Source organism: Streptomyces yunnanensis (assembly GCF_029011865.1).
Classification (GTDB): Bacteria; Actinomycetota; Actinomycetes; order Streptomycetales; family Streptomycetaceae; genus Streptomyces; species Streptomyces yunnanensis.
In genome coordinates this window covers 2,445,452-2,559,392 of sequence record NZ_CP095749.1, presented here as the reverse complement: position 1 = coordinate 2,559,392, position 113,941 = coordinate 2,445,452, and the positions used below count along the sequence as shown (strand labels likewise).

Annotated in this window: 98 protein-coding genes and 2 pseudogenes (2 of these 100 cut by a window edge); 61 read left to right on the top strand and 39 right to left on the bottom strand. The window is 73.0% G+C overall.

The features are described from left to right. A protein-coding gene (locus MOV08_RS11215) for a SpoIIE family protein phosphatase (protein ID WP_275307324.1) crosses the window boundary here: on the bottom strand, positions 1-2,784 show its 5' portion. Its footprint begins 27 nt before the window's first position; 2,784 of the gene's 2,811 nt are visible here — the first part of the coding sequence; its start codon is at positions 2,782-2,784; the stop codon falls past the left edge of the window. Positions 2,785-3,225: 441 nt separating this feature from the next. Between MOV08_RS11215 and MOV08_RS11210 the strand changes: the two genes are divergently transcribed. The 3 genes from MOV08_RS11210 (at position 3,226) to MOV08_RS11200 (ending at position 7,351) form a co-directional block, all read left to right on the top strand. Further along, positions 3,226-4,608: a family 2B encapsulin nanocompartment shell protein gene (locus MOV08_RS11210; RefSeq protein ID WP_275307322.1), complete on the top strand. Its 1,383-nt coding sequence runs from the start codon at positions 3,226-3,228 to the stop codon at positions 4,606-4,608. Further along, a complete protein-coding gene (locus MOV08_RS11205; protein ID WP_275307321.1) occupies positions 4,595-6,016 on the top strand; it encodes a cysteine desulfurase in 1,422 nt (473 codons plus the stop codon). Before MOV08_RS11210 ends, MOV08_RS11205 begins: the two co-directional genes overlap by 14 nt. A 279-nt stretch (positions 6,017-6,295) precedes the next feature. Next, positions 6,296-7,351 carry a sodium:calcium antiporter gene (locus MOV08_RS11200; RefSeq protein WP_275307319.1) on the top strand — a complete coding sequence of 352 codons (1,056 nt, stop codon included), beginning with the start codon at positions 6,296-6,298 and terminating at the stop codon, positions 7,349-7,351. Here MOV08_RS11200 and MOV08_RS11195 read toward each other — a convergent pair. Continuing rightward, the gene (locus tag MOV08_RS11195) at positions 7,309-8,448 is read right to left on the bottom strand and encodes a cation diffusion facilitator family transporter (protein WP_420834289.1); all 1,140 of its coding nucleotides are present in this window, start codon (positions 8,446-8,448) and stop codon (positions 7,309-7,311) included. The two genes, MOV08_RS11200 and MOV08_RS11195, sit on opposite strands and share 43 nt — an antisense overlap. Positions 8,449-8,529: 81 nt before the next feature. On the opposite strand from MOV08_RS11195, the gene MOV08_RS11190 reads away from it, so the two are divergent. The 4 genes from MOV08_RS11190 (at position 8,530) to rsgA (ending at position 11,840) form a co-directional block, all read left to right on the top strand. After that, positions 8,530-8,886: an ArsR/SmtB family transcription factor gene (locus tag MOV08_RS11190; RefSeq protein WP_067346023.1), complete on the top strand. Its 357-nt coding sequence runs from the start codon at positions 8,530-8,532 to the stop codon at positions 8,884-8,886. Positions 8,887-8,992: 106 nt separating this feature from the next. Further along, complete coding sequence (locus MOV08_RS11185) at positions 8,993-9,682, top strand: response regulator transcription factor (protein ID WP_275307316.1); 690 nt, start codon at positions 8,993-8,995, stop codon at positions 9,680-9,682. 257 nt (positions 9,683-9,939) lie between these two features. Beyond that, positions 9,940-10,368: a hypothetical protein gene (locus MOV08_RS11180; protein ID WP_073449484.1), complete on the top strand. Its 429-nt coding sequence runs from the start codon at positions 9,940-9,942 to the stop codon at positions 10,366-10,368. Positions 10,369-10,691: 323 nt separating this feature from the next. Then, positions 10,692-11,840 (top strand): ribosome small subunit-dependent GTPase A, encoded by a 1,149-nt coding sequence (gene rsgA / locus MOV08_RS11175; RefSeq protein WP_039631705.1) that lies wholly within the window; start codon positions 10,692-10,694, stop codon positions 11,838-11,840. Positions 11,841-11,900: 60 nt separating this feature from the next. On the opposite strand, the gene MOV08_RS11170 is transcribed toward rsgA, so the two are convergent. Continuing rightward, a complete protein-coding gene (locus tag MOV08_RS11170; protein WP_039631703.1) occupies positions 11,901-12,383 on the bottom strand; it encodes a DUF456 domain-containing protein in 483 nt (160 codons plus the stop codon). A gap of 186 nt (positions 12,384-12,569) precedes the next feature. Here MOV08_RS11170 and MOV08_RS11165 point away from each other — a divergent pair, with 186 nt between their 5' ends. Both MOV08_RS11165 and MOV08_RS11160 read left to right on the top strand, forming a co-directional pair. Beyond that, positions 12,570-13,742: a protein phosphatase 2C domain-containing protein gene (locus MOV08_RS11165; protein WP_275307314.1), complete on the top strand. Its 1,173-nt coding sequence runs from the start codon at positions 12,570-12,572 to the stop codon at positions 13,740-13,742. 177 nt (positions 13,743-13,919) lie between these two features. After that, positions 13,920-15,662 (top strand): pyruvate dehydrogenase, encoded by a 1,743-nt coding sequence (locus tag MOV08_RS11160; protein WP_275307313.1) that lies wholly within the window; start codon positions 13,920-13,922, stop codon positions 15,660-15,662. Positions 15,663-15,696: 34 nt separating this feature from the next. Here MOV08_RS11160 and MOV08_RS11155 read toward each other — a convergent pair whose 3' ends face one another. Next, positions 15,697-18,966, bottom strand: coding sequence for an alpha-mannosidase (locus tag MOV08_RS11155; protein WP_275307312.1), 3,270 nt, complete (start codon positions 18,964-18,966; stop codon positions 15,697-15,699). Between the two features lie 358 nt (positions 18,967-19,324). Between MOV08_RS11155 and MOV08_RS11150 the strand changes: the two genes are divergently transcribed. Next, on the top strand, positions 19,325-19,708 hold the full coding sequence (locus tag MOV08_RS11150) for an ATP-binding protein (RefSeq protein WP_039640612.1): 384 nt from the start codon (positions 19,325-19,327) through the stop codon (positions 19,706-19,708). A 40-nt stretch (positions 19,709-19,748) separates the two neighbouring features. Here MOV08_RS11150 and MOV08_RS11145 read toward each other — a convergent pair whose 3' ends face one another. Both MOV08_RS11145 and MOV08_RS11140 read right to left on the bottom strand, forming a co-directional pair. Then, positions 19,749-20,831 (bottom strand): DUF2637 domain-containing protein, encoded by a 1,083-nt coding sequence (locus MOV08_RS11145; RefSeq protein ID WP_039631699.1) that lies wholly within the window; start codon positions 20,829-20,831, stop codon positions 19,749-19,751. 213 nt (positions 20,832-21,044) lie between these two features. Next, positions 21,045-21,893, bottom strand: coding sequence for a (2Fe-2S)-binding protein (locus MOV08_RS11140; RefSeq protein WP_275307310.1), 849 nt, complete (start codon positions 21,891-21,893; stop codon positions 21,045-21,047). A 233-nt stretch (positions 21,894-22,126) separates the two neighbouring features. Here MOV08_RS11140 and MOV08_RS11135 point away from each other — a divergent pair, with 233 nt between their 5' ends. Beyond that, complete coding sequence (locus MOV08_RS11135; RefSeq protein WP_275307309.1) at positions 22,127-22,828, top strand: GntR family transcriptional regulator; 702 nt, start codon at positions 22,127-22,129, stop codon at positions 22,826-22,828. A 22-nt stretch (positions 22,829-22,850) separates the two neighbouring features. Here the strand turns inward: MOV08_RS11135 and MOV08_RS11130 are convergent, their stop codons facing one another. From MOV08_RS11130 to MOV08_RS11120, 3 genes are all read right to left on the bottom strand, one after another. Continuing rightward, a complete protein-coding gene (locus MOV08_RS11130; protein WP_039631694.1) occupies positions 22,851-23,717 on the bottom strand; it encodes a hypothetical protein in 867 nt (288 codons plus the stop codon). A gap of 340 nt (positions 23,718-24,057) precedes the next feature. Then, a complete protein-coding gene (locus MOV08_RS11125) occupies positions 24,058-24,915 on the bottom strand; it encodes a hypothetical protein (protein ID WP_275307307.1) in 858 nt (285 codons plus the stop codon). A gap of 356 nt (positions 24,916-25,271) precedes the next feature. After that, entirely contained in the window at positions 25,272-26,939 is a 1,668-nt protein-coding gene (locus MOV08_RS11120) for a PucR family transcriptional regulator (RefSeq protein WP_039631692.1), read from the bottom strand. Between the two features lie 262 nt (positions 26,940-27,201). Between MOV08_RS11120 and MOV08_RS11115 the strand changes: the two genes are divergently transcribed. The 5 genes from MOV08_RS11115 (at position 27,202) to MOV08_RS11095 (ending at position 34,072) form a co-directional block, all read left to right on the top strand. Then, positions 27,202-28,095: an FAD binding domain-containing protein gene (locus tag MOV08_RS11115; RefSeq protein ID WP_039631690.1), complete on the top strand. Its 894-nt coding sequence runs from the start codon at positions 27,202-27,204 to the stop codon at positions 28,093-28,095. Then, entirely contained in the window at positions 28,095-28,682 is a 588-nt protein-coding gene (locus MOV08_RS11110; RefSeq protein WP_039631688.1) for a (2Fe-2S)-binding protein, read from the top strand. The genes MOV08_RS11115 and MOV08_RS11110 overlap by 1 nt, the downstream gene beginning before the upstream one ends. Positions 28,683-28,686: 4 nt before the next feature. After that, a complete protein-coding gene (locus tag MOV08_RS11105; RefSeq protein WP_039631686.1) occupies positions 28,687-31,077 on the top strand; it encodes a xanthine dehydrogenase family protein molybdopterin-binding subunit in 2,391 nt (796 codons plus the stop codon). 254 nt (positions 31,078-31,331) lie between these two features. Beyond that, positions 31,332-32,798: an NCS2 family permease gene (locus MOV08_RS11100; protein ID WP_275307306.1), complete on the top strand. Its 1,467-nt coding sequence runs from the start codon at positions 31,332-31,334 to the stop codon at positions 32,796-32,798. A 35-nt stretch (positions 32,799-32,833) separates the two neighbouring features. Next, positions 32,834-34,072, top strand: coding sequence for an XdhC family protein (locus MOV08_RS11095; protein ID WP_275307305.1), 1,239 nt, complete (start codon positions 32,834-32,836; stop codon positions 34,070-34,072). 173 nt (positions 34,073-34,245) lie between these two features. Here MOV08_RS11095 and MOV08_RS11090 read toward each other — a convergent pair whose 3' ends face one another. Beyond that, positions 34,246-35,709, bottom strand: a complete 1,464-nt coding sequence (locus MOV08_RS11090) for an MFS transporter (RefSeq protein WP_275307304.1) — start codon at positions 35,707-35,709, stop codon at positions 34,246-34,248. 72 nt (positions 35,710-35,781) lie between these two features. Here MOV08_RS11090 and MOV08_RS11085 point away from each other — a divergent pair, with 72 nt between their 5' ends. After that, the gene (locus tag MOV08_RS11085; protein WP_078875704.1) at positions 35,782-36,336 is read left to right on the top strand and encodes a winged helix-turn-helix transcriptional regulator; all 555 of its coding nucleotides are present in this window, start codon (positions 35,782-35,784) and stop codon (positions 36,334-36,336) included. Positions 36,337-37,064: 728 nt separating this feature from the next. Then, positions 37,065-39,848: a magnesium-translocating P-type ATPase gene (mgtA, locus tag MOV08_RS11080; protein ID WP_275307302.1), complete on the top strand. Its 2,784-nt coding sequence runs from the start codon at positions 37,065-37,067 to the stop codon at positions 39,846-39,848. Here the strand turns inward: mgtA and MOV08_RS11075 are convergent. After that, entirely contained in the window at positions 39,752-41,206 is a 1,455-nt protein-coding gene (locus tag MOV08_RS11075; RefSeq protein ID WP_275307300.1) for an MFS transporter, read from the bottom strand. The genes mgtA and MOV08_RS11075 overlap by 97 nt on opposite strands. A 134-nt stretch (positions 41,207-41,340) precedes the next feature. On the opposite strand from MOV08_RS11075, the gene MOV08_RS11070 reads away from it, so the two are divergent. Beyond that, positions 41,341-42,366: a helix-turn-helix domain-containing protein gene (locus MOV08_RS11070; protein ID WP_275307298.1), complete on the top strand. Its 1,026-nt coding sequence runs from the start codon at positions 41,341-41,343 to the stop codon at positions 42,364-42,366. A gap of 128 nt (positions 42,367-42,494) precedes the next feature. On the opposite strand, the gene MOV08_RS11065 is transcribed toward MOV08_RS11070, so the two are convergent. Together MOV08_RS11065 and MOV08_RS11060 are read right to left on the bottom strand one after the other, a co-directional pair. Further along, a complete protein-coding gene (locus tag MOV08_RS11065) occupies positions 42,495-42,704 on the bottom strand; it encodes a DUF397 domain-containing protein (RefSeq protein WP_039631676.1) in 210 nt (69 codons plus the stop codon). Further along, positions 42,701-43,534 (bottom strand): helix-turn-helix domain-containing protein, encoded by an 834-nt coding sequence (locus MOV08_RS11060; protein WP_275307296.1) that lies wholly within the window; start codon positions 43,532-43,534, stop codon positions 42,701-42,703. The genes MOV08_RS11065 and MOV08_RS11060 overlap by 4 nt, the downstream gene beginning before the upstream one ends. Before the next feature lie 106 nt (positions 43,535-43,640). On the opposite strand from MOV08_RS11060, the gene MOV08_RS11055 reads away from it, so the two are divergent. After that, positions 43,641-43,847 carry a hypothetical protein gene (locus MOV08_RS11055; RefSeq protein WP_275307294.1) on the top strand — a complete coding sequence of 69 codons (207 nt, stop codon included), beginning with the start codon at positions 43,641-43,643 and terminating at the stop codon, positions 43,845-43,847. A 35-nt stretch (positions 43,848-43,882) separates the two neighbouring features. Here the strand turns inward: MOV08_RS11055 and MOV08_RS11050 are convergent, their stop codons facing one another. After that, positions 43,883-44,434 (bottom strand): GNAT family N-acetyltransferase, encoded by a 552-nt coding sequence (locus MOV08_RS11050; RefSeq protein WP_275307293.1) that lies wholly within the window; start codon positions 44,432-44,434, stop codon positions 43,883-43,885. Between the two features lie 115 nt (positions 44,435-44,549). Here MOV08_RS11050 and MOV08_RS11045 point away from each other — a divergent pair, with 115 nt between their 5' ends. Together MOV08_RS11045 and MOV08_RS11040 are read left to right on the top strand one after the other, a co-directional pair. After that, the gene (locus MOV08_RS11045; RefSeq protein ID WP_275307292.1) at positions 44,550-45,563 is read left to right on the top strand and encodes a LysR family transcriptional regulator; all 1,014 of its coding nucleotides are present in this window, start codon (positions 44,550-44,552) and stop codon (positions 45,561-45,563) included. Between the two features lie 127 nt (positions 45,564-45,690). After that, on the top strand, positions 45,691-47,232 hold the full coding sequence (locus MOV08_RS11040; RefSeq protein ID WP_275307290.1) for an AMP-binding protein: 1,542 nt from the start codon (positions 45,691-45,693) through the stop codon (positions 47,230-47,232). A 93-nt stretch (positions 47,233-47,325) separates the two neighbouring features. Here MOV08_RS11040 and MOV08_RS11035 read toward each other — a convergent pair whose 3' ends face one another. Further along, positions 47,326-48,894, bottom strand: coding sequence for a sigma-70 family RNA polymerase sigma factor (locus MOV08_RS11035; RefSeq protein WP_275307288.1), 1,569 nt, complete (start codon positions 48,892-48,894; stop codon positions 47,326-47,328). A 334-nt stretch (positions 48,895-49,228) separates the two neighbouring features. Between MOV08_RS11035 and MOV08_RS11030 the strand changes: the two genes are divergently transcribed. Further along, positions 49,229-50,146, top strand: a complete 918-nt coding sequence (locus MOV08_RS11030; protein WP_275307287.1) for a CAP domain-containing protein — start codon at positions 49,229-49,231, stop codon at positions 50,144-50,146. A gap of 77 nt (positions 50,147-50,223) precedes the next feature. Here the strand turns inward: MOV08_RS11030 and MOV08_RS11025 are convergent. Continuing rightward, positions 50,224-50,883: pseudogene (locus tag MOV08_RS11025) on the bottom strand (DUF5701 family protein); the annotation flags it as partial. Positions 50,884-51,140: 257 nt separating this feature from the next. On the opposite strand from MOV08_RS11025, the gene MOV08_RS11020 reads away from it, so the two are divergent. Together MOV08_RS11020 and MOV08_RS11015 are read left to right on the top strand one after the other, a co-directional pair. Further along, complete coding sequence (locus MOV08_RS11020; RefSeq protein WP_275307286.1) at positions 51,141-52,886, top strand: AMP-binding protein; 1,746 nt, start codon at positions 51,141-51,143, stop codon at positions 52,884-52,886. 215 nt (positions 52,887-53,101) lie between these two features. Then, positions 53,102-53,779, top strand: coding sequence for a hypothetical protein (locus MOV08_RS11015; RefSeq protein WP_275307284.1), 678 nt, complete (start codon positions 53,102-53,104; stop codon positions 53,777-53,779). A 120-nt stretch (positions 53,780-53,899) separates the two neighbouring features. Here the strand turns inward: MOV08_RS11015 and MOV08_RS11010 are convergent, their stop codons facing one another. The 7 genes from MOV08_RS11010 to MOV08_RS10980 form a co-directional block, all read right to left on the bottom strand. Beyond that, positions 53,900-54,277: an MmcQ/YjbR family DNA-binding protein gene (locus MOV08_RS11010; RefSeq protein WP_039631658.1), complete on the bottom strand. Its 378-nt coding sequence runs from the start codon at positions 54,275-54,277 to the stop codon at positions 53,900-53,902. Positions 54,278-54,324: 47 nt separating this feature from the next. Then, entirely contained in the window at positions 54,325-54,846 is a 522-nt protein-coding gene (locus tag MOV08_RS11005) for a GNAT family N-acetyltransferase (RefSeq protein ID WP_039631657.1), read from the bottom strand. A 100-nt stretch (positions 54,847-54,946) separates the two neighbouring features. Further along, positions 54,947-55,708 carry a hypothetical protein gene (locus tag MOV08_RS11000; RefSeq protein ID WP_275311756.1) on the bottom strand — a complete coding sequence of 254 codons (762 nt, stop codon included), beginning with the start codon at positions 55,706-55,708 and terminating at the stop codon, positions 54,947-54,949. Positions 55,709-56,208: 500 nt separating this feature from the next. Next, positions 56,209-57,666 (bottom strand): catalase, encoded by a 1,458-nt coding sequence (locus tag MOV08_RS10995; protein WP_039631655.1) that lies wholly within the window; start codon positions 57,664-57,666, stop codon positions 56,209-56,211. A 218-nt stretch (positions 57,667-57,884) separates the two neighbouring features. Continuing rightward, positions 57,885-59,096, bottom strand: coding sequence for a thiamine pyrophosphate-binding protein (locus MOV08_RS10990; protein WP_275307283.1), 1,212 nt, complete (start codon positions 59,094-59,096; stop codon positions 57,885-57,887). 10 nt (positions 59,097-59,106) lie between these two features. After that, positions 59,107-60,003, bottom strand: coding sequence for a 2-hydroxy-3-oxopropionate reductase (locus MOV08_RS10985; protein ID WP_275306568.1), 897 nt, complete (start codon positions 60,001-60,003; stop codon positions 59,107-59,109). A 105-nt stretch (positions 60,004-60,108) separates the two neighbouring features. Then, positions 60,109-60,948, bottom strand: coding sequence for a TIM barrel protein (locus MOV08_RS10980; protein WP_275307281.1), 840 nt, complete (start codon positions 60,946-60,948; stop codon positions 60,109-60,111). Positions 60,949-61,084: 136 nt separating this feature from the next. Here MOV08_RS10980 and MOV08_RS10975 point away from each other — a divergent pair, with 136 nt between their 5' ends. The 8 genes from MOV08_RS10975 to MOV08_RS10940 all read left to right on the top strand — a co-directional run bounded on the left by MOV08_RS10975 (position 61,085) and on the right by MOV08_RS10940 (position 68,472). Then, the gene (locus tag MOV08_RS10975; protein WP_039631650.1) at positions 61,085-61,369 is read left to right on the top strand and encodes a thiamine-binding protein; all 285 of its coding nucleotides are present in this window, start codon (positions 61,085-61,087) and stop codon (positions 61,367-61,369) included. Beyond that, a complete protein-coding gene (locus tag MOV08_RS10970) occupies positions 61,366-61,746 on the top strand; it encodes a helix-turn-helix domain-containing protein (protein ID WP_189861759.1) in 381 nt (126 codons plus the stop codon). Before MOV08_RS10975 ends, MOV08_RS10970 begins: the two co-directional genes overlap by 4 nt. 171 nt (positions 61,747-61,917) lie before the next feature. Then, positions 61,918-62,430 (top strand): 2-oxo-4-hydroxy-4-carboxy-5-ureidoimidazoline decarboxylase, encoded by a 513-nt coding sequence (uraD, locus tag MOV08_RS10965; RefSeq protein WP_039631647.1) that lies wholly within the window; start codon positions 61,918-61,920, stop codon positions 62,428-62,430. Further along, the gene (gene uraH / locus MOV08_RS10960) at positions 62,427-62,840 is read left to right on the top strand and encodes a hydroxyisourate hydrolase (RefSeq protein WP_039631645.1); all 414 of its coding nucleotides are present in this window, start codon (positions 62,427-62,429) and stop codon (positions 62,838-62,840) included. Before uraD ends, uraH begins: the two co-directional genes overlap by 4 nt. Before the next feature lie 7 nt (positions 62,841-62,847). Then, positions 62,848-63,780: a factor-independent urate hydroxylase gene (pucL, locus tag MOV08_RS10955; RefSeq protein WP_039631643.1), complete on the top strand. Its 933-nt coding sequence runs from the start codon at positions 62,848-62,850 to the stop codon at positions 63,778-63,780. An 81-nt stretch (positions 63,781-63,861) separates the two neighbouring features. Then, positions 63,862-65,265 carry a nucleobase:cation symporter-2 family protein gene (locus tag MOV08_RS10950; protein WP_052286684.1) on the top strand — a complete coding sequence of 468 codons (1,404 nt, stop codon included), beginning with the start codon at positions 63,862-63,864 and terminating at the stop codon, positions 65,263-65,265. Positions 65,266-65,310: 45 nt separating this feature from the next. Further along, the gene (locus MOV08_RS10945) at positions 65,311-66,717 is read left to right on the top strand and encodes an 8-oxoguanine deaminase (protein ID WP_039631639.1); all 1,407 of its coding nucleotides are present in this window, start codon (positions 65,311-65,313) and stop codon (positions 66,715-66,717) included. A 276-nt stretch (positions 66,718-66,993) separates the two neighbouring features. Further along, positions 66,994-68,472 carry a nucleobase:cation symporter-2 family protein gene (locus tag MOV08_RS10940; protein WP_275307279.1) on the top strand — a complete coding sequence of 493 codons (1,479 nt, stop codon included), beginning with the start codon at positions 66,994-66,996 and terminating at the stop codon, positions 68,470-68,472. A 79-nt stretch (positions 68,473-68,551) separates the two neighbouring features. Here the strand turns inward: MOV08_RS10940 and MOV08_RS10935 are convergent, their stop codons facing one another. Both MOV08_RS10935 and MOV08_RS10930 read right to left on the bottom strand, forming a co-directional pair. Next, a complete protein-coding gene (locus tag MOV08_RS10935) occupies positions 68,552-69,418 on the bottom strand; it encodes a chitosanase (RefSeq protein ID WP_275307278.1) in 867 nt (288 codons plus the stop codon). Positions 69,419-69,605: 187 nt separating this feature from the next. Next, positions 69,606-70,244, bottom strand: coding sequence for a TetR/AcrR family transcriptional regulator (locus MOV08_RS10930; protein WP_275307276.1), 639 nt, complete (start codon positions 70,242-70,244; stop codon positions 69,606-69,608). Positions 70,245-70,492: 248 nt separating this feature from the next. On the opposite strand from MOV08_RS10930, the gene MOV08_RS10925 reads away from it, so the two are divergent. The 3 genes from MOV08_RS10925 (at position 70,493) to MOV08_RS10915 (ending at position 75,526) form a co-directional block, all read left to right on the top strand. Beyond that, positions 70,493-71,815, top strand: coding sequence for a M20/M25/M40 family metallo-hydrolase (locus MOV08_RS10925; RefSeq protein WP_275311755.1), 1,323 nt, complete (start codon positions 70,493-70,495; stop codon positions 71,813-71,815). Beyond that, a complete protein-coding gene (locus tag MOV08_RS10920) occupies positions 71,812-73,320 on the top strand; it encodes a YfcC family protein (RefSeq protein ID WP_039631629.1) in 1,509 nt (502 codons plus the stop codon). Before MOV08_RS10925 ends, MOV08_RS10920 begins: the two co-directional genes overlap by 4 nt. A 79-nt stretch (positions 73,321-73,399) precedes the next feature. Next, positions 73,400-75,526, top strand: coding sequence for an AAA family ATPase (locus MOV08_RS10915; protein ID WP_275307274.1), 2,127 nt, complete (start codon positions 73,400-73,402; stop codon positions 75,524-75,526). A gap of 36 nt (positions 75,527-75,562) precedes the next feature. Here the strand turns inward: MOV08_RS10915 and MOV08_RS10910 are convergent, their stop codons facing one another. Next, on the bottom strand, positions 75,563-77,218 hold the full coding sequence (locus MOV08_RS10910) for a translation initiation factor 2 (protein ID WP_275307272.1): 1,656 nt from the start codon (positions 77,216-77,218) through the stop codon (positions 75,563-75,565). Between the two features lie 263 nt (positions 77,219-77,481). Here MOV08_RS10910 and MOV08_RS10905 point away from each other — a divergent pair, with 263 nt between their 5' ends. Continuing rightward, positions 77,482-78,696 carry an IS30 family transposase gene (locus MOV08_RS10905; RefSeq protein WP_275307072.1) on the top strand — a complete coding sequence of 405 codons (1,215 nt, stop codon included), beginning with the start codon at positions 77,482-77,484 and terminating at the stop codon, positions 78,694-78,696. Positions 78,697-78,773: 77 nt separating this feature from the next. On the opposite strand, the gene aceB is transcribed toward MOV08_RS10905, so the two are convergent. From aceB to MOV08_RS10890, 3 genes are all read right to left on the bottom strand, one after another. Beyond that, on the bottom strand, positions 78,774-80,414 hold the full coding sequence (gene aceB / locus MOV08_RS10900; RefSeq protein WP_275307270.1) for a malate synthase A: 1,641 nt from the start codon (positions 80,412-80,414) through the stop codon (positions 78,774-78,776). Positions 80,415-80,791: 377 nt separating this feature from the next. Then, positions 80,792-81,370: a nucleotidyltransferase family protein gene (locus MOV08_RS10895; RefSeq protein WP_275311754.1), complete on the bottom strand. Its 579-nt coding sequence runs from the start codon at positions 81,368-81,370 to the stop codon at positions 80,792-80,794. Between the two features lie 135 nt (positions 81,371-81,505). Further along, positions 81,506-81,730 carry a hypothetical protein gene (locus MOV08_RS10890; protein ID WP_039640586.1) on the bottom strand — a complete coding sequence of 75 codons (225 nt, stop codon included), beginning with the start codon at positions 81,728-81,730 and terminating at the stop codon, positions 81,506-81,508. 582 nt (positions 81,731-82,312) lie between these two features. Here MOV08_RS10890 and MOV08_RS10885 point away from each other — a divergent pair. Next, positions 82,313-82,600 carry a DUF5955 family protein gene (locus MOV08_RS10885; protein ID WP_203232544.1) on the top strand — a complete coding sequence of 96 codons (288 nt, stop codon included), beginning with the start codon at positions 82,313-82,315 and terminating at the stop codon, positions 82,598-82,600. Positions 82,601-82,631: 31 nt separating this feature from the next. Here the strand turns inward: MOV08_RS10885 and MOV08_RS10880 are convergent, their stop codons facing one another. Then, positions 82,632-83,435: an IclR family transcriptional regulator gene (locus MOV08_RS10880; protein ID WP_039631619.1), complete on the bottom strand. Its 804-nt coding sequence runs from the start codon at positions 83,433-83,435 to the stop codon at positions 82,632-82,634. A 271-nt stretch (positions 83,436-83,706) separates the two neighbouring features. On the opposite strand from MOV08_RS10880, the gene MOV08_RS10875 reads away from it, so the two are divergent. The 4 genes from MOV08_RS10875 (at position 83,707) to alc (ending at position 88,756) form a co-directional block, all read left to right on the top strand. Then, positions 83,707-84,513 carry an aspartate/glutamate racemase family protein gene (locus MOV08_RS10875; protein WP_275307269.1) on the top strand — a complete coding sequence of 269 codons (807 nt, stop codon included), beginning with the start codon at positions 83,707-83,709 and terminating at the stop codon, positions 84,511-84,513. Between the two features lie 42 nt (positions 84,514-84,555). Then, entirely contained in the window at positions 84,556-86,109 is a 1,554-nt protein-coding gene (locus tag MOV08_RS10870) for an NCS1 family nucleobase:cation symporter-1 (RefSeq protein WP_275307268.1), read from the top strand. Positions 86,110-86,288: 179 nt separating this feature from the next. After that, a complete protein-coding gene (allB, locus tag MOV08_RS10865; RefSeq protein WP_275307266.1) occupies positions 86,289-87,629 on the top strand; it encodes an allantoinase AllB in 1,341 nt (446 codons plus the stop codon). Continuing rightward, a complete protein-coding gene (gene alc, locus MOV08_RS10860) occupies positions 87,626-88,756 on the top strand; it encodes an allantoicase (protein ID WP_275307265.1) in 1,131 nt (376 codons plus the stop codon). Before allB ends, alc begins: the two co-directional genes overlap by 4 nt. 104 nt (positions 88,757-88,860) lie before the next feature. Here alc and MOV08_RS10855 read toward each other — a convergent pair whose 3' ends face one another. From MOV08_RS10855 to MOV08_RS10840, 4 genes are all read right to left on the bottom strand, one after another. After that, on the bottom strand, positions 88,861-89,619 hold the full coding sequence (locus MOV08_RS10855) for a thiaminase II/PqqC family protein (RefSeq protein WP_107080303.1): 759 nt from the start codon (positions 89,617-89,619) through the stop codon (positions 88,861-88,863). Between the two features lie 105 nt (positions 89,620-89,724). Continuing rightward, on the bottom strand, positions 89,725-91,662 hold the full coding sequence (locus MOV08_RS10850; protein ID WP_275307264.1) for a glycoside hydrolase family 84 protein: 1,938 nt from the start codon (positions 91,660-91,662) through the stop codon (positions 89,725-89,727). A gap of 167 nt (positions 91,663-91,829) precedes the next feature. Continuing rightward, positions 91,830-92,024 carry a DUF6126 family protein gene (locus MOV08_RS10845; protein ID WP_039631606.1) on the bottom strand — a complete coding sequence of 65 codons (195 nt, stop codon included), beginning with the start codon at positions 92,022-92,024 and terminating at the stop codon, positions 91,830-91,832. Between the two features lie 83 nt (positions 92,025-92,107). Next, the gene (locus MOV08_RS10840) at positions 92,108-92,737 is read right to left on the bottom strand and encodes a helix-turn-helix domain-containing protein (protein WP_275307262.1); all 630 of its coding nucleotides are present in this window, start codon (positions 92,735-92,737) and stop codon (positions 92,108-92,110) included. A gap of 201 nt (positions 92,738-92,938) precedes the next feature. Between MOV08_RS10840 and MOV08_RS10835 the strand changes: the two genes are divergently transcribed. The 3 genes from MOV08_RS10835 to MOV08_RS10825 all read left to right on the top strand — a co-directional run bounded on the left by MOV08_RS10835 (position 92,939) and on the right by MOV08_RS10825 (position 95,338). Continuing rightward, the gene (locus tag MOV08_RS10835; protein ID WP_039640582.1) at positions 92,939-93,376 is read left to right on the top strand and encodes a guanyl-specific ribonuclease; all 438 of its coding nucleotides are present in this window, start codon (positions 92,939-92,941) and stop codon (positions 93,374-93,376) included. Positions 93,377-93,716: 340 nt separating this feature from the next. Then, on the top strand, positions 93,717-94,382 hold the full coding sequence (locus tag MOV08_RS10830) for a bifunctional 4-hydroxy-2-oxoglutarate aldolase/2-dehydro-3-deoxy-phosphogluconate aldolase (protein ID WP_039631602.1): 666 nt from the start codon (positions 93,717-93,719) through the stop codon (positions 94,380-94,382). 113 nt (positions 94,383-94,495) lie between these two features. Beyond that, positions 94,496-95,338: a transporter substrate-binding domain-containing protein gene (locus MOV08_RS10825; RefSeq protein ID WP_275307260.1), complete on the top strand. Its 843-nt coding sequence runs from the start codon at positions 94,496-94,498 to the stop codon at positions 95,336-95,338. Positions 95,339-95,380: 42 nt separating this feature from the next. Here MOV08_RS10825 and MOV08_RS10820 read toward each other — a convergent pair whose 3' ends face one another. Further along, on the bottom strand, positions 95,381-95,761 hold the full coding sequence (locus tag MOV08_RS10820; RefSeq protein WP_275307258.1) for a VOC family protein: 381 nt from the start codon (positions 95,759-95,761) through the stop codon (positions 95,381-95,383). A 248-nt stretch (positions 95,762-96,009) separates the two neighbouring features. On the opposite strand from MOV08_RS10820, the gene MOV08_RS10815 reads away from it, so the two are divergent. From MOV08_RS10815 to MOV08_RS10750, 14 genes and pseudogenes are all read left to right on the top strand, one after another. After that, positions 96,010-96,729 carry a GntR family transcriptional regulator gene (locus tag MOV08_RS10815; RefSeq protein ID WP_039631596.1) on the top strand — a complete coding sequence of 240 codons (720 nt, stop codon included), beginning with the start codon at positions 96,010-96,012 and terminating at the stop codon, positions 96,727-96,729. 395 nt (positions 96,730-97,124) lie between these two features. Then, entirely contained in the window at positions 97,125-98,108 is a 984-nt protein-coding gene (locus MOV08_RS10810) for a sugar ABC transporter substrate-binding protein (protein ID WP_420834147.1), read from the top strand. Next, the gene (locus MOV08_RS10805; protein ID WP_039631594.1) at positions 98,105-99,172 is read left to right on the top strand and encodes an ABC transporter permease; all 1,068 of its coding nucleotides are present in this window, start codon (positions 98,105-98,107) and stop codon (positions 99,170-99,172) included. The genes MOV08_RS10810 and MOV08_RS10805 overlap by 4 nt, the downstream gene beginning before the upstream one ends. Beyond that, complete coding sequence (locus MOV08_RS10800) at positions 99,169-99,978, top strand: ATP-binding cassette domain-containing protein (RefSeq protein ID WP_275307257.1); 810 nt, start codon at positions 99,169-99,171, stop codon at positions 99,976-99,978. Before MOV08_RS10805 ends, MOV08_RS10800 begins: the two co-directional genes overlap by 4 nt. Before the next feature lie 284 nt (positions 99,979-100,262). Then, positions 100,263-101,384: an ROK family glucokinase gene (locus MOV08_RS10795; RefSeq protein WP_039631591.1), complete on the top strand. Its 1,122-nt coding sequence runs from the start codon at positions 100,263-100,265 to the stop codon at positions 101,382-101,384. Next, complete coding sequence (locus MOV08_RS10790; protein WP_039631588.1) at positions 101,381-101,947, top strand: hypothetical protein; 567 nt, start codon at positions 101,381-101,383, stop codon at positions 101,945-101,947. The genes MOV08_RS10795 and MOV08_RS10790 overlap by 4 nt, the downstream gene beginning before the upstream one ends. A gap of 64 nt (positions 101,948-102,011) precedes the next feature. Beyond that, the gene (pcaDC, locus tag MOV08_RS10785) at positions 102,012-103,283 is read left to right on the top strand and encodes a bifunctional 3-oxoadipate enol-lactonase/4-carboxymuconolactone decarboxylase PcaDC (RefSeq protein WP_275307256.1); all 1,272 of its coding nucleotides are present in this window, start codon (positions 102,012-102,014) and stop codon (positions 103,281-103,283) included. 22 nt (positions 103,284-103,305) lie between these two features. After that, the gene (locus MOV08_RS10780) at positions 103,306-103,944 is read left to right on the top strand and encodes an MBL fold metallo-hydrolase (protein WP_039631584.1); all 639 of its coding nucleotides are present in this window, start codon (positions 103,306-103,308) and stop codon (positions 103,942-103,944) included. 30 nt (positions 103,945-103,974) lie between these two features. Continuing rightward, positions 103,975-104,754 (top strand): exodeoxyribonuclease III, encoded by a 780-nt coding sequence (locus MOV08_RS10775; RefSeq protein ID WP_039631582.1) that lies wholly within the window; start codon positions 103,975-103,977, stop codon positions 104,752-104,754. 125 nt (positions 104,755-104,879) lie between these two features. Beyond that, complete coding sequence (locus MOV08_RS10770; RefSeq protein ID WP_039631580.1) at positions 104,880-105,320, top strand: DUF6278 family protein; 441 nt, start codon at positions 104,880-104,882, stop codon at positions 105,318-105,320. A gap of 110 nt (positions 105,321-105,430) precedes the next feature. Next, on the top strand, positions 105,431-105,556 hold the full coding sequence (locus tag MOV08_RS10765) for a hypothetical protein (RefSeq protein ID WP_275307255.1): 126 nt from the start codon (positions 105,431-105,433) through the stop codon (positions 105,554-105,556). A gap of 13 nt (positions 105,557-105,569) precedes the next feature. Further along, the gene (locus tag MOV08_RS10760; RefSeq protein ID WP_275307253.1) at positions 105,570-106,508 is read left to right on the top strand and encodes a glutamate ABC transporter substrate-binding protein; all 939 of its coding nucleotides are present in this window, start codon (positions 105,570-105,572) and stop codon (positions 106,506-106,508) included. Between the two features lie 19 nt (positions 106,509-106,527). Next, positions 106,528-107,172 carry an amino acid ABC transporter permease gene (locus tag MOV08_RS10755; protein WP_275307251.1) on the top strand — a complete coding sequence of 215 codons (645 nt, stop codon included), beginning with the start codon at positions 106,528-106,530 and terminating at the stop codon, positions 107,170-107,172. Beyond that, positions 107,169-107,942 (top strand): annotated as a pseudogene (locus tag MOV08_RS10750) (amino acid ABC transporter permease); the annotation flags it as partial. The gene MOV08_RS10755 and the pseudogene MOV08_RS10750, both read left to right, overlap by 4 nt. A gap of 162 nt (positions 107,943-108,104) precedes the next feature. On the opposite strand, the gene MOV08_RS10745 reads toward MOV08_RS10750, so the two are convergent. Next, the gene (locus tag MOV08_RS10745) at positions 108,105-108,560 is read right to left on the bottom strand and encodes a pyridoxamine 5'-phosphate oxidase family protein (RefSeq protein WP_275307247.1); all 456 of its coding nucleotides are present in this window, start codon (positions 108,558-108,560) and stop codon (positions 108,105-108,107) included. A 99-nt stretch (positions 108,561-108,659) separates the two neighbouring features. Beyond that, entirely contained in the window at positions 108,660-110,282 is a 1,623-nt protein-coding gene (locus MOV08_RS10740; protein WP_275307246.1) for an alpha/beta fold hydrolase, read from the bottom strand. Positions 110,283-110,510: 228 nt separating this feature from the next. Here MOV08_RS10740 and MOV08_RS10735 point away from each other — a divergent pair, with 228 nt between their 5' ends. Beyond that, a complete protein-coding gene (locus tag MOV08_RS10735; RefSeq protein ID WP_275307245.1) occupies positions 110,511-111,356 on the top strand; it encodes a class I SAM-dependent methyltransferase in 846 nt (281 codons plus the stop codon). A 97-nt stretch (positions 111,357-111,453) separates the two neighbouring features. On the opposite strand, the gene MOV08_RS10730 is transcribed toward MOV08_RS10735, so the two are convergent. Beyond that, a complete protein-coding gene (locus MOV08_RS10730) occupies positions 111,454-112,272 on the bottom strand; it encodes an alpha/beta fold hydrolase (RefSeq protein ID WP_275307244.1) in 819 nt (272 codons plus the stop codon). A 132-nt stretch (positions 112,273-112,404) separates the two neighbouring features. On the opposite strand from MOV08_RS10730, the gene MOV08_RS10725 reads away from it, so the two are divergent. Next, the gene (locus tag MOV08_RS10725; RefSeq protein WP_275307243.1) at positions 112,405-113,745 is read left to right on the top strand and encodes an aminotransferase-like domain-containing protein; all 1,341 of its coding nucleotides are present in this window, start codon (positions 112,405-112,407) and stop codon (positions 113,743-113,745) included. 60 nt (positions 113,746-113,805) lie between these two features. Here the strand turns inward: MOV08_RS10725 and MOV08_RS10720 are convergent, their stop codons facing one another. After that, positions 113,806-113,941 carry the 3' end of an AraC family transcriptional regulator gene (locus MOV08_RS10720; protein WP_039631565.1) on the bottom strand. Its footprint extends 731 nt past the window's final position, so only the last 136 of its 867 coding nucleotides appear in the window; the start codon falls outside the window, past its right edge — the gene reads right to left on this strand; the stop codon is at positions 113,806-113,808.

Here is a 113,941-nt window from a genome sequence, read left to right as displayed (position 1 = left end):
GAGGAGGCGGTCGACGCCGCCGTCCTCGGGGCCGCCCGGCGGCCGCATCCCGTCGAGGGTCTGCTCGGTCCAGATGACCTTGCCGCCGGGGGTGTAGCGGGTCCCCCAGCGCTGGGCGAACTGGGCGACGAGGAACAGCCCGCGCCCGCCCTCGTCGGTGGTGGTGGCCCGCCGCAGGTGGGGGGAGGCGCTGGTGCCGTCGGAGACCTCGCAGATCAGGGCGCGGTCGTGGAGGAGGCGGACGCGGATCGGCTGGGCGCCGTAGCGGATGGCGTTGGTGATCAGTTCGCTGAGGATCAGCTCGGTGGTGAAGCCGATGTCGGCCAGCCCCCAGGTCTCCAGGGTGCGCATGCAGGCGGAGCGGACGGGGCCGACGGCCGCCGGGTCCGAGGGGACCTCCCATTCGGCGATCCGGTCCCGGTCCAGCAGCTTGGTGCGGGCCACCAGCAGGGCGATGTCGTCGCCGGGGTGCTCGGGCAGCATGGCGGTCAGGACGGCGGTGCAGGTCTCCTCCGGCGAGCTGTCCGGCGCGCCGGCGAGGGTGCTGCGCAGCAGTTCCAGACCGGTGTCGATGTCGCGGTCGCGGCCCTCGATGAGCCCGTCGGTGTAGAGGGCCAGCCGCGAGCCCTCGGGCAGGGGCAGTTCGAGGGTCTCCACGGGCATGCCGCCGCCCAGGCCGAGCGGCGGGGAGACCGGCACCTCGGGGAAGGACACCGTCCCGTCGGGGAGGACCAGGGCCGGGCCCGGGTGGCCCGCCCGGGCCAGGGTGACGCGTCCGTCGGCCGGGTCGTAGATGACGTAGAGGCAGGTGGCGCCGGTGATGCCGGCGCCGCTGTTGCCCACCAGCGAGGCGTCGGTGGCCGGCGCGGCGCCGGGGGCCGTCTCCGACGCCGCGTCAGCCGTGGTCCCGACCGCGGGTCCGCCGCCGTCCTCGCCCGCCCCCGCCCCGCCGGTGCGGGCCTCGTCCGTGTCGATGTGGCTGACGAGTTCGTCCAGGTGCCCCAGGAGTTCGTCGGGCGGCAGGTCCAGGGTGGAGAAGTTGAGGACGGCGGTGCGCAGCCGGCCCATGGTGGCGGCGGCGTGCAGGCCGTGCCCGACGACGTCGCCGACGATCAGGGCGACCCGGGCGCCGGGCAGCGGGATGAGGTCGAACCAGTCGCCGCCGACGCCGGCCTGCGCGGGCCGGTAGCGGTGTGCCACCTCCAGCGCCGACTGCTCGGGCAGCGCCCGCGGCAGGAGGCTGCGCTGGAGGGTGATGGTGGTGGCGTGCTCGCGGGTGTAGCGGCGGGCGTTGTCGATGGAGACCGCGGCCCGCGCGGCCAGCTCCTCGGCGAAGGACAGGTCCTCCTCGCCGAACACCTCGGAGGTGGTGGCCCGCCAGAAGTTGGCCAGGCCCAGCACCACGCCGCGGGCCCGCAGCGGCACCGCGATCAGCGAGCGGATGCCGTTGTCCAGGATCCGCTGGGTGTCGACCGGGTCCTGGGCCCGCCACTCGTGTTCGGCGCGCAGGTCGGGGACGACGACCGGGCGGCCGTCGGCGATCCCCGCGGTGATCGGGCTGCCGGGCGCGAAGCGGATCCGCTCGCCGACGCGGTAGACCGCCGAGTCCTCCGGCACGCCGCGGACCGCCAGCCGTCGCATCGGGGCGTGCCCCCCGGTCGGCTCCTCGCCGCGCAGCACCGGCTCCAGCAGCTCGACGGAGACCACGTCGGCGAACCGGGGCACGGCGACCGCGGCCAGCTCCTCCGCGGTGCGGGACACGTCCAACGTGCTGCCGATCCGCATCCCCGCGTCGTAGAGCAGCTTCAGGCGCCGCTGGGCGACCTCGGCCTTGCCGGTCAGCGCCTGGAGTTCGGTGGTGTCCCGCAGGGTGACGGCGGTGCCCGGGAGGCCGCCGTAGGGGGCGGTGGGGCGGATGTTCACCGCGAGCAGCCGCTCGCCGGCGGGGTGCACCTCGTCGGTGGCCGCCCGGCCGGAGGCCAGCAGGGCGGCCATGCCCGGTTCCAGTCCCAGCTCGGTGACCCGGTGGTGCTCGGCGTCGTCGGGCAGGTCCAGCAGCCGGCGGGCCTCGTCGTTGGCGAGCACCAGCCGTCCGTCGCCGCCGACGATGAGCACGCCTTCGCGGACGGCGTGCAGGACGGCGTCGTGGTGGTCGTACATCCGAGCCATCTCGGCCGGGTCCAGGCCGTGCGTCTGGCGCCGCAGCCGGCGGCCCACCAGGGCCACCCCGCCGACCCCGACGACCAGGGCGCCGGCCGCGCTGCCGATCAGCAGCGGGAGCCGTTGCAGCGCCCACTCGTTGGTCCGCTGCACCTTGATGCCGGCCGCGACCAGGCCGACGAGCCGGCCGTCGGCGTTCTTGACGGGCACCGTGGTGTCCACGGCGCGCCCGAAGGCCGAGGTGGAGGTGGAGGTGACGGTGCGGCCGGCGAGCGCCGGGCCGTAGTCGTCGGGGACGTGTTTGCCGATCAGTTGCGGGTTGGGGTGGGTCCAGCGGACGCCGGACGGGCTGAACGCGACGAGGTAGTCGAGGCCGGCTTCCCTGCGGGCGTCCTCGGCCCGGGGCTGGAGCCGCGCGGTGGGGTCGGCGGACTGCATCGCGGCGGCGGTCCCCGGGGCGTGTGCGAAGGCCGCCGCGGCGACCGACGACCGCTGTTCGGCCTCCTGGAGGCTCGCCTGCTGGGCCTGGAGGGCGAGCGCCACTCCGGCTGCCACGACCAGCAGCACGACGAGGGCGAGCTGCAACGCGAGGACCTGGCCCGCGACGCTGTGCACGCTCAGCACCGAGCGAAGGCGGCGCCCGACATCACGCCTGGAATATTGCTTTCGCCCGAAATTTTCCATCACGAGCCATATTTAGCATTGTGCGCCCCTGTGTAGCGATCAGCTGAGCGGGGTCATAAGCGTTCCTTTTGGAATGACAAAGTGGCTTCATGAGGGCAAATTTGGTCGGTTGTCAGGAGAGGGTGGGCGCCGGCGTGGAGCGTTCGGGCCCCATGAGCCGCCTGCCCTAGGGGCGTTCCACGCGGCGTAGCGGCACTACGACGCAAGGTAGTCGCACGTATATCCGGAATTCCAGGTTTCGGGTAGCGAGCGTTTCCGGCCGGAGGGCCGCCAACGGGCCATTGCGGGCCGGATATTCCCGCCCCGACCATCCCGGTGTCCCGCATGTCACCGGCCGTGCGCCGGTCGGTCGGCATGCCTCGGTCCCGTAGGGAGGCCCCAGTGAACGACCGGATGACGCTCGCCCCGGATGCGGCACGGCAACTCGCGACCACGACCAAGACCACCCCCCAGATGCGCGGCATCACCCCGCGCTACCTGCTGCGCGCCCTGCCGTGGGTGGACGTCGAATCCGGCGTCTTCCGCGTCAACCGACGCCGCACCTATGTCCTCGGCGACGACCGCCTCAGCACCTACCAGGACGGCGACACCCACCGCGTCATCCCCGGCGACCTGCGTGAACTGCCGTACCTGCGCGAGGCGGACGACGCGCTGCTCACCGAACTCGCCGGCGCCTTCGCGCAGGTGACCTTCGACACCGGCCAAGTCCTCGCGGAAGACGGTGAGGTGACGGACCGTCTGCTCGTCATCGTGCAGGGTCGGGCCGAGAAGCGGGCGCGCGGCCGCTACGGCGAGGAAGCGCTCCTCGACGTGGTCGGCGACGGCCAGTTCTTCGACCTCGACACCTGGACCCGCTCCACCCCGACGCCGTACCGGGTCACCGCGCTCACCCCCGGCACCGCGCTCAGCCTCGACCGCGCCGCCCTGGCCCGGCTCGGCGACCGCGACCCGGCGCTGCGCGCCGCGATGGACGCCTACCTCGCGGTGGACGGGGTGCTGCCGGGCAGCGAGGTGCCGGTCGACCTCAGCTCCGGGCACGTCGGCGAGCCCGACCTGCCGGCGACCTTCGTCGACTACGAGGACGCGCCCCGCGAGTACCACATGAACCTCGCCCAGACCGTGCTGCGCGTCCACACCCGGGTCTCCGACCTCTACAGCGGCACCATGGACCAGGTCCGCACCCAGGCCAACCTCACCGCGCACGCGCTCCGCGAGCGGCAGGAGGACGTGCTCCTCAACCACCCCGAGCACGGCCTCTTCAGCAACATCGCCCCCGGCCAGCGCGTCCAGGCCCGCTATGGCGCCCCCACCCCCGACGACCTCGACGAACTGCTCACCCGGGTCTGGAAGCAGCCCGGCTACTTCCTCGCGCACCCGCGGGCCATCGCCGCGTTCGGCCGGGAATGTACCCGGCGGGGCGTGCCCCCGGTCATCGACACCAGCTTCGGCAGCCCGCTGCTGACCTGGCGCGGCGTCCCGCTGCTCCCCTCCGACAAGGTGCGCTTCTCCGGCGGGGCGGACACCGGCACCACCGAGATCCTGCTGATGCGGGTCGGCGAGGCCGAGCAGGGCGTGGTCGGCCTGCGCCCGGCGAAGGTGGCCGACGAGATCGAACCCGGGCTGGCCATGCGGAACATGGGCGTCGACAAGAAGGGCATCACCTCGTACCTGATGACCGCGTACTTCAACGCCGCGGTCCTCGTCGAGGACGCCCTCGCCGTCCTCCAGAACGTCGAGGTGTCCCGCTACCATGACTACGCCTGATCTCCTGGGGTTCCCGCTGACCGGGCCGGACGCGACGGGAGTCCCCACCGGCGCGGCGCCGGCCGCCGGCACCACCGCGCCCCCCACGACCGCCGCCGGCGCGACCACCGGCGCCCCGGCCCCCGCCCCCGAGTCCGCCGGCGCCACCTGGCCCGGCACCGCCCCGACGGACCGTCAGTTTTCCCAACAGCCCTCCTTCACGCCGGAGTTGGCGCGCCGCGACGTCCCGATCCTGCACCGGACCGTCAACGGCAAACCCCTGGTCTGGCTCGACAACGGCGCCACCACGCACAAGCCCCGCCAGGTCATCGAGGCGGTGTCCGGCTTCTACGGGGCGGGCAACTCCAACATCCACCGCGGTGCGCACACCATGGCCCGCGAGGCCACCGAGGCGTACGAGGCGGGCCGGGCCGCGGTCGCCCGGTTCCTGGGCGCGGGGTCCCCGGACGAGATCGTCTTCGCCCGCGGCACCACCGAGGCGATCAACCTCGTCGCCCAGAGCTGGGGGCGGGCCAACCTCGGCCCCGGTGACGACATCCTCGTGCCGGTGCTGGAGCACCACTCCAACATCGTCCCCTGGCAGCTGGTCGCCAAGGAGACCCGGGCCCGGGTGGTCCCCGTCCCGCTGCGGCCGGACGGCCAGATCGACCTCGACGCCTACGCCGACCGGCTCTCCATGCGGACCCGGCTGGTCGCCCTCAGCCAGGCGTCGAACGTCCTCGGCACCGTCCCGCCGGTCAAGGAGATGACCGCGCTGGCCCACCGCTACCGGGCCAAGGTCCTGGTGGACGGCGCCCAGGCGGTGGCCCACTTCCCGGTCGACGTGGCGGACCTCGACGCCGACTTCTACGTCTTCTCCGGCCACAAGCTGTTCGCCCCCACGGGCATCGGCGCCCTGTACGCCAAGCCGGAGATCCTGCAGACGATGGCGCCGTGGCAGGGCGGCGGCAACATGATCGAGTCCGTCTCCTTCGACCGCACCAGCTACGCGCCCGTCCCGCACCTCCTGGAGGCCGGCACCGGGCACATCGCCGGCGTCGTCGGACTGCTCGCCGCGATCAACTGGCTGACCGGCTTCGACCGGCCCGCCGTCGCGGCGTACGAGACCGAGCTGCTGGCCTACGCCCAGCAGGCCCTGGCCGCGGTCCCCGGGCTGGACCTGATCGGCTCCGCGGCCGACCGGATCGCGGTGCTGACCTTCACCATGGCGGGCCACGACCCCGGCCGGATCGCCGACTGGCTGGACCGCGACGGGATCGCCGTCCGGGCCGGCCACCACTGCGCCCAGCCGGCCCTGGCCCACTACGGCCTGGAGAGCGCCGCCCGTGCCTCGCTCGCCCTCTACAACACCCCCGAGGAGGTGGATCAGCTGGTCGCCTCGCTCCAGCGGCTCCAGCAGTCCGACTGAGACCGCCGACGACCCCGATGTCCCGCTGACGTCGCTCCGCGCCCGTGGTGTGTAGGGTGAGGGGCTGCGAAGGGGAGTAGCCCCGCGAACCGGTCATCGACACACTGGAGCCACAGTCGGCTCCCGGTGGCCGGGCCCACGCAGTCACTTGTGCGGGCGGGCGAGACCTTCGGCCCTTTGTCGACGAATCATTCACGCGTCGGCGGGGTCGAAGTCGTGCCGCCGCTCCCACGTCGGTCGCCCTCGAAGCCCGCCGGAGCGGAAAGGCTGACGATCAGCGTGTTGCATTTTGTCCTGCTCATCGCGTGTGCGGTGGCGATCTATCTCTCCTGCGAGTGGTTCGTCAACGCCGTGGAATGGCTGGGGGAGCGGCTCAACGTGGGCCGGATGGCGGTGGGCACCATCCTCGCCGCCTTCGGCACCGCCCTCCCGGAGTCCGTGGTGACCCTGGTCGCGGTGACCACCGGCGCCACCCCGGAGGCCAAGAACATCGGCGTCGGCGCCGCGATGGGCGGCCCGCTGGCCCTGGCCACCGTGGCGTACGGCGTGACCGGCGCGATGCTGCTGCTCCAGCGGCGCAAGCGGCGCGCCGCGGCCCCGGCCGGCGCGTCCGCCTCCGGGGCGGCGGCGGACGCGAACGGCGACGCGCCCCTCGGTACGGAGCGGGACATGCGGCGGCTGGCCAAGGACCAGACGTGGTTCCTGCCGGTCTTCGTCGTCAAGGTCGCGCTCGGCCTGGTCGCCTTCGCCTTCAAGCCGGTGCTCGGCCTGGCCTTCTTCGCGGTGTACGCGGTCTACTTCTGGCGCGAGATCCGCGGCGACCACGAGGAGGACGACGAGGGCGTCGAGTTGGAGCCGCTGAAGTTCCAGCCCAGGGCCGCGTCCCCGGCGACCTGGGCGGTCGTCGCCCAGACCCTGGTCACCCTGGTGGTGATCTTCTTCGCCTCGCAGCTCTTCGTGCACCAGCTGGACGCCATCGGCCCGATGCTCGGACTCTCCGCCTCGGTCACCGCGCTGCTGCTCTCCCCGATCGCCACCGAGCTGCCGGAGATCATGAACGCGGTGATCTGGGTGCGCCAGGGCAAGACCAAGCTGGCGCTGGCCAACATCTCCGGCGCCATGATGATCCAGGCCACCGTCCCCAGCGGCCTGGGCCTGCTCTTCACCAGCTGGCACTTCGACAGCGCCCTGCTGTGGTCCGGCGTGATCACCATGGCGGCGATCGGCTACCTCCTGCTGACCATGCGCGCGCACAAGCTGACCGCCGGCCGGCTGGCGGTGGCGGCCGGCTTCTACGTGGTCTTCGGGCTGGGGCTGATCCCGATCCTTGGGTGAGCCGGCCCGGGCGTCGGGCGACCGGGGGCGTGGTGGGCCAGGGCCGCGTGCGGGTCCGCCGCGCCGTCCTCCGGGGTGTGGTCGAGGTGGACGGTGGCCGCCGTCAGTCGCGGCACGCCGTGGATCAGCGCGTGCTCGGCGGCCACCGCGATCCGGTGGCCGTGGGCCACGGTCAGCCGCGGATCGAGGACGATGTCCGCCTCGGCGCGCAGGGTGTGGCCGATCCACCGCATCCGCAGCGCGCCCACCCCGCGGACGCCGGGCACCCCGCGCAGCGCCGCCTCGGCGGCCGCCACCAGGGCCGGGTCCACCGAGTCCATCAGCCGCCGGAACACCTCCCGGGCGGCGTCCTTGAGGACCAGCAGGATCGCGGCGGTGATCAGCAGACCGACGACCGGGTCGGCGGCGCGCCAGCCCAGCGCGGCGCCGCCCGCGCCCAGCAGCACGGCCAGCGACGTGAAGCCGTCGGTGCGGGCGTGCAGCCCGTCCGCCACCAGGGCGGCGGAGCCGATCCGGCGGCCGGTGCGGATGCGGTAGCGGGCCACCCACTCGTTGCCGAGGAAGCCGGCCAGCGCGGCGGCCGCGACCGCCCACAGGTGCGTCACGTCCCGCGGGTGCACCAGCCGGTCGACGGCCGCGTAGAGCGCGGGCACCGCGGACGCCGCGATGGTGAGCACGATGACCACGCCGGCCAGGTCCTCGGCCCGGCCGTAGCCGTAGGTGTAGCGGCGGTTGGCGGCCCGCCGGCCGAGGACGAAGGCGATGCCGAGCGGGACCGCGGTCAGCGCGTCGGCGGCGTTGTGCAGGGTGTCGCCGAGCAGCGCCACCGAGCCGGACAGCGCGAAGACGGCGGCCTGGACCACGGTGGTCAGGCCGAGGACCGCGAGCGAGAGCCAGAGCGTGCGCATGCCCTCGCGGGAGCTCTCCAGGGCGGGATCGACCTTGTCCCGGGCCTCGTGGCTGTGGGGGGTGAGGGCGTGCGCGAGCCGGTGCCGCAGTCGGGCCGCGCGGGAGCGGCCGGCCGGGGCGGGGCGGGTGTGGTGCTCGGGGCCGTGGTGGTGGGGGTGAGAGTGGGGGTGGGGGTCGGAGACCGACATGTGCGCGTCCACAGGTGTGCACCTTCCCGCGGTCCGGGGCGCGGCTTGTGCCGTACGCCCTCGTCACCTCATTATGTGCGTATGAGCGCACGCATGCACCTATCAGGTGCGCACGGTTCGCAGGAGCCGGACGACGGCGCCCGGCTCGCCGTCGCCGTGGAGATCCTGGGACTGCTCGCCGACCGCACCCGGCTGACCCTGCTGCGCCGCCTCGGCGCCGGCGAGGCCGACGTCACCACCCTGACCGCGGCCTGCGACGCCTCCCGGACGTCCGTCAGCCAGCACCTCGCCCGCCTCCGGCTGGCCGGCCTGGTCACCACCCGCAAGGACGGCCGGCGCGCCGTGTACGCCCTGCGGCACGGCCATCTGCGACGCCTGGTCGACGAGGCCCTCAACGCCGCCGACCACCAGGTCCGCCACCTGCCGCCGCACGACTGACGCGTCGGAGCGGACACAACGGGGCGGGAACGGCCGGGACTTCTACCACGTTCCGTCCCCCGGCGCACCATATGTCGTCCGTCCGTAGAACTTCTACCGTGGAGGGATGCGCGTCCTGGTGGTCGACGGCGAGCCCCGCACGGCGGCTCTGCTGCGCCGCGGCCTCGCCGAGGAGGGCTATGTCGTCGACCTGGCGATGACCGGCCCGGAAGCTGTCTGGCGGGCCCGCGAGATGGCGTACGACCTGATCGTCCTGGACATCCTGCTGAGGGGCTTCGACGGCTTCGAGGTGTGCCGCCGGCTGCGCGCCGCCGGCTGCTGGCCGCCGGTCCTGGTGTTGAGCGCCCGCAACGAGGTCTGCGACCGGGTCCGGGGCCTGGACGCGGGCGCCGACGACTACCTGGCCAAGCCCTTCAGCTTCGCGGAGTTGTACGCCCGGCTGCGGGCCCTGTCCCGCCGCGGGGCGCACGCCCGACCGCCCCAGATGGCGGTGGGCGACCTCCGGCTGGACCCGGCCACCCGCCGCGCCTGGCGCGCGGGGGCCGAACTCCGGCTGTCTCCCAAGGAGTTCGCCCTGCTGGAGCTGTTCCTGCGGCACCCCGGCGAGGTGCTGACCCGGACCCTGATCCTGGAGCACGTCTGGGACTTCCCCTGCGACGGGGTGTCCAACGTCGTCGACCAGTACGTGGCCTATCTGCGCCGCAAGATCGACCGGGCGGGCCAGGCGTCCCATCTGGAGACGGTCCGCGGCGCCGGCTACCGGCTGCTCACCCCGGCCTCCGTGACCAGTGGTTGAGCCGCCGCACGGCGACATGTGAGGACTCACATCCGCCGCACACGGTCACCTCATGGTCCGCTTCGCATACTGACGGGGAACACGCGGGCCGCCGGCGTACAGGACGCCGGAACACCGGCCTGCGGAACACGGGTGGGCCGGTGTGCCGCAGCACCGGTGACAGTAGACCCGGGGAACCGGAATCAGCTGAACCGGAGCCCGGGGAACCGGAATCCGGGCGCGCCGGCGGACCCGTGCACCCAGGTGAGGTGAATTCCATGGGGACCACCAAGAAGGCGTACCGCTGGCGTACCACCACCATCGGCCTCGCCTGCGCGGCGCTGCTGGCCGGCGGGGCGGGCACCGCGGTCGCCGCGCCGAGCGCGGTACCGGACTTGCACTCCCGCGCCGTTGCCGCGGCCGCCGCCACGTCGCACGAGAAGATCGACGTCAAGGCGAGCGCGAAGTCCGTCAAGGCCGGTGAGTCGGTCACCCTCAGCGGTCGGACCAAGGGCATACCGACGGGCAGCAAGCTCACCGTGCAGCACCTGAACAAGGGCAAGTGGACCACGCTGCACGCCAGTACCAAGACCAAGCACGGCGGCCACTACAGCGTCAAGGTCAAGCTCGGCAAGAAGGGCAAGGAGAAGCTCCGCGTGGCCCACGGCAAGACGCACTCCTCCACCGTCACCGTGACCGTGCACTGACGCCCCGTACGAAGGCCGACCCGGATGAAAACCGTTGGCGCGACGGGCTGCGGCTGTTCTACGGTCTGACCCGGCGTCGGCGCCATCGCCGCGCCGCCGATCGCATCGTGTCGAGGAACCGCACCGGACAGGGAGGTGGCAACTGATGACCGTCACTGCCACGGGCATGGCCCGCAACCAGCAGACCAGCATCGCATTCACCTCCGCGGTCCTCGGCTGACCCGACCTCTCTCGTTCTCCGCGCTCTTCCCGCGCGCCGGGCCCACCCGGCGCGTGCACCAGCGCGCACAGCCGGGACCGTGCCTTGTCGAAAGGCCATCCCGTTGTTCGCTCTTCCGCTCTCCGCCACACATCCGCTGACCGCCGACTACGGCTGGGACGACGGATTCGCGGAGCTCTTCACCCCCTTCGCCGGGCAGGGGTTCGTGCCCGGCCGCGTGGCCCGCGTCGACCGCGGCCGGGTGGACGCCGTGGTGCCGGACGGCGACGGTGTCCGCACCGTCCTGGCCGACACCGCACTGGTGGCCACCGGCGACCCGACGCGGGTGCCCTGCACCGGCGACTGGGCCGTGCTCGACCTGGAGAACGGCCGGGTCGGCGACCATCTCGACGGCGTGGTGCGGGCGTTGCTGCCGCGCCGCACGGCCGTGCTGCGATCTGCCTCGTCGAAGCGTTCCGAGGGGCAGGTCCTCGCGGCCAACGTCGAGTACGCGGTGGTCGCGGTGTCCCTGGCCGAGGCGCTGGACCTCGACCGCGTCGAGCGGTTCGTCTCCCTGGTGTGGGAGAGCGGGGCGCAGCCGCTGGTGCTCCTCACCAAGGCGGACCTGGTGACGGACCCGGCCACCCTGGGGCACCTCGTCGCGGACGCGCAGCTCGCCGCGCCGGGCGTGCAGGTGCGGGCGGTCAGCGCGGCCACCGGGGACGGCCTCGACGGGCTGTCCGCCCTGTTCGCCGGCACCACGTCCGTCCTCCTGGGGCGGTCCGGTGCCGGCAAGTCCACCCTGGCCAACGCGCTCTTCGGCACGGACGTGCAGGACGTGCGGGCGGTCCGCGACCAGGACGGCAAGGGGCGGCACACCACCACGACCCGCGATCTGCTGGTGCTGCCCGGGGGTGGCGTGCTGATCGACACCCCGGGGCTCCGCGGCGTCGGGATGTGGGACGCCGAGGCCGGACTGTCCCGGACGTTCTCGGACGTCGAGGAACTGGCCGAGCGGTGCCGGTTCCACGACTGCGCGCACGAGGTCGAACCCGGTTGCGCGGTCCGATCCGCCGTGGAATCGGGCGAGTTGGCGCCGCGTCGGCTGGAGAGCTACCGCAAGCTGCGGCGCGAGAACCGGCGCATCGTGGCCAAGACGGACGCCCGACTGCGCGCGGAGATCCGGCGCGACTGGAAGCAGAAGCAGGCCCTGGGCCGCCACATGACGGAACGGAAGCGGGGCCAGGGGGCCGGGTGGGGGACCGGCCGTTAGCCCCCCGCGAGGGGCGGTGGCGTCGGGCGGCGACCGGCGTTCCACCGCTCCTCGCCCCCTTCACCCGGCGAGGACGGCCCCCACCCAGGTGCCCACCACCAGCAGGCAGGCGAACAGTTCGACCAGGACGCTCAGGCCGACGGCGCGCAGCACCGTACGGGTGGAGGCCCAGGCGTCGCCGTGGCTGCCGAGCCGGACGCGTTCGAGGGCGTAGAGGCCGCCGAGCGCGCCCAGCGGGCAGCCGACGACGGGGACCACGAAGAACCCCGCGATACCGGCCACGCCGGCGAGCACCAGCGTGCGGTAGGGCGCGCCCGCCTCGCGCACGTTGCGGGCCGGGAGCAGCCACTTGAGCACCTGATTGACCAGCAGGACGGCGGTGCCGGCCATCAGCACCGACCACGCCAGGGCGGACCGCTCGGCCGTCGCCCACCACAGCAGCCCCGCCCAGACGACCAGCGGCCCGGGGATACCGGGGACCAGCACCCCGAAGACGCCGAACAGCAGGACCAGCCCGACGCCGATCAGCTGCCAGGCATTCACGCCGCGGTCCCGGCGGCGCCGGCGCGCGGGCGTGCCCCGAGCGGCGCACGCCCGGCGACGGCTCGAACGCTGCGCTCTGTTGCGGCCCGCATGGCCCAAGCCTGCCGGAAGGGGACCGGACGCGCTTCCTGGAGTGCCCTTTTCGCGCCCTGTCCCGGTGGGGTGCACGACGGGACAATGCGGCCCATGGAGCAGCAGGGGGCGGGCCGCGGCAGGGAGGACGACTGGTGGTGGCGGGAGCTGTACGGCGAGGGCTCCGGGGCGGGAGGTGAGGACGGCGGGGGCAGCGGCACGGGGCCGTCCGGCGGCGCCACCGGCGCACCCTCGCCCAGGACCGCCCGGGACCCGGTCGGCCGCTCCGCGCCCGAGCACCCCGCGCCCGGGGGATCCGGGCCCGCGGCGCCCGGGGAGCTGACCCTGCGGTCGTTCGAGCCGCGGCCGTGGGAGCCGAGTTCATGGGAGCCGCGCCCCTGGGAGCCGCCCCGCCGGTCGGCGCCGCGGGCCGCCGGGCCGCCCGACGGGGCCGCGGACCCCGCGCCCGTCGTCCGGGCGCCCGACACCCCCGCGTTCCCGGAGGCCGGGCCGGACGCCCCCGCCGATCCGGTGCCGGACACGGTCCTGGACGGCGCCCGGTTCGGGCCGCTCGCCGTCCGCGCCGTCTCACAGCGCGGCGCGGACGTCCACCGACGGGGCGACGTCCGCGGCGAGGCGTACCTCACCGCCCGGTTCGGGGCGGGCCGCAACGCGCTGTTCCTGGTTGCCGTCGCCACCGGGCTGTCCACCACCGGAGCGGTCGCGCACCGCGCGGCCCGCGCCGCCTGCGCCTGGGCCGGCGGCGCCGTCGACCGCAACGCCACCCGGTTGGCGCAGGACCTCCGCGCCGGCCGGCGCGACGCGCTCCGGGCGGGGTTGCAGCGCCTCACGGACCGCGGTTTCGGCGCGCTGCGCGGCCGGGCGGCGGAGCTCGGGATGCCGGCCGGCGCGCACCCGGCGGCGCTGCGCTGCCTGTTGCTGCCCGCCGACCCGCAGTGCCGTACCCGGGTGTTCTTCGGCGTCGGCGGGGGCGGGCTGTTCCGGCTCCGGCACGGCGGCTGGGAGGACCTGGAGCCGGCCGACGCCGGGCCCCCCACGGCGCCGTTCCGCTTCCGCGCCGTGCCGGGCCGGCCGGGGGACGTGCTGCTGCTGTGCGGCACCGGCCTGGCGGAACCGCTCGGCGCCGACCCGGACTTCGCCGCCCGGCTCGCCGCCGCGTGGTCCGCTCCCGCGCCGCCCGACCTGGCGGGGTTCCTGGCCGCCGTCCAGCCCCGGGGCGCGGGCGACGCCAAGGACCGCACGGCGGTGGGGGTCTGGGAGTCGTGACGGGACGTACCGCCCCCGCCCGCGTCGGCTCCCGGAGGCGGAGTGCTTCGCCCCGTGGGTTGATGGGAAGGAGCCGGCAGGCGGCCACGGTTCCCGCGGCCGTGTGCGCGGCGGTCCGCCGGCCCGTCGGCATGCATGTCCCTCGGCCCGTTCGTCGTGCGCAAGGAGGCTCTCCCGGTGGCCAAGCAGACCGTAGCCGAGCAGTTCATCGACATCCTGGTGCGGGCCGGTGTCCGGCGGCTCTACGGGGTCGTCGGGGACAGCCTGAACCCGGTGGTGGACGCCATCCGCCGCAATTCAGCGATCGACTGGATCCAGGTCCGGCACGAGGAGACCGCCGCCTTCGCCGCCGGCGCGGAGGCGCAGCTCACCGGGCGGCTGGCGGCCTGCGCGGGCTCCTGCGGGCCCGGCAATCTGCACCTGATCAACGGGCTGTACGACGCGCACCGGTCCATGGCCCCGGTCCTGGCGCTGGCCTCGCACATCCCCTCCAGCGAGATCGGTACCAGCTACTTCCAGGAGACGCATCCGGACCGGCTGTTCTCCGAGTGCAGCCACTACAGCGAGCTGATCTCCAGCACCAAGCAGATGCCGCGGGTGCTGCAGACCGCGATCCAGCACGCCGTGGGGCAGAGCGGCGTCGCGGTGGTCTCGCTGCCCGGTGACGTCGCCGCCGAACCGGCGCCCGAGCGCGCCTTCGAGCACGCCCTGGTCACCAGCCGGCCCTCGGTCCGCCCCGGGGACGAGGAGATCGACGCGCTGGCCCGGATGGTCGACGCGGCCGACAAGGTCACGCTGTTCTGCGGCAGCGGCACGGCGGGGGCGCACGCCGAGGTGATGGAGTTCGCGGAGCGGGTGAAGTCGCCGGTGGGCCACGCGCTGCGCGGCAAGGAGTGGATCCAGTACGACAACCCGTACGACGTCGGGATGAGCGGGCTGCTCGGGTACGGCGCGGCCTACGAGGCCACCCACGAGTGCGATCTGCTGATCCTGCTCGGCACGGACTTCCCGTACAGCGCCTTCCTGCCCGACGACGTCCGGATCGTCCAGGTGGACGTGCGGCCCGAGCACCTGGGGCGGCGCACCAAACTGGACCTCGCCGTATGGGGCGACGTCCGGGAGACGCTGCGGTGCCTCACCCCCAGGGTGCGCGAGAAGAGCAGCCGCAGGTTCCTGGACCGGATGCTGAAGAAGCACGCGGACGCGCTGGAGGGGGTGGTCAGGGCGTACACCCGCAAGGTGGAGAAGCACGTCCCGATCCACCCCGAGTACGTCGCCTCGGTGCTCGACGAGGAGGCCGCCGACGATGCGGTCTTCACCGTCGACACCGGCATGTGCAACGTCTGGGCGGCCCGCTACCTCACGCCCAACGGGCGCCGGCGGGTGATCGGTTCGTTCAGCCACGGCTCGATGGCCAACGCGCTGCCGCAGGCGATCGGCGCCCAGTTCATGGACCGCGGCCGGCAGATCGTCTCGATGTCGGGCGACGGCGGCTTCTCGATGCTGATGGGCGACTTCCTCACCCTGGTCCAGTACGACCTGCCGGTGAAGGTGGTGCTCTTCAACAACTCCTCGCTGGGGATGGTGGAGTTGGAGATGATGGTGTCGGGGCTGCCGGCGTACGGCACCACCAACCACAATCCCGACTTCTCCGCCATCGCCCGCGCGGCCGGCGCGTACGGCGTGCGGGTGGAGAAGCCCAAGCAGCTGCGCGGGGCGCTGCGCGACGCCTTCCGGCACAAGGGGCCGGCGCTGGTCGACGTCGTCACCGACCCCAACGCGCTGTCCATCCCGCCGAAGATCAGCGCGGAGATGGTCTCCGGCTTCGCGCTCTCCGCGGGGAAGATCGTGCTGGACGGCGGGGTCGGGCGGATGGTGCAGATGGCCCGCTCCAACCTGCGGAACATCCCGCGGGTGTGAGACCGGGGGCGCGGTGGGGGCGCGCCCGACGGGCTCAGGCCGGCGGTGCGGCGGCCGGGTACTGCGGCCGGAGCCGCAGGGTGCGGATCTCGAACGGGCGCAGGGTGAGCGTCAGCTCCGAGGTCGGGCCCTCCTCCTCGTCCCGCAGGGGGCGTTCCAGCAGGTCGGTGACGGTGGCGTGGGCGAGGGGGAAGCCGGGGGTGAGGGTCCCGGTGGCACGGCTGCCACGGGACTCGTAGAGCCGGACGACGACGTCGCCGCTGCGGTCGTCGGCGAGCTTGACCGACTCGATGGTCAGGGCCGGGTCGTCGACCCGGACCAGCGGGGCGCGGTGCCGGGGGGCGGGGGCCGGGGCGGTGCGCAGCGGGAGGTTGAGGGCCAGGCCGCCGGCGACGGCGTCACCGGTCCCGGCGCCGGGCAGCAGCGCGTAGCGGAAGCGGTGGCTGCCCTGGTCGGTCTCCGGGTCCGGGCTGTGCGGGGCGCGCAGCAGGGTGAGCCGGACGGTCGTGCCGAGGCCGTCCTCGTGGGGGGTGCGGGTGACGTCGTGGCCGTAGGTGGAGTCGTTGAGGAGGGCGACGCCGTAGCCGGGTTCGGCGACCCGGAGCCAGCGGTGGGCGCAGATCTCGAAACGGGCCGCGTCCCAGCTGGTGTTGGCGTGGGTGGGGCGGTGCACATGGCCGAACTGGATCTCGGCGGTGGACCGTTCGGCGTGCACGTCCAGCGGGAACGCCGCCTTGAGGACCTTCTCCGACTCGTGCCAGTCGATGTCGGTGGTGATGTCCAGGCGGTGCGAGCCGGCGTGCAGGGTCAGGTCCTGGGTGAGGTGGGAGTCGCCGAAGGTGCGGGTGACCCGCACGGTGGCGGAGAGCGGTCCGGCGGCGACGAGTTCGACGGCGTCGGCGGCGGTGAGGTCGGTGTGCCGGTTGCGGTAGTGCCGGTCGAGGTCCCAGGCGTCGTACTGGTTGGGGTGGTCGGGGTGCAGCTGGAGGAGGTTGCCGCGGGCGCCGGGCGCCAGCACCTCCCGGCCGGCGGTCAGATCGCGCACGGAGGCCAGCAGGCCGTCGGCGTCGATGCGGACCCGCAACCGCCCGTTGTCGAGGGTGAGGTGGTGGGCCTCGGCGGTGGCGCGCACCGGGACCGGTCCGGGCACGGGGGAGGCGTCGGGGGTTCGGGGAGCGGTGCCGGGCCGGGGGAGCGGGGCGCAGCCGAGGGCGGGGACGTGGACGGCGACCGCGGCCGGGCCGTCGTCGCCAGTGTGTTCCTCGCCGGCGGGCAGTGCCACGATCTCGTGGCGGTCGTAGGGCGAGGCGTTGAAGACCGCGAGGCCGGGCGCGGCCGTTCCCCGGGCCCCCGACTCCTCCCCCGAGTTCTCGTCTTCGTTCGAGCAGGGAGGATCCCCCTGCTCAGCGGCGGCCCCGGTCCCCGCCCCGGCCGCGAGGGCGGCGAGGGCCTCCTCGGCCAGTGCAGTCAGCTCGGCCGCCACCGCCGCGTAGGTGTCGCGGGCCTCGCGGTGGACCCAGGCGATCGACGAGCCGGGCAGGATGTCGTGGAACTGGTGCAGCAGCACGGTCTTCCAGAGCCGGTCCAGGGCCTCGTACGGATACCGGTACGCGGCGCCGTCGGCCGCACCGGCGGTGTGGACGGCCGCGGTCGCGGCCCACAACTCGGCCTCCCGCAACAGGTGTTCGCTGCGCCGGTTGCCCTGCTTGGTCTTGGCCTGCGAGGTGTAGGTTCCGCGGTGGAACTGGAGGTAGAGCTCACCGGACCACACCGGGGCCGCCGCCCCGTACTCCTCGTGCGCGGCCTCGAAGAAGCGGGCCGGCGGCTCGACCGTCACCCGCGGGGAACCCTCCAGGGAGCGCAGTCGGCGGGCCCGCTCCAGCATCTCCCGGGTCGGACCGCCGCCGCCGTCGCCCCAGCCGAACGGCACCAACGAGCGCGTGGCCCGGCCCTGCTCGGCGAAGTTCCGTTCGGCATGGGCGAGTTCGCCGCCGTGCAGCTGGGAGTTGTAGGTGTCGACGGGCGGGAAGTGGGTGAAGATCCGGGTCCCGTCGATGCCCTCCCACCAGAAGGTGTGGTGCGGCATCCGGTCGGTCTGGTTCCAGGACAGCTTCTGGGTGAGGAACCACTTCGCCCCGGCCAGCCGCGCCAGCTGCGGGAAGGCGCCGGTGTAGCCGAAGGAGTCGGGCAGCCAGATCTCCTCGGTCTCCACGCCCAGCTCGTCCAGGAAGAACCGCTTGCCGTGCACCAGCTGCCGGGCCAGGGCCTCGCCGCCGGGCATGTTGGCGTCGGACTCCACCCACATCGAGCCGACCGGGGCCCAGTTCCCCTTCCGCACCGCCTCCTTGATGCGGCTCCAGATGCGCGGCTGGTGATCCCGCACCCAGGCGTACTGCTGTGCCTGCGAGCAGGCGAACACCAACTCCGGGTATTCCGTGGCCAGTTGGGTGACGTTGGCGAAGGTGCGGGTGGCCTTGCGCACCGTCTCGCGCAGTGGCCACAGCCAGGCGGAGTCGATGTGGGCGTGTCCGGTGGCCGAGACGCGGTGTGCGCTGGCGGCGGCCGGGCGGTGCAGGACGTCCTCCAGCTCGGCCCGGGCCGCGGTCGCCGTGCCGCCGACGTCGTGCAGGTCGAGCGCGTCCAGCATGTTCTCCAGCGCCCGCAGGATGCCGTGCCGGCGCGGCCGGTCGACCGGCAGTTCGTGCATCAGCTCCGAGAGCACCTCGATGTCGAGGATCAGCTGCCAGACCGTCTCGTCGAGCACCGCGAGGTCGGCGGCGGCGAAGCGGTGGAGCGGCCGGCGCGGGGCGGTGCGGATGTCGCCGAGGTCGGTGGGGCGGAAGTCCCGCAGGACGGTGGGGTTGGCGGCGGCCTCCAGCAACAGCCGGACCTGCTCGCCGCCGCGTGCCGGGGCCGCGACGGGGACGTACCGGTTGCGCGGGTGGATGCCCTTGAGGGGCACGCCGGTCGCGTCGTGGACCAGGCCCTCCGCCTGGAAGCCCGGCCCGTCGTCGGTGAAGCCCGGGTCGAGGACGGCCTCCACCCGGCGCCCGGCCCACTCCGCGGGCACCTCGCCGGTCAGCCGGAACCAACTCGTCGACCACGGCGGCCCCCAGGCGTCGCCGACCGCGAACGGCTCGTAGTCGGCCGACAGCGCCTCCGCGGCCGGACGGGTTCCCTCCGCTCCGGGCACGTGCCACACCTCCAGCCGCAGCGGGGTCCGGGCCGGGTACTGCGCGGGCCGGATGTGCTGCCCGAGCGCCCGCGCGAGGCGCCCCTCCACCAGCAGTCGGTCGTCGTGCACAGCGGGCTCCTCACGCTCGTACGGCACGCGGGCCCGGCGCCGGCCCGCGGACCGGTTCGCTCCGGGCGGTCGCGGAACGTATACCCACCTCGGCCCGCCGGGGCCCGTGCCGGCGGGTCGCCGCTGACCGCCCGCCGGGCCGCCGCGTGGGGCGGACGTCCGCCGACGACAAGCGGAAGCATGGCGGCGGGCCCGGTGGGAATGCTGACCGTGAGGCTGTTCGAGGTAGAGCGCCGATGGTTCGTTGGGGGCGGGGGAGAGCATGCGTCAGCCTGTGCGGTGCGAGGAACGGAACAGACGACAGCGAGCGGACGGCGGGCACGGGGGCGGGCCGGTCGCGGTGCGGGCACCGGAGGTGCTGGAGCGCAAGGTGCGGCAGGCCGATCTGAAGGCGGTCGGCGAGGTGCGCCGGGAGTTGCGGGAGTTACTCGGCCGCTGGGCGCCGCCGGACGGCGGAGCACCGGCGGATCCGGAGCTGGCGGCGCTGCTGACCAGCGAGTTGGTGACCAATGCCCTGCTGCACACCGAGGGCGGGGCGGTGGTGACGGCGTGGGTCACCGACCGGCTGCGGGTCGAGGTGCGGGACTTCGCGGAGAGGTGTCCGGAGCCGCGTGCGCCGTCGGTCGACGGGACGTCGGGGCGGGGGCTGATGCTGGTGCGGGCCCTGGCCGACGCGTGGGGCATCCGGCCCGAGCGGATCGGCAAGTGCGTGTGGTTCGAACTGGGCGGCGGACCGGCCTGACGCGAAGCCTGGGGTGAGGGTCGGCGCGGTCCGCCACCGCTCAGCCGAATTGCCTTTCGATCTCGGCGAGTTTCTCCTCCAGGGAGTCCAGCCGGGGGATCGTCTGGGTGTCGTCCTCGGCGGTGAGGTCGACGGTGCCGCGCCGGCCGGGCGCGTCGGGCTCGGCGCCGGCCACGGCCTTCAGGGCCGGCCGGGGTCGCTTGGCCGGGTCGCCGTGGGGCAGCGGCGTCGGGTCGACCGGCCCTACGGTGTCCGGGCCGGCCGGCGGGGCGGCCTCCGCCGGGGGCAGGGGCGCGCTCACCGGGAGGGCGTGGCGTCCGCCGCCCCTGCCCCAGGAGCGGTGCTGCCGGTTGAGGGCCTTGATCCGGGCCCGGTCGAGCTTGCCCTGCTCGCGCCGGTGGAGCCGGTTCCGGACCTTCTCGCGCTTGTCGTCGCGGACCTCCTCGACCGCCTCGTCCAGCGTCCCCACGCCTTCCAGCAGCATCAGCGACCAGGCGGCGAAGGTCTCGCGGGGTGCCCGCAGCCAGCGCACGATGCGGATCTGCGGCAGCGGCCGGGGCACCAGGCCCTGTTCGCGCAGCGCCGCCCGGCGGGTCTGCTTGAGCGCCCGGTCGAAGAGGATCGCCGCCGACAGCGACATCCCGGCGAAGAACTGCGGGGCGCCCGCGTGGTCCAGTCCGCGTGGCGCGTGCACCCAGTTGAACCAGGCGGCGGCGCTGGCGAACGTCCACACCAGTATCCGGGAGCCGAGTGCCGCGTCGCCGTGACTGGCCTCGCGCACCGCCAGGACGGAGCAGAACATCGCGGCGCCGTCGAGCCCGAACGGCACCAGGTACTCCCAGCCTCCGGTGAGCCCGAGGTTCTGGATGCCGAAGCCGACCAGGCCGTGGAAGGAGAGCGCCGCGGCGACCGCGGCACAGCAGAACAGCAACGCATAGGCGGCGGAGGCGAAGACGGCCTCCTTGCGGCGACGGCGGTCCACGGTGCGTTCCCAGGACGGATCGGTGCCGGCTCGCCGGCCTGCGTGCCTGCCGCGTAGGAAGAGCAGGGCGGTGGCGGTGACCCCGGCGAGCAGCAGAAACGTCGGAATCATCCAGTTCAGCGATATCTCGTTCATTCTCACTCCGGGATTCCTTGGTTCAGGTGGCGGCACTTCCGCGGATTCGCGAGTGCGCGCGCCATCCTGACGGAACCGACCCGGGCGTAGGGGTTTTCGGAGCAAGAGAACGCCAAGGTGACCGGGGTCGGCAGTGGAATGCCCCGGAAGTCTCGAACTTCCTTGCGTCGAGGGGAGGTTGTGTGCGAGTCGTGGCAGGCCGCGGGGGTGGCGGACGGGTCAGGCGGTTGCGGTGAGGCGGCTGATGCGCTCCGCGTCGCAGGTGCGCGGGCAGGTGACGCAGGTGTCCTCGGGGCGCAGCGTGTAGTACATGCAGCAGCTGGCCCGGTCCCGGGTGGGCAGGACGGCGCCGTCCGGCCCGGTCAGCTCGCGGAACCCGGCGGCGGCCGCGTACGGCGCGGTCGAGCCGGGCAGCAGCCGCGCCAGCTCCGCCGCCGCGCGCCGCTCCTCGCCCAGCAGGTGCCCGATGTACCAGAGCCCCTCGACGATCTCGTCGGACGCCATGCCCCAGGCCGCGCGGGGGCCGCGCCGCATCCGGGCGCGGAAGCCGTCCAGGAGCGGCCGCAGGTGGTCGGCGACCGCGCCGCGGACCTCGGCGCGCAGCGCCTCCTCGTCCGGCACCACCCGGGCGCCGGGCAGGGCCGCCGCCGGGTCGTCCGGAAGACACCCGAAAGAGCCCGCGCGTACCGCCATCCGGCGCAGCTCGCGGTGGAAGCGGACGTCTCCCGCGGCGATGTGCGGCACCCGGCGGTGCAGGAACCACGGGACGGTGATCAGCAGGCAGGCCGGCCAGGCGTAGCGGTGCAGCGCGAAGCCGGCGACCACGTCGGGCCGGGCGGAGCGCCCGTAGTCCCGGGTGATCCGGGCCGCCTCGTCGGCGAGGAAGCCGTCCAGCACCGGCCCGTCCGTGAACAGGGCGGACGCGTCCAGCCAGTCGTCCCCCTCGGGGGGCGTGGCGTCCCAGAGGGTCACCCGCAGGTCCGGGAAGACCTCGGCGAGCCGGGCATAGGCGTCCGCCGCGGGGTGGGCGGCGGGGGCGACGGGCGCGGCAGCAGCGGCAGGAGGCATGCGGGGGACCACCGAATCGCGATCGTTGGCAGGTAAGGCTTACCTTATCCGAAATCCCTACCCGTGCCCGCTGAGGTGTGAACCGGTACTTCGGGCGCTTATGGTGCTATGGCCCGTCGCCCGGCGCCCGGCACGTCCGCCCGGCGGACGACGCGGGGCGGCGACGGGCCCGAGCCCCGATCGCCGGACGCCCGTCGTCCGCCCGGACCCAGCACGCCAGCAGGAGGAACGCCATGGAGCAGGGCACAGCGGAGCCGCAGCCGGACGCCCGGGTGCGGGCGCCCGGGTCCGGCCCCCTGCTGCCCCGGCCGCGCCGGCACTCGGTGCGCGGCCAGGTCCTGGACGCCCTGCGCCAGGCGCTGGCCGCCGGCGAACTGCTGCCCGGCGAGGTCTACTCCGCGCCGGCCCTCGCCGAGCGCTACGGCGTCTCCGCGACCCCGGTCCGCGAGGCCATGCAGCAGCTCGCCACGGAGGGCGCCGTCGAGGTCGCGCCCAACCGCGGCTTCCGGGTCAGCGAGCGCAGCTCCCGCGATCTCGCCGAGCTCGCCGAGGTCCGCACCATGCTGGAGGTGCCGGCGATCCTCCGACTGGCCCGGGCGGTGCCGCCCGAGCGCTGGGAGGAGCTCCGCCCGCTGGCCGAGGACGGGGTGGCCGCCGCGGCCCGCGGTGACCGGGCCGCGTACGCCGACGCCGACCACGCCTTCCACCAGGGCCTGATGGCGCTCACCGGGAACCGCCGGCTCACCCAGGTCACCGGCGACCTGCTGCGCCGTGCGCAGTGGTCGGCCGGCGGCGGTGCCCGGCTCCGCACGGCCGAGCTGCTGGCCGACGCCTCCGAGCACACCGCGCTGCTCGACGCGCTGATCGCCCAGGAGCACGCGGTGATCGAGCGGATCGCCCGGGAGCACCTGTCGGCGGCCCGGCACCCGCACTGAGGCGACGGGGCGCGGCCCGGGCTCAGAGGGCCGGCAGCAGCTCCGCCAGCGGCAGCGCCGCGACATCGGCGGCGGGCCGGGAGACGTACAGCTCGGCGTGGTAAAAGCCGTCGGCCTCCTTGCCGCCGACGGTCAGCCCGCGGGCCGACAGCGCGTCCAGGGCGGCCCGTCGCTCGGCCTCGTCGGCGAACCGCCGCTGCCGGAACGACCGCGTGGTGAGCCGCTCGGTCACCAGCCCGGCCCGGGCCAGCAGCGCGGAGACCGGCCGGTACGACACCGTGCGCAGCACGAAAGCGGCGACCCAGGGCGGCTCGGCGACGCAGTCGAAGAGCCGGGCGAAGGTGCGCGCGGTGATGTAGCCGACGCCGCCGGTGACGGTGATCAGGTCGGTGCCCTCCAGCGCCCGGCACAGCTCCGGGGCGGGTGCGTCGGCCTCCAGGTTCGCCGCGAAGCCCTGGTCGAGCAGGCCGGCCGCCACGGCGTAGCCGACCGCGCGCTCCGCCGCGTCGATGCCGGTGACCCGGGCGGCTCCGGGCCGCCGCAGGGCGGCGTAGAAGGCCCGGTCCTCCTGGGCCAGCCGGTCGCCCTCCGGTGCGTCGGGCCCGGCGTCGGCGTAGCGGTGGTAGAGGTCGTCGAGGCTCACCCGGTGGTTGAGCAGTGCCGCGTTGACCCCGTAGGAGCAGCACAGGTCCACGACGCGGAGCGGCCGGCGGTCGCCGCGGTGCTGTTGCAGGGCGTCGGCCAGCGCGCGGAAGATCGCCTGGCCGTGGTGCGGGATCTGGTAGGCGAGGGGTTGCAGCGTGCTGAAGTACCGGCGCGGATCAGGGCAGTTGTAGATCGACTCGAAATGCGCCTTGCCCCAGTCGATCCCGGTGCTGGTGTGGGTCACTCCTGCCACGGTGCGCCTCCTGACAGGCTTTGCCAAACGGAGCTGGTCCCGGACCAGCATCCAGGCCGCGCCGCCCGGTCGCAGTGCGACTTGTGGCCATTCTCGGGGCAGGTGGTGCGTGGCGCTACCGACCGGTCGGCGGCCGGGCACCCGCCGCCAGCCCCCTCGGCCCGGCCGATCCGCCGCCGGCAGGGGTATGGATCCGGCCAATCGGCGCGGCGCGCGGCATGGCCGAGGTCGGGGGGTTGACGACCGGGGTGCGCCCGCCGGGGCCGCTCCCGGGCGCCGGGAACCCCGGGCCTGTCCGATGGGTCAGGGTTCGGACGGAACCTCACACGACCTAGGCCGCGTCGGTCGGCTGCTCCGTCTGTTCCGGCTGCTCCGTCTGTTCCGGCGGAGCCGGGGGGAGCTGGTGCGCGAGCCAGGTGGGGACGCCGCCCATGAGGCGGAACAGGCGGGCGGCCTCGGTGCGCAGGCGGACCGCCTCGTCCTCCGGTGCGGCATCGGCCAGGGCCGCCAGCGCCGGTGCGGTGCCGACCAGGAAACCCAGCTCCTCGCGGATCCGCAGGGACTCCGCGAAGCCGTGCCGGGCCTCCGCCAACTCCCCGTCGCGCAGGGCGAGTCCGGCCAGGTGACGCCAGGTGAAGGAGAGCAGTAACGCATCGCCCTGGGCGGTGGCGCCGGCGTGTGCGCGGCGGTAGGCGGCGCGGGCGGCGTCCGGGCTGTCGGCGATGTGCTCGGCCATCAGGCCGCGGCGGAAGTCCAGCAGCGGGCGGCCGGCCGCACTCGGGGCGAGCAGCGCGGCGGCCCGGCCCAGTGCCGACCGTGCCTCGTCGGCCCGGTCGCGGACGCCCAACACCGTTGAGGTGTAGGCGAGTTGGCCGCGTTCGCAGGCCGCTCCACCGCGCTCCTCGTCGTCGCCGGCCAGTGCCTCCGCGGTGCGCAGCGCGTCCTCGGCCTCGGCCCAGCCGGTGGCGGTGAACATGCAGCGCTCGACCAGGAGCGCGGCGCGGCGCAGTGCGGCGGGTGCCTGTCGGGCCGCGCGGGGTTCCAGGAGGGCGGCCGCGTCGGCCCAGCAGCCTCGGGAGCGCAGTCGCCACACGGCGCGGTCCAGGGGGTCGTCCCCCGCCGGGCCGGTCGCCGCCGGTGGGATTCCCGGTCGTGGTGCCGGGACCGGTGCCTGATCCGCGGACCTCATGGAATCCGCGGGATCCGCGGATCCGGACATGGCGGTATCCGCCACAGTGCCCTCCCCGAGCGCCATTGAGCGGGAACACAGGATGCTGTGGGCGCATCTCAGCACGAATCCCGTCGTCGGGCCAAGGGGGCGGGTGAAAGATTTCACAATCGCGCGGGGTGGTCGTGGTGGCCGATACGCGGCGGTTTGGCGGCGCCGCGGGGCGGAGCGTTCGCCCGGTGCGGCAATGGTGTTGACGCGATGTCGCCCGATCGGGGGAACCCCGGACGGGGCGGGGTGACGGTCGCGCGGTGTGCGCCGGGCGGGTCGGTGCGCGCTCCGCACCGACCCGCCCGGCGTCGCCGCCTGACAAGCCGTCAGCTCATCCGCAGGGCCAGGAAGAAGTCCAGCTTGTCCTCCAGGCGCGAGAGGTCACGGCCCGTCAGCTGCTCGATCCGGCCCACCCGGTAGCGCAGGGTGTTGACGTGCAGGTGGAGGCGGGTGGCGCAGCGCGTCCAGGAGCCGTCGCAGTCGAGGAACGCCTCCAGGGTGGGGATCAGCTCGGCCCGGTGGCGACGGTCGTAGTCCCGCAGCGGGTCCAGGAGTCGGGCGGTGAAGGCCCGGCGCACGTCGTCGGGGACGAACGGCAGCAGCAGGACGTGCGAGGCCAGCTCCTCGTGGCCGGCGGCGCAGACCCGGCCGGGGCGGGCGGCGGCGACCCGGCGGGCGTGCCGGGCCTCCTCCAGGGCGCCGCGCAGCCCCTCGGCCGAGTGGACGGAGGCGCTGACGCCGATGGTGAGCCGGCCGTCGCCGTCCAGGCCGCGGCCGAGCGGCTCGTGGATGGCGCGCAGCAGGTGGTCGGCGTGCAGGCCGTCCGTGGTGGCGGTGTCGGCGGAGTCCTCCGGGACGGCGGGCAGCGGCACCAGCGCCACCGCCTCGTCGCCGGTGTGCGCGACCGCGATCCGGTCCGAGGGCTCGGGGCCGAACGTGCCGGGATCGACCAGCACCTCCTCCAGCAGGCTCTGCGCCACCGGGCCGCCGGGGACGTCGCCGCCCTCCCACTCGACCCGGGCCACCACGATCTGCCAGTGCGGGGCGGCCCCCAGGCCGGGCAGCAGGACCGGGGCGGCCACCCGCAACCGGGCGGCGATCTCGGCCGGCGGGGCGCCGGTCTGGACCAGCTCCAGGACCTCCTGCGCGAGCCGGCGGCGGACCGTGCGGGCGGCGTCCCGGCGGTCCCGTTCGACGGCGATCAGCTGGGTGACGCCGTGCAGCAGGTCCAGGCGCTCCTCGGACCAGTCGCCGGCGTCCGCCTCGACCGCCAGCAGCCAGTCGCTGAGCAGCGTCTGCCGCAGGTCGCGGCCCTCGTAGCGGATCGGGAAGAGCGAGTAGGTGGCCCCCGCCAGGGCGATCCGGTGCGGGCCGCGGCGGCCGCTCCGGGCGGCGGCGAGGTGCTCGCCGGCCAGGCGGGCGCCCAGCTCCGCGGGCAGCTCTGGCCCGGCGCCGGCCAGCGAGGAGCCGGCGATCTGCCGGCCGGTGGGGGAGAGCACCCAGGCCCGCAGGTCCAGGTCGGAGCCGAGCAGGTCCAGGACCACCTCGGGGCCGCCGCCGGCCGGCCCGGAGGTCATCAGCCGCCGGTGCCGGTCCACCACGGCGGCCAGGTCGCCGGCCCGTTCGCTGGAGACCTGCCGGACGACGTGCTCGGTGATCGAGGCGAAGGAGACCTTCTCGTCGACCGCGAACAGCGGCAGCCGGTGCCGGGCGCATGCTTGGACGAGGTCGTCGGGGATGGCGCCCAGCTCCGCCTCGCCGGCCGCCAGCCCGGCGACGCCCGCGCCGGCCAGGATGCGGACGAACCGCTCGGAGTCCTCCGGCTCCCGGCGCCAGGCCAGGCCGGTGAGGACCAACTCGCCGCCGGAGAGGTAACGACTGGGATCCCGCAGGTCGGTGGTCATCACGCCACGGACGGTACGGTCCAGCTCATCCTCGCCCCCGAGGAGCTTCAGGCCCAGAGAATGTGTGTCCAGGAGTGCGCGGAGCCGCATGACCTCGCCCGCCGTTCTGTGCTGTCTCGTGTTGCCGGTGGAATGCCGCGAGGTTTTGATCCCTCGTCTTTCGTTCGAATCTACAAGACGGGCGGCGTGGCCAGCCAACCGCTTCATGGTTTCAGTGACTGCACCGGGTGGGTGCCGGGCGCGTTCACTAAGCCCAACCGCGTTAACAAGACATGAACGGCACCATGGCGACAGGGTCCGAAGGTCCCGACCAGGTGCAGCGAACGCCCCGATTTCGTAGAAGAGGCCAACCATGGACTTCCTTCGCCCCGCCAGCTGGGAGGAGGCGCTCGCCGCCAAGGCAGAGCACCCTACCGCTGTACCCATCGCGGGCGGTACGGACGTGATGGTCGAGATCAACTTCGACCACCGCCGCCCGGAGTACCTGCTCGACCTGAACCGGATCGGCGACCTGGGGGAGTGGGAGGTCGGGGAGAAGACCGTACGCCTGGGCGCCTCCGTCCCGTACACCAAGATCATGGAGAACCTGCGGGGCGAGCTGCCGGGCCTGGCCCTGGCCTCGCACACTGTGGCCTCCCCGCAGATCCGCAACCGCGGCGGCGTCGGCGGCAACCTCGGCACCGCCTCCCCGGCCGGTGACGCGCACCCGGCGCTGCTCTCCTCCGGCTGCGAGGTCGAGGTCGAGTCGGCCGCGCGCGGCGTGCGGATGATCCCGATCGACGAGTTCTACCTCGGCGTGAAGCGGAACGCCCTCCAGGCGGACGAGCTGATCCGCGCGGTGCACCTGCCCAAGGCCGACGGCCCGCAGCAGTTCTCCAAGGTCGGCACCCGCAACGCCATGGTCATCGCGGTGTGCGCCTTCGGTATCGCGCTGCACCCCGAGACCCGCACGGTCCGCACCGGCATCGGTTCGGCCGCACCCACCCCCGTGCGGGCGAAGGAGGCCGAGGCCTTCCTCGCCGCCGCGCTCGAAGAGGGCGGGTTCTGGGAGAACGGCAAGATCATCACCCCGTCGGTCGCCAAGCAGTTCGCGGACCTGTGCTCCGCCGCCTGCAACCCCATCGACGACGTGCGCGGCACCGCCTCGTACCGCCGTCACGCGGTCGGCATCATGGCCCGCCGCACGCTCGGCTGGGCCTGGGAGTCCTACCGCGGCCAGTCCGCCCGCACGGAGGGAGTCGCGTAATGCGCGTCAATTTCACGGTCAACGGCCGTAAGCAGGAAGCCGACGACGTGTGGGAGGGCGAGTCCCTGCTGTACGTGCTGCGCGAGCGGATGGGCCTTCCCGGTTCCAAGAACGCCTGTGAGCAGGGCGAGTGCGGATCGTGCACCGTCCGCCTCGACGGCGTGCCGGTGTGTTCGTGCCTGGTGGCCGCAGGACAGGTCGAGGGCCGCGAGGTCGTCACCGTCGAGGGGCTCGCCGACTTCGCCAGGAACCGCTCCTGCGGCGGCCACGAGGGCGGCGCCTGCGGCACCTCCCTGCAGGAGGCCCAGGGCTGGTCCGCCAAGGGAACCGACTCACAGACCGGCGAGGGCGCCGAACTCGCCCCGATCCAGCAGGCGTTCATCGACGCCGGCGCCGTGCAGTGCGGCTTCTGCACGCCGGGCCTGCTGGTCGCCTCCGACGAGCTCCTGGAGCGCAACCCGAACCCGAGCGACGCGGACATCCGCGAGGCGCTGTCGGGCAACCTGTGCCGCTGCACCGGCTACGAGAAGATCATGGACGCGGTGCGCCTCGCCGCGGCCCGCCAGTCCGAGCCCGAGGGGGTCTGACGCCATGGCAGACACACGCACCACCGGTATTCCGTCCAAGGTCACGCAGGGGTCGCAGACCAAGGGCGGCATCGGCGAGTCCACGCTCCGCCCCGACGGCATCCTGAAGGTCACCGGCGAGTTCGCCTACTCGTCCGACATGTGGCACGAGGACATGCTGTGGGGCCAGATCCTGCGCTCCCCGGTCGCGCACGCCGAGATCGTCTCGATCGACACCGGCGAGGCCCTGGCGACCCCCGGCGTCTACGCCGTCCTCACCTACGAGGACCTGCCGACCGAGGTGAAGAACTACGGCCTGGAGATCCAGGACACCCCGGTCCTGGCGCACGGCAAGGTCCGGCACCACGGCGAGCCCGTCGCGCTGGTCGCCGCCGACCACCCGGAGACCGCGCGCCGCGCCGCCGCGAAGATCAAGGTCGAGTACAAGGAGCTGCCGGTCATCACGGACGAGGCGTCCGCGACCGCTCCCGACGCCGTCCTCGTCCACGAGAACCGCGACGACCACCACAGCGGTCACGTCCCGCACCCGAACATCGTGCACCGCCAGCCGATCGTCCGCGGCGACGTGGCCAAGGCCCGCGAGCGGGCCGACGTCATCGTCGAGGGCGAGTACACCTTCGGCATGCAGGACCAGGCGTTCCTCGGCCCGGAGTCCGGCCTCGCCGTGCCGTCCGAGGACGGTGGTGTCGACCTCTACGTCGCCACCCAGTGGCTGCACTCCGACCTCAAGCAGATCGCCCCGGTCCTCGGCCTGCCCGAGGACAAGGTGCGGATGACGCTCTCCGGCGTCGGCGGCGCGTTCGGCGGCCGCGAGGACCTGTCGATGCAGATCCACGCCTGCCTCCTGGCGCTGCGCACCGGCAAGCCGGTCAAGATCGTCTACAACCGGTTCGAGTCGTTCTTCGGCCACGTCCACCGCCACCCGGCGAAGCTCTACTACGAGCACGGCGCCACCAAGGACGGCAAGCTCACGCACATGAAGTGCAAGATCGTCCTGGACGGCGGCGCCTATGCGTCGGCCTCCCCGGCGGTCGTTGGCAACGCCTCCTCCCTCTCCGTCGGCCCGTACGTCATCGACGACGTCGACATCGAGGCCATCGCGCTCTACAGCAACAACCCGCCCTGCGGCGCCATGCGCGGCTTCGGCGCGGTCCAGGCGTGCTTCGCGTACGAGGCGCAGATGGACAAGCTGGCCGACAAACTGGGCATGGACCGCGTGGAGTTCCGCCGGCTCAACGCCATGGAGCAGGGCACGATCATGCCGACCGGCCAGCCGGTCGACTCCCCGGCCCCGGTCGCCGAACTGCTGCGCCGCATCAAGGCGATGCCGCTGCCGCCCGAGCGCCAGTGGGAGTCCAGCGAGGGCGCCGACGTCCGTCAGCTGCCCGGCGGTCTGTCCAACACCACGCACGGCGAGGGCGTCGTCCGCGGTGTCGGCTACGCGGTCGGCATCAAGAACGTCGGCTTCTCCGAGGGCTTCGACGACTACTCCACCGCCAAGGTGCGCATGGAGGTCATCGCCGGCGAGCCCGTCGCCACCGTGCACACGGCCATGGCGGAGGTCGGCCAGGGCGGTGTCACCGTCCACGCGCAGATCGCCCGCACCGAGCTCGGCGTCCACCAGGTGACGATCCACCCCGCCGACACCCAGGTGGGCTCGGCCGGTTCGACGTCCGCGTCGCGTCAGACGTACGTCACCGGCGGCGCCGTCAAGAACGCCTGCGAGCTGGTGCGCGAGAAGGTCCTGGAGATCGGCCGCCGCAAGATGGGCACGTACCACCCGGCGTGGGCGACCGCCGAACTCCTGCTGGAGGGCGGCAAGGTCGTCACCGACGGCGGCGAGGTCCTCGCGGACATCGTCGACGTGCTGGAGGACGAGGTGGTCGAGCTGGAGGAGGAGTGGCGCCACCGGCCCACCGAGGCTTTCGACCTGACGACCGGTCAGGGCAACGGCCACGTCCAGTACTCCTTCGCCGCGCACCGCGCGGTCGTCGAGGTGGACACCGAGCTGGGCCTGGTCAAGGTCATCGAGCTGGCCTGCGCCCAGGACGTCGGCAAGGCGCTCAACCCGCTCTCCGTCATCGGCCAGATCCAGGGCGGCACCACCCAGGGCCTGGGCGTGGCGGTGATGGAGGAGATCATCGTCGACCCCAAGACCGCGAAGGTGCGCAACCCCTCCTTCACGGACTACCTGATCCCCACCATCCTCGACACCCCGACCATCCCGGTCGACGTGCTCGAACTCGCCGACCAGCACGCCCCCTACGGGCTGCGCGGCATCGGCGAGGCCCCCACCCTGTCGTCCACCCCGGCCGTCCTCGCGGCGATCCGGAACGCGACCGGGCTGGAGCTCAACAAGACCCCGGTACGGCCCGAGCACCTGACGGGTTCGTAACGGAGAACCGCCTGGGGGCCGCCTCCCCAGGCCCCCGATCCTCCGGGCGGTGCGCGGTAAGGGGTGTCCCTGTCCGTCCTCCTTCGCGCACCGCCCGGAGTCTCCCCGCACCATCCCCAGGCTGACCTGCTCCAACTCGACGCAGGCAGTACCACGTTCGTCTCGGGCCGTCCCCCGGGTCGTGCAGCCGAATATCCATCCCAAATCTCGTCGCCTCGGCGAGGGCCCCTATGAACCTTGGGAGTAAGGCAACCATGACCCAGCAGTCCACTGAGCCGAGGACCACGGCGGAAGACGCGGGTGACGGCTCGCGCCAGCCCGCCGGCCGTTCCTGGCTCGACCGGTACTTCCACATATCCGACAGAGGGTCGACCCTCGCGCGGGAGACGCGCGGCGGCATCACCACCTTCATGGCGATGTGTTACATCCTGCTGCTCAACCCGGTGATCCTGGGCTCCGTACAGGACGTCCAGAAGCACGGCCTCGATCACTCCGCCCTGGTGACCGCCACGGCGCTCGGTGCGGCGGTCTGCACCCTGCTGATGGGCTTCATCGGCAAGGTGCCGCTGGCCCTCGCCGCCGGCCTCAACGTCTCCGCCGCACTGACCACCCAGGTGGTCCCGCACATGACCTGGCCGCAGGCGATGGGCATGTGCGTGATGTACGGCGTCGTCATCTGCCTCCTGGTCGTCACCGGGCTGCGCGAGATGGTCATGAACGCCATCCCGCTCGCGCTCAAGCATGCGATCACCATGGGCATCGGTATGTTCGTCGCCCTGCTCGGCCTGGTGAAGGCCGGCTTCGTGGGCAAGGGAGCCGGCGGCCCGGTCACCCTCGGCAGCGACCTCTCGGGCCACCTGGTCGGCTGGCCGGTCCTGTTCTTCTGCATCACCCTCCTCCTGATCTTCATGCTCCAGGCCCGCAAGGTGCCCGGCGCCATCCTCATCGGCATCGTCGTCGGCTCCGCGCTGGCCATCGGCGCCACCAAGCTCGGCGGGCTGACGGCCAAGGACTGGGGCGGCGCGCCCCCGACCCTGGACGGCAACGCGGTCTCCATGCCGGACTTCGGGCTCTTCGGGCACGTGGAGTTCGGCGGCTGGGGCTCCATCGGCGCACTCAGCGTCACCATGATCGTCTTCACCCTGGTGCTGGCCGGTTTCTTCGACGCGATGGCCACCATCATCGGTGTCGGCACCGAGGCCAAGCTCGCCGACGACAAGGGCCGGATGCCGGGCCTGTCCAAGGCGCTGTTCGTCGACGGCGCCGGCGGTGCGATCGGCGGTCTGACCGGCAGTTCGGGCCAGACCGTGTTCATCGAGTCGGCCAGCGGCGTCGGCGAGGGCGCCCGGACCGGTCTGTCGTCCGTCATCACCGGTCTGCTCTTCGCGGCCTGCCTCTTCTTCACCCCGGTCACCCAGCTCGTGCCCGCCCAGGTGGCCGCCGCCGCGCTGGTCGTCATCGGGTCGATGATGATGAGTGTGGCCGGGCATGTGGACTGGAGCGACCGGGCGACGTCGATCCCGGTGTTCCTCACCGTGGCGCTGATGCCGTTCACTTACCAGATCACCACCGGCGTCGGTGCCGGCGTCATCGCCTACACCGCCATCAAGGCGGCCCAGGGCAAATGGCGCGAGATCGGTGCCTTCATGTGGGTGCTGACCGGCATCTTCCTCGTCTACTTCTCGCTCCATCCGATCGAGCAGTGGCTGGGCGTCAGGTAACGCCCGCCCTCCCCATCATCCGTAAGGAGACCGACATGCTGGATATCGCCGACGAGCTGAACCGGTGGGTCGAGCAGGGACGCACCTTCGCCGTGGCCACGGTCGTGGCGACCAACGGCAGCGCGCCCCGCCAGCCCGGCGCCGCGCTCGCCGTCGACAGCGACGGCACGGCGATCGGGTCGGTCTCCGGCGGATGCGTGGAGGGAGCGGTCTACGAGCTGTGCCAGGAGGCACTGCGGACCGGTCGGCCGGTCCTGGAGCGCTTCGGCTACAGCGATGAGGATGCCTTCGCGGTGGGTCTGACCTGCGGCGGAATCATCGACATCTTCATCACTCCGGTACCGGCGAGCATCCCCGGCGCCGCCGACGGCGGCCCCGCGGGGCATCCGGTGGACAGCAACGCCGCGACGCTCGCCGCCGCGCTGACCGCCGCCTCCTCAGGGGAGGCGGCGGCGGTCGCGCGGATCATCAAGGGCCCGGACGACCTGCTCGGCCGCGCCCTCCTCGTCCGCCCCGACGGCAGCCACACCGGCACCCTCGGCGGACACCCGGCCCTGGACCGCACCGCCGTCGAGGAGACCCGCGCCCTGCTGGACGCCGGGCGGACCACGACGCTGGAGATCGGGGCCGGCCCCGCGTCCGAGGAGGAAGCGGAGGGCGAGGGCGGAGCGCAGCGCAGCGGCTCGCGGTGCGGCCAGCCGGTGCTCCTGCTCGTCGAGTCCTCGGTGCCCGCCCCGCGCATGATCGTCTTCGGGGCGATCGACTTCGCGTCCGCGCTGGTCAGGGTCGGCAAGTTCCTCAACTACCACGTGACGGTCTGCGACGCCCGCCCCGTCTTCGCCACCCGGACCCGCTTCCCGGACGCGGACGAGATCGTCGTCGACTGGCCGCACCGCTACCTCGACTCCCAGGAGCTCGACTCCCGCGCGGTGCTCTGCGTGCTCACCCATGACGCGAAGTTCGACATCCCGCTGCTGGAGCGGGCGCTCAGGCTCCCGGTCGCCTACGTCGGCGCGATGGGCTCCCGCCGCACCCACCTCGACCGCCAGCAGCGGCTTCGGGAGGTCGGACTCACCGAGCTGGAGCTCAACCGGCTGCGCTCGCCCATAGGGCTGGACCTGGGCGCCCGCACGCCCGAGGAGACCGCGCTGTCCATCGCCGCCGAGATCGTCGCCAACCGCCGCGGCGGCACCGGCGCCCCGCTGACCGGCGCGCACACCCCCATCCACCACGATGCCCCCCGCCCGGTGGGACGGATCGGTGAAGTTGCCTGACGCATCGTCAGGAGCTGGTGGTGCGACCCGCGTTGACGCCCCGTCTACCGTTCCCGGACCCGTCGGGGACGGCGGGAGCCGCGGCGGCACCGCCGCACACGGGAGGCAGGAAGACCTACGGGACCGGCGTACCTGACGCCGCCGGTCCCGCGGGAGGACGGGCGTGCCGTCCGTCACGGCACGGGCGCGGCGTGGGGGCCGCGCCCGTGCCGGCTTGCCTCCAGATCCCGCCCGGGACCCTGCGCGGCGTCCGGCGGCCCGGACCGGCGGCGCCGCACCAGCGCGGTCACCCCCAACGCCAGGGCCAGCAGCGCCAGTCCGGCCGGCACGGTCAGCCCCGCGTGATAGCCGGCGAGCGCGGCGCCCGGCGAGCCGCCGGCCCCGGTCGCCGCGACCGTCACCGCGGTCACCGCCGACAGTCCGAAGGCCGCACCGAACTGGAACGAGGTGTACAACAGGCCGCCGGCCAGGCCCTGTTCGGCGGCTTCGATCCGGTCCGTCGCCACGATCGTCAGCGGCCCGTAGACCAGGGCGAAGGCGACCCCGACCAGCAGCATGCTGGGGAACATCGCCAGGTACGGCCAGTCCGCGCCCACCGGCAGGAACAGCGCATAGCCCAGCCCGGCGCACAGCAGGCCGGCGACGATCACCCGGGCGTGCCCGAACCGCCGCACCAGCCGCGGGGTGAGCACCGGCGCCAGCACCGCATCGGCGCCCATCGCCAGCATCGCGTAACTGGTCCGCTCGGCCGACCAGCCGCGCAGCTCCTGGAAGTAGAGCACCGCGACGAACTGGAAGCCGAAGAAGCCCGCGGTGAACAGCAGCCCCATCACGTTGGCCCGGACCAGCGGCCAGGAGCGCAGCAGGCCCAGGCGGACTAGCGGCGCCGCGGACCGCCGCTCGATCACCACGAACGACGCCAGCAGCGCCACCCCCGCGGTGAGCACCGCCGCGGTGCGCAACACCGGCGCGTGCGCGGCCTGTTCGACGCCGAGGACGAGCAGCAGCACCGCGCCGGTCACGGTGAGCGCGCCGGCCAGGTCCACCGGCGGCCGGCCACCGGTGCGCACCGGGTCCCGCGGCACCAGGCGCAACCCGGCGATCAGCACCAGCAGCGCCGGCACCATCGGCGCGAAGAACACCCAGCGCCAGTCGACCGCGGTCAGCAGCCCGCCGGCGATCAGTCCGGCCGAGAAGCCGCCGCCGGAGGTCCCGGAGTAGATCAGCAGCGCCCGGTCCCGGCGCGGCCCGGCCGGGAAGCCGGTGGTGATGATCGACAGCCCGGCGGGCGCCATGAACGCCGCGCACACCCCGGTCACGAAGCGCGCCGCGATCAGCGTGGCGCCCTCGGTGGCCAGCCCGCCCAGCCCCGAGAAGACCGTGAACACCGCGAGCGGCACCAGGAACATCCGGCGCCGCCCGAACAGGTCGGCGGCCCGCCCGCCGAGCAGCATGAACCCGCCGTAGCCCAGCACGTACGCGCTCATCACCCACGTCAACGCGCCGGTGGACAGGCCCAGTTCGCCGCGGATCGGGGGCAGGGCGACATTCAGCATGCCGATGTCGATGCCCTCCAGAAAGATCGCCCCACACAGGACGAGCAGCAGCGGCCAGTTCGCCGCCGGGGACCGGGACATAGCGGTGCTCCTCACGTGACCTTCACGGTTACCTCTTGTTACTGACCGCATCGTGCGGCACCGTTGGGGATCATGGAAGAAGGCACTATGAAGTCACCCGGTCACCTGACAGGAACCATGGGCGGACAACCGGCCGCCGCTGCCACCGCCGCCGTTCCTGCTGTTCCTGTTGTTCCTGCTGTTCCCGCCGACTGTGCCGACGGCGGCGCGGCGGACGCCGACTGCGACTACGACGCCCGCCAGTGGGACGTCCGGGAGGGCTGCGAGGTCCGGCAGATCCTCGACCGGGTCGCCGACAAGTGGTCGCTGCTGGTCATCGCCCTGCTCGACCGGCGGGTGCTGCGCTTCACCGAACTCCGCCGGGAAATCGACGGCATCAGCCAACGGATGCTGACCGTCACCCTCCGCCAGCTGGAGCGGGACGGCCTGGTCAGCCGGACCGTCCATCCGGTCGTGCCGCCGCGGGTGGATTACGCACTCACGCCGCTGGGCGCGACCCTGCACGACACCATTCAGGCGCTGGTCACCTGGACCGAGGAACACCAAAGCGAAATCGCGGTGGCCCGGGCCGCCTATGACGAGCGGGTCGCCCGGGAGCGAGGCGACGCACCTCACACCCCGCACTGAGGGAATGGACCGAAAGAATGACGGGCAACCGGTGAACGTATGGCAGTATGGGGCACCGAGGGTCCCTTCCAAGGGGTGTCCCCGCGATGTCCGCGCGAGCAAGGAGGTGATCGGGATGAGTCCCGAAGGAAGTCCTTGCCGCAGCGCTGCCCGCTGCTGATCGCGCCGTTCTCCGCGTGATCGCGGCTTTTCCCCGCACTGCTGTGTGCTCCCACCGGTGAATCCCGGGCGCTTTCCGCTGCCCGCCGGACCCGGCACATCCGCATGCCCGCAAGGGTGCGGAGCCTTCGGTCCCAGGGTGTCGGGCGGTTCCTTCCTCCGCACGGTCCGGTTCACCGATGAATGCCTTTCCCGGTAATTTCCCGTAATTCTCAGCGCCCGCGCGCACCGGTTTCTTCGGCCTGCCCGAAAACATTCCGCTAGGGATTCCGTCCGGCGAATATCGGACGCAGGGATCACCTCCTCTGGGGGATTCTCCTGTGTTTTCCGACCGTTCTCCGACTGATTCCTTCAGGACCCCATCCGGCCTTTTCCCCGTCTTCTCCCTGTCTCCTCCCGGTCTTCTCTCGGTTTTCTCTCGGTTTTCTCTCGGTCGTCCATCGACCTTCTCCCGGCCTTCTTCCGGGGGGTCTTCCGGACCGTTTGCGGGGGGGGGCTTCCGAGGGCTTACGGGATTTCCGGCGGAGGTCGGGGCCGGTCCGCCCGCGGGTGCGTCAGGAGGTTTCGTCGTGATCACGAAGACCACCCCGACCACCACCCCCACCCCGCCCACCCCCGAGACGCTCGCGCCGCCGGGCCGCCGCCCCCGCCGGGAGCGCCGGGCCGCCGAGCTGGCGGCCCGCACCCGGCGGATCGCCGGCCGGCTCGCCGAGTTCAGCGCCCTCCCCGCCGAGACGGTCCTGCACGACCTCGGCAGCACCCCGGCCGGCCTCACCCACCGCGAGGCGGAGCTGCGCCGGGAGCGGGACGGCGCCAACGCCATCGCCCAGGACCGCCCGGCGCGCTGGTACGTGCAGCTCGCCAAGGCGTGTCGGAACCCCTTCATCCTGGTGCTCGCCGTGCTGGTCGCCGTGATGTACGGGCAGTGGCTCCAGGTCGCCGACACCGAGCCGTTCGACCTGAAGATCGTCATCCTCGGCGCGATGGTGCTGATCAGCGTCGGACTGCGGTTCTGGCAGGAGTACCGCTCCGGGGCCGCGGCCGACGCGCTGCGTGCCCTGGTCACCACGACCACCGCGGTGCAGCGCCGGGCCGGCCGCGGCCGGCTCCCGGCCACCGTCGAGATCCCCATGGCCGACGTGGTCACCGGCGACGTCGTCAAGCTGGCCGCCGGCGACCTCGTCCCGGCCGATCTGCGGCTGCTCGCCGCCAAGGACCTGATGGTCAGTCAGGCGGCGCTGTCCGGCGAGTCGCTGCCGGTCGCCAAGGCCGACACCCGGCTCGCCACCGACCGCGGCGAGGACACCACCCGCGACCCGGTCGAGGCCGGCAACCTCGTCCTGACCGGCACCTCCGTCACCTCCGGCAGCGCCACCGGCGTCGTCGTCGCCACCGGCGCGGACACCTACCTCGGCTCGATGGCCGGCGCGCTGGTCGGCGAGCGCCCGGAGACCAGCTTCGACACCGGCGTGAAGAAGGTCAGCTTCCTGCTGATCCGCTTCATGATGGTGATGGTCCCGGTGGTGTTCCTGCTCAACGGGCTCACCAAGGGCGACTGGGCGGAGGCATTCACCTTCGCGGTGGCCGTCGCGGTCGGCCTCACCCCCGAGATGCTGCCGATGGTCGTCACCACCAACCTGGCGCGCGGCGCGGTCGCGCTGTCCCGCCGCAAGGTCGTCGTCAAGCACCTCAACGCCATCCAGAACCTCGGCGCCATGGACGTGCTGTGCACCGACAAGACCGGCACCCTCACCGAGGACCGGATCGTCCTCGACCGCTACCTCGACGTGCACGGCCGGCCGGACACCGAGGTCCTCGAACACGCCTACCTCAACAGCCACTTCCAGACCGGGCTGCGCAACCTGATGGACCAGGCCGTCATCGACCGGATGCACGAGGCCGAGGAGGTTGTCGTCGACGCCCGCTTCACGCTGGTCGACGAGATCCCCTTCGACTTCGCGCGCCGCCGGATGTCGGTCGTGCTGCGCCGCAACGACCTCGACGGCCCCGCCGCCGAACACCTCCTGATCACCAAGGGGGCGGTGGAGGAGGTCCTTGACCGGTGCGACCGGGTCGCCCACGCCGGCGACAGCGTCGAACTCACCGGCGCGCTGCGGGACAGCGTGCTGCGCACCGCCGAGGACCACAGCCGGCAGGGCATGCGGGTGCTGGCGGTGGCCGTCCGCACCCTGCCCGCCGACCCCGACGGCACGGAGGCCGTCCGCACCTCCTACGGCGTCGCCGACGAGGCCGAGCTGACCCTGATCGGCTTTCTCGCCTTCCTGGACCCGCCGAAGCGGGACGCGGCCGAGGCGCTGCGCGCGCTCGCCGACAACGGCGTCGCGGTCAAGGTCGTCACCGGCGACGGCGAACTGGTCGCCGCCCGGGTCTGCGAGCAGGTCGGCATCGACCCCGGCACCCCCGTCACCGGCGCCGAGATCGACGCGCTCGACGACCTGGAGCTGCTCGACCGGGCCCGTACGGCGACCCTGTTCGCCAAGGTCAACCCGGTGCAGAAGGCCCGCATCGTGCGCGCCCTCCAGGCCGACGGGCACACCGTCGGGTTCCTGGGCGACGGCATCAACGACGCCGCGGCGCTGCGCGACGCCGACGTCGGCATCTCCGTCGACACCGCCGTCGACATCGCCAAGGAGTCCGCCGACATCATCCTGCTGGAGAAGGACCTCACCGTCCTCGGCCAGGGCGTGCTGCGCGGCCGGCTGACCTTCGGCAACACCATCAAGTACCTGAAGCTGACCGCCTCGTCGAACTTCGGGAACGTCTTCTCGGTGCTGGTCGCCTCGGCGTTCATCCCGTTCCAGCCGATGCTGGCGCTCCAGCTGCTGGTGCAGAACCTCCTGTACGACATCTCCCAACTGGCCACGCCCTGGGACCGGATGGACGCCGACTACCTGCGCACCCCGCGCACGTGGGACGCCCGGGGCATCCGCCGCTTCATGCTCGTCCTCGGCCCGACCAGCTCCGTCTTCGACATCACCACCTTCGCGCTGATGTGGTACGTCTTCGGCGCCGACAGCGAGGTGCACCAGGCGCTGTTCCAATCCGGCTGGTTCGTCGAGGGCCTGCTGACCCAGACCCTGGTCGTCCACATGCTGCGGACCCGGCGGATCCCGTTCGTCCAGTCCCGGGCCACCTGGCCGGTGCTGCTGATGACCGCGCTGGTGATGGGCGTCGGCCTGTGGCTGCCGTTCTCGCCGCTGGCCGGGGCGCTGGGCCTGCAGGCGCTGCCGCTGGCCTACTTCCCGTGGCTGGTGGCGACGCTGGCGACGTACTGCCTGCTCACCCAGGGCGTGAAGCGCTGGTACATCCGCCGGTTCGGCGAGTGGCTGTGAGCCGACCCGCGGTGGCGCCCCGCGCCCGCGGCCCCCGGACCTACGCGCCGGGGGCCGCGGGCGCGGGCCACCGCGTCCCCGGCCGGCGGGGCGTGCCGGAGCCCGCGCACCGCCCCCGACGCCAGCGGCGCCACCGCCGCCAGCGCGGACACCGCCCCGGCGACCGCGACCACCCGGAAGCCGCCGTACGCGCGGGCCAGCGGGCCCACGCACAGCTGTCCCAGCGGGATCGCCGCGTACGCCAGCAGATCGGCGCAGGCCGCGACCCGGGACAGCGCATGGGCCGGCACGTGCTCCTGGAGCGAGGTGTCCCAGGCGATGCCGGTCACGCAGACCCCGAGGCCCGCCGCGAAACCGGCCGCGATCAGCCAGGGCGCGCCCAGCCGCGCCCCGAGCACCAGCATCGGCACCGCCCCCAGCGCACTCGCCGCCTGCCCCAGCGCCAGCAGCCGGCCGACCGCCAGCCGGTACAGCACCGCCCCGCTCACCAGCAGCCCGATGCCCCGGGCGCTGAGCACGAGCCCCCAGGCGGCCCGGCCGGCGGTCCGCTCGGTCAGCGCCGGGCCCAGGATCTGCCAGGCCCCGGTCTGCACCAGATTGATCACGAAGAACGACAGCGTCGCCGGCCCGGCCCACCGGATCCGCCGGAACTCCCGCCAGCCACCGCGGACCCCGGCCCACACCGAATCCGGCCGCCGCGCGGGCGCGGCGCCGTGCCCCGGCAGCCGCGTCAGGCAGCCGGCGGCGACCGCGTAGCTCACCGCGTCGCAGGCGATCGCCGGCCCGCTGCCGACCGCCACCACCAGCAGCCCCGACAGGCTCGGCCCCAGCACCTTGGTGGCGTTCCGCACCGTGCTCAGCAGGGCGTTGGCGGGCCGCAGCGACGCGGTGCCGACCAACTCGGGGACCAGGCCGCGCAGCGCGGGGGTGGTGAACGCCGCGCACACCCCGCCGAGCACCTCCAGTGCGGCGACCGGGAGCAGCGCGTAGTGCCCGGTCAGCAGCAGCGCGGCCACCGCGCCCTGGGTGCCGGCCGCGCCCAGGTTCGCGGCCATCAGCACCGTCCGGCGCCGGAACCGGTCCGCGGTCGCGCCGCCCACCAGCAGGAACGCCAGCAGCGGCAGCATCCGGGCGGCCAGCACGACGCCGAGGTCGCCGGGCCGACCGCCCGAGCCGTCCAGCACCGCGAACGCCAGCGCCACCGGCGCCATGGCACTCCCCAGCAGCGACACCGCCTGACTCGTCAGGAACCAGCGAAACGCACGGTGGGAGAGGGGGGAGGCGGCTGTGGGGGAGAGCGGCGAGGCGGGGGCGTCGGGGTTGCCGGTGTCGGGGGAGGGGCGGGAGGCGGAGTCCATGGCCGGAGTCTGCGCGGACCGGCGCGGAAACCTATGCTTTCGGCCGGAGACGAAAGGTCCGGGCACCGGCCGGCGACGCCCGGCCCGGCCCGGTGACGACCGCGGGCGAACGGCCCGGAGGGAGGCGGTGGCGGATGGCCGTGCTGCGGCTGAGCCCCCTGGCCCTCTCCCGGTCCCGCTTCGCGCTGTCGCCGCTCGCCGAGACCCTCGGCACGGTGATCGCGCTGGCCCGGCCCCGGACCGCCCCCTGGCTCGCGGCCTGGCACGCCCGCCAACTCCCGGCCTTCACCGGCGCTCTGGCCGCCGACCCGTTCGCGGCCGGCCTGGTGGGGCTGGTCGCCACGACGACCTGGCTGCCCCGCTGCGTGGCAATCCCGCCGCCGGACGGCCTGCGCACCACCCTCGTCGACGAACTCGCCGCCGTACGCGCCGTCCCGGACGCCGTCTTCCGTGCCGAACTGGAGACGTCGCTGGCCCACCCGCATCCCCGCTACGCCGCCGACCCCCGCCGCCCCCGCGACCTGTCCTTCCTCACCGGACACGGCTGGGGCGCGCGCACCGCCGCTGCGCTGCACGCCCTGTGGGCGGCGCACATCGCCCCGGAGTGGCCCCGCCGCCGCGCCCTCCTGGAGCGCGACATCGCCCACCGGGCCGGCCTGCTCGCCACCCGCGGCTGGCCCGGCGCGCTGGACCAGATGAGCCGGCACAGCACCTGGGAGGGGCCGGACGCCATCCGCTTCGGGCACCGCCCCGGGCCCGACCGCGTCATCGGCGACAGCGGGATGCTCTTCGTGCCGGTGAGCCTGGCCACCGGCACCTGGCTGTGCGAGGGCCCGCCCGGCCACTACGCCCAGGTCTATCCGGCGCGCGGCGCCGCCACCGCGCACACCGCCCCGGCGGACGCCACCACCGGCCCCGGCCGCGCCCTGGAACGCCTCCTGGGCACCGGCCGCGCCACCCTCCTGCACAGCCTGCGGCAGCCCGCCACCAGCACCGAACTCGCCGCCCGGCTCCAGCAGTCCCTGGGCACCGTCGGCGGCCATCTGGCCGTGCTGCGGGACGCCGGGCTGATCGTCGGGACGCGGGTCGGCCGCCGGGTGGTCTACCGGCGCACCGAGCGCGGCGAGCTGCTCGCGGGCGACGGGGCGGAGACGGAGTAGGACCTACGGGACCTGCGGGACGGGAGTTTCCGACCCCGCCGGTCCCGTGGGAGATCGCGCCTGCCCGACGTCCCGGCACGGGCGCAGCGCAGTCCGGGGGCCGCGCCCATGCCCGTGTCGCGTCGAGGTCACACGACGGGGAACTCGTCACCCCGGACGGCGGAGACGAACGACGACCAGGCGGCCGTCTCGAAGGCGAGCGCCGGGCCGTGCGGGTTCTTGGAGTCGCGGACCAGGAACTCGCCGGTGGCCGCCGCGTGATCCCGCGCCCACTCGATGCACTGGCCGCCGTTGCCGCTGTAGGAACTCTTGAACCAGCGGAGGGATTCGGTCGTCACGGGGACCCCTTTCGAAGCTGTTCGATCATGGCCACGGATGCCGCTTGAGAGAGCGCTTCGGCCTGCAATTGATGGTAGGCCGTCAGTATGGGCACGACTGATCCACCGTCCCGTTCGAGATGTCCCCGCTGCGCCGACTCGGCGTAGGACATGATCGCGCGGTCCGCCATGGTCAGCACGGTCACGGGCAGGCTGAACGGTCGTCGCGCTCCCATCTTGAACGGGGCGATTTGCAGCAGGGTGTTCGGCATCTCGGCGAACTTCAGCAGTCGATCGAACTGGGCGTCCATGATCGTGGGGGCACCCATCGGCCGGCGAACGCAGCTCTCGTCAAGTACCACATGAATCAGCGGTGCCGGGGCGCGGGCAATGGTGGCTTGCCTCCGCGACACCAACTCCACCCGTTCTTCGGCTTGTTCGGGGGTGATGGCCGCCCGCCGCACCGCGTCGGCTTCCAGCGTTGCCGCGTACTCCGGTGTCTGGAGCAGGCCCGGGATGACGCCCACTTCGTACAGCCGGATCTCCACCGCCCGGCCCTCGAAGTTCACGTACTCGGGAAACCCCTCCAGCAGGCTGCCGTGTTTGATCTCGCGGTACTGACGCTCGAAGGTGTCCGCGCCCTCGATGCCGAAGGCGCGGTCCAGGTCGCGCGAGAACCGGAGGGTCGGAGGCTTCCGGGCATTTTCGACGGCTGAGACATGCACGCTGGAGTATCCCGTGCGGTCGGCAAGGGCCTCTTGGGTCCAGCCACATGCTTCCCGCAGGCTGCGTAACCGCGCGCCGAAGGCCGCCTGGGGAGAAGCGTCCGGGTTCAACTCGTTCTTGTTCACGGTTCGTTCGCCAACCTTCCGTTCTGTGCTGCCACGTTGAACGCTTCCCAGCGGTGGGCCACTCTGAACCTCACCAGTAGTCGAACAACTACGGAGAGGAGTGTCCGTGTTCGGCAAGGACGTGCCCGCGGAGTTGCAGGGACCCCCGCCCGTACACCTGGGCGTACCGATGCCGGACCCCGGTCCGGCCCCCGGCTGTGACGTGTGTGCCGCGCTGAGCGAACAGCGCGAGCAGGCGCGGAAGCGCAGGGACATGTCGAAGGTGTCCGACCTCAACATCGAGATCCGGAACCATCCGCACGGGGCGGGGTGAGGCCGCGGCCGGACGCCCCCCACTGTGACAACCGGCTAGCGAGCCGCCGGCCGCAGCGCCGCCATCACCAGCACGTCGTGCCAGGCACCGTCCCAGTACAGGGCCTCGCGCAGCCGGCCCTCCAGGGCGAAGCCGCACCGCTCGTAGGCGCGCCGGGCCCGCTCGTTGTAGGAGTAGACCTCCAGCTGGACGCGGTGCAGGCGCACCCGGTCGAAGGCGTGGTCGAGCAGCAGCCGGATCGCCTCGGAGCCCAGGCCGCGGCCGGTGGCGGCGGGGGCCAGGGCGATCCGGAGGGAGCCGTGGGCGTTGTCCCGGTCGATCCGGCTCAGCGCCAGGTCGCCCAGGTAGGCACCGCTCGCCCGGTCCTCGATGGCCAGATCCAGCCGGTCGGCGCGGTCGGCGCACTCGGCGATCCAGGCGCCGATCTCGGACCGCGTCCAGTGGTGATGGGCGCCGGTCAGCCGTCTGGTCTCGGGGTCCTGGAAGGTGGCGTGGAAGGCGTCCGCGTGCCGCTCCGCGAGCGGTACCAGCCGGATCCGGTCGCCTTCGAGGACCGGCTTCTCGGCGAGGGCGGTGGCATCGATCATGGGGGGATGATGTCCGCGCCGTCGCCGGCGCGGCAACGCAATTGCGCGGCGGGCGACCGCCGTGGGAGCCGGTGGCCTACGGGGGCACGGCCCAACGGGTCGGGGAGGGGCGGGCATGGAACTGCAACAGGTGCGCTGTTTCGTCGTGGTCGCGGAGGAAGGGCAGCTCGGGCGGGCCACCCTGCGCCTGGGCCTGGTGCGGTCGGCGGTGGAGCAGCGGATCCGTCGGCTGGAACACGAGCTGCGGACCGAGCTGTTCGACCCCGGGACGCCGCAGCCGCGGCTGACCGCCGCCGGTGAGCGGTTCCTCCCGGAGGCCCGGGCGCTGCTCGCCGCCGAGGAGCGCGCCCGTGCCGTGGTCGCGCCGCGCCCCGCCGCCGTGGTGCCCCGGGCGGTGGCCGCCGCCCCGGCCGGCACGCTGCGGCTGGGCGTCAGCAGGGGCCTGGCCGCGCATCTGGAGCGCGTGCTGCCCGCGCTCGCCCGCATCGCGCCGCGATTCACCGTCGAGCCGGTCCTCGTCGCGGCCCCGGAGCGGCCGGACCTGGTCGTCTCCGGCGCCCTGGACGCCGCGTTCGTACGCGGCCCGGCCCCCGGCCCCGCCCTGGGCGGGCTGCGCCTCGTGCCGCTCTGGCAGGATCCCCTGGTCGCGGCCGTCCCGGCCCCACACCCGCTGGCCGCCTCACCGGGCGCCCTCGGCCTCGCCGAACTCGCCGGCGTCCCGCTGGCGCTGACCGACCGCTGCCACAATCCACCGCTGGTCGACCTGGTCGTGAACGCCTGCCACGCCGTCGGGTTCGCCCCCGCACCGGGCCCCCGATACGGCTCGCTGGACGCCGCCCTCGCCGCGATCGGCGCCTGCACCGCCGCCGCGGGGATGTGGACCGCCGTCCACGCCGCCCACGCCCGCCGGCTGCCCGTACCCGGCGTCGCGTACCTGCCGTTCCGCAACCCGGGCATGGAGTTGACCACCTCCCTCGCGGTGCGCCGGGTCGGCCCGCCCGCCGGCGTCGATCTGCTGTTGCGGGCCTGCGCGGCGGCGGGGGCGGGCGGCGCCCCGGCCGTCTGCCGCCGTCCCGTCCGCCCCGCGGCACGCACCGGGCTCCGGCTTCCCCCCAACAGGGGGTGGTGAGACCAACGCCCCCGCTTACACGATGGCCCCGACGCGGCGGCGACCAGGAGGACGGCCGACACTGCCAGACTCCACCCCACCACGCGGACGCGTTTGTTCCGGGTACTTCGAGCACAGGAGAGACACCATGCGGACACCGATGACGATCGCGGACTTCCTGGACCGGGCCGAGTTGGGGTTCCGGACGAGCCCGGGCGTGGTCGACGAGCCGCGGCAACCCGCCCCGCCGGTGCCCGAGTCGACCTACGGCCGGTTCGCCGAACGCGTCCGCGCCTGGCAGGCCGGCCTGGACGCGCTGGGCGTCGGCGAGGGCGAGCGGGTGGCGGTCGTCAGCCACAACTCCGCACGCCTGCTGGAGCTGCTGTTCGCGGTGCCGATGAGCGGCCGCATCTGCGTCCCGGTCAACTTCCGCCTCAGGCCCGAAGAGGTCGACTACCTGGTCGAGCAGAGCGGCTCCTCGGTCCTCCTCGTCGATCCGGAACTCGACGAGGCCCTCTCCGGCGTCAAGGCGCGCCACCGTTTCGTCCTCGGCGAGCAGACCGAGACCGGCCTGATGCGGTTCGGCGTCGAACCGCGCCCGTGGTCCCACCCGGACGAGGACGCCACCGCGACGATCAACTACACCTCGGGCACCACCGCCCGCCCCAAGGGCGTGCAGCTGACCCACCGCAACATCTGGGTCAACGGCATGACCTTCGGCCTGCACACCCGCGTCTGGGAGCGCGACGTCTATCTGCACACGCTCCCGATGTTCCACTGCAACGGCTGGGGCATGCCCTACGTCATGGCCGGCCTGGGCGTGAAGCAGGTGGCCCTGCGCAAGGTCGAGGGCGCGGAGATCCTGCGGCGGGTGGACGAGCACGGCGTCACCCTCATGTGCGGCGCCCCCGCCGTGTGGAACATGGTGCTGGACGCCGCGGCGACCTGGGAGGGCGAGATCCCGGGCCGCGACCGGGTGCGGATCGTCTGCGCCGGCGCCCCGCCGCCGACCAGGACCATTCAGCGCGTGGAGGAGGAGCTGGGCTGGGAGTTCACCCAGCTCTACGGCCTCACCGAGACCTCGCCGCTGCTCACCTTCAACCGCACCCGCCCCGCCGACGCGGGCCTGCCGGCCGAGGAGCGGGCCCGCAGGCTCTCCCGCGCCGGGGTGCCCGCGCTCGGCGTCCGGCTGAAGGTCTCGGAAGCCGGCGAGGTCCTGGCCCGCTCGAACACGGTGCTCCAGGGGTACTGGGAGAAGCCCGAGGAGACGGCGGAGGCGCTGGAGGACGGCTGGTTCCACACCGGCGACGGCGGCACCCTCGACGAGCACGACGGCCATCTGACGATCTCCGACCGCAAGAAGGACGTGATCATCACCGGCGGCGAGAACGTCTCCTCGATCGAGGTGGAGGACACCATCTTCGGCCACCCGGCCGTCGCCGAGGTCGCCGTCATCGGCGTCCCCGACGAGAAGTGGGGCGAGACGATCAAGGCGCTCGTCGTACTCGCCGAGGGCGCGACGGCGCAGGAGTCCGACATCATCGCGCACTGCAAGCGGCACCTGGCCGGCTACAAGGCACCGACCTCCGTCGAGTTCCGCGACGCCATTCCCCGCACGGCCACCGGCAAGATCCAGAAGTTCAAGCTCCGGCAGCCGTACTGGTCCGAGCTGGAGCGCGGGGTCAACTGACCGGCACCTGCCGACGGTTGACGGGCCCCGCCCCGCCGGGGCGCGCGGCTCCGGCCCTGACCCATCGGACGGACACGACCTACGGGACAACCCTTAGCGCGGGGCGGCGAGGTCCTGGGTCCACCAGGGGCCGCCGGAGCCGTGCACGATGCCGATGCCGACCGCGGTGAACCGGCAGTCGAGCAGGTTGTCGCGGTGCGGGGCGTCGCCCATCCAGTCGCCCACCGCGGCGGCGGCGCTCCGCGGGCCGCGGTCGAGGTTCTCGCCCCAGCTGCTCCACTCGTAGCCGGCGGCGGTGATCCGCGCGTCGGGGCCGACGCCTTCCGGCGACGTGTGCTCGTAGTAGCCGCGGGCCGCCATGTCGGCGGAGTGCCGCTGGGCCGCGAGGTGCAGTCTGCGGTCGATGCGGAGCGGACCGCAACCGGCCTGCGCACGACTGCGGTTGATCAGCGCGGTGGCCTGTTCCTCCAGGTCGGGCGGGGTGGCCGTGGGGGAGGGCGGCGCGCTGCTCGGGGTGGCCGTGGGGGTGGGCGTCGGGGTCGGCGTGGGTGTCGGGGTCGGTGTGGCGGAGGGCACCGGGGCGGGCGCGGCCACGGTCCGTTCCGCCGTGGGCCCGGTCGTGGGTGCGGCGGGGTGCGTGTCCCGCACCGGGCCGGACCGCCACCACAGGGCGAGGAGCACGGCCGCGGCGAGCGCCGCGGTGCCCGCGACGACCGCCGCCTTGGCGGCCCGGCGCGGGCGGGGCGCTCGCCGCGGCGCGGGATGCGCGCGGTGGCCCGGCACCGCGGCGCCCGGCCCGGAGGTCGGCGCGGCGCCCGGCGCCGAGGTGCCGGCGGAGGTGCCGGCCGAGGCCACGGAGGCCGCCGAGGCGGTGGGCGCGGACAGGACGCCGTGCGGGGTGAGGTGCGCCGGCAGCGGCAGCATGGCGAGCCCGGCCAGCAGCCCCTCGGCGGGCAGCAGATCGTTCCAGTGCGCGGAGCAGATCGCGCAGTGGCGCGCATGGCGGGCTATGCGTTTGCGCCACAGCGGCGCCGGGTTGGCGTCCCAGGTGGCGGTCAGCCGGTCGAGTTCGGGGCACGGCGGCCTCCCCGCCAGGGCGCGGACGACGACGCGCCCGGTCTCCAGCTGCTCCTTCATCCGCTGCACCCGGACCGCGGCGTGCCGGGTCCCGCAGCCGAGCGCGGTGGCGAGTTCGGGGCGGCTGAGCTCGCCGGCGGCCTCCAGCCACCACAGCGACAGCAGCGCGCGGTCCCCTTCGTCCAGCCAGCGGGTGGCCTCGGCCACCTCGCGACGCTGGCCGGACAGCCCCAGCCGCAGGATCGTCACGTCCACGAAGTCGGCGGCGCGGTCGGGCCGTTCCACTGTCTGGTCCAGGCCGACGACGGGGGCCCTGTGGGCGACGGTCCAGCGGCGCCGCACCTGGTTCATGGCGATCGCCACCAGCCAGGACCGGAAGGACGCCGGCTCCCGCAGGTCCGCCAACGACTCCAGGACCCGCACCATGGTCTCCTGGACCACGTCGTCGACGTCCGCATGGCCGTCCAGCGCGCGGCCGACGACGTTGTAGATCAGCGGCAGATACGCGGAGACGAGCTGCTCCCGGGCAGCGTCGTCACCCGCCCTGGCCGCCTCGACGGTCGCCGTACCGTTTTCCCACTTCACGCCTGTTCGGTCCTGTTCATCCGTGTGCACCTTCATGGCCCCCGTGCTCAGGTGACCCGTCCGGCGCCTGGGGATAACAGAAAAACCTACGTGGCGCGGGATCACCGTCGTGCGCGGGCCCCGGCGGCCCCCTCCGGAGCCCCCGTGGGAACTCTCCGAAAAAATCTGCGGAGTTTTCCGTTGTCCGGGTCCGCGCCGGTGGTCTCCCGTACGGACCGCCCCTCAGGCGGACCGCGCACACCCCCGTCCCCCACAGGTCACCGGCACGGGCCGCAGGTCACGGACCAACCGTCACCGACCACACCGGCCCCGCGACCGGACCGGAAACGGAACCATGAACCACGACGACACGCACCGCCCCGCCTCGCACCACGCCGCGCCGGCCGCCCCCGGCCACCCGGCGGACGCGCCCACGGCCCCCCGGCGGCACGCCGCGCCCCGACCGGGCCGCCGGCCCGGGGCGGGCGGCGGGAACCACCGTGCCGACGCACGTCCGCGCCCCGGCGCGCGGACGACGCTGCTGGCGGTCGCGGCCGTCATCGCCGTGAGCGGCAGCTGCCTGCTGCTGATACGCCCCGGCTCCGGGGCCGACCAGGCACTCGCGGCCGACGCGTCCGGCGCGGCCCGCCCCGCCGTGGACGGATCCGCCCCGCAGACCTTGAGCAGCGCCTCGCACTCGCCCCGCCGCCACCGGCCGTCGCCCACCCCCTCGGCCACCGAACGGCCCGCCGAGCAGCACCCGACGCCCCGGACGTCCGCCTCCCCGAGCCCTTCGCGCTCCGCCGGGGGGACCACGTCGCACGCGCCCCGGGCCGGCTCCGGCACCGGCCGCACCCCGTCCGTGGCGCGGGCCGCGACCGGCACCGCGGCGGAGTACGCCCAGAAGGTCCTCGACCTGGTCAACGCCCAGCGCGCGCAGCACGGTTGCGGCCCCCTCGCCATCGACCCCCACATCCAGGCCGCGGCCCAGGCGCACTCCGACGACATGGCCGCCCGTGACTACTACGCCCACGACACCCCGGAGGGCGTCGACCCGGGGACCCGCCTGACCAACGCGGGATTCCGCTGGCAGAGCTGGGGCGAGAACATCTTCAAGAGCCCCAACGACCCGGCCACGGCGGTGGACGGCTGGATGAACAGCCCCGGACACCGCGCCAACATCCTCAACTGCTCCTACACGTCCACCGGAGTGGGGGTCAACCTCAGCTCCAACGGACCCTGGTGGACACAGGACTTCGCCACCCGCGGCTGACCCACCGGGGGAGCGCCGCCGGTGGGGCACGCGCGCCGCGGACCGCCGCGCCTGAAGGCGCCGGCCGCGGACGGCGTGCGGCCCGTCGCCGAGGCGAAGCCCAGCCAGGTGTGCCGGTTGCCCGCCCAGCACCAGCCGGCCTTGGGGGCGTTGCGGCGCTCCCGGCCGTCCCGCCCGGTGCCGCCGCTGATCCACAGCGCCGGGGTGCGGGCGTCCAGGGTCCCGTCGGCCTTGCGCAGCCGGGAGCCGATGGTCATGAAGCAGTGGTTGGGCTCCAGGGCGGCGGGCTGCTGCACCACCCAGTGGATGCCCTCGGTCAGCAGCAGCGGGGTGCGGGACTCCGCGGTGAGCGCGGGCAGCGCCTCGTCCGGGCTCCAGTTGGCCATGTGGTCGCCGCGGTCGAGGCCGGTGAGGAGGTAGAGCGGGGAGTCGGGCAGTGCGACGGAGTCGAGCGGGGCGAACCGGTCGACGTCCGTCATGTCGGTGACGACGAAGCCGGGCTTGCCCGCGTGGCGGAGCAGCGGTGCGAGGGCGGCGGCCGGGGCCCGGTCGGGGTGGACGGCGAGCAGTGCGCCGCCGTCCCCCGCGCCGTCGCCGGCGGCCTCGGCGAACGCGCGCAACTCGCCGGCGGACAGCCCGGCGAGCTCGTGCACCCGGTGTTCGATCAGGCGCTCGGCCTGCGCGGCGAGGGCGGGGAGGGTGAGGTCCGTCGTGGCGGTGGGCGTGGTCTCGGGCACGGCAATCCCCCAGGTCGTGGGTCGAACCGGTCTTCGTGGGGCGCAAGGGTAGGCGATGCGCGGACCCGACGGGCACGCTGGACGCCATGCTGAGCACGGTGCGTTCCGGATGTCCCTGGGGTGGTTCGGCCCCTCCGGCGGGCAAGCTGGACCGTGTCGACCTGCCGAAGACCGTCTCCGGCACGATCCGCCGCATCGGCCGCGCGAGCCCACCGCGCGGGCGACGGCGGTGCCGCGTACTGGGAGGAGATCCCCTGTTGACCAGTCAGTCGCACACCGAGCCGTCGTACGCGAGCGGGGCGGCGGATCGGCCGCTGCTCGGCCGTACCATCGGCGCCGACCTGGCCCGCACCATCGCCCGCTTCGGCGATCGCGAGGCGCTGGTCGAGGTGGCCGGCGACCGCCGCTGGACCTACGCGGAACTGGGCCGCGCGGTCGACGAGGTGGCGCTCGGGCTGCTCGCCAAGGGCGTCCGCAAGGGCGACCGGGTCGGCATCTGGGCGCCGAACTGCGCCGAGTGGGTCCTCGTGCAGTACGCCACCGCCCGGATCGGCGCGATCCTGGTCAACGTCAACCCCGCGTACCGGGTCCACGAGTTGGCGTACGTCCTCCAGCAGGCCGGGGTGACCGTGCTGGTCTCCGCCGTCGCCCACAAGACCAGCGACTACCGGCGGATGATCGAGCAGGTGCGGGCCGACTGTCCGGCGCTGCGCGACGTGGTCTACATCGGCGATCGGACCTGGGGCGGGCTGTTGGCCGCCGGCGCGGCCGTCCCGCACACCCGGCTCGCCGAGTGCGAGAAGACCCTGACCACCGACGACCCGGTCAACATCCAGTACACCTCGGGCACCACCGGCTTCCCCAAGGGCGCCACCCTCTCCCACCACAACATCCTCAACAACGGCTACTGGGTCGCCGAGACCCTCGGCTACACCGAGCACGACCGGGTGTGCCTGCCGGTGCCCTTCTACCACTGCTTCGGCATGGTGATGGGCAACCTCGGCATCACCTCGCACGGCGCCTGCATCGTCATCCCGGCGCCCGCCTTCGAGCCGGCCGCCACCCTGCGGGCCGTCCAGGACGAGCGCTGCACCTCGCTCTACGGGGTGCCCACCATGTTCATCGCGGAGCTGAACCTCCCGGACTTCGCCGACTACGACCTCGCGTCGCTCCGTACCGGCATCATGGCCGGCTCGCCCTGCCCGGAGGAGGTGATGAAGCGGGTGGTGTCCGAGATGCACATGGCCGAGGTGTCGATCTGCTACGGCATGACCGAGACCTCGCCGGTCTCCACCCAGACCCGCCGGGACGACGACCTCGAACACCGCACCGCGACGGTCGGCCGGGTGCTGCCGCACATCGAGGTCAAGGTCGTGGACCCGTCGAGCGGGGTGACGGTGCCCCGCGGCACCCCGGGCGAACTGTGCACCCGCGGCTACAGCGTGATGCTCGGCTACTGGGAGGACCCCGAGCGCACCGCCGAGGTCATCGACCGGGCCCGCTGGATGCACACCGGTGATCTGGCGGTGATGAACGACGACGGCTACGTCCGGATCGTCGGCCGCATCAAGGACATGATCATCAGGGGCGGGGAGAACGTCTACCCGCGGGAGATCGAGGAGTTCCTCTACTCCCACCCCAAGATCGCCGACGTCCAGGTCGTCGGCGTGCCGGACGAGAAGTACGGCGAGGAGATCGCCGCCTGCGTCATCCTCCGCGATCCCGCCGACACCCTCACCCGCGACGAGCTGGCCCGCTACTGCCGCTCCCGCCTCGCGCACTACAAGGTGCCGCGCTATCTGGAGATCACCGACGCCTTCCCGATGACCGTCAGCGGCAAGGTCCGCAAGATCGAACTCCGCGAGCGGCTCGCGGCGAGGTGGGGCACGGCGGCACCGGAAGCGGCGCCACCGGCGCAACCGGCACCGGCGGCACCGGCGGCGTCGGCGGCGTCGGGAAAAGCCGCCGAGCCGAGCCGGGAGGGCAGCCTGGGCCCGGTGTGAGGGGCTGATCCGTCCTGCCGGGGCGGGGAGTTCGGGGGCACGGACCGGGGCCACCGGGCCGGGCCGGCGTCGGTCCCGGCGCGCCCGGCCGATAGGGTCCTGGCCTGGCCCGTCCCCGGTCTCGGAGGACGGGTGAAAGGTCGTCAACCAGGCCGAACAGCAAGGCCGTTAACCAGGCGGGACATCCCGCGGGATTCCGCCAAGAGGGGACATTCATGACCCGTATCGCACGTTGGGCGACCACTGCCGCCGCCGTGGCCGCCGCCCTGGGGAGCTTCGCCGCCCCCGCCTACGCCGACGTCGTCCAGCCCGGCAGCCCGGGCGGCCCCACCCGCGAGGTGCTCACCGCCGGCTGCGCGAGCGGCGAGGACGCGGCGACCGTGGCGCCGACCGTGGTCGACGCCGACAGCGCCGCGAGCTTCTACCGCTGCGACCCGGTCACCCACCGCGTGGCGACCCGGGACGGGCACGCGACCTGCGTCCCCGGCGGGCTCTTCGACTGGAGCCGGGGGCTGTGCGAACCGGCCGCCACGGTGCCCGAGATGGCGACCCGGCTGACCGCCGGCAAGGCCACTCTCTCCACCAAGCCGCTGAAGGTCGTCGGGCTGCACGCCACCCTGGTGCGGGCCCGCGCCGCCGGTCCGCAGGACGCCGTCTGGAACGCCACCATCACCTTCAAGGACACCACCGGCAAGGTGCTGTGCGTGGCCAGGACGGACGTCGCCGGCCAGGCATCCTGTGACGCCGACCGGCCGCGCTCCGGCGCCGAGGTGCTCAGCGGCGGCTACACCGCCGAGTACGCCGGCAACGGTGCGGTGAACGGCGGTTACGACACCGTCGCCCCGGCCACCGCGCAGGGCGGCATCCGCGCCGTCCTGCCGCCCCGGGGCTGACCGCCCGCCCGGCGTGATGTCCCGCGGTCGCTCCTGACCGGCCGCTCGCGGTCCGGTCCCGGTGGGAGGCCCGACCGCGGGGCATCCGCCGGGTGTCGGGACCGGGGGCGGCAGGCCCGGCTACCGTCGCTCGCCCGGCCAGTCCAGCAGGAGCCGCTGGGCGCGCGGCAGCGAGGCGACGACCAGGTCGTAGGAGTCCTCGATCAGCTCCCGCACCATCCGGTCGGGGAGGTCGCCGGTCAGCGAAACGGTGTTCCAGTGGCGCTTGTTGAGGTGGTAGCCGGGCACCACCTCGGGGTGCGCCGCGCGCAGCCGCAGGGCCAGCTCGGGGTCGCACTTGAGGCTGACCGTCAGCGGCGCCACGTCCAGCGACGTCAGCGCGAAGATCTTGCCGCCCACCTTGAACGTCGAGACCTCCGGGTGCCGGGGGAAGGGGTTCTCCTCGGTCGCGCCGTTGAATCCCAGGCAGACGGCGCGGAGGGCGTTCGCATCGATCACCGGCACATTATGGCCCGCACCACCGACAGTGCTGACGGGGCGTCATGTCAAACCGTGTGCGCCGCCGCTTCCCGCCGCATGCACACCCGGGGCCAGCGGTCCAGGCCCAACTCCGCCTCGTGGGCACGGACCGCCCGCAGCCCCGGCGTCAACTCGGCCGCGGTGAGCGGGCGGAAGCCGAGCCGGGTGTAGTACGGGGCGTTCCACGGGACGTCGGCGAAGGTGGTCAGGGTCAGCGCGGGCAGCCCGCACTCCCGCTCGGCCCGGTCGATCAGCGCTCGGCCGACCCCGCGGCGGGCCCGCTCCGGGTGGACGGAGACCTGCTCGATGTGGGCGCAGCCGTCGATCCGGTCCCACAGGAGATAGCCGTGGGGCGGTTCGCCCGGCCGCCCGGAGTCGTAGGCGGCGAGCGCCCGCCCGGCCCGCTGATACTCCGTCAGCAGAGTCAGCGGCGGCGGTTCGTCGTCCGCGATCGACGCCATGCCGAGCGCTCGGAACGGCTCTCCGGCGGCGCGCTCCAGGGCGCGCAGGGCGGGCAGGTCGGCGGGGTCCGGGACGTGGATCGGCATACGCCCAGTGTCGCAGCCCGGGACGCCCGGGGCACGGGGGTACCTTCCCTGCCCTTAAGGCAATGGGGGAGGGTTGCCGGTGCCGGGCCGGGCGGCGGGCTCAGCCGGGCGGCCGGCCGCCGTTGCTGATCAGCTCGTCGGCCGCGTCGTTGACCGGCTGCGGGGTGCCGGTGAGGTCCATGACGAACAGCGGGACGTGCAGTTCGTCGGCGCGGGAGCGGGCGTCGCGGGCGTAGCCGGCCAGCGAGAAGGAGACCGGGACCGCGGAGTCGCTCAGGCCGTTGAGCCAGACGCACTCGATGTCGCGGAGGGCGGTGGCCCGGGTCGTCGGATCGACCTGGGCGACCACGCCGGTGCCGCGCAGGTCCACGCCGGCCGCGGTCCGTTCCTGGGCCCGGGCGACGTCGGAGAAGCCCAGCCACTTCAGATACTGCGCGGCGGCGGTGATGCAGTCCCGTGCCGTCCGGATCGTCACCGGGCGGAACACCGGCCGCTCCGGCGGCGGCCCGACGGCCGGCCGCGGCGCCGGCTGCGGGCGGGTGGCCGCGGCGGGGCCGGGCCGCTCCCCCGCGGGGCTCTCGGGCGCGGGCGGCGCGGCGGGCGCCGGGGTGATCGGCACCCGGACCACCGTGCCGCAGGCGCACCCGCTCTCCGGCGCCGGCCAGGCGTCCTGCCGCCCGCAGACCTCGCACCGCACCGCCACCCAGGACGCCTCCCAGGTGCGGTGCAGTATCTCGATGGGCACGCCACCTCGCAGCACCGGCAGGGTCAGCGGTGCACCGCAGGCGCAGGGGAAGGTCGGCGGGGTGAAGGCGTTCTCGCGGCGGCACGTAGGGCACCGCACCGGCACGCTGTCGGCCATGTTCGGCTCCAGGCAGGTCGGGCAGGCGGTCGGTCGGCTCTGCTTGCCGTCCATGGTCTCGCCAAAAGTGCCTGTCCGGGGCGGGAATGCGCCGAGAGGCGGCGGTCGGTGCGCAGCAGAGGGCACGGCGTCAGCCGCTCCGGTGGAGCCGGTGCTTGCACCGGGGGAGAGTGCGGGGACGGCACAGGGCCCGGAATCCGTGACCGTACGAACTCCGGGCCCTGCGCGTGGTTTCCGTCCGACAGTGCGAGAGATGGGCGCGACGGGACATCACACTGTCGGACGGAGTCGGTGGAGAGGGGGCGTGCTGCGGAGGGCAGCGGGGTGGGACAGCAGGCGGGCTCCGCGGCGGGGAGGCGGCCCACCCTCCTTGGCGGGTGAGCCTGCCACCGCACTGGAATCTCCCCGGACTCCGCGGAGCTCCGCGCTACTTCCCCGTACCGGCCGACCACCCCTCAACGGGCCGGCCGGTACGGGTGCGCAAGGTGACTGACCTCCCGTCAGTCCTCGCGCAGCTCGCGGACGCGCGCCTCGACGCGCTTGCCGTAGTCCTGGTCGGCGGCGTGGAAGTGGGCGAGGTTCTTCTCGATCACGTCGTCGCGGCTGACCTGGGAGAGACCGCCGGCGATGTTCTCCACCAGGCGCTTCTTCTCGTCCTCGGACATCAGCCGGTACAGCTCACCGGCCTGGAAGAAGTCGTCGTCCTTGGTGTGCGCCGGGGCGGCGTGGGTGCCGACGTAGCCGGACACGGCCAGCGGCGCGGAGAGCGGCTGGTCGGTCTGGACCGGACCGTCGTACGAGTTGGGCTCGTAGTTCTTGGCGTGGCGGTCGTAGGCGTTGGACGCCATGAGGCCGTCCCGGCCGTAGTTGTTGGCGCTGGTCGCCTTGGGGGCGTTGACCGCGAGCTGGGTGTGGTTGACGCCCAGGCGGTAGCGGTGCGCGTCGGCGTAGGCGAACAGCCGGCCCTGGAGCATCTTGTCCGGGGACGGGCCGATGCCGGGCACGAAGTTGTTCGGCGAGAACGCGGACTGCTCGACCTCGGCGAAGACGTTGTCGGGGTTGCGGTCCAGGACCATCCGGCCGACCCGCTGGAGCGGGTAGTCCGAGTGCGGCCACACCTTGGTCAGGTCGAACGGGTTGAAGCGGTAGTTGGCCGCCTCGGCCGCCGGCATGAGCTGCACGTACAGGGTCCAGGAGGGGTACACGCCCCGCTCGATGGACTGCAGCAGGTCGGTCTGGTGGCTGTTGGCGTCCTTGCCGACGAGCTCGGCGCCCTGGTCGGCGGAGAGGCTGCGGACACCCTGGTTCGTCTTGAAGTGGTACTTGACGAAGAAGGCTTCGCCCTCGGCATTGGTCCACTGGTAGGTGTGGGAGCCGTAGCCGTTCATGTGGCGGTAGGAGGCCGGGATGCCGCGGTCGCCCATGAGCCAGGTGACCTGGTGGGTGGCCTCGGGGGCGTGCGCCCAGAAGTCCCAGACGTTGTTCGGCTCCTGCTTGCCGGTGAACGGGTCGCGCTTCTGCGAGTGGATGAAGTCCGGGAACTTGATCGGGTCCTTGATGAAGAACACCGGGGTGTTGTTGCCGACGAGGTCGTAGTTGCCCTCTTCGGTGTAGAACTTCACCGCGAAACCGCGCGGGTCCCGGACGGCGTCCGCACCGCCGAGGCTGTCGGCCACGGTCGAGAAGCGGATGAACAGCTCGGTCCGCTTGCCGACGGTGTTGAGGAAGTCGGCCCGCGTGAAGCCGGTGACGTCGTCGGTCACCTCGAAGTAGCCGTACGCACCGGAGCCACGGGCGTGCACGACGCGCTCCGGGATGCGCTCGCGGTTGAAGCGCGCGAGCTTCTCCAGCAGGTGCTGGTCCTGGAGAATGATCGGGCCGCCGACGCCGGCGGTCGAAGAGTTCTGGTTGTCGGCGACCGGGGCGCCGGACTCGGTCGTCAGCGTGGGCTTCGACATGGTGACCTTCCGTACGAGAGCGCGGAAGTTGGCTTCCGCATGTCGGAGCGTAGAAAGCGCTCCGACCAAACGTCAACAGTTTGTTGAAACAATCTGTCTTGCTCAGGGGTGGGTATTCCGGGCGGTGGCCGCGCCTGGGCGCGACAGGACAGGTGTCAGCGCGACCACCGCCCGGAAGCTTGATCTCACGGGCCCGACAAGCCCCTCCGCGACGGGCTTCAGGTCCCGTACGCGCGGGTGTGCACCGGGTCCGCGGGCAGACCGTCGTAGGCGTCCGCCGCGCGCTCGGCCCGGACCTCCACCAGGACCGGCCGCCGGGTGGAGACGGCCTCCTTGCGGGCCCACTCGACCGCCGAACGCAGGTCCGCCGGATCGAGCACGTCACGGCCCGCGCAGCCGTACGCCTCGGCGAGCTTCACCGGGTCCGTGAACGGGTCGGCGTCCTCGGCGCCGCCGAGCAGCACCACCACGAACGGCACTTCGTACTGCGCCGCCGCGGCCAACTCCCCGGCCGTCAGCGGGAAGCCGCGACCGTCGACGACCACCACGACCTCCGCCGCCCGCTCGCCCCGGGAGTCCAGTGCCTTCCGGACCCCGATCGCGGTCGGCACCTCCCACCCCGGCGGACCGTTCCGCCGCGGCACCCGGTGCCGTCGCGCGGTGCCCGGACGGGAGGCGCTCGCCTCCGGCAGCCCGCTGACGACATAGGTGTCCGCCGACGACCCGCCGCCGAAGAGCGCGGCGAGCTCCGCGAGGGCCCAGTGGGCCCCGGTGCCCGCCGGGTCCGCGGGCGCGGACAGGGGGAGTACCGCCCCCGGCGCCGGTGACCGGACGCCGTCCACCAGTGCCGGTCCGGCGCCGGGAGCGGAAGGGGCGACCGGCCCCGGGCCGCACATGATCTCCACCCCGGCCAGATCGGCCGGAACGTCGATCAGTACGGGGCCGGGTCGGCCTTCCCGCGCGATCTGGAACGCCTCACGGAAAGCGCCCGGGATCCGCGCGGGGTCCTCGATCCGCTCGGCACGCTTGGTGACCGCACCGGCCAGCCGGACCAGGTCCGGCGGCCGGTACCCCGCGTGCCGCAGCGGTATGGCGGGGGCGGGCGGCGCGGACGCCTCCCGGCCGGTGACGCACACCAGCGGGACGGCGTCCTGCCGGGCCGCGTAGAGCCCGCTGAGCAGCCGGACCGCCCCGGGCCCGGCAGCCACCGCGACCACGCCGGCCTTCCCGGTCGTCCTGGCCCAGCCGTCGGCCATGTGCGCGGCGCCCTCGGCGTGGCCCGCGGACAGGTGGGCGATGCCGCCGGTCCGCTCCATCGCCGCGTACAGCGGCAGCAGCGCGGTGCCGGGGCAGCCGAAGACGGTGTCGGCGCCCTCGTCCTTCATGATCTCAACGGCCGCCTGGACGGCGGGAATGCGACGTGCCCCCATGATCTGGGACTCAGTCCTTGAGGTCGTATCCGGAGAGGCGTTCGACGCCGCGGAGGAGGGCGGAGTGGTCCAGGCCGCCGTCGCCCTGGGCGCGCAGGGAGGCCACGAGGGAGGCGACGACGGAGCCGACGGGCAGGGCGGCGCCGACGGTGCGGGCGGCGTCGGTGACGATGCCCATGTCCTTGTGGTGCAGGTCGATGCGGAAGCCGGGCTTGAAGTCGCGGTGGGCGAAGTTGTCCTTCTTGCGGGCAAGGACGGTGGAGCCGGCCAGGCCGCCGGCCAGGACGTCGAGGGCGGCGGGCAGGTCGACGCCGGACTTCTCCAGGAAGACCACGGCTTCGGCGCAGGCTTGGATGTTGACGGCGACGATGAGCTGGTTGGCGGCCTTGACGGTCTGGCCGGCGCCGTGCGGGCCGCACAGCACGATGGTCTTGCCCAGGGCTTCCAGGATCGGCTTGGCGGCGTCGAAGTCGGCCTGCTGGCCACCGACCATGATCGACAGGACGGCCTCGATGGCGCCGGCCTCGCCGCCGGAGACGGGGGCGTCCAGGACCCGGATGCCCTTCTCGGCGGCGTTCTTGGCCAGGTCGATGGAGGTCTGCGGGGTGATCGAGGACATGTCGATCAGCAGCGCGCCGGACTTGGCGTTCGCCAGGATGCCGTCGGGGCCGTAGGCGATGGCCTCGACGTGCGGGGAGGCCGGGACCATCGTGATGATGACGTCGGCGTCGGCGACGGCCGCGGCGATGTCGGTGGCGGCGGTGCCGCCGGCCGCGGCCAGCCGCTCCAGCTTGTCGGCTTCCAGGGTGTAACCGGTCACCGCGTAGCCGGCCTTGATCAGATTCTCGGCCATGGGCGAACCCATGATGCCCAGCCCGATCCACGCAATCTTCGGCAGATTACTCATTGAAAAGCCTCTTTCACACGCAAACGTAAAGGGGGGAGGGGAACGCCAGACAGCGACAGGCGACAGGCGACAGGCGACAGGCGACAGGCGGCGCGTGGGCCGCGGTCAGTGGGCGGCGCGCAGCGGGGCCGGGAGCCAGGTGAAGGACTCGGTGCTCGGGCGGTCGCCCGGCTTGTATTCCAGGCCGACGTAGCCGTCGTAGCCGGCCTTCTTCAGACGGCCGAGCAACTCCTCCAGTGGGAGCGAGCCGGTGCCGGGCGCGCCGCGGCCGGGGTTGTCGGCGATCTGCACGTGTGCGGTCTTGGGCGTGTAGTGGTCGATGACCTCCGCGAGGTCCTCGCCGTTCATCGACAGGTGGTACAGGTCCATCAGGAACCGTGCGTTGTCCAACCCGGTGGCGGCGTTGACCGCGTCGACCACCTCGATCGCCTTGGGTGCCGAGACGATCGGACACGCCGGCGACTCCGGCGCGTTGAGCGCCTCGATCAGCAGCGTGCCGTCCACCTCGCCCACCGCCCGCGCCGCGAAGGCCAGGTTCTCCAGCGCAAGAGCATCCTGCTCCTCAGGCGTGGTGCCCTCGACGCGGTTGCCGTACAGGGCGTTGAAGGTGGTGCAGCCCAGCGACGCGGCGAACGCGATCGCCACCGGCACGTTCGCCCGGAACCTCTCCGACTCCACCCCCGGAACCGACAGCGCACCACGATCCGGACCCGGCAACTGCCCGGCGTAGAAGTTCAGACCCGTCAACTGCGTCCCGGCATCACGCAGCGCATCGCCCAGCGCGTCCAGCTCGGACCGCTCCGGGGTCGGGGCGTCCACCCACGGCCACCACAGCTCCACCGCGGTGAAACCCGCCGCCCGCGCGGCCGCCGGCCGCTCCAACAACGGAAGCTCGGTGAACAGGATCGACAGATTGACGTTGAAGCGCGTGTCCGTGAAACCCATAAGGCCCGGCGCTCCTTCCGGATAGCGGAACTTATTTTCTGCGTAATGGAACACTGCCGGGCGGGCGGGGAGGCTGTCAAGGGGGGCCGGGGGCAATTTCTGGTCGGCGGGGCGAAGCGCGCGTAGGTTGAACCGCGTGCGATTGAGAGTTGAGTTCACGACGGAGCCGTTCGACCTGGACGAGGCGCCGGCCCATGCCGTGGTGGCGCGGGAGATCGTCACCGGTGCCGAGCTGGACGCCGTCGACGTCGGCCCCTTCGGCAACACCGCCGAGGGCGACGCCGACCGGGTGCTGGACGCGGTCGGCGCCCTGCTGCGACAGTCCCTGGAGGCGGGCGCGACCCGGGTCTCCCTCCAGGTCAATGTGATCGCCGACGACCGGCAGGGCGGCGCGGCGGATGGCGAGGGGGACGCGACGTGACCGAGCCCGCCGACCACCCCTTCGTCCGGGCGGTCAAGCCGCTGGTGGACGCCATGGGTGGCCAGATGGTCGCACCCGATCAGGCCAGCGGGGACGACGTCGTGCTGGCCTGGGAGGGGCAGGACCGGGTGGCCGTCCGGCTCCCGCACCTTTCGGAGTCGCTCGATCACATCCTCGCCGAGCTGGAGCGCCGGCACGGCATGCCGCTCTCCGAGCTGGACCGCAGGACCAAGCAGTCGGTGGTGCGGATATTGGAGAGCCGGGGTGCTTTTTCGGTCCGGCACGGGGTCGAGACGGTCGCCGGCGCCCTCGGTGTCAGCCGCTTCACTGTGTACAACTACCTGAACAGGGAAAGCGCCGCGAAGGACGCCGACTGAGGCGAAGCGGGCGCAACTGCCCGTCCTGCGGCCGAAGCCGCCACTCGGAGACCCCGGGTGGCGGCTTTTGTGTTGCCGACTTTTCAACAAAGTGTTGACGTGATGTTGCCGGGGGTCTTAGCTGTTTCCAGCCAACCAGAGCTGTCCAGCACCAGGCCACGGAGGCTTCCCGTGTCGTCGACCACGCCCCAAGGGCTTACCCGGTTCAACACCGCCGACGCCAGTGAGGCGCAGGCCGCGCTGCACGAGGTGTGCGCCAGCCGGGCCTGGGGGAGCAAGGTTCTCGCCCAGCGCCCCTACGCCACCGCCGACGCCCTGTTCACCGCCAGTGACGCCGCCATGGCGGAGCTGAGCGCGGACGACCTGGCCGAGGCGATGGCCGGGCACCCGCCCATCGGGCGGCCCAAGCCGGGCGACCCCACCTCGAACCGCGAGCAGAGCGGGATGGCCGGCGCCTCCGACGACCTCAAGGCGGAGATGCTCGAACTGAACCTGGCCTACCAGGAGAAGTTCGGGCACGTTTTCCTGATCTGTGCCTCCGGCCGCACCGGGGAGCAGATGCGCGATGCGGTCCGTAACCGGATCGACAACTCGCCGGAACAGGAACGCGAGATCGTCCGTGTGGAGCTCGGCAAGATCAACCGCATCCGCCTGACCCGCATCGCAGAAGGAGACCCATCATGAGCAGCGAGTCGGCTGCACCGACGTCGGTGTCCACGCACATCCTGGACACCAGCGTGGGCCGTCCCGCGGAGGGCGTCGCCCTCACGCTCTCGGTGCGCTCCGGCAGCGCGGGTGCGTGGACCGTCCACGGCGCCGGGAAGACAGACGTCGACGGGCGCTGCAAGAACCTGCCGGCACTGCCGGAGGGCACCACCCACGTACGCATCGACTTCGAGACCGAGGCGTACTTCTCTTCACGTCAGCACAGCGTCAACCAGCAAGCCGAGGAACAGCAGGACGCCCCCGCGCTACGGGACAGCGGAGCCTTCTTCCCGGAGGTGGCAATCACCTTTGCCGTCCAGCCGGGCGAGCACTACCACGTACCGCTGCTGCTCAACCCGTTCGGCTACTCCGTATACCGAGGGAGCTAGCACCGACATGCCCACGATTCTCGGCCAGAACCAGTACGGCAAAGCGGAGAACCGCGTTGTCAAGATCACCCGCGACGGCGACACCCACCACATCAAGGACCTCAACGTCTCGGTAGCCCTCTCCGGCGACCTGGAAGAGGTCCACCTCTCCGGCTCGAACGCCAACTGCCTGCCCACCGACACGACCAAGAACACCGTGTACGCCTTCGCCAAGGAGTACGGGATCGAGTCGGCCGAGCAGTTCGGCATCCACCTGGCCCGGCACTTCGTCTCCAGCCAGGAGCCGATCAAGCGGGCCCGGATCCGGATCGAGGAGTACGCCTGGGAGCGCATCGAGACCTCGGACGGCAACTCGCGCTTCATCGGCGCGGACGAGGTCAAGCACTCGTTCGTCCGCAAGGGCCAGGAGGTCCGCCTGACCGAGATCACCTACGACGGTGAGAACTGGCAGGTCATCTCCGGCCTGAAGGATCTGATCGTGATGAACTCCACCAACTCGGAGTTCTGGGGGTACATCAAGGACCAGTACACGACGCTGAAGGAGGCGTACGACCGCATCCTGGCCACGCAGGTCGCCAGCCGCTGGCGCTTCAACTGGACGTCCGACGAGCAGCGGATGCCCAACTGGGAGCGTTCGTACGAGCAGGTCAAGAAGCACATGCTGCAGGCTTTCGCGGAGACCTACAGCCTCTCGCTCCAGCAGACCCTGTACCAGATGGGGTCGCGCATCATCAACAACAGGTCCGAGGTGGACGAGATCCGCTTCTCGCTCCCGAACAAGCACCACTTCCTCGTGGACCTGGAGCCCTTCGGGCTCAAGAACGATACCGCCGAGGGGGCCGTCTACTACGCGGCGGACCGCCCGTACGGCCTGATCGAAGCCACTGTTCTGCGCGACGGTGTCGAAGCCCGGATCCCGATGGATCTGACGAACCTCTAGCGGCTCGACGCAACGCCGTGCCTCGCGTCCCCTCCCCACCCCGCAGCGGGGAGGGGACGCGATTTCCGAGGGGAACGACCCATGGCACTGCAAGAGCAAGCCCCGCACCACCCAGCCCCACCGGTTCACCCGGTGGATGAGAAGCCGGCCGTCAGACGGCTCGTCCCTGCCGCCCTCCAGCACATCGCGGCGATGTACGCCGGCGTCGTCACCCCTCCGCTCATCATCGGCCAGGCCGTCGGTCTGGACACCGCAGGCCGGACCCGGCTGATCGCCGCCAGCCTGCTCATCGCCGGCCTGGCGACCCTGCTGCAGACGCTCGGCATCCGCACCTTCGCCGGCAACCGCCTCCCGTTCGTCAACGCGGCCAGCTCCGCCGGCATCACCCCGATGCTCGCCATCGCCGAGACCACCGCCAAGGGCCACCAACTCCCCGCCATCTACGGGGCAGTGATGTGTGCCGGGGTGTTCTGCCTGGCGATCGGCCCGTTCTTCGGGAAACTCCTGCGTTTCTTCCCGCCGCTGGTCACCGGCGTCGTGATCACCCTCATCGGGGTCACGTTGATGCCCGTACCGGTCGGCTGGGCACAGGGCGGCGACAAGGGCGCCGCCGACTTCGGCTCCATGAAGAACCTCGCGCTGGCCGGCTTCACCCTCCTCGTGGTGCTGCTCATCCAGCGCTTCACCAAGGGCTTCGTCAAGCAGATCGCGCTGCTGATCGGCCTGGTCGTCGGCACCCTGGCCGCGATCCCGTTCGGGATGGCCAGCACCGACGGGCTGCGCTCGGCCCCGATCGCCGCGCTGCCCACGCCCTTCGCCTTCGGCCCGCCGGAGTTCCAGCCCGCCGCCATCCTCTCCCTGTGCATCGTGATGCTGGTGCTGATGACGGAGTCGTCGGCCGGGATGCTCGCCCTCGGCGAGATCTGCGACCGGAGGACCACCGGCACCACCATCACCCGCGGCCTGCGCACCGACGGCATCGCGACCCTCCTCGGCCCGATCTTCGGAGGCTTCCCGACCAGCGCCTTCGCGCAGAACGTCGGCGTCGTCTCGCTGACCCGGGTCCGCAGCCGCTATGTCGTCGCGCTGGCCGGTGCGGTGCTGCTGGTCCTCGGCGCCTTCCCCGTCCTGGGCGCCGTGGTCTCGCTGGTGCCGATGCCGGTCCTCGGCGGCGCGGGTATCGTCCTGTTCGGATCGATCGCGGTCAGTGGCATCCGCACGCTCTCCGAAGCCGGACTCGATGACAGCTCCAACATCATCCTGGTGGCCGTGTCGCTCGGCGCGGGAATCATCCCGCTCGCCGCGCCGACCTTCTACGCCGGGTTCCCCGCCTGGGCACAGACCGTGCTCGGCTCCGGGATCAGCGCCGGAGCCCTGGTCGCGGTCGCGCTCAACCTGTTCTTCCACCATCTCGGCACCCGGGGCACGTCACGGGCAGCGGTACTGTCAGCCGCCTCGCCCGGCTCCGGCACTCAAATCCCCTAGGGCCATGCCGTGCCCAACCGCCACTGAAAGAACGAGGAAAGCACCATGGCACCAGCACCGGCATCCCCTGACAGCGCGGTGAAGCAGCGCATCGTCATCGAGAACTGTGCCATCGCGACCGTCGACGCCGACGACACCGAGTACGCCAGCGGCCACCTCGTCGTCGCCGACAACGTCATCGAGTCCCTCGGCGCCGGCAAGGCCCCCGAGGGCCTGGCGAACGTCGTCCGCCGCATCGACGCCACCGGTCACCTGGTCACCCCGGGCCTGATCAACACCCATCACCACTTCTACCAGTGGATCACCCGTGGCCTGGCCACCGACCACAACCTCTTCAACTGGCTGGTCGCGCTCTACCCGACCTGGGCCCGGATCGACGCCGAGATGCTCACCGCGGCCACCCACGGCTCGCTCGGCATGATGGTCAAGGGCGGTGTCACCACCGCCTCCGACCACCACTACGTCTTCCCGCAGGGGTCCGGGGACCTCGTGGGCGCCGAGCTGGCCGCGGTCGCCGACATCGGCGCCCGGATCACCCTGGCCCGCGGTTCGATGGACCGCAGCGAGAAGGACGGCGGCCTGCCCCCGGACTTCGCCGTCGAGACCACCGAGGGCGCCCTGATCGGCACCGAGGAGGCCATCGAGGCGCACCACGACGCCTCGTTCGGCTCGATGGTGCACATCGCGGCGGCCCCCTGCTCGCCGTTCTCCATCTCCACCGAACTCCTCCGGGAGGGCGCCGCGCTCGCCCGCCGCAAGGGCGTGCGGATGCACACCCACGGCTCGGAGACGGTGGAGGAGGAGAAGTTCTGCCACGAGCTGTTCGGCATGGGCCCGACCGACTACTTCGAGTCCACCGGCTGGCTCGGCGAGGACGTGTGGATGGCGCACTGCGTCCACATGAACGACTCCGACATCGCCGCCTTCGCCCGCACCAAGACCGGCGTGGCGCACTGCCCGTCGTCCAACGCCCGCCTGGCCGCCGGCATCGCCCGCGTACCGGACATGCTGGCCGCCGGCGTTCCGGTCGGCCTCGGCGTGGACGGCACCGCCTCCAACGAGTCCGGCGAACTCCACACCGAGCTGCGCAACGCGCTGCTCATCAACCGCCTCGGCGCCCACCGCGAAGCCGCCCTCAACGCCCGCAAGGCGCTGCGGCTCGGCACCTACGGCGGCGCCCAGGTCCTCGGCCGGACCGGCGAGATCGGCTCTCTGGAGCCGGGCAAGCTCGCCGACCTGGTCCTGTGGAAGCTCGACGGGCTGGGCCACTCCTCGATCGCCGACCCGGTGACCGCCCTGGTCTTCGGGCCGGCCGCCCCGGTCACGCTGTCGCTGGTCGACGGCAAGCCGGTGGTCGAGGACAACCACCTCACCAACATCGACGAGGACGCCATCGCCCGCTCCACGCGGGCCGAGGCCCAGCGTCTGGCCCGTATCGCGGCCGAGGGCTGATCCCCCGGACGCGGCACACCCCCAAGACTCGGCCGGGAGGGACGGCTCCCGGCTGAGCTTGCGGACCCGAGCGGGGTCCGCAAGCGCCGTGACCCGGGGGTGCGGATTCCCGCACCCCCGGGCCGGTCGCCCCCACACAAGCCGCCCATGCGCCACAAGCGCGGCCTTCGCACGCTCACCAGCGCGACTTCGGCACCCCGCACCACATGGCACGCCCTCCGTGACAGGCTCGCACCGCCGGCTTCCGGCGGAGCAGAAATCGACAGGAGGCCCGCAGTGGCCGCACCTACCGGGCAGAAGTCGGAGGTGGACCGGAAGCATCCGGTCGACGAAACCCTCCCGCCCTTCAAAATGTTCACCAGCGGCCTACAGCATGTAGCCGCCATGTACGCGGGCGTGGTGGCCCCGCCGATGATCGTGGGACCCGCCTGCGGGCTCAGCCCCACCGAGACCGCGTTCCTGATGGGGGCCAGCCTCTTCACCGCGGGCATCGCCACCCTGCTCCAGACCCTGGGCTTCTGGAAGGTCGGAGCCAAGCTCCCCTTCGTCAACGGCGTCTCCTTCGCCGGTGTCACCCCCATGGTCGCCATCGCCAAGGAGCACAGCCCGCACGACGCGCTGCCGATCATCTTCGGCGCGGTCATCGTCGCCGGCGTCCTCGGCTTCCTGCTCGCGCCCTACTTCTCGAAACTCGTCCGCTTCTTCCCCCCGGTGGTCACCGGCACCGTCATCACCCTGATCGGTGTCTCGCTGCTCCCGGTGGCCTTCCGCTGGTCCCAGGGCGGCAACGAACAGGCCGCGAACTACGGCTCGTTGAAGAACATCGGGATGGCCGCGGCCACCTTCCTGATCGTGCTGGTGCTGCGCCGGGTGCTGCGCGGCTTCCTCCAGCAGATCGCCATCCTGCTCGGCCTGGTCGCCGGCACGCTGGTCGCGATCCCGGTCGGCCTCACCGACTTCTCGGCGCTGACCAGGGCGAGTCTGATCGGCTTCCCGACGCCGTTCCACTTCGGCGCCCCGCAGTTCGACGTCGCGGCCATCATCTCGATGTGCATCGTCATGCTGGTCTGCATGACCGAGTCCACCGCCGACATGCTCGCGCTCGGCAAGATCGTGGGCCGGCCGGCGGACGAACGCACCATCGAGGGCGGTCTGCGCGCCGACACCCTCGGCACCGCCGTCAGCCCGCTGTTCAACGGCTTCGCCAACAGCGCCTTCGCCCAGAACATCGGCCTGGTCGCGATGACCAAGGTCCGCAGCCGCTTCGTCGTGGCCACCAGCGGGGCGATCCTGGTCGTGCTCGGGCTGTGCCCGGTCGCCGCCTCGATCATCTCCCTCGTCCCGCTGCCGGTCCTCGGCGGCGCCGGCATCGTCCTCTTCGGCTCGGTCGCCGCCAGCGGTGTCCAGACGCTGGCCACCGCCGCCATGGAGAAGGGCGAGAACTCGCTGATCGTCGCCGCCGCCCTCGGCATCGGCCTGATCCCGATCGCGGCGCCGGAGTTCTACCACAACTTCCCCAAGGACCTGCTGGTCGTCCTGGACTCCGGCATCAGCACCGGCTGCCTGGTCGCCATCGTCCTCAACCTCGCCTTCAACCACTTCGGTTCGAAGGCCCCGTCCGCCCCGGCCGATCCGCACGCCCCCGATCCGCACGTCGCTGATCCGCACGCCCCGGCCGGCGCCCCGGAGGTACCCCGGCAGCCCGACCGCGGCCGCATGGACGACGGCGAGACCGCCACCTCGCCCACCCACTGAGGCCCGCCCCCTTCGCAACGGCCCGTACGGAAACGGCAACCGCCGCCTCCCTACGGGCCGTTGGGCTTTCCCCCGGGGCTCAGCCGATGTGGTAGCTGTCCCCGTAGACCTTCCAGTCCAGCGGAGTGCGCAGGTCCAGGTTCCCCCGCTCCAGGAACACCCGCTGCTCGGTGTCCACCCGGCTGGTGTCGCCGTGCGCCTCCTCCTGCTGCATCGCCCAGACCCGGGCGTCGAGGAAGGCGCCCAGGTAGGTCTTCTCGTCGCCGCCCCGGGCCGGCGGCTCGGCCTTCGCCAGCGCCCGCTTGCGGATGTTGGAGAAGCTGGTGCGCTCGTCGCCGTCGCCGTGCATCACGATCGCGTCGTAGTACGCGAACTGCCCCAGCACGCCGAGCCCGTCGGCCTTCCCCTGCTCGACCGCCGGGTTGAAGTACACCCGGTCCCGCTCGTCGTCCTGCGCTTTCCGGAAGACCGGGTCCTGGGCGGCCTTCCGCCAGTCCTTCGGGTAGTTCGGGTCCAGACCCTCGTGCGAGTCGCTGCCGTCCACCGTGCGCAGCGCCGGCAGGTACGGGGCCAGGACGTTGTCGGGCTTGCGCTTGGTGTAGAGCTCGACCAGCTCCAGCATGTCGTGGGTGCCGGAGGTGAAGCCGATGATGCCGCCGGTGTAGCCGCGGCCGTCACCGATGTCCTCGATGTACGCGTACTGGGCCTTCCAGTCCAGCGAGGAGTTCTCCGCGCTGGACACCAGCTGCATGGCGATCTCCTTCTTCGCCGGGTCGTCCAGCCCGACGGCGGCCCGCGCGGTGTGGGGTGCGGCGTGGGCCGGGGCCGGGGCTGCCGCCCGGCCGGCCGGCGCAGTGGTGGCGGCGACCGCGGTCGCGGGGACGGCGAGCAGTGCCAGGCCGAGCGTGACGCGGGTGGCGGTCCTGGCTATCGATCGGGAGCGCATGGAGTCCTCCTGTCCGGAGTGTGCCGTGGGGGGTTCCCCAATCGTTAGGAAACTTTCCTACCAGACTCCGGGGGTGCCGCATAGCCGTCGCGCGCCCCAACGTGCCGCCCGCCGCGCCCAGTTGGCCGAGCGCCCCACCCCCGCTCCGGGCCCCGCCGACCGCCGCCTTCCGCCGTCGACCGCCCCGTCAGTCGGCGTTCCCGCCCGTCGCGTCGCCCTGTACTTCGCCCCGCACTTCGCTCCGCGCTCCGCCCTCCGGGCCGGCCAGCAACCCGCCCACCAGTGCCCGGATCTCCTCCGCCGGGTCGAACGCGCCCTCGGGGAAGGCCAGTTGGCGCATCACCACCCCTTCCAGGTGGTCCACCAGGATCCGCCCGTGCCGCTCCGGCGCCCCGGAGCCCAGCCGGCGCACCCACTCGGTGCTCCGCTCCAGCACCGCCTGCCGCCCCCGCCCGAGCGGCGCCCGCAGCCCGGGGCGCACCGCGGACTCCAGCAGCAGCGCCCATCGGGCGGCCGTGCGCGCGCGCCCGGGCCCCGCGGCGTGCCGGGCGAAGGCGGCCATCGCCGCGGCCAGTTCGCCGGGGCCGACCGGCGCCGGCCCCGCCGTCAGCGCCGCCCACTCCCGCCGCTCCAGCGCCAGCAGATGCTCGGCGATGCCGTCGACCAGCGCGGCCCGGTTGCGGAAGTAGTTGGACGTGGTCCCCGTCGGCACCCCCGCGGCCCGGTCCACGGCCTGGTACGTCAGCCGCCGGGCCCCCTCGGCCCCCAGTACCTCGACCGCCGCGTCCAGCACCTGGTCCCGCCGCCGCGCCAACGCTCCACCCACCCTTACAACTCCGTTACTACGCCCATAGTAGTGCGATTCCCTCGGGTGTCGTGGCGGCTGACGCGGCATCGACGTCGCTGCCGCGGCCGCCGGCGGTATGCCCGATATGCTGTATTGCGCACGAAAGTGACAGGTATTCAACGTGTGCGCCCGCGCGGTCGGGCGCCGCAGAGAGGGGGCCCGCGGTGCCCCACGGAGCCCACGCGTCAGGGACGGCCTCGGCGCTGGAAACCACCGTCGACGGCCTGATGGACGACCTCTGCGCCGATCTCGAACGGCTCGCCGCCGTCCCCTCCATCGCCTTCCCCGGCTTCTCGCCCGAACCCGTCCTCCAGGCCCGCGACCTCGTCGTCGAACTGCTCAGGGCCGCCGGCGTCACCGACATCGGCGAACTGAACCTCCCCCGCACCGCCCCCGTCGTCACCGCCACCCTCCCCCCGCCCACCCCGGACGCCCCCACCGTCCTCCTCTACGCGCACTACGACGTCCAGCCGGCGGCCGACGAACACCTCTGGGATTCCCCGCCGTTCGAGCCCACCCGCATCGAGGGCGGCATCCGCGCCCGCGGCATCGCCGACGACAAGGTCAACCTGATGGTCCACCTCGGCGCCCTCCGGGCGTGGCGCGGACGGCCGCCCGTCGGCATCAAGATCGTCTTCGAGGGGCAGGAGGAGTACGGCAGCGCCTTCGACGGCTACCCGCCCACCGACCCCACGGCGTTCGCCTGCGACGCGATGATCATCGCCGACACCGGGAACATCCGCCCCGGCACCCCCACCCTCACCACCGCCCTCCGCGGCAGCGTCGACGTCTTCGTGGACGTCCGCACGCTCGATTCCGCGGTCCACAGCGGCCAGTACGGCGGCGCCGCCCCGGACGCCCTGCTCGTCCTCGTCAAGGCGCTGGCCACCCTCCACGATCTGCACGGCGACGTCGCGGTGGAGGGCCTGCGGCGCGAACCGTGGCACGGCACGGCCCTTGCGGAGGACGACTTCCGCGCACGGGCCGGCGTGCCCGACGGCACCCCGCTGCTCGGTTCCGGCGGGCTCGGCGAGCGGCTGTGGAGCGGCCCCGCGCTCACCGTCGTCGGCCTGGACGCGCCCTCCGCGGACCGCGGCGCCGCCGCCGTCGTCCCGCACGCCCGCGCCAAGCTCAACCTCCGCGTCCATCCCCGGCAGGACCCCCAGGAGGCCCAGGACGCCCTCGTCCGCCACCTGCGGCGGCTGCGCCCGTTCGGCATCCCGCTCACCGTCACCCCCGGCGACACCGGCCCCGGCTACGAGGCCGGCACCGACGGCCCCGCCTACCGCGCCGCCCGCACCGCGCTGCGCCGCGCCTGGGGCGCCGAGCCCGTCGACGCGGCGGCTGGCGGATCGGTCCCCCTGGTCAACGGCCTGGCCGCGGCGGTGCCGCAGGCCGAGATCCTGCTCTTCGGCGCCGCGGACAGCCTCTGCCGCATGCACGCCCCCAACGAACGGATGCTGCGCTCCGAATTCCGCGGGGCGCTGCTCGCCGAGGCCCTCTTCTTCGCCGAGTACGCCGCCGCGCACCGGCCCCGGGGCGCGGCGTGACGCCGGAGGCGCAGGAGCGGCGCCGCTTCACCTTCCCCAGCGCCCTCACCGTCCTCGTCCTCGTCACGATCGTCATCTGGGCGCTGGCCTTCGTGCTGCCCTCCGGCACCTACGCCCGCAACGCCGCCGGCCGCCCCCTCCAGGGCTCCTACCACCGCACCCCGTCCGGCCGGACCTTCCCCGAGCGGCTCGGCGACCTCTTCCTCTCCCCGGTCAACGGCCTCTACGGCATCAAGGACGCCCGCACCGGCCTGGTGGGCCCGGACCTGACCGGCGAACTGTACGGGAGCGCCGGCGTCTTCCTCTTCGTGCTCGCCATCGGCGCCTTCATCACCGTCGTCTTCGCCACCGGCGCCCTGGACCGCGGCATCGGCCGCCTCGCCCACCGGCTGCGCGACCGCGGCGCGCTCCTCATCGCCGGCGTCATGGCCGTCTTCTCCCTCCTCGGCACCGTCGAGGGCTTCGCCGAGGAGACCCTGGGCTTCTACGGCCTGATCGTCCCCCTGATGCTCGCGCTCGGCTTCGACCGCCTGGTGGCCACCGGCGCGATCATCCTCGGCGCCGGCATCGGCGTCCTGTGCTCCACCGTCAACCCGTTCGCCACCGGCGTCGCCTCCTCGGCCGCCGAGATCTCCCTCGGCGACGGCATCGGACTCCGCGTCGCGATGTGGCTGGTGCTGACCGCCACCACCATCGCCTACGTCATCCGCTACGCACGCCGGGTGCGCGCCGACCCCGACCGCTCGCTCTGCGGCTTCCTGCCCGGCGACCGCGAGCACGCCCAGACCGCCCCGGACGTCCCCGAGCCGCCCCCGCTCACCACCCTCCACAAGACGGTCCTGGTCGCCGTCGCCCTGCTCTTCGCCTTCATGATCTTCTCGGTGATCCCGTGGTCCGGCGCCCTCACCGGCCGCGCCGACGCACCCCCCTACGCCTGGGAACTCGGCTGGTCCTTCCCGCAGTTGGCGGCGATGTTCCTGGTCGGTGCGGTACTGATCGGCCTGCTGGCGAGGATGGGCGAACAGCGGCTGTCCGCGACCTTCGTCCAGGGCGCCGCCGACTTCATCTCGCCCGCCCTGGTCATCGTCCTCGCCCGCGGCGTCACGGTCATCATGAACAACGCCAGGGTCACCGACACCGTGCTGCACTCCATCGAGGGCGTGGTCTCCGGCACCCCCTCGGCGCTCTTCGGCGTCATCGTCTTCATCGTCAACCTCCCCCTGGCCTTCCTGATCCCCTCCACCTCGGGGCACGCCACCCTCGCCATGCCGATCCTCGCCCCGCTCGCCGACTTCGCCGGCGTCACCCGCCCGGTCGTCGTCACCGCCTGGCAGGCCGCCAGCGGCTGGATGAACCTCTGGGTCCCCACCACCGCCGTCATCATGGGCGGCGTCTCCCTCGCCAAGGTCGGCTACGACACCTACCTCCGCTTCGCCGCCCCCCTCCTCGCCCTCCTCTTCCTCCTGATCTGCACCTTCGTGGCATTGGGGGCGGCGGTGACGTGACAAGGTCGGGCGCGGCACGCAGGGCGCCCGCGCCGGTCAGCCACCGCCCACTGTCACTGCCACGTCCTAGAGTTGACCCATGGCCGAAGAGACGCGGAACAGCGTGGCGGGGCAAGCACGAGTCGAGAGCCTCGTGCAGGCCAACCAGATCGGGTCGGTGTACCTGCACGGGGCGTCTGAGTCGTCGGGCCAGATCCCCTATCAGTTACCGCTGGAGATCCAGCACTTCGAGAACCGGGAAGGCGAACAGGCACGCGTCCTGCGGGCCACCGAGGACTGGCTCGACGGTGAATCGGTCCCGGCGCGTGCGTTGATCATCAGCATCAGTGGACTGACCGGGGTGGGGAAGACGACCCTCGGCTTCCGGCTCGCCCGACGATTCAAGGAGAGCTGCCCCGACGGCGCGCTGTACGCGGACCTCGACGAGGGGCGGCGTGATGGGACCGCGGACATCTCCGATGTGCTGCGCCAGATGCTGCGGGCTTTGGGAGTCCCCCGGGACGAAGTCGAGCGCTCGCTCACCGCGCGCCGCCGGCAGTATCTGGACGAGACCCGGCACCGACGGCTGGTCGTCGTCCTCGACAACGTGCGGCGCTTCGAGGGGGAGGCCGAGCTGCTGATGCCCGCCTCGGCCGGCAGCGCCGTCGTGCTCGTCGGCCCGCGGACACCCCCTGACCTCGACCCCGGCGTGGCGGTCGAGCTGCCGCTGAGTCCGCTCACCGAGGACCACGCGGTGCGGCTCCTGCTGCGCATCGCCGGAGATCAGACACCGGCCGCCGACCCGGAAGCCGTCGCCGAACTGGCCCGGCTGTGCGCCGGTCTGCCCGCCGCCCTGCGCGTCGCGGGCCACTGGGTCCGCAGGCACCGGCGGCGCGGCTGGGCGCGGTTGCTCGCCGGCCTGACCATCGAACTGCAGAGGAACGGGGTGCCGGAGACGGAGCCGGTGTGGAACGCGACATACCACGACCTCGGCGGTCCGGCCCGTACGCTCTACCGTCTGCTCGCCGCCGAACCCGGGCCTGCGATCAGCCCGCAGGCCGCGGTCGCCCTTCTGGGCACGGGGGAGGACGCCGCCGAGGAGGCGCTGGAGGAACTGGAGGACGCCGGCCTGCTGGACCTCGTCCCGGATCTGGACGACGACCGGGCCGTCCGGCTGCGGATGCACGCCCTCGTGCGCGACCATGCCCGCCGCCGCGCGGCGACCGACGGGGCGGACGGGGAGACGGCGAGCGGGCGGCAGCGGAACATCTTCTGGCACCTGCGCCAGGCGCAGCGCGCCGACGAACTGGCCGCTGGGGAGCGAATGACCTTCGCCGCACGGATGTTGGCACTGCCCGGTACCCCGGACGTCGACTTCCCCGGCAAGACGGCGGCCCTGCACTGGCTGCACAGCGAGCGTCGGGTGCTGCACTCATGCGTGCGCGTCGCCTACGACGCGGGTCTCTACGCCGAGTCCTGGGCGTTGTGCGAACCCCTGTGGACGCATCAGCTCGACCATCCGGGCAGTGCCGCGGACATCGACTCCTTCACCATCGGCCGGGAAGCTGCTCTGCACGCCGAGGACGTGCCGGCCGCGATCCGGATGCGCTGCCAGCTCGCCCGGCCGCTGTGGGAGAGCGAGCGGTTCGCCGAGGCCGGAGAGGAGTTGAAGGTCGCGGTGCGTGCGGCCGCCCTGCTCGCCAGCGACGACGACAAGTACCGCAAGCTGTTCGCCTCCGCCCTCGAATTCCGCGGACGGCTCCAGGCCGAACAGGGCAAGTGGTCCGCCGCGGTACCGGACTACCGGCACTCCCTGCGCCTGCACCAGCAGATCGAGAACCCCTACGGCGAGATGCTGCTGACCTATCTGCTCGGGCAGGCGAGCGCCGGCCTGGGCGAACTCGACCGATCGGCAGAGGAGTTGGGGATCGCCCATACGATGGCGCGGGAGCTGAAGCGCGAGCGCATGACCGCGCGCACCGGATTCGCGCTGGGCCGGGTGCTGCTGCGACTGGGCCGGGCGGCGGAGGCGCGGCAGCTGTACGAGGCCGCCCTCGACGCGGCACGGGAGCGCCGGTCCCTCTCCGAGCAGGTACGGGTGCTGGAGGCGCTCGCCGGACTGTACCGAGAGGAGCGGGACGAGGACGCCGCCGAGCGGTACCTGGCCGCGGCCCGCGCCCTCCGCTCCCGCCCCACCGGCAGCCCGCCCGATCCGTCCAGGCCCTAGGTAGGACCTGTTCCCAGCGGCTTTTCGGAACCGCTCTCAGAACGCGTGGTCCTCCTCGCCGTCCGTAGCCGGTGCGAGGCGGACCGGATAACTGCGGTCGCCGATGAGGCAGTTGAGGGTCGTCGGGAGGGACGGCGCGCGGGTCGCGGTGAGCCAGCAGTGCACTGCCGACACCACTGCCGCCGGATCGGGCCGGAACACCCGTCCGGCCTCGGTGCACGCCCCGATCCGGGCCGACAGCAGCGGTCCGCCGCGGCGCCGCAGCACGCAGTGGGTGGCGGACAGCACGACGGCGGCGGTACGGCGGCCCGGGTACCGGTCGAGTGCCCAGGTGATCCAGCCGTCCACCGTCCAGCCCGCCACGGCCCGTGCGGCGGCGGCCGGCGCGTCTCCGGCGCGGCGGAAGAGGACCGCCGCGCTCTGCGCGTGCCGCACGCTCGCCGCGTCCTCCTCGGCGGCGAGGTGCCCGGCCGGCCCGTCGTGGTGCGGCGGACGGCGTTCGACGCGTACCCGGTCGCCGTCGACGGCGGCGGACACCGCGTGGACGGCCGGTGCGTGCGCCGGAACGCGGGGGACCGGCAGCAGCCGGGGTTCGGCCGGTGTGGCCGGCGGGGTCAGCCCGAGCCGCGCGTACAGCTCGGTACGCAGCAACGGCAGGGCGCGTCCCCGTTCGGCGAAGGCGGGCTCGGCCAGGGCGCGCACGGATCCCGGCAGGTGCCCCTCGATGGCCCGGACGATGTTCTCGGCGACCCGGCCGGTGTCTGCCGCGGCACCGCTCACCTTCGGTGCCGCGGCGAGCAGTCGGGCCATCGGGCTGCCGGGGATCAGCTCGTCGCCGCCGTCGCAGACGGCCAGCAGCGGGCGGTCCAGGGCGGCCGCGTACAGGGCCGTCGAGCCGTGGTCGGTGAGCACCCCGTCCGCGGCGACCAGCACCGCCGCCCACTCTTCGTACGGCCGGGGCGTCAGGAGTCCGGTGGCGAGGGCCGGCGCGTGGCGCTCGGCGAGATCGTGTGCACCGCTCCGGCCGTAGTCGTTCGGGTGCATGATGAGCGCCAACTGGTAGGAATCGGCGGGGAGTTCCGTGCTCAGCCGGGCCGGCAGGTCCGGGTACGAGGCGAGCAGGGACTCCGGGCCCCAGGTCGAGGTGAGCGCGATCAGCCGGCGGCCGCCGGTGCCCAGCGCGGTGCGGTACCTGTCGCGCAGCCCCTGCGAGGCGAGGAGTCGGTCGAGTGTCGGGTCGCCGACCACGGTGGCGCGGGCGGCCGCCGCGGGACACCGCACGGCCAGCTCGGCGACCTGGCTCCGGTGGGCGAGGGCGTGCAGCGTGGCCAGTGGGGTGCTGCGGCGCAGCAGATAGGCGGGGTCCAGGCCGGATGCGGAGTCCACCGTGCCCTCGTCGGGGAGCGTCTTGCCGAAGCCCGCTCCGTGCGGCAGCAGGACGAGCGGCCCCCGGAGCCGGTCGAGTTCGCCTTTGGGACTCGCGGCGAGCGTCAGGTCGTACGGGGTGCGGACGGCCTCGTCCCAGGGCACGCAGCGGGCGCCGACGGAGTCCAGGGCGGCGAGGGCATCGGTGCCGAAATCGGAGCCGGGGATCAGGGAGAAGCGGCGCTCGATGCGGTCGTCACCGGAGAAGACGGGCAGGACGTCCAGGAGCCGGTGCAGCGCGACCGCGGAACGCGCCGCGAAGAGCACCGCTCTGCGGTCACCGGACCCGCTGCCCGCTGCCCGCTGCCCGCTGCCCGCTGCCCGCTGCCCGCTGCCCGCTGCCCGCTTTGGCAGGGTCCGTCCATCCTAGTGGGCCGGGCCGTCTCCCGTATGCCGTTTCCGCAGTTCGGAGCGGGTTCCGGCAGGGGTATCGACGGCATGCCAGCGATGGTACCCGGGGGTGTGGAAGGGCCGGTACGGCGGTCCTTGAGTTCTAGTAGTCGTTGCAACACCCCAGCTCAGGGGATGCAATGGACTTCAAGATCCGAAGGGACCGGACGGCTCAGGGCCCTGTGAAGCTGGGCCGGGAGCGCGCGGAATACTCCCGGCTCGTGCAGCAGGGCTACAGCAACAAGGAAGCCTGCCGACTCGTCGGGATCGATGCCCGGACCGGCAGGAAGTGGCGCAACGGTCGTAGCGCCGACCGCAGACAGAAGGCGGCACCACCGATCAACGCGGTGGTGCCGCCTTCCGGGCCTTCCCGATATCTGCGTGAGGCCGATCGGATCCACATAGCCGACCGGCTCCGGGAGAAGGCGACAGTCCGGGCGATTGCCGCCGAGCTCGGCCGCAGCCCGTCCACCATCAGCCGGGAGATCCGCCGCAACCGGCACCCCGACAGCGGCCAGTACCGCCCGCACGCCGCCCAGGCCCGTGCCGACGCCCGCAGGCCGCGACCCAAGCCGGGCAAGATCGGCCAGAACCCCGAGCTGCGGGACTTCATCCAGGACCGCCTGACCCTACGGTGGAGCCCGGAGCAGATCTGCCAGGCTCTGCGGGCACAGTTCGCCAACCGGCCGGAGATGCACGTGGTCCACGAGACGGTCTACCAGGCCCTCTATGTCCAGGGACGTGGAGAGCTCCGCCGCGAGCTCGCCCGAGCCCTGCGCTCAGGCCGCGCCCGCCGCAAACCCCACCGTCAGGTCGCCTCCCGCCAGCCACGGTTCACCACACCGATGGTCATGATCAGCGAACGGCCCGCGGAAGCATCCGACCGTGCCGGCCCCGGCCACTGGGAAGGCGACCTCATCATCGGCAAGGACGGCAAGTCGGCCATCGGCACTCTGGTCGAACGCGCCACCCGCTACGTCATGCTCCTGCACCTGCCCGGCGACCACGGCGCCGAGCGCGTCCGCGACGCGCTGGTCACCACGGCCCAGACCCTGCCCTCCCACCTTCGACGGTCCCTGACCTGGGACCAGGGAAGTGAGATGGCCGCACACGGCTCGTTCACCATCGCCACCGGCATCCCGGTCTACTTCTGCGACCCGGCCAGCCCCTGGCAACGCGGCTCTAACGAAAACACCAACGGCCTGCTGCGGCAGTACTTCCCCAAGGGCACCGACCTGTCCGTCCACACCCCGCAGCACCTGGCCGCCGTCGCCACCGAACTCAACGGCCGCCCACGCAAAACGCTCGGCTGGGAAACCCCAGCCGAGCGCCTGCATAAACTGCTCGCGGCCTAGACAACCGACCACGTGTTGCAACGACCGCTAGAAACCGCCGTCCGTACCGGCCCTTCGGGGTTCCCGCGGGGGGGGGCTCAGCCCAGCAGCTCGTACGCCGGCAGGGTCAGGAAGTCGGCGTAGTCGGCGTCCAGGGAGACCTTCAGGAGGAGGTCGTGGGCCTGCTGCCACTTGCCGGAGGTGAAGGCTTCCTCGCCCACCTCGGCGCGGATGGCGGCGAGTTCGTCGGCGGCGATCGTGCGGACCAGGTCGGCGGTGACCGTGGTGCCGGCGTGCTCGCCGTCCTGGAAGACGACGCCGGCGTCGACCCACTGCCAGATCTGGGAGCGGGAGATCTCGGCGGTGGCGGCGTCCTCCATGAGGCCGAAGATGGCGACCGCGCCGAGGCCGCGCAGCCACGCCTCGATGTAGCGGGTGCCGACCTGGACGGCGTCGATCAGGCCCTGGTACGTGGGCCTGGCGTCGAGGGAGTCGATGGCGATGAGGTCGGCGGCGGCCACCGAGACGTCCTCGCGGAGGCGGTCCTTCTGGTGGGGCTTCTCGCCGAGGACCGCGTCGAAGCAGGCGCGGGCGACCGGGACCAGGTCGGGGTGGGCGACCCAGGAGCCGTCGAAGCCGTCGCCGGCCTCTCGGTCCTTGTCGTTCTTGACCTTGGCCAGGGCCTTCTCGTTGGCCTCGGGGTCCCGGCGGTTGGGGATGAAGGCCGCCATGCCGCCGATGGCGTGCGCCCCGCGCTTGTGGCAGGTGCGGACCAGGAGTTCGGTGTAGGCGCGCATGAACGGGGCGGTCATCGTCACCGCGTTGCGGTCCGGGAGGACGAACTTGGCGCCGCCGTCACGGAAGTTCTTGACGATGGAGAAGAGGTAGTCCCAGCGGCCGGCGTTCAGGCCCGAGGCGTGGTCGCGCAGCTCGTAGAGGATCTCCTCCATCTCGTACGCGGCGGTGATGGTCTCGATGAGGACCGTGGCGCGGACGGTGCCCTGCGGGATGCCGACGTAGTCCTGGGCGAAGACGAAGATCTCGTTCCACAGGCGGGCTTCCAGGTGGGACTCGGTCTTGGGCAGGTAGAAGTACGGGCCCTTGCCGAGGTCCAGCAGACGCCGGGCGTTGTGGAAGAAGTAGAGGCCGAAGTCGACCAGTGCGCCGGGGACCGGGCGGCCCTCGAACTGCAGGTGGCGCTCCTCCAGGTGCCAACCGCGCGGCCGCATCACGACGGTGGCGAGCTCCTCGGCCGGCTTGAGGGCGTAGGACTTGCCGGTGCGGGCGTCGGTGAAGTCGATGCGGCGCTCGTAGGCGTCGATCAGGTTGAGCTGGCCACCCACCACGTTCTCCCAGGTGGGAGCGGAGGCGTCCTCGAAGTCGGCGAGCCACACCTTGGCGCCGGAGTTGAGCGCGTTGATGGTCATCTTGCGGTCGGTGGGGCCGGTGATCTCGACCCGGCGGTCGTTGAGCGCGGCGGGCGCCTCGGCGACCTGCCAGCTGTCGTCCGCGCGGATCTGCGCGGTCTGGGGGAGGAAGTCCAGCGTGCTGGTCCGGGCGATCTCGGCGCGGCGCTCGGCGCGGCGGGCGAGCAGCTCGTCACGGCGGGGGGTGAACCGCCGGTGCAGCTCGGCGACGAAGGCGAGCGCGGCGTCGGTGAGGACCTCGCCCTGTCGTTCGGGGGTGTGGGCGGGGTCGACTTCGACGATGGCCAGCGGGGACGGCGCTGGTGCGGACATGAGCTGTCACTCCATTCAGCGGCGGTGCCTTGCGGCCGCCGGGGGCACCTGTGCGGCACGGGGTGCCGTGGGTTCCGAAATACGGTCGCGGGCGCCGTACGGGTAGCAGGGCGCTTCTGACCAGTGGAGACTAGTTTCCTTATCGCGGAACTTCAATGGTTTGTTGACGTCGAGATTCTCTGGGTCGACACAAGTGATGATCGAATGGCTCTCGGTGCCACTGTGGTCACTCTCCATTACTCCCGCTCCGGAACGACGGATTCCCGTCAATCTGCGGCCGGGGCGGGTGTTCTGGTCGCCCGGTGCGCCGGCCGCCGCAGAATGTGCGGCGGGCGAGGGGCGGTCGATCGGTGGGGCGCCGGTCCGGCGGGCGCCGGTCACTCCAGCCGCCGCAGATCGTCCGGCGTGTCGATGTCGTACGGCTCGGCCACGTCGCCGCACTCGACGAGCGTGAGGGCGCCGGCGTGCCGTCGGAGATAGCTCCGCGCCCCACGGTCCCCCTCCGCGTCGGCCGCGATCTCCGCCCACCGCCCGGCGCCGAACAGCACCGGATGCCCCCGCTCGCCCCCGTAGGCCGCGGCCGCCAGTGCGTCCCGCCCCGTGCACGCGGCCACCACGCGGGCCACCGCGGCGGCGCCGATGCCCGGCTGGTCGACCAGCGACACCACCACCGCGTCCGCCCCCGAACCGGCCAGCGCGGCCAGTCCCACCCGGAGCGAGGAGCCCATGCCCCGCGCCCAGTCCGGGTTCACCGAGACGCCGTAGGCCGCCAGATCCGCCCGCTCCCGGACGGCCTCGGCGGCCGCGCCCAGCACGATGTGCACCGGTCCGCAGCCGCCGTCCCGAAGGACCCGTGCGGCATGCTCGACCAACGGGCGTCCCCGGTGGTCGAGCAGTGCCTTGGGCCGTCCCCCCAGCCGCCGTCCGCCGCCCGCGGCGAGCAGCAGCCCGGCCACCCTCCCCTCGGGCCGTCCGGCCCCCTTCGTCCCCCCGGCGCCTGCGCTTTCCCCTCGATGTGCCATGGGACCTGCTTACCCCATGGCGTCGCGCGGCGCCCCGTGCCGCCCGGAATCGGGCGGCGTCAGATGGCTTCAGGCCGCGTCGCCCGCTGCCCGCTGTCGCGGGATCCGCGGGCGCAGCCGGCTCCGGAGCTGCTCCGTCCGCTCGTCCCCGTGCCGGTGCTCGCTGACGTAACGCTGTATGTGCTCCTCGGTGATCTCGGACGCGTCGGCCAGGCCGTACGCCCGGCAGATGAGCTGGATGACGCTGAGGCGCCGGGACTCGGGGTCGGGGGTGGGGCCTGCATCGGGCTCCATGGTGTTCTCCGATCCGGTGGTCCGGTGGTGGGTGTTCCCGTGGTCCGGTGGTGGGTGGTTCCCGTGGTCCGGTGACGCGCGAGGGCGGTCGTCCAGTGAGGTGCGATTCGGTGATATGCCGGACATTTCCTGGAAGGGAGAATGCTCCATCGCGCGGCGCCGTACGCCTTGTACGGGATACGCCCACGCCAACGGGTGCCCGGGGGAACGCACGTGCTGACGCATGGTCAGAAGGTGGGCGGGTACTCGCGCGTGGCCCGCACGTGCGGCGCGTGGGGCAGGTGAGGTGGATGGCGTCCGAGGGGCGTGCGGGGGCGGCGTGGAACCGGCCGCAGGGTCGGGGAACCGGGGGCCGAGGGGCGAGAACCGGCCAGGAGAGTCGAGTGGGGAGGGTGGGGCGGGAGTCGGGTCGCACGGCCCCCGCGCCGAGTTGCCGACCGGCCGCGCCGTGCGGTGATCGGGATTTTCGTCCCTCCGTATGGCGCCGGCCGCACACCGTGGCGTTAACTGTCCCGCATCGCGGAACGGGCAACGGCCTGGGAGGGCTCCGTCGTTGTGGAACAGCTGCCGAGGGACAGCCTGGTGACCGGGGTCGGGAGCGACCCGCGGGTCCGGGAACTGCGTGCGGCGGTGTCCCGGCTCCGCCGTCAACTGGCCCTGCTTCCGGGGGAGTTACCCGACCGGACCGCCGCCGACGAGGAGCTGGCCGCGCTGGACGCGATGGTGAGCCACGGCGCGCCCGAGGTGGCCCGGCTGCGCCGTTCGCTGCTGCTGATAGCCGGGGCGGTGGGATCGGTGAGCGCACTCGCCGCGGCGCTGTCCGAGGTCCGCGAGCGGATCGATCACTTCGGCGAGCTGCCGAGGGGGTGAGGCGGCGCGGTGCGACCGCCCCACCCGGGTGTCACGCCGGCGTCTGGTTGGCCAGGGCCACCGACAGCTGGGCCGCGACCTCCTGGAGCACCGGGACGATCTTGTCCGTCGCGGCCTCCGTCACCCGGCCGGTCGGTCCGGAGATGGAGATCGCCGCGGAGGTGGGGGAGTTGGGGACCGGGACGGCGAGGCAGCGGACGCCGATCTCCTGCTCGTTGTCGTCGACCGCGTAGCCGAGGCGGCGGACGTCGGCGAGGGCGTCGAGGAAGCGGTCCGGGTCGGTGATCGTCTTCTCGGTCGCCGCGGGCATGCCGGTGCGGCCGAGGAGGGCGCGGACCTCCTCCGGCGGGTGGTCGGCCAGCAGGGCCTTGCCGACGCCGGTGGAGTGCGGCAGGACGCGCCGGCCGACCTCGGTGAACATCCGTACCGCGTGCCGGGACGGGACCTGTGCGACGTAGACGATCTCGTCGCCGTCGAGGAGGGCCATGTTGGCGGTCTCGCCGGTCTCCTCCACCAGGCGGGCCAGGAACGGGCGGGCCCAGGTGCCCAGCAGCCGGGAGGCGCTCTCGCCGAGCCGGATCAGGCGCGGGCCGAGGGCGTACCGGCGGTTGGGCTGCTGACGGACGTAGCCGCAGGCCACCAGCGTGCGCATCAGGCGGTGGATGGTGGGCAGCGGGAGCCCGCTGCTGCCGGAGAGCTCGCTCAGGCCGACCTCGCCGCCGGCGTCGGCCATCCGCTCCAGGAGGTCGAAGGCGCGCTCAAGGGACTGGACGCCGCCGCTGGCGCCCGCGGGCTTGGCATCGGCGGCGGAGGTGCTGGCGCTGGACGGCGGCACGTCGCGTTCCTTTCGGGGCGGGTCGGATCGGTCTCGGCTCGGTCTCTGCTCGTCTGCCTTGCGGGCGCCGGGCCCGACCGGAGCAGCCTACCGGTCACACCGGGCCGGCACACCGCGTATCGCACAGTCGTTCCCGCCGGTCAGCGCCCCTGTGCCCCAAGGTGTCACGTCCTTGCCCGAGATCCCTTGACGGTGCCAGTGGCCATAGCTACGTTCTGCTGCGCGAAACCTACTGTCCATTCTGTGGAATCCTCCAAATCGTTGGAGCGTCATGCGCATTCTCGTCATGAACCCGAACACCACGGCTTCCATGACCGCTTCGATCCGCGCCACCGCCACCGCGGTCGCCGCGCCGGGCACCGAGATCCTCGCCACCGAACCCCTGTGGGGGCCCGAGTCCATCGAGGGCCACTTCGAGGGGTACCTCAGCGCCGCCGCCGTCCTGGATCGGCTCGCCACCCTGGACACCCCGTTCGACGCGCTGGTCATGGCCGGCTTCGGGGAACCGGGTCGGGAGGGCGCGCAGGAACTGCTGGACGTCCCCGTCCTGGACATCACCGAGTGCGCGGCGCAGATGGCGCTGATGCTCGGCCACGCGTACGGCGTCGTCACCACCCTCGACCGCGCCGTGCCGCAGATCCGGGACCGGCTGCTGACCGCCGGGCTGCTCCAGCGCTGCGCCGGCGTCCGCGGCACCGGGCTCGGCGTGCTGGAGCTGGAGGACGACCCGGAGCGCACCGTCGCCGTGATCATCGAGACCGCGCGCGAGGTGGTCCGGGACGGCGCGGAGGTGATCTGCCTGGGGTGCGGCGGTATGGCCGGGCTCCGGGAGAAGGTCGCCGCGGCGCTGGGGGTGCCCGTCGTGGACGGCGTCGCCGCCGCGGTGAAGTTCGCGGAGGCGGTGGTCGGCCTCGGCCTGACCACCAGTACGCAGCGCAGTTTCGCGCCGCCCCGCCCCAAGGCCATCGGCTCCTGGCCGCTGAGCGGCCACCTCGCGGGCGTCGCCGCGGGGGAGCGGGGCGGGGTCCGGCATTCCGTCCGTAACACCGAATTTTCCCCGAAGACATCAGGCATCTGACGACTGACACCTAAGCTCCACCCAACCTGCCTGGGAGGACTCATGAGCACATCCCCGCAGCACCGTCCGGGGCCGCCGGACCCGAGGCTCTTCAACGAGGACCTCGCGCCGGCGGCGCAGCGCAACTGGGGCACCTACAGCGTCTTCGCGCTGTGGATGTCCGACACCCACGCGATCAGCAACTACGCCTTCGCCGCCAGCCTCTTCGTGCTGGGGCTGCCGGCCTGGGAGGTGTTCGCCGCGCTGCTGGCCGGCATCACGATCGTCCACTGGCTGATGAACCGGATGGGGCACGCGGGGCACCGCACCGGCGTGCCCTACCCGGTGCTCGCCCGGGCCAGCTGGGGCGTCTACGGCGCCAACATCCCGGCGCTGCTGCGCGCGGTGATGGCGGTGGCCTGGTACGGCATCCAGACCTGGCTGGCCTCGACGGCCGTGGTGCTGCTGACGCTCCAGATCGCGCCCGGCCTCGACGCGTACCACCACAACTCGGTGCTGGGGCTGTCCACCCTGGGCTGGATCGCGTTCATGGTGATGTGGGGGCTGCAGGCCGTCCTGCTGACGCGCGGGATGGAGTTCATCCGCAAGGTGCAGGACTTCGCGACCGGACCGGTGGTCTGGCTGGTGGTGCTGGCGCTGGCGGTGTACCTGGTCGTCGCGTCGCACGGCGACATCTCGCTGACCCGCAGCCTGACCGGGCTGAGCGGCACCGCGCAGCTCCAGCAGAGCCTGATCGCGGTCAGCCTGACCGTGGCCACCTTCCTGACCCTGGTCCTCAACTACGCCGACTTCGCCCGCTTCACGCCCGACCACCGCTCCTACCGGCGGGGCAACCTCATCGGGCTGCCGGTGAACTTCACCGCCTTCGCGGTGGTCGCCGTCCTGGTCACCGCCGGCACCATCGCGGTCTTCGGCGAGGCGATCTACGACCCGGTGAAGGTGATCCAGAAGATCGACAACCCGGTGGTCACCGTCATCGGCGCGCTGGCCTTCATCGTCGCCACCATCGGGATCAACGTCGTGGCCAACTTCGTCTCGCCCGCCTACGACTTCGCCAACCTGCTGCCGAGGTACCTGGACTTCAAGCGCGGCGGGATGATCACCGCGGTGCTGGCGGTGCTGGTCATGCCCTGGAAGCTGTACTCCTCGGCGCTGGTGATCCAGTACTTCCTGGGGGCGCTGGGGGCCTTCCTCGGGCCGCTGGTGGCGATCCTGCTCGTGGACTACTACCTGGTGCGGCGCGGCCGGATCGACGTCGATGCGCTGTTTTCGGCCGATGCCGCCGGCGCCTACTTCTACCGCAGGGGCTACAACCCGAAGGCCGTGCTCGCGTTCCTGCCGGCCGCCGCGGTCGCCGCCTCGCTCGCGCTGGTCCCGGCCTTCGACGCTCTGGCGCCGTTCTCCTGGATCTTCGGGATGGCGCTCTCCGGGCTGCTCTACGCTCTGGTCTCGGGGCGCGACCGGGCGGCGGCGGGCGTCGGCCCGATTCCGCAGGGCATCATCCCGTCGCAGGTCAGGGGCGGGGCGGCGGCGGAGGGCGAGCAGCCGGAGCGGTCCGGTGCGATCGCCGGACCGGCCGCCGCACAGGGGTCTTGACGGGCTGCGGTCCGAAGTGAAGACTCATTCAACAGACTGTTGAATTCCGTAGGGGCGGCGGCTTGCACCGTCACCCCGGGGTTCCCGGGAATCCGCGCCGGCGGTGGCACGGCCCGCGGTGGCCGTGCCGCCCGCGCTCCGGACCGCGACCATGAAGCACACGATAGGGGAGGTACTGGGTGTCCGAAACAGAGCTGGTGCTGCGTTCCACGCGCGTCGTCACGCCGGAGGGGACGCGCGCCGCGTCCGTCACCGTCCAGGACGGGAAGATCGTCGCCGTCCTGCCGCACGACGCCGCGGTGCCGGCCGGCGCCCGGGTGGAGGACTTCGGCGACGACGTCCTGCTGCCCGGCCTCGTGGACACCCACGTACACGTCAACGACCCCGGCCGCACCGAGTGGGAGGGCTTCTGGACGGCCACCCGCGCGGCCGCCGCCGGCGGTATCACCACGCTCGTGGACATGCCGCTCAACAGCCTCCCGCCCACCACCAACACCGCCAACCTCGACATCAAGCGCGAGGTCGCCCGCAGCAAGGCCCACATCGACGTCGGCTTCTGGGGCGGCGCCATCCCCGGCAACGTCAAGGACCTGCGCCCGCTGCACGAGGCCGGCGTGTTCGGCTTCAAGTGCTTCCTGTCGCCCTCCGGTGTCGACGAGTTCCCGCAGGTCGACCAGGAGCAGCTGGCGGCGGCGCTCGGCGAGATCGCCGCCTTCGACGGCCTGCTGATCGTGCACGCCGAGGACCCCGGTCACCTGGACGCCGCCCCCGAGGCGCACGGCCCCAAGTACGCCGACTTCCTCGCCTCCCGGCCCCGGGTCTCCGAGAACGACGCGATCGCCGGCCTGATCGACCTCGCCCGGAAGCTGGACGCCCGGGTCCACGTGCTGCACCTCTCCTCCGCCGAGGCGCTGCCGCTGATCGCCGCCGCCCGCGCCGACGGCGTCAAGATCACCGTCGAGACCTGCCCGCACTTCCTCACCCTGACCGCCGAGGAAGTCCCGGACGGCGCCACCGAGTTCAAGTGCTGCCCGCCGATCCGCGAGGCCGGCAACCAGGACGCCCTGTGGCAGGGACTGGCCGACGGCACCATCGACTGCATCGTCTCGGACCACTCGCCCTCCACCACCGACCTCAAGACCCCCGACTTCGGGACGGCCTGGGGCGGCATCTCCTCCCTCCAGCTCGGCCTGCCGGCCATCTGGACCGCGGCCCGGGAGCGCGGCCACGGCCTGGAGGACGTGGTCCGCTGGATGTCCGCCGCCCCGGCGCGGCTGGTCGGCCTCGGCGCCAAGGGCGCCATCGCACCCGGCCGGGACGCCGACTTCGCGGTGCTGGCGCCCGAGGAGACCTTCACCGTCGACCCCGCCGACCTCCAGCACCGCAACAAGATCACCGCGTACGCCGGCAAGACGCTCCACGGCGTGGTCCGCTCCACCTGGCTGCGCGGCCGGAAGATCAACGACGGCACCGCCCTCGCCGAGCCCACCGGCGAGCTCCTCGAAAGGCCGCGCGCATGACCACCGGCGACCTCCCGCGCTACACCGGGGACGCCAGCCCCTACGGCGGCGGCGACCCCTATGCCGACTACCGGACCCCGGGCCCGGCCGGCTTCCCCTTCTCCCACCTGCCCGACCTCGCCGACCGGCGGCTCGGCGCCGGGGTGCTCGCGGCCAACGACGAGTTCTTCGCCGAGCGCGAGAACCTCCTGACGCCCGACGCCGCCCACTTCGACCCCGAGGCGTTCGGCCACAAGGGCAAGGTCATGGACGGCTGGGAGACCCGGCGGCGCCGCGGCACCGACGGCGACCACCCCTTCCCGGCCGACGACGACCACGACTGGGCGCTGATCCGGCTCGGCGCCCCGGGCGTGATCCGCGGCATCGTCGTCGACACCGCCCACTTCCGCGGCAACTACCCGCAGTCGGTGAGCGTCGAGGGCGCCTGCGTGGAGGGCTCCCCGGCGCCGGCCGAGCTGCTCGCCGACGACGTCGAGTGGACCACCCTCGTCCCGCGCACCGCCATCGGCGGGCACGCCGCCAACGGCTTCGCCGTCCACGCCGAGCGACGCTTCACCCACCTGCGGCTGAGCCAGCACCCCGACGGCGGCATCGCCCGCCTCCGGGTCCACGGCGAGGTCGTCCCGGCGCCCCGCTGGCTGGCCGCGCTGGGCACCTTCGACCTCGCCGCGCTGGAGAACGGCGGTCGGGTCGAGGACGCCTCGGACCGCTTCTACTCCTCGCCCACCAACACCATCCGGCCGGGCCGGTCCCGCACGATGGACGACGGCTGGGAGACCCGGCGCCGCCGCGGCACCGGCAACGACTGGGTCCGCTACCGGCTCACCGGGCAGTCCGTGATCCGCGCGGTGGAGATCGACACCGGCTACCTCAAGGGCAACGCGGCCGGCTGGGCGGCGCTGTCCGGACGCGACGGCGAGCACGGCGACTGGGTCGAACTGCTGCCCCGCACCCGGCTCCAGCCCGACACCGTCCACCGCTTCCCGCTGGCCCACGCGCCCGCGGTGACCCACGTCCGGCTGGACATCTTCCCCGACGGCGGCATCGCCCGGCTCCGGCTGCACGGCTCGCTCACCGAGGAAGGGACGGCCCGACTGGCCACCCGCCACCGGGAACTGGGCGGCTGACCTCCGCCTCCGGTCCACCACCCCGGTTCTGACGCCACGTCAGGACCGGGGTGGTCGCCGACCGACGGCCGCAGCCCACGGCCCGGCGCCCCCGACGCGCCGGATCACCCCTCCAGCGAGTTCCAGAACATCACCTCGTACGCCTGGAGGAGCTGCCCGTAGCGGTGGGCCGTCGCCGGCCGCGCCTGGCCGGTGTCGATGCCCTGCTGCACCGCCGCGCGGGCCGCGACCGCCAGCTCCGGCGCCGGGTCGGCGAACAGCGTGAAGAAGCCGTGGGCCGCCTCGGGGAAGTCGTAGTGCTCCGCCAGCGCGGTGCGGACCGTGGCGCAGTAGCCGCCCCAGGCGGCGAAGTTGGCGGTGAGCGCGATCGCCGCGTCGGCGGGCTCGGCGGCCAGCGCCAGCCGCGCCGCGTACGACGGGAACGCCTGGCAGCCCGGTCGCGGCTGGTAGCCGGTGATCTCCCGGGCCGTCAGCCCGCAGGCGTCCGCCAGGCCCGCCAGCCGCGCCAGGGCCCGCGTCTCCCCCTCGGCGAGCAGGTCGAAGAAGTCCGCCACCGGCGGATCGCCGTCCGCGCGGCGCGCCAGGTGCTGGAAGCTGATCCGGTCGGCGGCGATCACCTGGTGCTGCTCCAGCGCGAAGGTGGCGAACACCGTGCGCGGCGCCTGCCCCCGGGCGATCCGTTGGACGAGCCGGTTGGCGCCGTTCTCCGGGGCGAGCGCACGGACCGCCTCGTCGAGGACGGCGGCGGCGCTCGGACGCGGGGCACCGGCGGCACCGCGGCGCGACGGGGGTCCCCCCGGACGAGGTCCGGGGGAGCCTCCACTCGGGGCGGTGGCGGGCGACGGCCGGGTAGGTCGGTCCATGGCGGTCTCCTCCGGGGGACGCGAGGGGGTGGCCGGGGCCTCAGGGTAGGCCCCGGCCACCCCCTCGACGCGGCAGCGGCCCGCCGCCGGCCGCGCGGGATCACCTCATTGCGCGCTCCGCCCGGCCAGCGCGTCCGCGACGAAGGTGTCCAGCACCCCGTCGCCGACCACCACCGGGATCCGCTTGCCCTTCATGTCGACGTAGACATAGGACTTCGCCTTCGTCGCCAACCCCGGGATCCGCGCCCGCAGTTGACGGGCCGTCGCCCCGTCGCCCGACCGGTCCGCCACGATCAGCCGCAGGGCGTCGCGGGCCGCCACCGCCCAGGCGCGGGTGGCGTCCAGCCACGGCGCGCTCTCCCGGGCGAAGTCGCGGTCGGGGAGCCGGTCGCGCAGCACGCCGGGCGCGTCCCGCAGTCCGCTCAGCACCGCGTCCAGCGGCCGGGCCCGGCCGTCCTTGCGGAACCGGTCCAGGGCGGCGGACAGTTCGGGTGCCTGGTGCGGGTTGATGGCCGAGGTGTAGTTGACGTCCGCGAAGGCCCGCAGGGCGCGGGCGGTGCGGGCGTCACCGCCGGCCAGCTCCTCGATGGCCGCGCCCCAGGAGGCCCGCGCGTCGTACGCCCGGTCGTTCCAGGTGTAGTCGGCGACGGTGGCCAGGGCCAGCTTGGAGGCGGCCGGCTGGATCATCGGGTTCGCGGTGAGCCCGGCCAGCTGGGCCGGCACCCCGGGCGCCCGCCCGTTGAACGGCCCGAGCATCAGCCGCTTGCTGACGTAGTCGTTGACCGGGTAGTTGTCCCAGACCAGGATCGGGTGGCCGAAGACCTGCCGGGCCTGCTTCGCCTGCGCGACGGTCATGGTGGGCGCGAGCACGCCCACGCCCGTCCACTCCACCAGCACATCGGCGTCCAGCTTGGCGGCGAGCGCCGCCTTGTAGGGCGTCGCCTTCAGGTCGTAGTACTCGGTCGGCACCATCTGGAGCGGGCGGGCTCCCCGGTGGCGGGCGATGAACTCCCGGTTGACGCGGTTGAGCAGCTGCGCCTGCGCGGTCCCGGCCGCCCCGCCGCCGGTCCCGAACTTCGCCTTGTCCGCCGCGCAGTTCCACTTGGTGTAGCTGATGTCGTCCAACGGCACCGCGAAGGTCCGCACCCCGATGTCCCACAGGGTCGCGAACTTGGCGGTCAGCGCCTTGACGTCGGCGTCCGAGCTGTAGCAGACGGAGAGCCCGGGGGAGAGGGCGTAGGTGAACTCCACGTGCCGGGCCCGGGCCCGGTCCACCAGCTCCTGGATCCGGTTCAGTTGGGCCGCCGGGTAGGGGTCGCGCCACTTCTCCCTGAGGTAGGCGTCGTCCTTGGGGGAGTAGACGTAGATGTTCATCTTGTGCCGGGCGGCGAAGTCCAGTTGGTCGAGGCGCGCGGCGTGCGACCACGGGGTGCCGTAGAAGCCCTCGATGACACCGCGCAGCGCCGTCGCCGGCCAGTCCCGTACGACGGTGCCGCGCATCCGGGCGCCCGGACGGGTGCGGTGCGGCAGCAGTTGGCTCAGCGTCTGGGCGGCGTAGTACGTGCCGGTGGCGTCCTTTCCGGCCAGCGCGATCCGGTCGCGGCCGGCGGCCAGCGCATAGCCCTCGGCCGGGAGCCCGGCGGTGCCGCGCGCCCCCAGCTCCTCAAGGGTGCGCTCGGCGCCCGCCCCGTCCACGTAGACGGTCAACCGCCCGCCTCCTGCGGCGGCGTGGCCGGCCCGTACGACGCGCTCGGCGCCGGCGTCCTTCAGGGCCCGCGTCACCAGCGCCAGCGCCGGGGCGTCGGTGCCCGGCCCGGCGACGAGGGCCACGGTCCGGGTGACGGTGAGGTGGTCGGAGCGGTCGTGGACGGACTGCGGGACGGGCGAGAGGGCGGCGGCGGTGGCGGTGGCTGTGGGTCTGGCCCGGTCGCCGCCGGACTCGTGGGCCGGTGCGGCGCCGGACGGCCCCGTCATGCCCGCCAGCGGGAGCACGGCGAGGGCCACGGCGAGGCCGGTGGTGGCCGCGGTGCGCGTACGGTGCATCCTTCGGTCCTCCTCGGTCAGCGAGGTTCACGGACGAGTCTGGTGCGTGCGTCGCGCCGCGGGCGCGCTGCCGGGCGCGCGTCGGGCACGGTGTGGCAGCAGGGTTCACCCGATCGCCGGGGCGGGGCAAGGGGGCCCGGGCCGGCCGGACCTCGGCCCCCTCGCCCCTAGCGGGACTTGGCGATGACCACCAGCAGGCTCATGAAGGCCAGCAGCGCATGGGTCGCCACGACGTAGATGAAGACCCGTACGTACAGGCCGCGCGGTGGCTTGTTCTCGACGTAGCGGCGGGAGGTCGGGGCGACCGGCGCGCCCTCGGCGGCCGGGGGAGTGGACGGGGCGGGAGCGGTGTGGTCGGGCACGGCGGACGGACCTTCCCTTCCGGAACGGTGAATGGTGAGCGGTGAACGGGCGGTCAGCGGGAGGACGGTGGACGGACGGCGGCTCAGCCGCCGCGGCGGTGCGGCGCGTGGTCGCCCAGGCACAGCTCGGCGGCGCCGCTCTGCAGCAGCGTGTGCACGAACAGCAGCTCGGCCCCGTCGCGCGAGGCGGCGGCCAGCCGGTGCGGGACGAGCGAGTCGAAGTGCGCGGCGTCCCCCGGGTCCAGTACGTGCACCGCCTCGCCGAGCGTGAGCCGCAGCCGACCGGTGAGGACGTAGAGCCACTCCTCGCCGGGGTGCACCCGCACCAGGTCGCCCTGCACCCGCTGCGGCACGTGCACCCGCAGCGCCTGCATGGCGCGTCCGGCGCCGCCCACGGTCCAGTACGTCCAGCCGCCGGCCTCCGAGGGCTCGGCGCGGCCGGCCCGCACGATGGGGTCCCGCTCCGGGGCGGTCTCGCCGAGCAGGTCGGATACCGTGGTTCCGTAGGTCCGTGCCAGGGCCAGCAGCATCGGGAGCGAGGGCTGCCGCTGACCGGTCTCCAGCCGGGACAGGTGCGCGGGCGACAGGCCCACCCGCCGGGCCGCGGCCTCCAGTGTCAGTCCGCTGCGCCGCCGCAGGTCGCGCAGGCGCGGGGCGACGGTGGACAGCCCCTCCGGGGCGGCGCCGGAGGGCGGATCGGGGAGCTCGGTCATGTCTCCGGTATAGCCAGCCCTCGTCTCACAGGCAAAAGATTTGCCTCTGAGGCAAAAGCTTGTCGGGAAACGAGCGGAGCGGGGGGCGGCGGAACATTTCGGATGTCCCGCGCGAACCGTGGGGTGGTCGCGTGAACTCCCGGGAAACATCAGCTCTTTGGGATTGACAGGGGCATGTCTACGCGCGTCATGCTGATGGGCATGAGAATCCCCCCACGGATGACCAGGATCGGCGCTGCCGGCGCCCTCGTTGCAACTCTTCTCCTCGGTGGCACGGCGGTCGCCGCGACGCCCGCCGCCACGGCACACCCGGCCGCGGTGCACACCGCGACCGTCCACGTCAAGTCGGTCGGCAACATCTGCAAGTCCGCGCTGCCGTCCCAGGCGATCGACACCCTCAACCTGATCGAGCAGGGCGGCCCCTTCCCGTACCCCGGCAAGGACGGGTCGGTCTTCACCAACGTCGAAGGCGTCCTCCCGGCCCAGAGCGCCGGCTACTACCACGAGTACACCGTCATCACTCCGGGCGCGCCCACCCGCGGCGCCCGGCGCATCGTGACCGGTGACGAGTCGCAGAAGGAGGACTACTACACCTCCGACCACTACAAGACCTTCAACCTCATCGACTTCGGCTGCTGACGCAGGCGGACAGCACGGCCGCACGAGCGGCCACCCGGCGGCCGGGGTGCCCACGCACCCCGGCCGCCGTCGTGCTCCCTCGAACTCCCCGGCCCCACCGGCCACTTCCCTCTCTCCTTCGCCCATTCTCGGCAGAAGGGGCGCACAGGGGCGCACCCCGAGAGAGGATTGTCAGGGGTTGCCGGTAGCGTTTCGGTAGAAACGAGAAATGGGCGGGCATCGGCGGCAAACGGGCTTCGAGCGATCAGCCGGCGCGGCACGCCCCGGAAGTGCTGGGTCTGTCGTGAGCCGCGTCACAGCGGCGAGGGCGTCGGAGAAGAAGGAAGGACGGCGAACTGCCGTGTATCGCTGGGAGATCACCCGGGCCGCACTGGCGCAGCGCGTTTTCGCCATCGTCCGCAGCAAGACGTACGACGAGGCGAGCGCCACCGCGGACACCCTGCTGTCGGCCGGCATCACGAGCCTGGAGATATCCCTCACCACGCCCTTCGCGCTGGAGGCGGTCACCACCCTCACCCGCGAGCTGGGGGACGACGCGGTCATCGGCGCCGGCACCGTCCTTGACGCCGCGTCGGCCCGGATGGCGGTGGACGCCGGCGCCCGCTTCCTGGTCTCCCCGAGCCTGGATGCCTCGGTCATCCGCACCGGCCACCGCTACGGCGTCCCGGTCTTCGCCGGGGTCTCCACGCCCACCGAGATCGTGCGGGGCCTGGAGCTGGGTGCCGACGCCCTCAAGCTGTTCCCGGCCGCCGACCACCACCCGTCCTGGGTCGGCGACGTCCGCGCCGCCCTGCCGCAGGCTCCGTTGCTGCCCACGGGCGGCGTGACGATCGAGACCGCACCGGAGTGGATCGCGGCCGGCGCGGTCGCGGTGGGCATGGGCTCGGCCCTGTCCGAGGGCGACCGCGAGACGGTCGCCAAGCGCGCCGCGGACCTCCTGGCCCGGCTCGCCGACGCGGTGCCCGAGCCCGGCGAGGCCGGGGCGCTGGACCCGTACGGGGACTGACCGGCGTCCGGCCGGCGTCGCCCGGCCGTCCACGGGCCGGGCGGGGGCTTCACCCGGTGGCCGGGCTCTGCCACTCTGAGCGCTCCGGCCACCTGATCAGGAGTCAGCCCACGATGAAGCGCGCCGCGACCCTCCCCGCCCTCGCCTGCCTGCTCGCCGTCACCGCCGCGGCCCCGGCGGCCTCCTACGCCTCCGCCCCGGCCGCCGGCACCGCCGCCGCGGCCACCGCCCAGCGGGACCGGCGGCCGGCGACGCTGCTGGACGCCGTCCCGCGCCGCGGGGTGCTGCGGGTCTGCACCACCGGCGACTACCGCCCCTTCAGCTACCGCGACCCCGCCACCGGCAACTACCGCGGCGTGGACATCGACCTGGCCCGAGACCTCGCCAAGAGCCTGGACGCCACGCCCCGTTACGTCCCGACGACCTGGGCCGGGCTGGTCGGCGACCTGACGTCCGGGCGCTGCGACATCGGCATGGGCGGCGTCTCGATCACCCTGGCCCGGGCCCGCTCCGTCTACTTCAGCGAGCCGACCCGCACCGACGGCAAGACCCCCGTCGTCCGCTGCGCGGACCAGGACAAGTACCGGACCCTGGAGCAGATCGACCGCCCCGGCATCCGCGTCGTGGTCAACCCCGGCGGCACCAACGAGCAGTTCGCCCGCGCCCACATCAAGCGGGCCACCCTCACCGTCCACCCGGACAACACCACGATCTTCGACGAGATCATCGCCGGCCGTGCCGACGTGATGATGACCGACGCCAGCGAGACCCGCTACCAGGCCAAGATCCACCCCGAACTGTGCGCGGTCCACCCCGACCAGCCCTTCACCTTCGCCGAGAAGGGCTACGCACTGCCCCGCGGCGACGACCAGTTCAAGGCGTACGTGGACCAGTGGGTCCACCTCGCCACCCACGACGGGACGTACCGGAAGTACGAGGACGCCTGGATGAAGTAGGCCGCGGCGCCGCGGCACCGCGCGCGGACCGGGCGGCTCCGGTCAGCCGTCCGCCGGGCCGCGGTGCCCCAGCACGTTGACCACCCGCCCGTCCGGATCCTCGACGAAGAAGCGGCGGACGCCCCACTCCTCGTCCCGCAGCGGGTGCACGATCCGCGCGCCGGAGGCCAGGACGGCCGCGTACGCCGCGTCCACGTCCTCGACCTCGATGCTCAGGTCCGGGGCGACCGGCGCGGACGCGTCGTGCGTGAGGAAGGTGAGCTGCGCGGTGGGGTTCGCGGGGGAGGCCAGCGTCATCACCCAGCCGTGGTTCATGACCTCCTCGAAGCCGAGCAGGCCGTAGAACGCGCGGTGGCCGGCCAGCGCCTCCGCGGCGCCGTCGTGGGCGATGTGCAGGTCGGGGACGACGCGGCGGACGGACACGGGGGCTCCTTGGCGGGCCGGGGACGGCGGACCGACGGCCGGGCGCGGCGGGCCGGCTGACGGGATGCTACGCGTCCGGGCGGGCCCGGCGGGCCGCTTCGACGACATCGCGGGCGGACGCCCCAACCCCCCTTGTCCGGACAATGTGACCTCCGGACTTCCCGTCATCTGTGCGGGCGGATACGCTCGCGAGCGTGGGGAAACGCGATACAGATGCCGCGGGCGCCGAGGGCCCCGTCCAGTTCAGCGTGGATCGGAACAGCCCGGTCCCGCTGTATTTCCAGCTGTCGCAGCAGCTGGAGGCCGCGATCGAGAACGGCAGGCTGGCCCCCGGCAGCCTGCTCGGCAACGAGATCGAGCTGGCCGGCCGGCTCGGCCTGTCCCGGCCCACGGTGCGCCAGGCGATCCAGTCGCTGGTCGACAAGGGCCTGCTGGTCCGCCGCCGCGGCATCGGCACCCAGGTCGTGCACAGCCAGGTCAAGCGCCCGCTGGAGCTCAGCAGCCTCTACGACGACCTGGAGGCGGCCGGGCAGAAGCCGGCCACCCGGGTCCTGCTGAACACCACCACCGCGGCGGACGCCCAGGTCGCCGCCGCGCTGGGGATCGCCGAGGGCGCGGAGGTCGCCCTGGTCGAGCGGCTGCGGCTGACCCACGGCGAGCCGGTCGCCCACCTGCGCAACCACCTCCCCGCCGGGCTGCTGAAGCTGGAGACCGCCGAGCTGGAGGAGACCGGCCTCTACCGGTTGATGCGGGCCGCCGGGATCACGCTGCACAGCGCCCGCCAGGCCGTCGGCGCCCGCGCCGCGTCGGCCGAGGAGGCCGCCCGCCTGGAGGAGCCCGAGGGCGCGCCGCTGCTCACGATGCAGCGCACCACCTTCGACGACACCGGTCGCGCGGTGGAGTTCGGCTCGCACGTCTACCGTGCGTCCCGCTACGCCTTCGAGTTCCAGCTGCTGGTCCGGCCCTAAGGCATCGGGCCGTACGGTGGACGGCGGGCCCGGAATCCTTCGTTCCGCTCGTCAGAATGTTCTGACAAAGCATTGACGTGACTCCGCCCGCGCCGCTAGAACTCGTCCAGCCGCAATCCGGCGGCGGGGGAGCGAAGGCGGTCCACCATGATCTGCGTCAGCACGGCCCGACCCGGAAGCAGCCGGTCCGGAACGGTCCGAACCCTTACCACTCCGCTCGCGGCGACCGGGGTCCGGACCCCGTGAAACGGTACAGAACGCCGGTAACGGATACTTGGAAGGTTGCCCGGCCCGGCCGCCGGCCGGTGGTGCGGCGACAGCAGACAGACCCGGGACAGCGACAAGAGCGGGAAAGGCAAGTCCTCGTGGCAAGGGTTGGAAGAAGAGGACGCGTCGTGGGCGCCGTGCTGGCGGCGGTGCTCGGCGTCTCCCTGGCGGGGTGCAGCAGCACCGGAGGCAAGCGCGCGGAGGAGGAGCGCGCCGCGCAGACCGCCGGTGGCAAGGCCGCCGTGCACACCCCCCGGTGGACCTTCGCGATGGTCACCCACTCGGGAGACGGCGACACCTTCTGGGACATCGTGCAGAACGGCGCCCAGCAGGCCGCCGTCAAGGACAACATCAACTTCGTCTACGCGCACGACAAGGAGGCCCAGCGGCAGAGCCAGCTGGTGCAGTCCTACATCGACCAGAAGGTCGACGGGCTGATCGTGTCGCTGGCCAAGCCGGACGCCATGAAGGACGTCGTCCTCAAGGCCGAGAAGGCCGGCATCCCGGTGATCACGGTGAACTCCGGCGCCGAGGAGTCCAAGGCGTTCGGCGCGCTCACCCACATCGGCCAGGACGAGACGGTGGCCGGCGAGGCGGTCGGCGAGGAGCTGACCAAGCGCGGCAGGAAGAAGGCCCTGTGCGTCCTGCACGAGCAGGGCAACGTCGGCCACGAGCAGCGCTGCGACGGGGCCGCGAAGACCTTCAAGGGCGAGATGCAGAAGCTGTACGTGGACGGCACCAACATGCCCGACGTGCAGGCGTCCATCGAGTCCAAGCTCCAGGCCGACCCGGACATCGACGCCGTGGTCACCCTCGGCGCGCCGTTCGCCCCCACCGCCGTCAAGGCCAAGGAGCAGGCCGACAGCAAGGCCGAGATCGACACCTTCGACCTCAACGCGCAGGTCGCGAGCGGTCTGGAGGACGGCTCCCTGGGCTTCGCGGTCGACCAGCAGCCCTACCTCCAGGGCTACCAGGCGGTCGACCTGCTGTGGCTGTACAAGTACAACGCCGACATGCTCGGCGGCGGCAAGCCGGTGCTCACCGGCCCGCAGGTGATCACCAAGCAGAACGCCGCGGCCCTCCAGGAGTACACGAAGCGGGGGACCCGATGAGCACGGCCGACGCACCGACCCGGCAGCCCGCGCCGTCCGGCGGCGCGGGCGACGAGCGGCTGGTGCACCGTTCCCTGGCGCGCCGGCTGATGAGCCGCCCCGAGCTGGGCTCGGTGGTCGGGGCGATCGCGGTCTTCGTCCTCTTCTCGCTGGTCGCCGAACCGTTCCTGCGGCCCGCCAGCCTCTCCACGGTCCTCTACGCGTCCTCGACGATCGGCATCATGGCGGTGCCGGTGGCGCTGCTGATGATCGGCGGGGAGTTCGACCTGTCGGCCGGCGTGATGGTCGTCAGCTCGGCGCTGATCTCGTCGATGTTCAGCTACCAGATGACCGCCAACACCTGGGTCGGCGTCGGGGTGTCCCTGCTGGTCACCCTCGCCATCGGCGTGCTCAACGGGGTACTGCTGACCCGGACGAAGCTGCCCAGCTTCGTGATCACGCTGGGCACCTTCTTCATGCTGACCGGCCTCAACCTGGGCTTCACCAAGCTGATCAGCGGCACCGTCTCGACCAAGTCCATCGCCGACATGGAGGGCTTCGACTCGGCCCGCGCGGTCTTCGCCTCGCACCTGACCGTCGGCGGTGTGGACATCCAGATCACCATCGTGTGGTGGCTGGTGCTGGTCGCGCTCGCCACCTGGATCCTGCTGCGGACCCGGGCCGGCAACTGGATCTTCGCGGTGGGCGGCAACGCGGACGCGGCCCGGGCGGTCGGCGTCCCGGTCACCCGCACCAGGATCGGCCTCTACATGGGCGTCGCGTTCGCCGCCTGGATCTCCGGCCAGCACCTGCTGTTCTCGTACGACGCGATCCAGTCCGGCGACGGCGTCGGCAACGAGTTCCTGTACATCATCGCGGCGGCGGTCGGCGGCTGCCTGATGACCGGCGGCTTCGGCTCGGCGATCGGCGCCGCGGTCGGCGCGTTCATCTTCGGCATGGCCAGCAAGGGCATCGTCTACGCGCAGTGGAACCCGGACTGGTACAAGTTCTTCCTCGGCGCGATGCTGCTGCTCGCCACGCTGCTGAACGCCTGGGTCCGCAAGCGGGCGGAGGACAAATCATGACCGCGCTGGTCGCACTCGACGACGTCAGCAAGTTCTACGGCAACGTCAAGGCGCTGACGGACGTGTCGCTGGAGGTGCACGCGGGCGAGATCACCTGCGTCCTCGGTGACAACGGCGCCGGCAAGTCCACCCTCATCAAGATCATCGCGGGGCTGCACCGGCACGACGCCGGCACCTTCACCATCGAGGGAAAGGAGGCCCGGCTCGGCTCCCCGCGCGAGGCCCTGGACCGCGGCATCGCCACCGTCTACCAGGACCTGGCCGTGGTGCCGCTGATGCCGGTGTGGCGGAACTTCTTCCTCGGCTCCGAGCCGACCACCGGCGTCGGCCCGTTCCGACGGCTCGACGTGCGCACCATGCGCGAGACCACCCGCGCCGAGCTGCTGCGGATGGGCATCGACCTGCGCGACGTCGACCAGCCGATCGGCACCCTCTCCGGCGGCGAGCGGCAGTGCGTCGCGATCGCCCGCGCCGTCTACTTCGGCGCCAAGGTCCTCGTCCTGGACGAGCCGACCGCGGCGCTCGGCGTCAAGCAGTCCGGGGTGGTGCTCAAGTACGTCGCGGCCGCCCGGGACGCCGGGCTCGGCGTGGTGTTGATCACCCACAACCCGCACCACGCCTACCTGGTCGGCGACCGCTTCGTCCTGCTCAAGCGCGGCACGATGGCCGGCAGCCACCTCAAGTCGGAGATCGCGCTGGAGGAGCTGACCCGCCAAATGGCGGGCGGCAGCGAGCTGGAACAACTCAGCCACGAGCTGGCCCGCGGCGGCCCGACGGAGTTCCCCGGCGGTCACCGACCCGAGTGAACGTCGACGCGCCCCGGGACGGCCGCAGGCCGCCGCCGGGGCGCGTCGTCCCACACCGCGGTGCGCCGGACGGCGCGGGTGATGCACAATCGCACCGGACCATCCAGCGAGGCCCCGGCCTCCCCGAGACCCGCAGGGACGAGACGACTCTTGCGCGCACGCAGCCGCCGAACGGGGGTCCCACCCACGCCCTTCAGGCAGTGGGGGAGCAACGGCAGCCGCCCCGGCTGTCCCGGCCGCCGCCCCGGCAGCCGAACCGGCGACGAGGTCCTGGGGGTGACCCGATGAGCATGTACCGGGACCGGGCGCACCGCGGCACCGCCCGCGCCACCGTCCTCCGCACCGTCGGCGCCAGGGAGCGCCGCTCCCACCTGACCGCGCCCCGCGTGCCCACCGTCGGCATCGACATCGGCGGCACCAAGGTCATGGCGGGCGTCGTCGACGCCGACGGCACCATCCTGGAGAAGGTCCGCACCGAGACGCCGGACAAGTCCAAGAGCCCCAAGGTCGTCGAGGACACCATCACCGAGCTGGTGCTGGACCTCTCCGACCGGCACGACGTGCACGCGGTGGGCATCGGCGCGGCCGGCTGGGTCGACGCCGACCGCTCCCGGGTGCTCTTCGCCCCCCATCTGAACTGGCGCAACGAGCCGCTGCGGGACCGCCTCGCCGGCCGGCTCGCGGTCCCGGTCATGGTCGACAACGACGCCAACACCGCCGCCTGGGCGGAGTGGCGGTTCGGCGCCGGTCGCGACCAGGACCACCTCGTGATGATCACGCTGGGCACCGGCATCGGCGGCGCGATCCTGGAGGACGGCGCGATAAAGCGCGGCAAGTACGGGGTGGCCGGCGAATTCGGCCATATGCAGGTGGTCCCCGGTGGCCACCGCTGCCCGTGCGGCAACCGCGGCTGCTGGGAGCAGTACAGCTCCGGCAACGCCCTGGTCCGCGAGGCCCGGGAGCTGGCCGCCGCCGACTCCCCGGTGGCGTACAACATCATCGAGCGGGTCGGCGGCCGGATCGGCGACATCACCGGCCCGCTGATCACCGAGCTGGCCCGGGAGGGCGACGCGATGTGCGTCGAGCTCCTCCAGGACATCGGCCAGTGGCTCGGCGTCGGCATCGCCAACCTCGCCGCCGCCCTCGACCCGTCCTGCTTCGTCATCGGCGGTGGCGTCAGCGCCGCCGACGACCTGCTGATCGGCCCGGCCCGGGACGCCTTCCGGCGCCACCTCACCGGCCGCGGCTACCGCCCCGAGGCCACCATCACCAAGGCCCAGCTGGGCCCCGAGGCCGGGATGGTCGGCGCCGCCGACCTCGCCCGCCTGGTGGCCCGCCGCTTCCGGCGTGCCAACCGCCGCCGCGTGGAGCGCTACGAGCGCTACGAACGGTCCGGCCGCCGATGACCGAACCGGATTCCCTGCACGACGACCACCACCAGGGCGGCACGCCGCGCCCCCGGACCCGCCGGCCGTTCCTCATGGCCCTGGTCATCTTCCTGCTGATCACCATCCCGGCCGGCTACATCGTCATCTCGGCCGAGCAGAGCCGCGACAGCGGCGAGGACAAGGAGGCCGAGGCCGCCGCCACCGGCCTGACCAACGCCTTCCCCTCCAAGCTCCAGCAGCGGATCTACAACGTCCCGGTGCCGATCGGCTCCACGCCCGTCTACTACTACGAGACCAACTCGTGGAAGACCAGCTCGCTGTTCGTGCAGTTCCGCACCAACGACTGGGGCCTGACGCAGTACCTCGCGGCCGTCGGCACCAGCGCCGCCGCCCTGAAGCAGGGCGCGGTCACCATCCCGCCGGAGCAGGCGGCGAAGGTCGGCTGGGACTTCAGCGCCGACTGGCCCTGGCGGGGCACCGCGGTCGACCGGCCGGCGCCGCAGCCCTCCCAGCGGATCGTGGTCAGCGACGACGAACCCGGGCACCCGGTGGTTTACGTGGTTTCGACCGTGCGGTTCTGATTGTGCCCGTCGCTTCCTGACCCGGGTGTCAGGACCGCGTCACGGCGTCGGTTAGCGTGGTCGGGTGAGCGAGAAGACCCTGCAGCACCGGATCGACGGTCCCGATGGCGCCCCCGTCCTCGTCCTGGGGGCCGCCCTCGGGACGACCTGGCATATGTGGGACCGGCAGATCCCCGAGCTGACACGTCAATGGCGCGTCATCCGCTTCGACCTGCCCGGCCACGGCGGATCGCCCGCGCACGCAGCGACCTCCATCGCCGAAGTCGCCGACCGGCTGGTCGCCACCCTCGACGTCCTGGGCGTGGAGCGGTTCGGCTACGCCGGCTGTGACCTGGGCGGCGCCGTGGGGATCCAGCTGGCCCTCACCCGCCCGCAGCGCGTCACCTCCCTCGCACTGGTCTCGTCCTCGCCGCGCTACGGCACCGCCGACGCCTGGCGCCAGCGCGGTGTGGTGATCCGCACCAACGGGCTCGAACCGATCGCTCGCACCGCGCCCGAGCACTGGTTCACCCCGGGCTTCGCCGGCGGCCAGGCCGCCATCGTCGAGTGGGCCGTCCAGATGGTGCGGACCACCGACCCCGGGTGCTACATCGCCGCCTGCGAGGCGCTGGCCGCCTACGACGTGCGGTCCTCCCTGGGCCGGGTGGGCGTGCCCACGCTCGTCGTCGTCGGCGCCGAGGACCAGGTCACGCCCACCACCGAGGCCCGCACCCTGGTCGCCGGCATACCGGACGCCAGCCTGGCGCTGATCCCCGGCACCTCGCACCTGGCCCCCGTCGAGCAGCCCGCCGCCGTCAGCGAACTGCTCATCCGCCACTTCAGCACCGCCTGGCAGGACAAGCCCGGCCCCGCCGCCATCAGCGCGGCCGCCCCCAAGCCGCAGCTCGCGCCCCCGATGCCCACCCACGCGCCACCCGCCATCGAATCCGGCCTCGCGCAGCCCGCCCAGGTCCGCGGCGGCATGTACGAGCAGGGCATCAAGGTCCGCCGCGAGGTGCTCGGCGACGCCCACGTGGACCAGGTGGAGGCCACCACCGACGACTTCAGCGCCGACTTCCACGACTTCATCACCCGCTACGCCTGGGGCGAGACCTGGACCCGACCGGGCCTGGACCGCCGTACCCGGAGCGTCATCACGCTCACCGCGCTGGTCGCCCGCGGCCACCGCGAGGAGCTCGCGCTGCACACCCGCGCCGCCCTCCGCAACGGCCTGACGCCCGCGGAGATCAAGGAGATCCTGCTGCACACCGCGGTCTACTGCGGCGTCCCGGCCGCCAACTCCGCCTTCGCGGTGGCCCAGAAGGTCATCCAGGAGGAGACGACCCCGGAGGGGTGAGGCCCGAGGGCAAGATGACCTCATGGAACTCACCAAGAAGACCCACGCCTGCGTCCGGATCGAGAAGGACGGGCGGACGCTGGTCATCGATCCCGGGGCGTTCAGCGAGGAGGACGCGGCCGTCGGCGCGGACGCGATCCTGGTGACGCACGAGCACCCGGACCACTTCGACGAGGGCCGGCTGCGACGGGCCATGGAGGCCGAACCCGCCGCCGAGATCTGGACCCTGGCCAGCGTCGCCGACCAGATCTCCGCGGCCTTCCCCGGCCGGGTGCACACCGTCGGCGAGGGCGACGCCTTCACCGCCGCCGGCTTCGAGGTCGAGGTGTACGGGCAGCTGCACGCGGTGATCCACCCCGACATCCCGCGCATCACCAACGTCGGCTTCCTCCTGGACGGCACCGTCTTCCACCCCGGCGACGCGCTGACCGTCCCCGAGGGCCGCGCCGTCGACACCCTGCTGCTGCCGGTCCACGCGCCCTGGAACAAGGTCGCCGAGATCATCGACTACCTCCGCGCGGTCGCCCCGCGCCGGGCCATCGACATCCACGACAGCCTGCTCCAGGACCACGCCCGCCCGGTCTACGACGGCATGATCGACAAGCTCGGCGGGACCGACCACGGCCGCCTCACCCCGGGGGCGCACACCGAGGTGGGCTGATTGTCGGTGCCGCGCTGTAGGTTTACGGACATGCGCATCGCGACCTGGAACGTCAACTCGATCACCGCCCGCCTCCCGAGGTTGCTGGCCTGGCTGGAGAAGTCCGGCACGGACGTGCTGTGCGTCCAGGAGACCAAGTGCTCCGACGAGCAGTTCCCCTACGACCAGCTCCGCGAGCTGGGCTACGAGGCCGCGGTCAACGCGAGCGGCCGGTGGAACGGCGTCGCGCTGCTCTCCCGGGTGGGTCTGGCGGACGTGGTCAAGGGCCTGCCCGGCGGCCCGGAGTACGACGGTGTGCAGGAGCCCCGTGCGGTCTCCGCGACCTGCGGCCCGGCCCGCGTCTGGTCGGTCTACGTCCCCAACGGCCGCGAGGTCGATCATGCGCACTACACCTACAAGCTCGGCTGGTTCGAGGCCCTGAAGGCGGCCGTGGCCGAGGACGCCGCGGGCAGCCGCCCGTTCGCGGTCCTCGGCGACTACAACGTCGCCCCCACCGACGAGGACGTCTGGGACCCGGCCGTCTTCGAGGGCCTCACCCACGTCACGCCGGCCGAGCGCGCCGCCCTGGCCGCCCTGCGCGAGGCCGGCCTGTCGGACGTCGTGCCCCGCCCGCTGAAGTACGACCGTCCCTACACCTACTGGGACTACCGCCAGCTCGCCTTCCCCAAGAACCGCGGCATGCGCATCGACCTGGTCTACGGCAACGCCCCGTTCGCCAAGGCCGTCTCCGACGCCTACGTCGACCGCGAGGAGCGCAAGGGCAAGGGCGCCTCGGACCACGCGCCCGTGGTGGTCGACCTCGACGTGTGAGCCGGTCGTGCGCCGCGGTCGCCTCCCCGATGCGCCGGGGTGGCGCACGGCGGTGCGCAGGCGGCCCCGTCGCCGCGCCGCGCGCCCTGTGGCCGCGGTGCGGGGGTGGGTGGGACCCTCGCACCATGAACCTGTCTTTCCTGGACAAGTGGCGTAGGCGCACGGACGCGGCCGGATCGGTGCCGCTGGCCGAGTCGGTGCGCGCGGATCCCGAGAGCGTCGTCGAGCTGCTCTCCGAATGCGAGTTGCTGCGCGACCAGGCGGCCACCGCCGGGGTCGAACTCGACGACTCCGTACGGTCGTTGGAGGAACTCGACCAGCTCCAACCGGTGTGGCGCGACGACCCCGAGGTGCTGACCTGGCTCGGCAACGACGCCGGGCTCTACCTCGGCACGGTCCTGGTGCGCACGGTCCGCGGCGCGGTCTGGCACGTCTGGCCGGACGGGCAGCCGGTGGTGCGGCTGGCGTCCGGCCGGGAGATCGACGTGGTGGCGGCCGGCCATGCCTGGGCCGACGACGGTGCCCCCGAGCTCTCCCACCTCTACGCCGAGGTCGCGGAGGGCTGACCCGCCGGGGCCGATCGGCCCGCCCCGCGCGTGTCACCGGCGAAGCGCCCCGTGCGCATGGGTACGTTGCGATCTCTCCGCTGCACGGACGAGAGGGGGCGGGGCGGCCCATGGCCCGTGACGCACTGACCGAGCCGCGCGGGATCCCCGCCGACATACGCCCCGCGCAGCCCCCGGGCGGCCGGCAGCCGGGCGTGCCCCCGGGCCGTTCGGGCGGCCGGACCGTCGAGCACTGAACGGCGCGCCGCGATGCCGCACCCTCCCGCCCCGCGCCGCCGCGCCCGCCCGGCCCTGCTCGCCGCGCTGCTGCTCGCCCTCCTCGCGCCGGCCGCGGCCGGCTGCGGCCGTCCCGGCAGCCCGCCCGTCAAGGGCCCCACCGCCGCCGACCTGCCCAGCTACCCGGTGGCCCGGGACTTCTCGCTGCCCGACTCGCCGACCTGGACGGCCGCCAAGCGCCGCGGCCGGCTCGTCATCGGCGTCAAGGAGGACCAGCCCTACCTCGGCGAACGGGACCCGGCCAGCGGCACCTACCGCGGCTTCGACATCGAGATCGCCACGATGCTGGCCGCCGCGCTCGGCTTCCCCGAACACGCCGTCACGTTCCGCACCGTCGCCTCCGCCAACCGCGAGACCGCGCTGCGGAACGGCCAGATCGACCTCTATGTCGGCACGTACACCATCAACGCCAAACGGAAGCAGCAGATCGGCTTCGCCGGCCCGTACTACCTGGCGGGCCAGTCGCTGCTGGTGCGCAGCGACGAGCACGACATCCGCGGCCCGCAGGACCTGGCCGGCAAGCGCGTCTGCTCGGTCGCCGGTTCCACCGCGTACCAGCGCATCCGGGCCCGGTACCCCAAGGCCGTCCTGGTCGCCTACGACAGCTACTCGGTGTGCGTGGACAACCTGCTGACCTACCAGGTCGACGCGGTCACCACCGACGACGCGATCCTGCTCGGCTACGCCGCCAAGGTGCCCGACCAGCTGAAGGTCGTCGGCGAGCCGTTCTCCAAGGAGCCGTACGGCATCGGCGTGCGGCGCGACGACGACGCGTTGCGGTTCGCGCTGGACGACGCGCTCGCCGCGGCCGAGCGGAACGGCACCTGGCGGAAGGCGTACGAGGCGACGCTCGGCGTGTCCGGGATGCCGCCGCCCGCACCGCCCCCGATCGACCGCTACCCGGCGACCTGAGGAGCCAAGGAACCGACCGATGAACGTCCTCCTCGACAACCTCTCCCTCTACGGGCACGGTCTGCTGGGCACCGTCGAACTGACCGTCTACGCCTCCCTGCTGGCCCTCGTCCTCGGCTTCCTGATGGCGGCCTTCCGGATCGCGCCGGTCCGCTCGCTGCGGGTCTTCGGCACGGCCTGGGTGACGGTGCTGCGCAACACCCCACTGACCCTGCTGTTCTTCGCGGTGCTGCTGGGGCTGCCGCGGTTCGGTCTGGTGCTGCCCTTCACCCTGTTCGCCGTCCTGGCGCTGGGCTGCTACACCTCCGCGTTCGTCTGCGAGGCGGTGCGCGCCGGCATCAACACCGTGCCGGCCGGGCAGGGCGAGGCGGCCCGCAGCCTGGGCATGACCTTTCGGCAGACGCTCGGCCTGGTGGTGCTGCCGCAGGCGTTCCGCGCGGTCATCGCGCCCATCGGATCGACCCTGATCGCGTTGGCCAAGAACTCCGCGATCGCCGGCTCGTTCAGCGTCGTCGAACTCCTCGGCGTCTACCGGCCGCTCAACGAGAGGGGCTACGGCGTCATCTGGTCCTTCGTCTGGATCGCGGTCGGCTACCTCCTCGTGACCCTGACCATCAGCGCGCTCTTCAACGCGCTGGAGAAGCGGTACGGAGTGGTCCGATGAGCACCGTCCTGTACGACCTGCCGGGTCCGCGAGCCCGGCGCCGGCACCGGTGCGTCGGGCTCGTCGGGACGCTGGTGCTGCTCGCCCTGGTCGGCTGGATCCTCTTCCTCCTCTTCCACACCCACCAGTTCACCGCGGCGAAGTGGACCCCCTTCGCCTATCAGGGCATCCAGGAGCTGCTGCTCACCGGGCTGGGCAACACCCTGCGGGCGTTCGGGCTGGCGGCGGTGCTGGCGCTGGCGCTGGGCGGGGTGCTGGCGGCCGGGCGGCTCTCCGCGCACCGGCCGATCCGCTGGGCCGGCACCCTGCTGGTGGAGTTCTTCCGGGCCATGCCGGTGCTGGTGCTGATCTTCTTCATCTATGTCGCGCTGCGCGCGGAGCCGTTGACGGCCCTGGTCAGCGGGCTGACGCTGTACAACGGCTCGGTGCTGGCGGAGGTGTTCCGGTCCGGGGTGAACGCCGTGGAGCGCGGCCAGGGCGAGGCGGCGTACGCGCTGGGGATGCGCAAGACCCAGGTGATGCGGTACGTGCTGGTGCCGCAGGCGGTCCGGGCGATGCTGCCGGCGATCATCTCCCAGTTGGTGGTGGCGCTGAAGGACACCTCGCTCGGCTTCCTCATCACCTACGAGGAGTTCCTGCACGCCGGCAAGCTCATCGCGTCCAACCTCGACTACGACCTGCCGTTCATCCCGGTCGTCATGATCATCTCGCCGGTGTACATCGGGATGTGCATGCTGCTGTCCTGGTTGGCCACCTGGGTCGCCCGGCGGTAGCGGCGCAATCCCAAGGTCGAGGCGGGCGGGGTGGCGGCCCCGGAGCCGGCGACGCTCCAGCAGGAGGACCACCGGGCGCGGGGGTGAACGGGCCCGGCCCGGCGGCCCGTTCACCGGGGCGGGCCGGCCGACCGGTGGTCGAGCGGGGCCCGTGCGGCGTCAGACCCGCCAGACGCCGTCCCGCATCAGTTCCCGCCCGGGCAGCTCGTTCTCCTCGCGCCAGACCAGCAGCCGGTGCGGGGTGAAGCGGAGGAAGACCCACGGCGCGCGACCGAGCGGGTTCCAGCCGAGCTTGGCCCCGAGGGCGTCCGCGGCGTCCCGCGACAGCGCGTCGTTGGCCAGGACCTCCACGGTGCAGTCGGCCAGCACCACGTCCCGGGTGGTGCCCAGCGCCACCCGGCTCTCCGGGCGGGCGGCGAGGTTGCGGGCCGTGGGGTTCGTGCCCTTGGTGGACATCACCAGGCGCTCGCCGTGCCAGACGAACGACAGCGGGACCAGGGTGGCCGCGCCGTCGGCGGAGGCGGACGACACCCAGGCGTCCTCCTCCGTCTCCAGCAGCCGCAGCGCGTCCCGTTTGCGTTGCCCGGCGTCGCGGGGCGGGGGGAGAGTCCTCATGGCGGCGAGCGTAACGAGCCCTCCCCGCCCACCGCTTCGGCCGCGGGCCGTAGGACGACGGTCCTAGGGCCTCTCCCCGATGGGGCATGGCCGGGGCCTTTAGGACCCGTGGTCTTGGTCGCGGACCGGCACCGAGACATACGACGGGTCGTCCGCCGGGGAGGAGAACGTCAGCCGGGCGCCGGCGGGGTTCTGGGCGATGTAGAGCGGGTCGACGGTGTCGACGACGACCGCGAGCCGGTGCCCGGCCGGTACGTCGTAGGCGGTGGCGAAGAGGTCCAGGTCCACGCCGAACGGCCGGTCCGGGGTCTTGTCGTGGAAGGTGAACGGCGCGTGGGTGACGAGCTTGCCCAGGCCCAGCGGGCCGACGTCGTAGAGGTAGGCGATGGCGGTGCCGCTGCTCGCGGTGCTGGTCACGGTGGTGTGCAGCCGGGTGGTGCCGCGCACCCGCTGCCCGGTCGGGTACGGCGCGGACTGCCAGACGGCGGCGGCCGAGCGCGGCAGCAGCGGGATCGACGCCATCGGCGGCAGCCGGAAGAACTGGTCGAGCATGCTGGAGAGGAAGATCAGTCCGCCGTCGGCACCGGAGTCGATGCCGGTGTGGACGCGCCGGGTGCCGTCGAGGGCGATCCGGCGGTGCGCGGAGGGCACGTCCCGCCAGCTCTTGTAGCCCTCGTAGGCGCCGGTGGAACGGGACTTGAGGAGGACCGGCGGCTCCCGGTCGATGCCGTTGTCGACGCCCTTGAGGTAGTGGTCGAGCCAGCGCTTGGAGTCGTTCCAGGTGTCGTTGGGCAGTCCGAGCAGCCCCAGCCCTTCGGCGGTGGCGTGATCGCCGGGGCGGAACTCCAGCCGCTTGGGGCCCTTGAGCTTCTCGAAGAACGCCGCGTACTGGTCGGGCGGGAAGAGCGAGTCGCCCCAGGCGTTGCCGAGCAGGATCGCCGCACCGTTGGCGTTGATCCGGTCGAGGTAGGTGGCGGGCGAGCGCTTCCGACCCCACGCGATCATGTCCTTCTCCTTGGACATGTCGGCGCTCAGGAAGTCCTTGAGGACCTGCTGGAGTTCGGGGCTGGGCCGGCCGGTCAGCGCGCCCGCACCGCCCAGCACGGCCGCCGCCTGGAGGTGCGGGGTGCGCCCGCTGTAGATCGAGCCGATCAGGTCGGCCCAGCCGCTGAGCGCCGCGACCGCCTTGATCCGCTTGTCGGACGCGGCGGCCAGCAGGCTGATCCCGGCGCCGTAGGAGACCCCGGCCATCCCGACCTTGTGCGGGTCGGCCGGCGTGTGCGCCAGCGCCCAGTCGACGACCTTGGAGGCGTCGGCGACGTCCTGCGGCCCGGCGGTCTCTATCTGCCCGCCCGACTGCCAGAAGCCGCGCGAGTTGTAGCCGACCACGACGTATCCGGCCTCGGCGAGCCGGCGGGCCTGCGCCAGGTATTCGACCTGTGGCATCGCCCAGCTGGTGGGCAGCACGACGAGCGGGTACCGACGGCCGCCGTCGGCCCCGGCGGGGGTGAAGACGTTGGCCTTGAGCGTGATCCCGCCGGCCCCGGTGATGTCGACGAACCGCAGGGTGGGGGAGCCGGTGGCCGCCGGCCGGGCGGTGGCCGCGGTGCGGGCGGGCGCCGGGGCGGCGCTCGCCGGGGCGCCGGCGAGGACCGCGCCGGCGAGCACCGCCGCGGAGACGGTACCGATGGCGGCGCGCAGCGTGGTGCGGGAGGACGTCATCTTCTGCTCCAGATCTCGACGCGAGCCGCACGGGACGCTGTCCCGAGGATCCTGGGACAGGAGGGGCGCCCGGTGGCCCGATGTGACTGGAGAGTAAGGTCCGTTGCTTACCCTTGGTAACCCGTCGGTAGGTTACGGCTGGGTAACGCCGATGCGGCGAAGGGGAGTTCGATGCCGCCCGGGACGTTCACGGAAGGGGCGTGACGGAACGAGAGGCGAGGGGGCGGCGTGACGGGTACGGACGGGGTGGACGCGGCGGAGACGCCGTTCGACGCCGGTGAGCGGCTCGCGTGGGCGGGCCGCGCCGACGCGTTCGCGGCGGGGTTCGGCCGACTGTGCGCGTATACAGTCCCGCGGCTGCTGGACGCCGCGGGCATCACCGAGGGCACCCGGGTGCTGGACGCCGGCACCGGGACCGGCACCGCCGCCGCGGCGGCCTGCGCCCGCGGGGCCCGGGTGACCGCCGTGGACGCCGAACCCGACATGGCGCGCAGCGCCGCGACCGCCGCCCCGGGAGCCGTCGTCCGGCTCGCCGCCCTTCCCCACCTCCCCTTCCCCGACGGCGCGTTCGACGCCGTCGTCGGCAACTTCGTACTCAACCACGTCGGCCGGCCCCGGGCGGCGCTGGCGGAGCTGCGCCGGGTGACCCGGCCCGGCGGCCGGATCGCGCTGACGATCTGGGCCGCACCGCCCGCGCCGGGCCAGGCGCTGCTCGGCCGCGCGGTGCGGGCCGCCGGCGTGCCCCGGCCGGCGGACCTGCCCGCCCTCGCGCCCGAGGACGACTTCCCGCGCACCGAACGGGGTCTCGCTGAACTGCTGGGAACGGCCGGACCGTTGACGGAAGTCGCGTGCTCCGCGGTGTCCTGGGAGCATCGCACCACGGCGGAGGAGTGGTGGCGCGGCCCGGCGGCCGGCGTGGCGGCCATCGGCCGGGTCGTGACCTCCCGGGGTCCTGGGACGGTCGAGCGGATCCGGCGCCATTTCCTCGATCTGGCTGCCGAGTTCACCCTTCCCGACGGGCAACTGTCCCTGCCGCACACGGCGTTGCTGGCCTCCGGACGGGTCGACGGGTAGCGGGGCCGCGGACGGTGCCGACCGTCGGCCGGGTCGACGCCACCCCGAACTGGCCGTCCTCCCCGACGCCCGCCGGGACCGCCGCGCGCCGGCGTGCTCAGTCCTCCGGCGCGACCTGGGCGGGCATCGTCGCCAGGAATTCGGTCAGCGCCGCGTTGAACTCCTCCGGGCGCTCCAGATTCGGCATGTGGCCCGCTCCCTGAATGATCGTCAGGCGCGAACCGGGTGTCGCCTCGTGGATCGCCCGGGCGTCGGCGACCGGGGTGAACTCGTCCTCCGTGCCCACCACGACCAGGGTGGGCACGGTGATCCGCGGCAGCAGCCCGGTGTAGTCCCGCCGCTCCGCCCGACCGCGCAGGGCGGCCGCGGCGCCCTCGGGGGAGGCGTTCCGCATCATCCCCAGGACGTGCTCGGCGACCGTCGGTAGCGCCGTGACGTTGGCCGGCGCGATCATCTTGGGCAGCACCTCGTGCGCGTACCCGTCCATGCCCTCCGCGAGCAGTCGTTCCGCGGTCCGCAGCCGCACCGCCCGGCCCTCCGCGGTGTCCGCCGCCGCGAAGGTGTCGGCGAGCAGCAGACCCCGGATCCGCTCCGGGAACTGCCGGTAGCACTCCATGACGATCTGCCCGCCCATGGACAGCCCGCCCAGGACGCAGCGCTCGATCCCGAGGTGGTCGAGCAGGGCGGCGACGTCCCGGGCGAAGGTCTCCAGGAGGGTCTTGCCGGGCACCACCGAACTCCCGCCGTAGCCACGGAGGTCCGGTGCGATCACCCGCATCCCGGCGCGGCTGAAGTGTGCCGTCTGCGGGCGCCACATCGAGCGGTCGAAGGGGTGCCCGTGGATGAGGACCAGCGGTGCACCGCTGCCCTCGTCCTCGTAGGCGACCGTGGTCTCTCCGCATTGCACCGATGCCATGACACACCTCTCCTTGCCGCACCACCTGCGGCCCTGCTGCGTCGGGGAGTTGACGGCTCGATGCTATGAGAGGCATTGTCTCGGCACAATAGAAACAATGCGCTCGGTGCAATGTCGGGGAGGGGAGCAACAATGACGGGGGAGGACTACCGTGCCATCGCCGACGAGCTGGCCGCGGCCATCACCCAGGGCCGGCTCCGCCCGGGGGACCGGCTGCCGCCGCTGCGCCGGTTCGCCCGGCGGCGGCGGATCGCCGACTCGACCGCGGCCCGGGTCTACCGCGAACTGGGCCGCCGCGGCCTGACGGTGGGAGAGGTCGGCCGCGGCACCTTCGTCCGCACGGCGCCCCCGGCGACCGAGCCCGCGCTGGCCGAACCCGGCGGCCACCGGATCGACCTGGAGCTCAACTTCCCCGTCCTGCCCGGGCACGACGCGCTCCTCGCGCGCAGCCTCGGCCAACTGCTCCAGCAGGGCGACGCGCGGGCCGCTGCGCTCCGCCCGGGCACCGCCGCCGGCACCCCGGCCGCCCGGCGGGCCGCCGCCGCACACCTCGCCCGGGCCGGCTGGGCCCCCGACGCCCACCGGCTGCTCTTCGCCGGCAGCGGCCGGGAGGCCCTCGCCGCCGCCTTCGCCGCCCTGGTCCCGCCCGGGGAGCGCCTCGGCGTCGAAGCGCTCACCTTCCCCGTCGTCAAGGGCATCGCGGCCCGCCTCGGCATCGCCCTCGTCCCGCTGGCGATGGACGAGCACGGGGTCACCCCGGACGCGCTGCGCGCCGCCGCCCCGCTGCGCGCGGTCTATCTGCAACCGGCGCTGCACAACCCGCTCGGCACCACCATGCCCGGCGCGCGCCGCACCGAACTCGCCGCCACGATGGGCGAGTTGGACCTCTGCGCGGTCGAGGACGCGGTCTACGGCTTCCTCCGCCCCGACCTGCCGCCGCTCGCCGCCCTCGCGCCGGAGCGCACGGTGCTCGTCGACAGCCTCTCCAAGCGGCTCGCCCCCGGGCTGACGCTCGGGTTCCTCGTGCCCCCGGACCGCGCGGACGCCCCCGACTTCGCCGCGGCGCTCCGCTCCGGCGCCTGGACGCCGTCCGGTTTCGCCCTGGAGGCGGCGGTGCGCTGGCTGGGCGACGGCACCGCCGCCGCCGTCGAGGCCGAGAAGCGCGCCGACGCGGCGGCCCGCCAGCGGCTCGCCGCGGAGCGCCTCGCCGGCCAGCGGCTGCGCACCGACCCGCACTCCTACCACTGCTGGTGGGAGCTGCCCGAGCCCTGGCGGGCGGACACCTTCGTGGCCGCCGCGGCCCGCCGCGGCATCGCGGTCACCCCGTCCGGCGCCTTCGCCGCCGGTGCCGGGCACGTCCCCAACGCGGTGCGGCTGGCGCTGTCCTCGCCGCCCCTCGACGTCCTGGCCGAGGCCCTCGACGTGCTGGCCGGGTTGGCCCGCCGGACCCCGGAGGACGCCGGCGCGGAGTAGCCGCCGACGAACTTCAACAGACGTTGTGCGGAGGTGGGTTGGCGGGTCGGGCCCGTTCCGTCACACCGACGTCCGCTCCACCGGTATCCAGAGCTCCGCGGTCGCCCCCGTCCCGTCCGGCGACGCCTGCACGCGCAGGATCTCCGGGCCGGGCCGGCTGCGGTACGGGTTCGACGGGAACCACTGGGCGTAGATG

What these genes read in the sequence shown, in the direction of transcription:
- MOV08_RS11205 (WP_275307321.1), top strand. Translation starts at nt 4,595, where the DNA reads ATGACTACGCCTGATCTCCTGGGGTTCCCGCTGACCGGGCCGGACGCG.
- MOV08_RS11195 (WP_420834289.1), bottom strand. Translation starts at nt 8,448, where the DNA reads ATGTCGGTCTCCGACCCCCACCCCCACTCTCACCCCCACCACCACGGC.
- MOV08_RS11190 (WP_067346023.1), top strand. Translation starts at nt 8,530, where the DNA reads ATGAGCGCACGCATGCACCTATCAGGTGCGCACGGTTCGCAGGAGCCG.
- MOV08_RS11185 (WP_275307316.1), top strand. Translation starts at nt 8,993, where the DNA reads ATGCGCGTCCTGGTGGTCGACGGCGAGCCCCGCACGGCGGCTCTGCTG.
- MOV08_RS11180 (WP_073449484.1), top strand. Translation starts at nt 9,940, where the DNA reads ATGGGGACCACCAAGAAGGCGTACCGCTGGCGTACCACCACCATCGGC.
- MOV08_RS11165 (WP_275307314.1), top strand. Translation starts at nt 12,570, where the DNA reads ATGGAGCAGCAGGGGGCGGGCCGCGGCAGGGAGGACGACTGGTGGTGG.
- MOV08_RS11140 (WP_275307310.1), bottom strand. Translation starts at nt 21,893, where the DNA reads ATGCCTCCTGCCGCTGCTGCCGCGCCCGTCGCCCCCGCCGCCCACCCC.
- MOV08_RS11135 (WP_275307309.1), top strand. Translation starts at nt 22,127, where the DNA reads ATGGAGCAGGGCACAGCGGAGCCGCAGCCGGACGCCCGGGTGCGGGCG.
- MOV08_RS11125 (WP_275307307.1), bottom strand. Translation starts at nt 24,915, where the DNA reads ATGAGGTCCGCGGATCAGGCACCGGTCCCGGCACCACGACCGGGAATC.
- MOV08_RS11120 (WP_039631692.1), bottom strand. Translation starts at nt 26,939, where the DNA reads ATGCGGCTCCGCGCACTCCTGGACACACATTCTCTGGGCCTGAAGCTC.
- MOV08_RS11115 (WP_039631690.1), top strand. Translation starts at nt 27,202, where the DNA reads ATGGACTTCCTTCGCCCCGCCAGCTGGGAGGAGGCGCTCGCCGCCAAG.
- MOV08_RS11110 (WP_039631688.1), top strand. Translation starts at nt 28,095, where the DNA reads ATGCGCGTCAATTTCACGGTCAACGGCCGTAAGCAGGAAGCCGACGAC.
- MOV08_RS11105 (WP_039631686.1), top strand. Translation starts at nt 28,687, where the DNA reads ATGGCAGACACACGCACCACCGGTATTCCGTCCAAGGTCACGCAGGGG.
- MOV08_RS11100 (WP_275307306.1), top strand. Translation starts at nt 31,332, where the DNA reads ATGACCCAGCAGTCCACTGAGCCGAGGACCACGGCGGAAGACGCGGGT.
- MOV08_RS11095 (WP_275307305.1), top strand. Translation starts at nt 32,834, where the DNA reads ATGCTGGATATCGCCGACGAGCTGAACCGGTGGGTCGAGCAGGGACGC.
- MOV08_RS11090 (WP_275307304.1), bottom strand. Translation starts at nt 35,709, where the DNA reads ATGTCCCGGTCCCCGGCGGCGAACTGGCCGCTGCTGCTCGTCCTGTGT.
- MOV08_RS11085 (WP_078875704.1), top strand. Translation starts at nt 35,782, where the DNA reads ATGGAAGAAGGCACTATGAAGTCACCCGGTCACCTGACAGGAACCATG.
- MOV08_RS11075 (WP_275307300.1), bottom strand. Translation starts at nt 41,206, where the DNA reads ATGGACTCCGCCTCCCGCCCCTCCCCCGACACCGGCAACCCCGACGCC.
- MOV08_RS11070 (WP_275307298.1), top strand. Translation starts at nt 41,341, where the DNA reads ATGGCCGTGCTGCGGCTGAGCCCCCTGGCCCTCTCCCGGTCCCGCTTC.
- MOV08_RS11050 (WP_275307293.1), bottom strand. Translation starts at nt 44,434, where the DNA reads ATGATCGATGCCACCGCCCTCGCCGAGAAGCCGGTCCTCGAAGGCGAC.
- MOV08_RS11045 (WP_275307292.1), top strand. Translation starts at nt 44,550, where the DNA reads ATGGAACTGCAACAGGTGCGCTGTTTCGTCGTGGTCGCGGAGGAAGGG.
- MOV08_RS11040 (WP_275307290.1), top strand. Translation starts at nt 45,691, where the DNA reads ATGCGGACACCGATGACGATCGCGGACTTCCTGGACCGGGCCGAGTTG.
- MOV08_RS11030 (WP_275307287.1), top strand. Translation starts at nt 49,229, where the DNA reads ATGAACCACGACGACACGCACCGCCCCGCCTCGCACCACGCCGCGCCG.
- MOV08_RS11015 (WP_275307284.1), top strand. Translation starts at nt 53,102, where the DNA reads ATGACCCGTATCGCACGTTGGGCGACCACTGCCGCCGCCGTGGCCGCC.
- MOV08_RS11005 (WP_039631657.1), bottom strand. Translation starts at nt 54,846, where the DNA reads ATGCCGATCCACGTCCCGGACCCCGCCGACCTGCCCGCCCTGCGCGCC.
- MOV08_RS11000 (WP_275311756.1), bottom strand. Translation starts at nt 55,708, where the DNA reads ATGGCCGACAGCGTGCCGGTGCGGTGCCCTACGTGCCGCCGCGAGAAC.
- MOV08_RS10995 (WP_039631655.1), bottom strand. Translation starts at nt 57,666, where the DNA reads ATGTCGAAGCCCACGCTGACGACCGAGTCCGGCGCCCCGGTCGCCGAC.
- MOV08_RS10990 (WP_275307283.1), bottom strand. Translation starts at nt 59,096, where the DNA reads ATGGGGGCACGTCGCATTCCCGCCGTCCAGGCGGCCGTTGAGATCATG.
- MOV08_RS10985 (WP_275306568.1), bottom strand. Translation starts at nt 60,003, where the DNA reads ATGAGTAATCTGCCGAAGATTGCGTGGATCGGGCTGGGCATCATGGGT.
- MOV08_RS10980 (WP_275307281.1), bottom strand. Translation starts at nt 60,948, where the DNA reads ATGGGTTTCACGGACACGCGCTTCAACGTCAATCTGTCGATCCTGTTC.
- uraH (WP_039631645.1), top strand. Translation starts at nt 62,427, where the DNA reads ATGAGCAGCGAGTCGGCTGCACCGACGTCGGTGTCCACGCACATCCTG.
- pucL (WP_039631643.1), top strand. Translation starts at nt 62,848, where the DNA reads ATGCCCACGATTCTCGGCCAGAACCAGTACGGCAAAGCGGAGAACCGC.
- MOV08_RS10950 (WP_052286684.1), top strand. Translation starts at nt 63,862, where the DNA reads ATGGCACTGCAAGAGCAAGCCCCGCACCACCCAGCCCCACCGGTTCAC.
- MOV08_RS10945 (WP_039631639.1), top strand. Translation starts at nt 65,311, where the DNA reads ATGGCACCAGCACCGGCATCCCCTGACAGCGCGGTGAAGCAGCGCATC.
- MOV08_RS10935 (WP_275307278.1), bottom strand. Translation starts at nt 69,418, where the DNA reads ATGCGCTCCCGATCGATAGCCAGGACCGCCACCCGCGTCACGCTCGGC.
- MOV08_RS10925 (WP_275311755.1), top strand. Translation starts at nt 70,493, where the DNA reads ATGGACGACCTCTGCGCCGATCTCGAACGGCTCGCCGCCGTCCCCTCC.
- MOV08_RS10915 (WP_275307274.1), top strand. Translation starts at nt 73,400, where the DNA reads ATGGCCGAAGAGACGCGGAACAGCGTGGCGGGGCAAGCACGAGTCGAG.
- MOV08_RS10905 (WP_275307072.1), top strand. Translation starts at nt 77,482, where the DNA reads ATGGACTTCAAGATCCGAAGGGACCGGACGGCTCAGGGCCCTGTGAAG.
- aceB (WP_275307270.1), bottom strand. Translation starts at nt 80,414, where the DNA reads ATGTCCGCACCAGCGCCGTCCCCGCTGGCCATCGTCGAAGTCGACCCC.
- MOV08_RS10890 (WP_039640586.1), bottom strand. Translation starts at nt 81,730, where the DNA reads ATGGAGCCCGATGCAGGCCCCACCCCCGACCCCGAGTCCCGGCGCCTC.
- MOV08_RS10875 (WP_275307269.1), top strand. Translation starts at nt 83,707, where the DNA reads ATGCGCATTCTCGTCATGAACCCGAACACCACGGCTTCCATGACCGCT.
- MOV08_RS10870 (WP_275307268.1), top strand. Translation starts at nt 84,556, where the DNA reads ATGAGCACATCCCCGCAGCACCGTCCGGGGCCGCCGGACCCGAGGCTC.
- alc (WP_275307265.1), top strand. Translation starts at nt 87,626, where the DNA reads ATGACCACCGGCGACCTCCCGCGCTACACCGGGGACGCCAGCCCCTAC.
- MOV08_RS10855 (WP_107080303.1), bottom strand. Translation starts at nt 89,619, where the DNA reads ATGGACCGACCTACCCGGCCGTCGCCCGCCACCGCCCCGAGTGGAGGC.
- MOV08_RS10850 (WP_275307264.1), bottom strand. Translation starts at nt 91,662, where the DNA reads ATGCACCGTACGCGCACCGCGGCCACCACCGGCCTCGCCGTGGCCCTC.
- MOV08_RS10840 (WP_275307262.1), bottom strand. Translation starts at nt 92,737, where the DNA reads ATGACCGAGCTCCCCGATCCGCCCTCCGGCGCCGCCCCGGAGGGGCTG.
- MOV08_RS10835 (WP_039640582.1), top strand. Translation starts at nt 92,939, where the DNA reads ATGAGAATCCCCCCACGGATGACCAGGATCGGCGCTGCCGGCGCCCTC.
- MOV08_RS10825 (WP_275307260.1), top strand. Translation starts at nt 94,496, where the DNA reads ATGAAGCGCGCCGCGACCCTCCCCGCCCTCGCCTGCCTGCTCGCCGTC.
- MOV08_RS10805 (WP_039631594.1), top strand. Translation starts at nt 98,105, where the DNA reads ATGAGCACGGCCGACGCACCGACCCGGCAGCCCGCGCCGTCCGGCGGC.
- MOV08_RS10800 (WP_275307257.1), top strand. Translation starts at nt 99,169, where the DNA reads ATGACCGCGCTGGTCGCACTCGACGACGTCAGCAAGTTCTACGGCAAC.
- MOV08_RS10795 (WP_039631591.1), top strand. Translation starts at nt 100,263, where the DNA reads ATGAGCATGTACCGGGACCGGGCGCACCGCGGCACCGCCCGCGCCACC.
- MOV08_RS10790 (WP_039631588.1), top strand. Translation starts at nt 101,381, where the DNA reads ATGACCGAACCGGATTCCCTGCACGACGACCACCACCAGGGCGGCACG.
- MOV08_RS10780 (WP_039631584.1), top strand. Translation starts at nt 103,306, where the DNA reads ATGGAACTCACCAAGAAGACCCACGCCTGCGTCCGGATCGAGAAGGAC.
- MOV08_RS10775 (WP_039631582.1), top strand. Translation starts at nt 103,975, where the DNA reads ATGCGCATCGCGACCTGGAACGTCAACTCGATCACCGCCCGCCTCCCG.
- MOV08_RS10770 (WP_039631580.1), top strand. Translation starts at nt 104,880, where the DNA reads ATGAACCTGTCTTTCCTGGACAAGTGGCGTAGGCGCACGGACGCGGCC.
- MOV08_RS10765 (WP_275307255.1), top strand. Translation starts at nt 105,431, where the DNA reads ATGGCCCGTGACGCACTGACCGAGCCGCGCGGGATCCCCGCCGACATA.
- MOV08_RS10760 (WP_275307253.1), top strand. Translation starts at nt 105,570, where the DNA reads ATGCCGCACCCTCCCGCCCCGCGCCGCCGCGCCCGCCCGGCCCTGCTC.
- MOV08_RS10755 (WP_275307251.1), top strand. Translation starts at nt 106,528, where the DNA reads ATGAACGTCCTCCTCGACAACCTCTCCCTCTACGGGCACGGTCTGCTG.
- MOV08_RS10745 (WP_275307247.1), bottom strand. Translation starts at nt 108,560, where the DNA reads ATGAGGACTCTCCCCCCGCCCCGCGACGCCGGGCAACGCAAACGGGAC.
- MOV08_RS10740 (WP_275307246.1), bottom strand. Translation starts at nt 110,282, where the DNA reads ATGACGTCCTCCCGCACCACGCTGCGCGCCGCCATCGGTACCGTCTCC.
- MOV08_RS10730 (WP_275307244.1), bottom strand. Translation starts at nt 112,272, where the DNA reads ATGGCATCGGTGCAATGCGGAGAGACCACGGTCGCCTACGAGGACGAG.
- MOV08_RS10725 (WP_275307243.1), top strand. Translation starts at nt 112,405, where the DNA reads ATGACGGGGGAGGACTACCGTGCCATCGCCGACGAGCTGGCCGCGGCC.